The sequence below is a fragment of the Primorskyibacter aestuariivivens genome (genome assembly GCF_028023675.1).
Classification (GTDB): Bacteria; Pseudomonadota; Alphaproteobacteria; order Rhodobacterales; family Rhodobacteraceae; genus Marinovum; species Marinovum aestuariivivens.
On the sequence record NZ_JAQIOZ010000004.1, the window covers coordinates 227,983 to 338,950 of the forward strand.

Annotated in this window: 109 protein-coding genes, 2 tRNA genes, 2 pseudogenes and 2 riboswitches (2 of these 115 running past the window's edge); of the genes and pseudogenes, 50 read left to right on the forward strand and 63 right to left on the reverse strand. The window is 62.0% G+C overall.

The genetic code is table 11. The annotated features are described in order from the left end of the window. Positions 1–460 carry the 3' portion of a sulfotransferase family protein gene (locus PGB28_RS04990; protein WP_271420390.1) on the forward strand. The gene continues 359 nt to the left of window position 1, outside the view, so only the last 460 of its 819 coding nucleotides appear in the window; the start codon falls outside the window, past its left edge; it ends in the stop codon at positions 458–460. A gap of 24 nt (positions 461–484) precedes the next feature. Here PGB28_RS04990 and PGB28_RS04995 read toward each other — a convergent pair whose 3' ends face one another. The 3 genes from PGB28_RS04995 to PGB28_RS05005 all read right to left on the reverse strand — a co-directional run bounded on the left by PGB28_RS04995 (position 485) and on the right by PGB28_RS05005 (position 3,770). Then, the gene (locus PGB28_RS04995) at positions 485–952 is read right to left on the reverse strand and encodes a CoA-binding protein (RefSeq protein WP_271420391.1); all 468 of its coding nucleotides are present in this window, start codon (positions 950–952) and stop codon (positions 485–487) included. Between the two features lie 183 nt (positions 953–1,135). Beyond that, positions 1,136–2,242, reverse strand: a complete 1,107-nt coding sequence (locus tag PGB28_RS05000; protein ID WP_271420392.1) for a DUF2235 domain-containing protein — start codon at positions 2,240–2,242, stop codon at positions 1,136–1,138. A 325-nt stretch (positions 2,243–2,567) separates the two neighbouring features. Next, on the reverse strand, positions 2,568–3,770 hold the full coding sequence (locus PGB28_RS05005; protein ID WP_271420393.1) for a type III PLP-dependent enzyme: 1,203 nt from the start codon (positions 3,768–3,770) through the stop codon (positions 2,568–2,570). Between the two features lie 105 nt (positions 3,771–3,875). Here PGB28_RS05005 and PGB28_RS05010 point away from each other — a divergent pair, with 105 nt between their 5' ends. Both PGB28_RS05010 and PGB28_RS05015 read left to right on the forward strand, forming a co-directional pair. After that, positions 3,876–4,301, forward strand: a complete 426-nt coding sequence (locus tag PGB28_RS05010) for an Lrp/AsnC family transcriptional regulator (protein ID WP_271420394.1) — start codon at positions 3,876–3,878, stop codon at positions 4,299–4,301. 141 nt (positions 4,302–4,442) lie between these two features. Further along, positions 4,443–4,613 (forward strand): hypothetical protein, encoded by a 171-nt coding sequence (locus PGB28_RS05015; protein ID WP_271420395.1) that lies wholly within the window; start codon positions 4,443–4,445, stop codon positions 4,611–4,613. 12 nt (positions 4,614–4,625) lie between these two features. Here the strand turns inward: PGB28_RS05015 and PGB28_RS05020 are convergent, their stop codons facing one another. Continuing rightward, on the reverse strand, positions 4,626–5,468 hold the full coding sequence (locus tag PGB28_RS05020; protein ID WP_271420396.1) for an LOG family protein: 843 nt from the start codon (positions 5,466–5,468) through the stop codon (positions 4,626–4,628). A gap of 167 nt (positions 5,469–5,635) precedes the next feature. On the opposite strand from PGB28_RS05020, the gene dapD reads away from it, so the two are divergent. From dapD to PGB28_RS05035, 3 genes are all read left to right on the forward strand, one after another. Next, positions 5,636–6,463, forward strand: coding sequence for a 2,3,4,5-tetrahydropyridine-2,6-dicarboxylate N-succinyltransferase (dapD, locus tag PGB28_RS05025; protein ID WP_271420397.1), 828 nt, complete (start codon positions 5,636–5,638; stop codon positions 6,461–6,463). A gap of 195 nt (positions 6,464–6,658) precedes the next feature. Next, on the forward strand, positions 6,659–7,153 hold the full coding sequence (locus tag PGB28_RS05030) for a fasciclin domain-containing protein (RefSeq protein ID WP_271420398.1): 495 nt from the start codon (positions 6,659–6,661) through the stop codon (positions 7,151–7,153). A 124-nt stretch (positions 7,154–7,277) separates the two neighbouring features. Further along, positions 7,278–7,616: a hypothetical protein gene (locus PGB28_RS05035; RefSeq protein WP_271420399.1), complete on the forward strand. Its 339-nt coding sequence runs from the start codon at positions 7,278–7,280 to the stop codon at positions 7,614–7,616. A 15-nt stretch (positions 7,617–7,631) separates the two neighbouring features. Here the strand turns inward: PGB28_RS05035 and PGB28_RS05040 are convergent, their stop codons facing one another. Then, complete coding sequence (locus PGB28_RS05040; RefSeq protein WP_271420400.1) at positions 7,632–8,438, reverse strand: methyltransferase domain-containing protein; 807 nt, start codon at positions 8,436–8,438, stop codon at positions 7,632–7,634. A gap of 63 nt (positions 8,439–8,501) precedes the next feature. Then, on the reverse strand, positions 8,502–9,566 hold the full coding sequence (locus PGB28_RS05045) for a Hint domain-containing protein (protein ID WP_271420401.1): 1,065 nt from the start codon (positions 9,564–9,566) through the stop codon (positions 8,502–8,504). Between the two features lie 265 nt (positions 9,567–9,831). Between PGB28_RS05045 and dapE the strand changes: the two genes are divergently transcribed. The 3 genes from dapE to PGB28_RS05060 are packed head-to-tail and all read left to right on the forward strand — an operon-like array spanning position 9,832 to position 11,968. After that, complete coding sequence (gene dapE, locus PGB28_RS05050; protein ID WP_271420402.1) at positions 9,832–10,980, forward strand: succinyl-diaminopimelate desuccinylase; 1,149 nt, start codon at positions 9,832–9,834, stop codon at positions 10,978–10,980. Then, complete coding sequence (locus PGB28_RS05055) at positions 10,977–11,399, forward strand: GNAT family N-acetyltransferase (RefSeq protein ID WP_271420403.1); 423 nt, start codon at positions 10,977–10,979, stop codon at positions 11,397–11,399. Before dapE ends, PGB28_RS05055 begins: the two co-directional genes overlap by 4 nt. Next, positions 11,396–11,968, forward strand: coding sequence for a TIGR04282 family arsenosugar biosynthesis glycosyltransferase (locus tag PGB28_RS05060; protein WP_271420404.1), 573 nt, complete (start codon positions 11,396–11,398; stop codon positions 11,966–11,968). Before PGB28_RS05055 ends, PGB28_RS05060 begins: the two co-directional genes overlap by 4 nt. 37 nt (positions 11,969–12,005) lie before the next feature. Here the strand turns inward: PGB28_RS05060 and PGB28_RS05065 are convergent, their stop codons facing one another. After that, positions 12,006–12,659 (reverse strand): hypothetical protein, encoded by a 654-nt coding sequence (locus PGB28_RS05065; protein ID WP_271420405.1) that lies wholly within the window; start codon positions 12,657–12,659, stop codon positions 12,006–12,008. A 232-nt stretch (positions 12,660–12,891) separates the two neighbouring features. Here PGB28_RS05065 and rnr point away from each other — a divergent pair, with 232 nt between their 5' ends. Beyond that, positions 12,892–15,141: a ribonuclease R gene (gene rnr, locus PGB28_RS05070; RefSeq protein WP_271420406.1), complete on the forward strand. Its 2,250-nt coding sequence runs from the start codon at positions 12,892–12,894 to the stop codon at positions 15,139–15,141. 72 nt (positions 15,142–15,213) lie between these two features. Here the strand turns inward: rnr and PGB28_RS05075 are convergent. Beyond that, positions 15,214–15,289: transfer RNA gene (locus PGB28_RS05075), tRNA-Lys, on the reverse strand. Between the two features lie 104 nt (positions 15,290–15,393). Between PGB28_RS05075 and dapF the strand changes: the two genes are divergently transcribed. Next, complete coding sequence (gene dapF, locus PGB28_RS05080; protein ID WP_408636212.1) at positions 15,394–16,227, forward strand: diaminopimelate epimerase; 834 nt, start codon at positions 15,394–15,396, stop codon at positions 16,225–16,227. Next, positions 16,227–17,489 (forward strand): tRNA (N(6)-L-threonylcarbamoyladenosine(37)-C(2))-methylthiotransferase MtaB, encoded by a 1,263-nt coding sequence (gene mtaB / locus PGB28_RS05085; RefSeq protein WP_271420408.1) that lies wholly within the window; start codon positions 16,227–16,229, stop codon positions 17,487–17,489. Before dapF ends, mtaB begins: the two co-directional genes overlap by 1 nt. A 59-nt stretch (positions 17,490–17,548) precedes the next feature. On the opposite strand, the gene PGB28_RS05090 is transcribed toward mtaB, so the two are convergent. Next, entirely contained in the window at positions 17,549–17,878 is a 330-nt protein-coding gene (locus tag PGB28_RS05090; protein WP_271420409.1) for a GYD domain-containing protein, read from the reverse strand. A 253-nt stretch (positions 17,879–18,131) separates the two neighbouring features. Here PGB28_RS05090 and PGB28_RS05095 point away from each other — a divergent pair, with 253 nt between their 5' ends. From PGB28_RS05095 to PGB28_RS05120, 6 genes are all read left to right on the forward strand, one after another. Then, on the forward strand, positions 18,132–18,737 hold the full coding sequence (locus PGB28_RS05095; protein ID WP_271420410.1) for a glutathione S-transferase: 606 nt from the start codon (positions 18,132–18,134) through the stop codon (positions 18,735–18,737). A 3-nt stretch (positions 18,738–18,740) separates the two neighbouring features. Then, entirely contained in the window at positions 18,741–19,136 is a 396-nt protein-coding gene (locus tag PGB28_RS05100) for a YybH family protein (protein ID WP_271420411.1), read from the forward strand. 258 nt (positions 19,137–19,394) lie between these two features. Further along, positions 19,395–19,958: a ubiquinol-cytochrome c reductase iron-sulfur subunit gene (gene petA / locus PGB28_RS05105; RefSeq protein ID WP_271420412.1), complete on the forward strand. Its 564-nt coding sequence runs from the start codon at positions 19,395–19,397 to the stop codon at positions 19,956–19,958. 12 nt (positions 19,959–19,970) lie between these two features. Beyond that, on the forward strand, positions 19,971–21,314 hold the full coding sequence (gene petB, locus PGB28_RS05110) for a cytochrome b (RefSeq protein WP_271420413.1): 1,344 nt from the start codon (positions 19,971–19,973) through the stop codon (positions 21,312–21,314). A gap of 15 nt (positions 21,315–21,329) precedes the next feature. Next, complete coding sequence (locus PGB28_RS05115; RefSeq protein WP_271420414.1) at positions 21,330–22,127, forward strand: cytochrome c1; 798 nt, start codon at positions 21,330–21,332, stop codon at positions 22,125–22,127. A 177-nt stretch (positions 22,128–22,304) separates the two neighbouring features. Further along, a complete protein-coding gene (locus PGB28_RS05120; RefSeq protein WP_271420415.1) occupies positions 22,305–23,117 on the forward strand; it encodes a class I SAM-dependent methyltransferase in 813 nt (270 codons plus the stop codon). A gap of 134 nt (positions 23,118–23,251) precedes the next feature. Here PGB28_RS05120 and PGB28_RS05125 read toward each other — a convergent pair whose 3' ends face one another. The 3 genes from PGB28_RS05125 to thiB are packed head-to-tail and all read right to left on the reverse strand — an operon-like array spanning position 23,252 to position 26,398. Beyond that, positions 23,252–23,941 carry a thiamine ABC transporter ATP-binding protein gene (locus tag PGB28_RS05125; protein WP_271420416.1) on the reverse strand — a complete coding sequence of 230 codons (690 nt, stop codon included), beginning with the start codon at positions 23,939–23,941 and terminating at the stop codon, positions 23,252–23,254. After that, complete coding sequence (locus tag PGB28_RS05130; RefSeq protein ID WP_271420417.1) at positions 23,934–25,436, reverse strand: thiamine/thiamine pyrophosphate ABC transporter permease ThiP; 1,503 nt, start codon at positions 25,434–25,436, stop codon at positions 23,934–23,936. Before PGB28_RS05130 ends, PGB28_RS05125 begins: the two co-directional genes overlap by 8 nt. Then, positions 25,412–26,398, reverse strand: coding sequence for a thiamine ABC transporter substrate binding subunit (thiB, locus tag PGB28_RS05135; RefSeq protein ID WP_271420508.1), 987 nt, complete (start codon positions 26,396–26,398; stop codon positions 25,412–25,414). Before thiB ends, PGB28_RS05130 begins: the two co-directional genes overlap by 25 nt. A gap of 43 nt (positions 26,399–26,441) precedes the next feature. Beyond that, positions 26,442–26,549: riboswitch (TPP riboswitch) on the reverse strand. 92 nt (positions 26,550–26,641) lie between these two features. Between thiB and aroC the strand changes: the two genes are divergently transcribed. From aroC to PGB28_RS05155, 4 genes are all read left to right on the forward strand, one after another. Then, on the forward strand, positions 26,642–27,757 hold the full coding sequence (gene aroC / locus PGB28_RS05140) for a chorismate synthase (protein ID WP_271420418.1): 1,116 nt from the start codon (positions 26,642–26,644) through the stop codon (positions 27,755–27,757). Between the two features lie 64 nt (positions 27,758–27,821). After that, positions 27,822–28,250, forward strand: a complete 429-nt coding sequence (locus tag PGB28_RS05145) for a hypothetical protein (RefSeq protein ID WP_271420419.1) — start codon at positions 27,822–27,824, stop codon at positions 28,248–28,250. Then, complete coding sequence (locus PGB28_RS05150; protein WP_271420420.1) at positions 28,243–28,938, forward strand: ABC transporter ATP-binding protein; 696 nt, start codon at positions 28,243–28,245, stop codon at positions 28,936–28,938. Before PGB28_RS05145 ends, PGB28_RS05150 begins: the two co-directional genes overlap by 8 nt. Then, a complete protein-coding gene (locus PGB28_RS05155; RefSeq protein WP_271420421.1) occupies positions 28,935–30,248 on the forward strand; it encodes an ABC transporter permease in 1,314 nt (437 codons plus the stop codon). Before PGB28_RS05150 ends, PGB28_RS05155 begins: the two co-directional genes overlap by 4 nt. A gap of 17 nt (positions 30,249–30,265) precedes the next feature. Here PGB28_RS05155 and PGB28_RS05160 read toward each other — a convergent pair whose 3' ends face one another. From PGB28_RS05160 to PGB28_RS05190, 7 genes are all read right to left on the reverse strand, one after another. Further along, positions 30,266–31,810 carry a Ppx/GppA family phosphatase gene (locus tag PGB28_RS05160; protein WP_271420422.1) on the reverse strand — a complete coding sequence of 515 codons (1,545 nt, stop codon included), beginning with the start codon at positions 31,808–31,810 and terminating at the stop codon, positions 30,266–30,268. Between the two features lie 75 nt (positions 31,811–31,885). Further along, positions 31,886–32,278, reverse strand: coding sequence for a hypothetical protein (locus tag PGB28_RS05165; protein ID WP_271420423.1), 393 nt, complete (start codon positions 32,276–32,278; stop codon positions 31,886–31,888). Continuing rightward, positions 32,275–32,571: a DUF883 family protein gene (locus PGB28_RS05170; protein ID WP_271420424.1), complete on the reverse strand. Its 297-nt coding sequence runs from the start codon at positions 32,569–32,571 to the stop codon at positions 32,275–32,277. The genes PGB28_RS05165 and PGB28_RS05170 overlap by 4 nt, the downstream gene beginning before the upstream one ends. 90 nt (positions 32,572–32,661) lie before the next feature. Further along, positions 32,662–32,835, reverse strand: a complete 174-nt coding sequence (locus tag PGB28_RS05175; RefSeq protein WP_271420509.1) for a DUF1328 domain-containing protein — start codon at positions 32,833–32,835, stop codon at positions 32,662–32,664. 183 nt (positions 32,836–33,018) lie between these two features. Further along, complete coding sequence (locus tag PGB28_RS05180) at positions 33,019–35,193, reverse strand: RNA degradosome polyphosphate kinase (RefSeq protein ID WP_271420510.1); 2,175 nt, start codon at positions 35,191–35,193, stop codon at positions 33,019–33,021. A gap of 5 nt (positions 35,194–35,198) precedes the next feature. Then, positions 35,199–35,882: a P-loop NTPase family protein gene (locus tag PGB28_RS05185; RefSeq protein WP_271420425.1), complete on the reverse strand. Its 684-nt coding sequence runs from the start codon at positions 35,880–35,882 to the stop codon at positions 35,199–35,201. Between the two features lie 14 nt (positions 35,883–35,896). Beyond that, on the reverse strand, positions 35,897–36,964 hold the full coding sequence (locus PGB28_RS05190) for an AI-2E family transporter (protein ID WP_271420426.1): 1,068 nt from the start codon (positions 36,962–36,964) through the stop codon (positions 35,897–35,899). 851 nt (positions 36,965–37,815) lie between these two features. Between PGB28_RS05190 and proS the strand changes: the two genes are divergently transcribed. From proS to PGB28_RS05205, 3 genes are all read left to right on the forward strand, one after another. After that, positions 37,816–39,153 (forward strand): proline--tRNA ligase, encoded by a 1,338-nt coding sequence (gene proS, locus PGB28_RS05195; RefSeq protein WP_271420427.1) that lies wholly within the window; start codon positions 37,816–37,818, stop codon positions 39,151–39,153. A gap of 2 nt (positions 39,154–39,155) precedes the next feature. Further along, the gene (locus tag PGB28_RS05200) at positions 39,156–39,782 is read left to right on the forward strand and encodes a GDSL-type esterase/lipase family protein (protein ID WP_271420428.1); all 627 of its coding nucleotides are present in this window, start codon (positions 39,156–39,158) and stop codon (positions 39,780–39,782) included. Positions 39,783–39,909: 127 nt separating this feature from the next. Continuing rightward, complete coding sequence (locus PGB28_RS05205) at positions 39,910–40,407, forward strand: DUF2937 family protein (protein ID WP_271420429.1); 498 nt, start codon at positions 39,910–39,912, stop codon at positions 40,405–40,407. 29 nt (positions 40,408–40,436) lie between these two features. On the opposite strand, the gene PGB28_RS05210 is transcribed toward PGB28_RS05205, so the two are convergent. Continuing rightward, complete coding sequence (locus PGB28_RS05210; protein ID WP_271420430.1) at positions 40,437–40,850, reverse strand: MerR family transcriptional regulator; 414 nt, start codon at positions 40,848–40,850, stop codon at positions 40,437–40,439. 71 nt (positions 40,851–40,921) lie between these two features. Here PGB28_RS05210 and PGB28_RS05215 point away from each other — a divergent pair, with 71 nt between their 5' ends. Beyond that, on the forward strand, positions 40,922–41,545 hold the full coding sequence (locus PGB28_RS05215) for a cation transporter (protein WP_271420431.1): 624 nt from the start codon (positions 40,922–40,924) through the stop codon (positions 41,543–41,545). Positions 41,546–41,552: 7 nt separating this feature from the next. Here the strand turns inward: PGB28_RS05215 and PGB28_RS05220 are convergent, their stop codons facing one another. After that, positions 41,553–41,921 carry a hypothetical protein gene (locus tag PGB28_RS05220; RefSeq protein ID WP_271420432.1) on the reverse strand — a complete coding sequence of 123 codons (369 nt, stop codon included), beginning with the start codon at positions 41,919–41,921 and terminating at the stop codon, positions 41,553–41,555. A gap of 121 nt (positions 41,922–42,042) precedes the next feature. Between PGB28_RS05220 and PGB28_RS05225 the strand changes: the two genes are divergently transcribed. Next, complete coding sequence (locus PGB28_RS05225; RefSeq protein WP_271420433.1) at positions 42,043–42,990, forward strand: ornithine cyclodeaminase family protein; 948 nt, start codon at positions 42,043–42,045, stop codon at positions 42,988–42,990. Between the two features lie 97 nt (positions 42,991–43,087). On the opposite strand, the gene PGB28_RS05230 is transcribed toward PGB28_RS05225, so the two are convergent. The 8 genes from PGB28_RS05230 to hisD form a co-directional block, all read right to left on the reverse strand. Further along, positions 43,088–43,672, reverse strand: a complete 585-nt coding sequence (locus PGB28_RS05230; protein ID WP_271420434.1) for a GNAT family N-acetyltransferase — start codon at positions 43,670–43,672, stop codon at positions 43,088–43,090. Then, the gene (locus tag PGB28_RS05235; protein WP_271420435.1) at positions 43,669–44,079 is read right to left on the reverse strand and encodes a ketosteroid isomerase-related protein; all 411 of its coding nucleotides are present in this window, start codon (positions 44,077–44,079) and stop codon (positions 43,669–43,671) included. The genes PGB28_RS05230 and PGB28_RS05235 overlap by 4 nt, the downstream gene beginning before the upstream one ends. Then, the gene (locus tag PGB28_RS05240) at positions 44,076–44,549 is read right to left on the reverse strand and encodes an arsenate-mycothiol transferase ArsC (RefSeq protein ID WP_271420436.1); all 474 of its coding nucleotides are present in this window, start codon (positions 44,547–44,549) and stop codon (positions 44,076–44,078) included. The genes PGB28_RS05235 and PGB28_RS05240 overlap by 4 nt, the downstream gene beginning before the upstream one ends. A gap of 5 nt (positions 44,550–44,554) precedes the next feature. Next, on the reverse strand, positions 44,555–45,034 hold the full coding sequence (locus tag PGB28_RS05245; RefSeq protein ID WP_271420437.1) for a UPF0262 family protein: 480 nt from the start codon (positions 45,032–45,034) through the stop codon (positions 44,555–44,557). Between the two features lie 99 nt (positions 45,035–45,133). Beyond that, positions 45,134–46,225 carry a Gfo/Idh/MocA family protein gene (locus PGB28_RS05250; protein WP_271420438.1) on the reverse strand — a complete coding sequence of 364 codons (1,092 nt, stop codon included), beginning with the start codon at positions 46,223–46,225 and terminating at the stop codon, positions 45,134–45,136. Beyond that, a complete protein-coding gene (locus PGB28_RS05255; RefSeq protein WP_271420439.1) occupies positions 46,189–46,968 on the reverse strand; it encodes a sugar phosphate isomerase/epimerase family protein in 780 nt (259 codons plus the stop codon). Before PGB28_RS05255 ends, PGB28_RS05250 begins: the two co-directional genes overlap by 37 nt. A 60-nt stretch (positions 46,969–47,028) precedes the next feature. Continuing rightward, positions 47,029–47,376: an arsenate reductase (glutaredoxin) gene (arsC, locus tag PGB28_RS05260; RefSeq protein ID WP_333908220.1), complete on the reverse strand. Its 348-nt coding sequence runs from the start codon at positions 47,374–47,376 to the stop codon at positions 47,029–47,031. A gap of 4 nt (positions 47,377–47,380) precedes the next feature. Continuing rightward, complete coding sequence (gene hisD / locus PGB28_RS05265) at positions 47,381–48,682, reverse strand: histidinol dehydrogenase (RefSeq protein ID WP_271420440.1); 1,302 nt, start codon at positions 48,680–48,682, stop codon at positions 47,381–47,383. A gap of 118 nt (positions 48,683–48,800) precedes the next feature. Then, positions 48,801–48,932: riboswitch (FMN riboswitch) on the forward strand. 68 nt (positions 48,933–49,000) lie between these two features. On the opposite strand from hisD, the gene PGB28_RS05270 reads away from it, so the two are divergent. Together PGB28_RS05270 and PGB28_RS05275 are read left to right on the forward strand one after the other, a co-directional pair. Further along, positions 49,001–49,471 (forward strand): 6,7-dimethyl-8-ribityllumazine synthase, encoded by a 471-nt coding sequence (locus tag PGB28_RS05270; protein ID WP_271420441.1) that lies wholly within the window; start codon positions 49,001–49,003, stop codon positions 49,469–49,471. Positions 49,472–49,569: 98 nt separating this feature from the next. Next, positions 49,570–51,240 (forward strand): sulfatase-like hydrolase/transferase, encoded by a 1,671-nt coding sequence (locus PGB28_RS05275; RefSeq protein ID WP_271420442.1) that lies wholly within the window; start codon positions 49,570–49,572, stop codon positions 51,238–51,240. A 255-nt stretch (positions 51,241–51,495) separates the two neighbouring features. On the opposite strand, the gene PGB28_RS05280 is transcribed toward PGB28_RS05275, so the two are convergent. After that, positions 51,496–52,776, reverse strand: a complete 1,281-nt coding sequence (locus PGB28_RS05280; protein WP_271420443.1) for a flavin-dependent oxidoreductase — start codon at positions 52,774–52,776, stop codon at positions 51,496–51,498. Positions 52,777–52,869: 93 nt separating this feature from the next. Between PGB28_RS05280 and PGB28_RS05285 the strand changes: the two genes are divergently transcribed. After that, positions 52,870–53,979, forward strand: coding sequence for a THUMP domain-containing class I SAM-dependent RNA methyltransferase (locus PGB28_RS05285; protein ID WP_271420444.1), 1,110 nt, complete (start codon positions 52,870–52,872; stop codon positions 53,977–53,979). Positions 53,980–53,992: 13 nt separating this feature from the next. On the opposite strand, the gene PGB28_RS05290 is transcribed toward PGB28_RS05285, so the two are convergent. The 3 genes from PGB28_RS05290 to mutY all read right to left on the reverse strand — a co-directional run bounded on the left by PGB28_RS05290 (position 53,993) and on the right by mutY (position 57,868). Next, positions 53,993–55,372 (reverse strand): FAD-binding oxidoreductase, encoded by a 1,380-nt coding sequence (locus PGB28_RS05290; protein WP_271420445.1) that lies wholly within the window; start codon positions 55,370–55,372, stop codon positions 53,993–53,995. Between the two features lie 169 nt (positions 55,373–55,541). After that, positions 55,542–56,684: an alkane 1-monooxygenase gene (locus PGB28_RS05295; RefSeq protein WP_271420446.1), complete on the reverse strand. Its 1,143-nt coding sequence runs from the start codon at positions 56,682–56,684 to the stop codon at positions 55,542–55,544. Positions 56,685–56,818: 134 nt separating this feature from the next. After that, entirely contained in the window at positions 56,819–57,868 is a 1,050-nt protein-coding gene (mutY, locus tag PGB28_RS05300; protein ID WP_271420447.1) for an A/G-specific adenine glycosylase, read from the reverse strand. A 90-nt stretch (positions 57,869–57,958) separates the two neighbouring features. Between mutY and PGB28_RS05305 the strand changes: the two genes are divergently transcribed. The 4 genes from PGB28_RS05305 to PGB28_RS05320 all read left to right on the forward strand — a co-directional run bounded on the left by PGB28_RS05305 (position 57,959) and on the right by PGB28_RS05320 (position 61,427). Beyond that, entirely contained in the window at positions 57,959–58,468 is a 510-nt protein-coding gene (locus tag PGB28_RS05305; protein WP_271420448.1) for a DUF721 domain-containing protein, read from the forward strand. Between the two features lie 24 nt (positions 58,469–58,492). Continuing rightward, on the forward strand, positions 58,493–59,167 hold the full coding sequence (locus PGB28_RS05310) for a DsbA family protein (protein ID WP_271420449.1): 675 nt from the start codon (positions 58,493–58,495) through the stop codon (positions 59,165–59,167). Then, positions 59,164–60,279: a CaiB/BaiF CoA transferase family protein gene (locus tag PGB28_RS05315; RefSeq protein WP_271420450.1), complete on the forward strand. Its 1,116-nt coding sequence runs from the start codon at positions 59,164–59,166 to the stop codon at positions 60,277–60,279. The genes PGB28_RS05310 and PGB28_RS05315 overlap by 4 nt, the downstream gene beginning before the upstream one ends. A gap of 113 nt (positions 60,280–60,392) precedes the next feature. Then, positions 60,393–61,427 (forward strand): fatty acid desaturase, encoded by a 1,035-nt coding sequence (locus PGB28_RS05320; RefSeq protein ID WP_271420451.1) that lies wholly within the window; start codon positions 60,393–60,395, stop codon positions 61,425–61,427. Here the strand turns inward: PGB28_RS05320 and PGB28_RS05325 are convergent. Then, complete coding sequence (locus PGB28_RS05325; protein WP_271420452.1) at positions 61,424–62,290, reverse strand: DUF2189 domain-containing protein; 867 nt, start codon at positions 62,288–62,290, stop codon at positions 61,424–61,426. The two genes, PGB28_RS05320 and PGB28_RS05325, sit on opposite strands and share 4 nt — an antisense overlap. Before the next feature lie 212 nt (positions 62,291–62,502). On the opposite strand from PGB28_RS05325, the gene PGB28_RS05330 reads away from it, so the two are divergent. Then, complete coding sequence (locus tag PGB28_RS05330) at positions 62,503–62,802, forward strand: YciI-like protein (RefSeq protein WP_271420453.1); 300 nt, start codon at positions 62,503–62,505, stop codon at positions 62,800–62,802. Here PGB28_RS05330 and PGB28_RS05335 read toward each other — a convergent pair. From PGB28_RS05335 to PGB28_RS05395, 13 genes are all read right to left on the reverse strand, one after another. Then, the gene (locus PGB28_RS05335) at positions 62,797–65,691 is read right to left on the reverse strand and encodes an error-prone DNA polymerase (protein WP_271420454.1); all 2,895 of its coding nucleotides are present in this window, start codon (positions 65,689–65,691) and stop codon (positions 62,797–62,799) included. The genes PGB28_RS05330 and PGB28_RS05335 overlap by 6 nt on opposite strands. Positions 65,692–65,831: 140 nt before the next feature. Next, on the reverse strand, positions 65,832–67,463 hold the full coding sequence (locus PGB28_RS05340) for a thiamine pyrophosphate-binding protein (RefSeq protein ID WP_271420455.1): 1,632 nt from the start codon (positions 67,461–67,463) through the stop codon (positions 65,832–65,834). A gap of 38 nt (positions 67,464–67,501) precedes the next feature. Further along, positions 67,502–68,746, reverse strand: a complete 1,245-nt coding sequence (locus PGB28_RS05345; RefSeq protein ID WP_271420456.1) for an aminotransferase class V-fold PLP-dependent enzyme — start codon at positions 68,744–68,746, stop codon at positions 67,502–67,504. 6 nt (positions 68,747–68,752) lie between these two features. Then, positions 68,753–69,514: a LamB/YcsF family protein gene (locus tag PGB28_RS05350; RefSeq protein WP_271420457.1), complete on the reverse strand. Its 762-nt coding sequence runs from the start codon at positions 69,512–69,514 to the stop codon at positions 68,753–68,755. 162 nt (positions 69,515–69,676) lie between these two features. After that, positions 69,677–69,802, reverse strand: a complete 126-nt coding sequence (locus PGB28_RS05355; RefSeq protein WP_271420458.1) for a hypothetical protein — start codon at positions 69,800–69,802, stop codon at positions 69,677–69,679. Continuing rightward, entirely contained in the window at positions 69,799–71,094 is a 1,296-nt protein-coding gene (locus PGB28_RS05360; protein ID WP_271420459.1) for a c-type cytochrome, read from the reverse strand. Before PGB28_RS05360 ends, PGB28_RS05355 begins: the two co-directional genes overlap by 4 nt. 1 nt (position 71,095) lies before the next feature. Beyond that, entirely contained in the window at positions 71,096–72,322 is a 1,227-nt protein-coding gene (locus tag PGB28_RS05365; protein WP_271420460.1) for a formate dehydrogenase subunit gamma, read from the reverse strand. A 93-nt stretch (positions 72,323–72,415) separates the two neighbouring features. Further along, positions 72,416–73,009 carry a formate dehydrogenase FDH3 subunit beta gene (gene fdh3B / locus PGB28_RS05370; protein ID WP_271420461.1) on the reverse strand — a complete coding sequence of 198 codons (594 nt, stop codon included), beginning with the start codon at positions 73,007–73,009 and terminating at the stop codon, positions 72,416–72,418. 12 nt (positions 73,010–73,021) lie between these two features. Continuing rightward, positions 73,022–75,916 carry a formate dehydrogenase subunit alpha gene (locus PGB28_RS05375; RefSeq protein ID WP_271420462.1) on the reverse strand — a complete coding sequence of 965 codons (2,895 nt, stop codon included), beginning with the start codon at positions 75,914–75,916 and terminating at the stop codon, positions 73,022–73,024. A gap of 159 nt (positions 75,917–76,075) precedes the next feature. Next, on the reverse strand, positions 76,076–76,267 hold the full coding sequence (locus PGB28_RS05380; protein WP_271420463.1) for a ubiquinol-cytochrome c reductase iron-sulfur subunit N-terminal domain-containing protein: 192 nt from the start codon (positions 76,265–76,267) through the stop codon (positions 76,076–76,078). Positions 76,268–76,322: 55 nt separating this feature from the next. Continuing rightward, the gene (locus PGB28_RS05385; protein WP_271420464.1) at positions 76,323–76,937 is read right to left on the reverse strand and encodes a TorD/DmsD family molecular chaperone; all 615 of its coding nucleotides are present in this window, start codon (positions 76,935–76,937) and stop codon (positions 76,323–76,325) included. Further along, on the reverse strand, positions 76,934–77,569 hold the full coding sequence (locus PGB28_RS05390) for a DUF3306 domain-containing protein (protein ID WP_271420465.1): 636 nt from the start codon (positions 77,567–77,569) through the stop codon (positions 76,934–76,936). The genes PGB28_RS05385 and PGB28_RS05390 overlap by 4 nt, the downstream gene beginning before the upstream one ends. Further along, positions 77,566–78,165: a DUF3305 domain-containing protein gene (locus PGB28_RS05395; protein WP_333908221.1), complete on the reverse strand. Its 600-nt coding sequence runs from the start codon at positions 78,163–78,165 to the stop codon at positions 77,566–77,568. Before PGB28_RS05395 ends, PGB28_RS05390 begins: the two co-directional genes overlap by 4 nt. 265 nt (positions 78,166–78,430) lie before the next feature. Between PGB28_RS05395 and PGB28_RS05400 the strand changes: the two genes are divergently transcribed. After that, entirely contained in the window at positions 78,431–80,332 is a 1,902-nt protein-coding gene (locus tag PGB28_RS05400; protein ID WP_271420467.1) for a 4Fe-4S binding protein, read from the forward strand. A 58-nt stretch (positions 80,333–80,390) separates the two neighbouring features. Here the strand turns inward: PGB28_RS05400 and PGB28_RS05405 are convergent, their stop codons facing one another. Then, the gene (locus PGB28_RS05405) at positions 80,391–81,095 is read right to left on the reverse strand and encodes a hypothetical protein (protein ID WP_271420468.1); all 705 of its coding nucleotides are present in this window, start codon (positions 81,093–81,095) and stop codon (positions 80,391–80,393) included. A gap of 125 nt (positions 81,096–81,220) precedes the next feature. Here PGB28_RS05405 and PGB28_RS05410 point away from each other — a divergent pair, with 125 nt between their 5' ends. The 4 genes from PGB28_RS05410 to PGB28_RS05425 are packed head-to-tail and all read left to right on the forward strand — an operon-like array spanning position 81,221 to position 83,668. Further along, positions 81,221–81,412: a DUF6494 family protein gene (locus PGB28_RS05410; protein ID WP_271420469.1), complete on the forward strand. Its 192-nt coding sequence runs from the start codon at positions 81,221–81,223 to the stop codon at positions 81,410–81,412. A gap of 5 nt (positions 81,413–81,417) precedes the next feature. Then, positions 81,418–82,485, forward strand: coding sequence for an iron-sulfur cluster carrier protein ApbC (gene apbC, locus PGB28_RS05415; RefSeq protein WP_271420470.1), 1,068 nt, complete (start codon positions 81,418–81,420; stop codon positions 82,483–82,485). Then, positions 82,482–83,192 carry a biotin/lipoate--protein ligase family protein gene (locus tag PGB28_RS05420; protein ID WP_271420471.1) on the forward strand — a complete coding sequence of 237 codons (711 nt, stop codon included), beginning with the start codon at positions 82,482–82,484 and terminating at the stop codon, positions 83,190–83,192. The genes apbC and PGB28_RS05420 overlap by 4 nt, the downstream gene beginning before the upstream one ends. Beyond that, positions 83,189–83,668, forward strand: coding sequence for a DUF6505 family protein (locus tag PGB28_RS05425; protein ID WP_271420472.1), 480 nt, complete (start codon positions 83,189–83,191; stop codon positions 83,666–83,668). Before PGB28_RS05420 ends, PGB28_RS05425 begins: the two co-directional genes overlap by 4 nt. Positions 83,669–83,716: 48 nt before the next feature. On the opposite strand, the gene PGB28_RS05430 is transcribed toward PGB28_RS05425, so the two are convergent. Further along, positions 83,717–85,126 carry a pyridoxal phosphate-dependent decarboxylase family protein gene (locus tag PGB28_RS05430; protein ID WP_271420473.1) on the reverse strand — a complete coding sequence of 470 codons (1,410 nt, stop codon included), beginning with the start codon at positions 85,124–85,126 and terminating at the stop codon, positions 83,717–83,719. Positions 85,127–85,334: 208 nt separating this feature from the next. Between PGB28_RS05430 and PGB28_RS05435 the strand changes: the two genes are divergently transcribed. From PGB28_RS05435 to PGB28_RS05450, 4 genes are read left to right on the forward strand one after another with little or no spacing between them, the layout of a single operon-like run. After that, positions 85,335–86,186 (forward strand): metal ABC transporter substrate-binding protein, encoded by an 852-nt coding sequence (locus PGB28_RS05435; RefSeq protein WP_271420474.1) that lies wholly within the window; start codon positions 85,335–85,337, stop codon positions 86,184–86,186. A 41-nt stretch (positions 86,187–86,227) separates the two neighbouring features. Then, entirely contained in the window at positions 86,228–87,127 is a 900-nt protein-coding gene (locus PGB28_RS05440) for a manganese/iron ABC transporter ATP-binding protein (RefSeq protein WP_271420475.1), read from the forward strand. After that, entirely contained in the window at positions 87,124–87,984 is an 861-nt protein-coding gene (locus PGB28_RS05445; RefSeq protein WP_271420476.1) for a metal ABC transporter permease, read from the forward strand. The genes PGB28_RS05440 and PGB28_RS05445 overlap by 4 nt, the downstream gene beginning before the upstream one ends. Continuing rightward, positions 87,981–88,817: a metal ABC transporter permease gene (locus PGB28_RS05450; RefSeq protein WP_271420477.1), complete on the forward strand. Its 837-nt coding sequence runs from the start codon at positions 87,981–87,983 to the stop codon at positions 88,815–88,817. The genes PGB28_RS05445 and PGB28_RS05450 overlap by 4 nt, the downstream gene beginning before the upstream one ends. A 7-nt stretch (positions 88,818–88,824) precedes the next feature. Here PGB28_RS05450 and PGB28_RS05455 read toward each other — a convergent pair whose 3' ends face one another. Continuing rightward, complete coding sequence (locus PGB28_RS05455; RefSeq protein WP_271420478.1) at positions 88,825–90,165, reverse strand: CoA transferase; 1,341 nt, start codon at positions 90,163–90,165, stop codon at positions 88,825–88,827. Between the two features lie 78 nt (positions 90,166–90,243). Here PGB28_RS05455 and PGB28_RS05460 point away from each other — a divergent pair, with 78 nt between their 5' ends. Continuing rightward, positions 90,244–91,341, forward strand: coding sequence for a citrate synthase family protein (locus PGB28_RS05460; protein WP_271420479.1), 1,098 nt, complete (start codon positions 90,244–90,246; stop codon positions 91,339–91,341). A 236-nt stretch (positions 91,342–91,577) separates the two neighbouring features. Here the strand turns inward: PGB28_RS05460 and PGB28_RS05465 are convergent, their stop codons facing one another. Beyond that, entirely contained in the window at positions 91,578–91,970 is a 393-nt protein-coding gene (locus tag PGB28_RS05465) for a helix-turn-helix domain-containing protein (RefSeq protein ID WP_271420480.1), read from the reverse strand. After that, complete coding sequence (locus PGB28_RS05470) at positions 91,967–92,326, reverse strand: helix-turn-helix domain-containing protein (RefSeq protein ID WP_271420481.1); 360 nt, start codon at positions 92,324–92,326, stop codon at positions 91,967–91,969. The genes PGB28_RS05465 and PGB28_RS05470 overlap by 4 nt, the downstream gene beginning before the upstream one ends. Before the next feature lie 16 nt (positions 92,327–92,342). On the opposite strand from PGB28_RS05470, the gene PGB28_RS05475 reads away from it, so the two are divergent. Continuing rightward, positions 92,343–92,424 (forward strand) — tRNA-Gly (locus PGB28_RS05475). 232 nt (positions 92,425–92,656) lie between these two features. Here the strand turns inward: PGB28_RS05475 and PGB28_RS05480 are convergent. The 7 genes and pseudogenes from PGB28_RS05480 to PGB28_RS05510 all read right to left on the reverse strand — a co-directional run bounded on the left by PGB28_RS05480 (position 92,657) and on the right by PGB28_RS05510 (position 98,669). Continuing rightward, complete coding sequence (locus PGB28_RS05480) at positions 92,657–93,604, reverse strand: phage protease (RefSeq protein WP_271420482.1); 948 nt, start codon at positions 93,602–93,604, stop codon at positions 92,657–92,659. Positions 93,605–93,626: 22 nt separating this feature from the next. Next, positions 93,627–94,520: pseudogene (locus PGB28_RS05485) on the reverse strand (Mu-like prophage major head subunit gpT family protein). A gap of 337 nt (positions 94,521–94,857) precedes the next feature. After that, on the reverse strand, positions 94,858–95,268 hold the full coding sequence (locus tag PGB28_RS05490) for a regulatory protein GemA (protein ID WP_271420483.1): 411 nt from the start codon (positions 95,266–95,268) through the stop codon (positions 94,858–94,860). Then, entirely contained in the window at positions 95,265–95,600 is a 336-nt protein-coding gene (locus PGB28_RS05495) for a hypothetical protein (RefSeq protein ID WP_271420484.1), read from the reverse strand. The genes PGB28_RS05490 and PGB28_RS05495 overlap by 4 nt, the downstream gene beginning before the upstream one ends. After that, positions 95,597–95,938, reverse strand: a complete 342-nt coding sequence (locus PGB28_RS05500; RefSeq protein WP_271420485.1) for a hypothetical protein — start codon at positions 95,936–95,938, stop codon at positions 95,597–95,599. The genes PGB28_RS05495 and PGB28_RS05500 overlap by 4 nt, the downstream gene beginning before the upstream one ends. Beyond that, on the reverse strand, positions 95,938–96,717 hold the full coding sequence (locus PGB28_RS05505; protein WP_271420486.1) for an AAA family ATPase: 780 nt from the start codon (positions 96,715–96,717) through the stop codon (positions 95,938–95,940). Before PGB28_RS05505 ends, PGB28_RS05500 begins: the two co-directional genes overlap by 1 nt. A gap of 68 nt (positions 96,718–96,785) precedes the next feature. Next, positions 96,786–98,669 carry a transposase domain-containing protein gene (locus tag PGB28_RS05510; RefSeq protein WP_271420487.1) on the reverse strand — a complete coding sequence of 628 codons (1,884 nt, stop codon included), beginning with the start codon at positions 98,667–98,669 and terminating at the stop codon, positions 96,786–96,788. Positions 98,670–99,010: 341 nt separating this feature from the next. Between PGB28_RS05510 and PGB28_RS05515 the strand changes: the two genes are divergently transcribed. Continuing rightward, a complete protein-coding gene (locus PGB28_RS05515; RefSeq protein ID WP_271420488.1) occupies positions 99,011–99,556 on the forward strand; it encodes a helix-turn-helix domain-containing protein in 546 nt (181 codons plus the stop codon). A gap of 349 nt (positions 99,557–99,905) precedes the next feature. Here the strand turns inward: PGB28_RS05515 and PGB28_RS05520 are convergent, their stop codons facing one another. Beyond that, complete coding sequence (locus tag PGB28_RS05520) at positions 99,906–101,327, reverse strand: RtcB family protein (protein WP_271420489.1); 1,422 nt, start codon at positions 101,325–101,327, stop codon at positions 99,906–99,908. Positions 101,328–101,912: 585 nt separating this feature from the next. Beyond that, positions 101,913–103,463 carry a vWA domain-containing protein gene (locus PGB28_RS05525; protein WP_271420490.1) on the reverse strand — a complete coding sequence of 517 codons (1,551 nt, stop codon included), beginning with the start codon at positions 103,461–103,463 and terminating at the stop codon, positions 101,913–101,915. A 176-nt stretch (positions 103,464–103,639) separates the two neighbouring features. On the opposite strand from PGB28_RS05525, the gene rtcR reads away from it, so the two are divergent. Continuing rightward, positions 103,640–105,214, forward strand: a complete 1,575-nt coding sequence (rtcR, locus tag PGB28_RS05530) for an RNA repair transcriptional activator RtcR (protein WP_271420491.1) — start codon at positions 103,640–103,642, stop codon at positions 105,212–105,214. A gap of 36 nt (positions 105,215–105,250) precedes the next feature. Here rtcR and PGB28_RS05535 read toward each other — a convergent pair. Next, a pseudogene (locus tag PGB28_RS05535) lies at positions 105,251–108,450 on the reverse strand (2Fe-2S iron-sulfur cluster-binding protein). A gap of 136 nt (positions 108,451–108,586) precedes the next feature. Between PGB28_RS05535 and gph the strand changes: the two are divergent. Beyond that, a complete protein-coding gene (gph, locus tag PGB28_RS05540; RefSeq protein ID WP_271420492.1) occupies positions 108,587–109,240 on the forward strand; it encodes a phosphoglycolate phosphatase in 654 nt (217 codons plus the stop codon). A 165-nt stretch (positions 109,241–109,405) separates the two neighbouring features. On the opposite strand, the gene PGB28_RS05545 is transcribed toward gph, so the two are convergent. Further along, positions 109,406–110,500 carry a tyrosine-type recombinase/integrase gene (locus PGB28_RS05545; protein WP_271420493.1) on the reverse strand — a complete coding sequence of 365 codons (1,095 nt, stop codon included), beginning with the start codon at positions 110,498–110,500 and terminating at the stop codon, positions 109,406–109,408. A 359-nt stretch (positions 110,501–110,859) separates the two neighbouring features. Between PGB28_RS05545 and PGB28_RS05550 the strand changes: the two genes are divergently transcribed. Next, positions 110,860–110,968, forward strand: partial view of a helix-turn-helix domain-containing protein gene (locus PGB28_RS05550; protein ID WP_271420494.1) — the 5' portion only. Its footprint extends 326 nt past the window's final position; only the first 109 of its 435 coding nucleotides appear in the window; it begins with the start codon at positions 110,860–110,862; its stop codon lies beyond the right edge, outside the window.

Genomic DNA, 110,968 nt, shown 5'->3' on the forward strand with positions numbered 1-110,968 from the left:
GGGCGACGATGGCAAGCAGGAGTTTGACCAGATCGCCAGCTTCCGCCGGTTCCTGCTTTTCACGCGGGACACGATCCGCTGGCGCCGCCCGATGGAGCCGGACATTCACTGGTCGGCCACGTCGGGGCATGTGTCCACCTTCATTGCGAATGGCGGGCGGTATGACAAGATTTTCTGGACCGAGACCTTCAATGACGGGATGCAAGAGGTGCTCGACGCCATCGAAACGCCGCATAGCGTGAACCTGTCCGAGATCCCGCGTTTCAATGAATCCGAAGGTCATGGCCCCAAGCGCTTGCATCCGGTCGAAGACTATTTCGACGATCTTTCGATGCATCTGGTCTATGAAATCTACAAACGCGATTTCGACCTGTTCAAATACGATTTCGAGAACCCGGGCAACAAGATGCCCATCGGCGAGATCGACCTTGACGAGGTGCATGCAAAACTGGGCGACTGAGTTTGGCGTGTTTGCCGATGGGCTCTAGAGTTTCGACGAAATGATCCCGGTCGAAAACCCGCCCATGCGCAATTCGCCGAACAGGCGTTGGTACTCGATCTTGGGACAACGGTTCTGCACCACGTCGACGCCCTGCGCCTGCAGCTTTTCGGCCGCCTGCGCGTGCTCGACACCGATTTGCATCCAGAAGGTCCTGAGATCCGGCAGGTGGGTCATGGCCTGCTCGGCAATCTCGGGCACGGCCTCGGACCGGCGAAAGACATCGACCATTTCCACATCCTTTGGCACCTCGCTCAGATCGGCGCGGATCTCCTGACCAAACAGGGTCTTGCCCGCGTGGCCGGGATTGACCGGGATTACCTTGAACCCCTTGAGATTCAGGTAGCGCGCGACGAAATAGCTGGGTCGGACCGGGTTGGTCGACACACCGACAAGCGCGATTTTTTTCGTGCGCTTCAGGACGTCTTTGAGAAAGGTGTCAGAATAGCTCATGACAGAGACCCTACACGGCAATCTGCGCAGAAAAAAGCGCCCAGATGAACTCTGGGCGCTGAGTGCGGAACGAGGGACAGTGTGGTGTCACACAGAGGTTCCGGCTCTGTGTGTCATGACCATGAGATAGGTGCCGAAAGCGGAATGAAAAGAGCTTGTAAACGAGTTGTGAACAGGCCGGGATCACCCCACATGCCGTCGCATGGCCCGTGTCATCCCGCGGGTTGCTTCTGCAATCATGGTGAGCTTTCCGCGGCGGGATTCAAGATGTTCCTGCAAACTGGGATGCAGGCGCTCGGAGCGGTCTTTCATGCGGCGGCGCGGGGCGCGGAACAGGAACATCTTGCCCCAGCTTGACCAAGTGCCGATGGAGGGCGCATTGACATCTGTTGGATAGCGGTTTCGCCACCCGTCTGGCAGCGGCAGACCACAAGCTTCGGCCCGCTCAAGTATCCAGACCAGCGGGATATTCGACAAGGGCCGCGCGCTTTCATCGCCCCCAAGTTGCCCGCCGATATCGCCATGGGTGCCGCGAAACCAGACCTGCTCGATGCGGTTGCCGAATTCCTCGGGCACGTCCCAGAGAACCGGCGCATAGGCCGATCGTGTCTCGTCATAGGCGAGCGCGTGAAAGCCATGCTGGACAGAGCGGCCAAGGTGGTGGTTGTGGAACGCGTGACGCGTTTCGGAGAGCCGCCAGATCAGCGGCAGGCGCACGCCCAGCGCCTTGACCGTATCAAACACGCCGACCGCTTCGATCATGGTGTGATCGTGGCAATAGGCGCGGCGAAACGCCCGTGCCGCGTCACCGTCCGGCGCTGTTTCATAATGGCGGTAGGCCTGCGTGATGTTGCGTTCGACGGCGTGGCGTGCTGAGAGCAATCCCATCCTGTCTATCATCCCGGCCAGTGATCGTATGGCATATCCGCCGCGGGAGTAGCCAAAGAGGAATATCCGGTCGCCGGGCCGATAGCGCGAGGCGAGATACCCATAGGCCCGCCGGATTTGCCGGTTGATCCCCTTGCCGGTCACCACGGCCCAGGCTGCGCGCCAGTCGGGGAACTGCACCCCGGGTTCGTAATAGATCGACAGATCATCCGGGCTCTCGCAAAGCAGCTTGTAGATCAGACCGGCATTGGTTTCGCACCCGTCCCGCAGCGAGGACATGGTTCCGTCAAGGATGATCACATGGATGCGCGGCCCGCGGCGCGGGCCAGACCGGGTCTGGTTGCGGCGAAATTTTCGCCCCAACCATCCCACTATCTGCTTATGCAGCCGTCTCAGTCGCATCCTTTGTCATTCTCCTGTCGCGCGCGGGTTCCCTCTGCGGTGTTGCCCCCGCCAATCGGTCCGGGCGTTGCGGCGATGTCTTTCCAATATCGGCATATGACGTTGTAATATCCATGAAATTTGCCGTGAACCGGACTGTGCCACCGTCATGCGCACCCCTTGGGCCGCAAATCCGGCGGTTCATTGAACCGCCATATGTCATGCGTCGGGTCGTCATTCCGGTCTCCTCTGACACCAACCTACCGCGCAAGCATGGCATGAGTGCGGCGGGTTCGGGAACATTTCCCATCGCGTTGGTCCCTTTCGCAGGATGCAGGCGAATGCTTTAAATATCGTGACTCGCTTCTGAGCTATGCCCGCGCAGGTTTGCGGGGATGGGGCGCGCGTCGACTGTCACCGGGGCAAGACCCGCGCGAACCGTAGCGATCCGGTTCAACCCAAAGCCATTGAACCCGGTGCTCAGCGCAAGACTGTAGGCACCCATTCCCGAGAACAGGACAAAATCGCCCTCGCGGCAATCACCGGGCAGAGACGTTTCCGGCGGCAACCGGTCAACGGAATCGCAGGTTGGGCCAAAGACCGGCATCTGCTCCGGAGGACCAAGCCGCTCCGCCCCATCGGGGGCAAAGACCCGGACCCGGCGGGGCGTTGGCATGTCGCGCATCTCGGCCAATCCGCCGTAAAGCCCGTCATTGAGATAAACCGCCCCGGTGCCGCGCCGTGCCTTGATCCGCGTCACAAGCGTAAACGCCTCGGCAACAAGCGCGCGCCCCGGCTCACATACCAGTTCTGGCGGGTGTTCAAACGCTGATCTTGCGGACCTGCCAATGGCGCTCAATGTCTGTTCCAGACCGTCACCGGCCCCATCGCGATCCGATGCAAATCCGCCTCCCAAATTCAAGCGGGCCAGCGTGACACCAGCGTCGCGCGCGATCTGCGCCGCGGTTATTATATATCTCTCCCACGCCTCCGGGGCGCGGCATTGAGTGCCCGGGTGAAAGGTCAGCGACGGGGTCGCACCCGAGCGCTGTACCTGTTGCAGCAGTTCAATGGTCTCGGCGGGGCCGACGCCGAATTTTTCGCCAAAGTCATAGGCTGCTCCCGGCACGTTCAGCGCCAGCCGGACCGCGATTTCATCCCCCGGCGCGGGGGCGATCTTGGCCAATTCGCCGGGGTCATCCACCGACCAGGATCGCACGCCCAGATGACGGGCCTCGGCAATCTCGTCGGTGCCGCGGATCGGGTTATGATAGTGCAGATCGGCCCCGGGACAGACCTCGCGCACCGCCCGCATTTCCTTTGGCGAGGCGACATCAAAGGCGCGCATGCCAAAACCGCACAGGTTTTCCAGAACCATGGGGCTTGCATTGGCCTTGACCGCATAGGTGACCAGCCCGTCGAAACCGGAACGGAACCGTTCATACTGACGCAAAAGATCACAGGGCGCGAAACATGCAACCGGCTCGGTCGGTTGCAGACGCATCGCCGCATCCAGAGAGGTTGCAAAAAGTGTGGTATCCGCCTGCATCTGCGCCTCCTTTTTTCTCAGGATCGCCAAGGCAGAGGTCAATTCCGCCTGTCACTTTGTGCAATTTGCGGTACAGTTACGTCAAAATGACCAAAAGACTGTCAAATGGACAAGATTGATCAGCAACTCTTGAATCTGCTGGCAGAGGATGCCCGCGCGCCGGTGGCCACGCTGGCGCGCAGGCTGGACCTTGCGCGGACGACAGTGCAGGCCCGGATGGAGCGTCTGGAACGGCAAGGGCATATCGCGGGCTATACGATCCGCAGGGGCACGGCCGCCAAGGCTCCGCTGCGCGCGACTGTCCTGATCTCTATCGAGCCGCGCTCCGGACCAACGGTGCTGGCGCGGCTCAAATCCTTGCCCGATGTGACCCGCGTGCACACGACAACCGGACGGTTCGACCTGATCGCCGAGCTCGAAGCACAAAGCAGTGAAGCGCTGGACGATACGCTGGACAGGATTGGTGAGGCTAAAGGGGTCAAAAGCTCGGAAAGCCTTGTGCATCTGTCCACGAAGATTGACCGAAGCTGACGGGCGCGGGCCGGTCGGACCCGAAATGGCCATATTCGTGAACGGCCCCGGCCATCTTCGTTAACTAACTCCAAAGCGTACACAGTTTGGAGTTACTCGCATGTCTGTTGATGTTTATGGCAAGACCGAGGACCACAAAGGTTGATCGCGCTGGTTCATCAGGAACGCGAAAAGGCACTTTCGCCGCGCGAATGGAAACACCGGTTGGCGGGACACGGCTATGCCCTGCGCGATACCGATCATGGCACCGTTATCACGTCGTTGTCCCAAGGCTGCGAAATTTGTCCGCTCCCGCGGCACCTGGCGTCGTGAAATCAGCCTTGCCTAGCGGCCGGGTATGCCGTCGCGCGGGCCGCTGACCGCCCAGTTCTCGATGACTTCGACCGCTTCTTGCGCGGTTTCGACAAACCGGAACAGCTCAAGGTCTTCGGAGGAAATCGTGCCCGCGTCCGACAGCGCTTCCCAGTTGATGATACGTTCCCAGAATTCCCGCCCGAACAACAGAAATGGAACCCGTTTCATGCGCCCGGTCTGGATCAGCGTGAGGGATTCGAACATCTCGTCCAATGTCCCGAACCCGCCCGGAAAGACGCAGATCGCACTTGCCCGCATCAGGAAATGCATCTTGCGGATCGCGAAATAGTGGAAGTTGAAACAGAGGTCGGGGGTGACGTATTCATTCGGCGCCTGTTCATGCGGCAGCACGATATTCAGCCCGATGGAATGGCCCCCCGCATCAAATGCGCCACGGTTGCCGGCCTCCATCACGCCGGGACCGCCGCCGGTGACGATGACATTCTCATGCCCGCCGGTCTTGAGTGATTTCTCGGTCATGAGCCGGGAGAATTCACGCGCCTCCTCATAGAACTCTGACAAACCGGCCAGCGTCTTTGTCCGCGCCGTTTCCTTTTTCGACGGTTCCGGAATGCGCGCCCCGCCAAACAGAACGATGGTGCTTTCGACGCCGTATTCGGTCATCATCATTTCTGGTTTGAGCAGTTCGAGCTGAAGTCGGACCGGGCGCAGTTCATCGCGGCACAGAAAGTCTTCGTCCGCAAAAGCCAGCCGATAGGCAGGGGCGCGTGTCTGTGGCGTATCGGGAATGTGGTCGGCTTTTTCACGGTCTGTATGAGCGTCGCGAAACGGGCTGCGGCGGTACTCGTTCATGGGATACGTCCTGCTCTGCTTGTTCGGGTTCGATATGACGTGAGCGGGATGATAAACTCAACCCCGCGCGGGGTGACGTTTCGGAAAGGCGCGTGTTGCGCAGGGCTTCGATTTGCTGTCTAAGGCAGCGCTAACGCAGCATGCATCCATCCGACGGAGGAACATCCATGTCCAACGCCCAGCTTGAAACTGCCATCGAAGCCGCCTGGGAGGCGCGCGACACCATCACGCCGTCTACCGGTGGCGAAACCCGCGAAGCGATCGAAGACACTCTGAACGCGCTGGACAGCGGCAGCCTGCGCGTTGCCGAACGTCAGGACAGCGGCGACTGGCACGTGAACCAATGGGCCAAGAAAGCGGTTCTGCTGGGTTTCCGTATCAAGGACATGGAACAGCATGACAACGGCCCCCAAGGCGGCGGCTGGTGGGACAAGGTCGACAGCAAGTTCAAGGGTTGGGGCGACAACCAGTGGAAATCTGCAGGCTTCCGCGCCGTGCCGAACTGTGTCGTGCGCAAGTCCGCCTACATTGCCCCCGGCGTCGTGCTGATGCCGTCCTTTGTCAATCTCGGTGCCTATGTGGACGAGGGCACGATGGTTGATACCTGGGCCACCGTCGGCTCTTGTGCGCAGATCGGCAAGAACGTGCACCTGTCCGGTGGCGTGGGCATCGGCGGCGTGCTGGAACCGATGCAGGCGGGTCCGACCATCATCGAGGACAACTGCTTTATCGGGGCGCGCTCCGAGGTGGTCGAAGGCTGCATCGTGCGCGAAGGCTCTGTGCTGGGCATGGGCGTCTTCATCGGCCAGTCCACCAAGATTGTCGACCGCGAGACCGGCGAAGTCATGTATGGCGAAGTGCCGCCCTATTCGGTGGTGGTGGCAGGCTCCATGCCGTCGAAAAACGGCATCAACCTGTACTGCGCGGTGATCGTGAAGCGCGTGGATGAGCGCACCCGCTCCAAGACCGGGATCAACGAGCTTCTGCGCGACTGAGACGCGCCGAAATCACGCTTTGAAGAACGCCCCGCCTTGTGCGGGGCGTTTGCATTTCCGTCCTGAGAAAAGTGTTTTTGATCTGGAAACCGGCGATCTTGCGTACCAATACAGATCGTGCAGGTTTCCGGGTGCTTGGTGAAGAGGTCTGCGATCATCAAAACGCGACAATGACTCCAGAGGGGGAGACCCATGATGAAACGACGCTTTGCACTGAAATCCATGGCAGCGGTTGGGCTGCTGGCCGCGACCGCAGCTTGTACCGACATGGCCATGAGCGGTGGTGACGATATCGTCGATATCGCAGCCTCCAACCCGGATTTTTCCACATTGGTCGCCGCTGTGCAGGCCGCCGATCTGGTGGATACCCTGAAAGGCCCTGGACCGTTCACGGTCTTTGCGCCGACGAATGACGCCTTTGCCGCGCTGCCCGCCGGCACGGTTGAGAACCTGCTCAAGCCCGAGAACAAGGATCAGTTGGTTGCAATCCTGACCTATCATGTGGTTCCTGGAAAATTCACCGCCGCATCGCTGTCTGGTCAACGCGGGCGGGTGGCCACGGCGCAGGGCGGTTACCTTCATGTGAACGGAACCGATGGCGTACATGTCAACGATGCGCGCGTGACCGCCGCGGACATCATGGCGTCCAATGGTGTGATCCATGTGATCGACAAGGTTCTGCTGCCTTAACCGCCTCAGCTTGTGGCGAATGCCCCCGTCCGGCTGTCCCGGGCGGGGGTTTGATTTTGAAAACCGCTTGCTCCAGGACCCGGGCCAAGGCATGTGGGAACTCCACGTTGCGAGAGACCGAGCCATGTCCGACAAGCCAAAGAAACCCAAACGCCACCACGTCTATACTCTTGTCGTGCAGGTTGGCCGCAAGGACGGCGACGGCCTGCCCAAGGACAGCACCGGCGCGGGGCTGATCTGCTACGCGTCCGGAGTGGACGAGGCTGAAGCTGTGCGCGAAACCGTGGCCATCCTGAAACAGGCGGATATGGCGCCTCTGGATGTAACCGGGCATGGTACGCTGGATGACCGGCGTGAGGGTGGCGAGGAGATCGGTCAGGAAGAAGTTGATCTGATGCAACGCGCGCTAGAGGAAAACGCCGTGATCGTGGCACAGGTCACGCCGTTTTTCGACGCGGAATAAAACGGCGAGCGCCCTTCAGCCCGCCGGTTTGCGCGCGGTGATGCTGGCAAACAGGATTGCCCCGTAAAATGAGCCTTGCTCGACGCGGCGGCGCGCTTCCTCGACAAAAGCCTTGGCAAGGGCTTCGCCGCAATCTCCGGCCCGGGATGCGGCGTCTACGCCGCGCTCCATCACCGTAATCATGTAATCCGGCTGAGTCGTCTGCACATATCCATGCGCTTGCATTCTTGGGGTTTCGAAACCACTTTCGGACATCAGACCGGGCAGCCTGCGCATGATATACATGTCGTGGATAAGGTGACGCTGCGCGGCTTGCATCGCGGATTGCAAAGGATCACCTTCGAACAATGCTACTGTATTGGTGGCATAGTCACCGTCGAAAACGGCCAGAACGCCTCCGGGCCGCAGAATCCGCATGGCTTCGCTCAGGGCCGCTTGCGGGTTGGCCAAATGGGAAAACACCGTATGGGCAATCACAAGATCGGCCGAGGCATCCTCGACGCCCGTGTGCCCGGCATCGCCCGCTTGGAACGATACTCCTGACCAGTCGTCAAACCGGGCCTGCGCGCGCCGTATCAGCCCCGGCGACGGGTCCACACCGATGAAGCGTTTCGGTTTCAGGATGTCCAGCATCAGCGCGCTTGTCGCGCCATTGCCGCATCCAACCTCCACAAGTTCAAGATCGGGTTGGGCCAGTGGTGCCATATACGCCCGGCAAATATCCTGCATCGTGGTCTCGCTGGCGCGGATGTCCATGGCAGTGGCGATTGCGTTCAGGACCTCTTCGGGTTGATCCTTGATCGAAAGGTATAGGTCCGGCATCGGGAACACTTTCACTGGTGTGCATACCCTTAGCAGCAATAGTGCAATGCGCCAAATCCGGGTCTAGGCGACCTCGATCAGGGCCCGCGCCTCGTAGCCGGCCAATACCGGCGAGGCCAGCGACGCCTGTTCCGGGATCATCGTGGGGTTGGCATCGCAAAGCACGCTCGCCCCAAGCTTGGCCGGATCGCGGCGCAGGCGGCCGATAAAAAGGCTTTCCACACTGGCACCATTGGCTTCGATCCTGCTGTGGGACGGAAGCAGGACCTGCGCATAGGTGACCAGCGCGACATGGGTCTCGCGCAGCGCTGACACCCCGTTGACCAGATGTTCGGCTGGGACCAGCACCGCCTCGCGGCCAAAGGTATATTCGACAAGACTGCCGGTCATGAAAATCTTTTGATGGGCCGCTACGATCAGGTCCTGCTGAAGGTCGAAATAGGGGGCGCGCAGGCGGATGGGCGCAAAGCTTCCCAGGGCGGGGACCGTGCGCTGTGCGACATGCAGCACAGGTTCGGGCGGATTGCCGGCCCCTGTGGTTACAAGGTCACCACAGGCAAGCTCGCCAAGCACGCGTGGTCCGAATGTCGTGCTGACAATACTGCGCACCCCCAGCCCGGGCAGCGGGCCAACCGGTTCGACATCATTTGAAACAGCCAGAAACCCCAGTTCAGCCGTATCGGGCAAACAGATTTCCATTGCCTCGAAGCTTGTGAGACTGGCGGCGGCCAAAGGTTTCGGGATGGGCAGAGTGCCAATGACAAATGCGCGATCCCCGACAGCTTCCACGGCAAATCGGGCGATCGACCGGTCGCAGTCCCACGCAAGGCTCAAGCGTACCTCTCCGCCCAACCCGGCCTGGGCCAGCCGAAGGGTCTTGTGCGCGAGCATCGCGCCTTGTGACAGGACCAGCGAAAAACTGCCCCCGGGCAGGGCCAGAATGGACAGGTGCCCGGCGGCATGGGCCTGAAGCGGGATGCGCAGGACGGGTTGCGCGGCGGTGATCGGGTCAAGCAGGGCTTCAAGCAGGACCGTTCCACGCCGCAGGCTGCCGCGTGCTGGCGTCTTGTCGAACGGTGGGTGAAATCGGCTGCCAGAACTTTGGCTGAGGGACGCAATCCAGTTCATGCGCTCATCACCGATCTGGCCCAGGCCAACATGCCTGACACGTCAATCATCACTCAATCCCCCAAACGCTGGCCAATCGGCGCAGCGTCACCAAGTTGCGGTTCGCAGGGATTTACCGGCAAAACCGCTCGACCTCTGGCGCTTTTGGCCGCGCTTGTTATTGGTGCCAGCCTAGCACTGGTATGGATGATCTGTTAAGCGGACACAGCATGTTGATGCTTTTGCGCTGCAAATCGGCCACAACCCTTCAGACACCGGAGCTGCCATGCCCTCGATTGATCCGCTTGAATTGACCGCGAAACTGGTCCGATGCCCCTCGGTCACGCCCGAGGAAGGCGGCGCGCTGGTCCTGTTACAGGAGATGCTGGAACTGGCCGGGTTCGAATGTACCCGGGTGGATCGCGGCGGCGTCAGCAACCTTTTCGCGCGCTGGGGCGATAAGGGGCATGCGCGGAGCTTTGGTTTCAACGGGCATACCGATGTCGTACCCATTGGCAACCGTGACGACTGGACAGCCGACCCTTTCGGCGCCGACGTCCGCGACGGGTTCCTCTATGGGCGCGGCGCGACCGACATGAAATCTGGTGTTGCCGCCTTTGTCGCGGCAGCCATCGACTTCGTCACCGACACGCCCCCTGACGGCGCGCTGATCCTGACCATCACCGGCGATGAAGAGGGGGACGCGGTGGATGGAACAACCGCGCTTCTGGATTACATGGACGAGGCCGGGGAGAAGATGTCGGTCTGTCTCGTGGGGGAACCCACCTGCCCCGATCACATGGGCCAGATGATCAAGATCGGGCGGCGCGGGTCGCTGATCGCGTGGTTCACGATGACGGGGGAGCAGGGCCATTCCGCCTATCCGCACCGCGCCAACAACCCGCTGCCCGCCATGGTGCGGCTGATGGACCGGCTGGCGTCCCACACGCTGGATGAGGGGACCGAGCATTTCGATGCCTCGACGCTGGCCGTGGTGACCATCGACACCGGCAACCCGGCCACCAATGTGATCCCGGCCCAGACCCGGGCGACGGTGAATATCCGGTTCAATGACGCGCATTCCGGCGCATCGCTGACCGACTGGTTGCAGGCCGAGGCGGACAGGGTGGCGGGTGAATTCGGCGTGGAGATCGGCATGGATGTGAAAATCTCCGGAGAAAGCTTCCTGACCCCGCCCGGCCCGCTCTCCGAGCTCGTGTCACGCGCCGTCGAGGCGGAAGCAGGCATCACCCCGGAGCTGTCCACCACGGGCGGCACCTCGGATGCGCGGTTCGTGAAAAACCATTGCCCGGTGGTGGAGTTCGGCCTTGTCGGCAAGACCATGCATCAGGTCGATGAACGTGTCGCGGTGGATCAGATCCCCCAGCTCAAGGCGATCTATACCCGCATTCTCAGGGAGTATTTCGCATCATGAGCCTGACCATCACCCGCACTGACGATCTCGACACCTGTCTTGCCCTGCGCTTTGCGGTGTTTGTCGAGGAACAGGGCGTGCCCGCCGAGATCGAGCGGGACGCTTATGACGAGGTTGCCACGCACCTTCTGGCAACGCGCGAAGGCACGCCGCTGGGCACGGCCCGCATCCTGCCCAATGGCGAGATTGGCAAGATCGGCCGGGTCTGTGTCCTGCGTGAGGCACGCGGGCAAGGGCTTGGCGCAGCGCTGATCGAGGCGGCGCTGGCGGAAATGCGCAAGGATGGGCGGTTTTCCAAGGCCGTGCTGGGCGCGCAGATCACGGCGATTCCGTTCTATGAAAAGCTGGGTTTCGCTGCCTATGGCGAGGATTTCGACGATGCCGGCATTCCGCATCGCATGATGGAAAGGGCGCTGTGAGGCAACGCCTGATCGTCATGCTCAAGGAACCGCGCCCGGGGCGGGTCAAGACGCGTTTGGGCCGCGAAATCGGCATGGTGTCCGCCGCTTGGTGGTTCCGGCATCAGACAGTACGGCTCCTGCGCAGGCTGGACGACCCGCGCTGGGACCTGATCCTAGCTGTATCACCGGATCGCGATGGCTTGCAAAGCCGGGTCTGGCCCGCGCATCTGCCACGCATACCGCAAGGCCCCGGCGATCTGGGCGACCGCATGGCGCGTGTGTTAAGGTCCATGCCGCCTGGTCCGGCCTGTCTCATAGGTGGGGATATTCCGGGCATCACGCCCGCACATATCGCCCGCGCCTTTGCAACGCTGGGTGGCCATGACGCGGTGTTCGGACCGGCGCAGGACGGCGGCTATTGGCTGATCGGCCTGCGCCATCCCGGTCGCGCGCCAGCCGGGTTTCTGGACAATGTACGCTGGTCCAGCGAACACGCCCTTTCCGACAGCATGGCAAGCCTTCCGGATGCGCGAATTGCGCTGGCGAATAGGTTGGCCGACGTGGACAGCGCCGCCGATCTTGGGTGACGCGCGGGGCGGGCAGGCCCCGCCTACGGCTTGAAAATCAATGTCCCATGCCAGCGTGATGCTCACATGTCACATTGGGATTGAACGGCATCAGATCGCCGCTCGGATTTTCGCGGAACAGCCAGACATGCTGATCATAATGCGGCATGAAACCATGCGCCTCGTCGCCTTCTGTCGCCGGATCATCGGCCATATGGTCCCAGGCGCGGCCATTGAGCATGGGCGGCCCATCATGCCCCGCCGCGTGCCATGCTTCCTTGAATACAAGGTTTTCCGCGCCGACCAATTCAAGTGATCCATCGTCTCGCGGCTCGTACAACAGGATGGCGGGCTGCATGAAATCGGTATGGGTGCCCATCCCGTTCACACGTCCCCCGGGAGGCGACAGCTTCAGCAGGTCGGGCCGAAGGTAGTGGATGCCCATGGCCCCCCATTCCATCGGCATGCCTTCGGCAGCCGCATGCACACAATGCCCTGACGGGTCCTGAATATAGCCGTCGGCGAGGGCCGCGTTCACGTCCTTGTATTTTTCGACCGCAGCACGCATGTCGTCGAGCGATACATTCTCCGCTGCGGCCGCGTTCCCGCAAAGGGTCATTGCCGCAGCCAGAAGCGCCGCGCCTATCGCGCGGGATGTCGCGGGTTTGGCAAAATCGAAATTCGTTACGCAATTTTCTTTTTGAACAAACATGGTCTTTCCTCCTCTGAGAAACTGCCATGCCCGAAAGGTGAATTAGCATTGCCTGAAGGCCATAGGGTGCGCCCCGCCGCCCGAGTCTGTCAAGCAGCCCCCGGTTGCAACTTGGGGCGCGGTATCAATTCTGCGGCTCCGGTCGTCCAAGAAAAACAGTTGCCACGGCGCGTTTTGCGTGGGGCGCGGATTTGGCAATGACGTCCGCCAGCACACATGCTACGCCGAAGCCATGACAAAGCTTCCTTCCAAGCCCGAGATCCTCGACTGGATCGCCGCCAATCCCACGCTGACCGCCAAACGCGATATCGCCAAGGCCTTTGGCATCAAGGGGGCGGCGCGTATCGACCTCAAGCGCCTGCTCAAGGAACTGGAGCATGAGGGTCATCTGGAAAAACGCAAGAAGACCTATCGCGATCCGGATCGCCTGCCGCCGGTTTCGGTGCTGCAGGTCAAGGCCCCAACGCCAGACGGGGACCTGTTTGCCAGGCCGCTGGAATGGCATGGCGAAGGGGTGGAACCTATTGTGCTGGTCATGCCGCGCGCCTCGGATCCGGCGCTGGGCGAAGGCGACCGTATCCTCGCGCGGCTGCAGGTGGTGCATGAAGAGGACCACAATTACGAAGCCCGCCTGATCCGCCGGATCGGCACCAACCCGCACAAGATCCTCGGCATCTTCTCCAAACGCTCCGAAGGCGGGCGGATCAAGCCCGTGGACAAAGGCGCCGACAAGGAATGGCAGGTCGCGCCGTCTGACGTGCATGGCGCCAAGGATGGCGAGTTGGTCGAGGCGGAGCTGGCCGGCCCCAAGACCCGCATGGGACTGCCCCGCGCGCGCATCACCGACCGGCTGGGTGACCCCAGCGCGCCGCGCGCCGTGTCGCTTATTGCCATTCACCAGCACGGTATCCCGGATGATTTCCCCGATGAGGTCATCGCCGAGGCCGACGCGATGAAGCCCGCAGGGCTGTCGGGGCGCGAGGACCTGCGTGAGATGCCGCTGATCACCATCGACCCGGCCGATGCGCGCGACCATGACGACGCCTGTTATGCCCATGCCGATGATGACCCGAAAAACGAAGGCGGTCACATCGTCTGGGTCGCCATCGCCGATGTGGCCTATTACGTGCGCTCCGGCTCGGCACTGGATCGCGAGGCGCGCAAGCGGGGCAATTCCTCGTATTTCCCGGACCGCGTTGTGCCGATGCTGCCCGACCGGCTGTCGGGTGATCTGTGCTCGCTGCACGAAGGGGTGCCGCGTGCCTGCATCGCGGTCCGGATGCAGATCGACGCCAAGGGTCAGAAGCTCTCGCACCGCTTTGTGCGCGGGCTGATGCGCTCTCCCGCCTCGCTCAATTATGTCGAGGTGCAGGAGGGCATGGACGGTGCCCCGAACGACAAGGTCGCGCCGCTGATGGAGGACGTGATCCATCCGCTCTTTGCCGCCTATGACGCGTTGACCAAGGCGCGCGCGGCACGGCAACCGCTGGATCTGGACCTGCCGGAACGGCGCATTGAGCTGTCCGAGGATGGCAAGGTGTCGTCGGTCAATTTCAGGGACCGGCTGGACGCCCATAAACTGATCGAGGAATTCATGGTGCTGGCCAATGTCGCCGCCGCAGAGACCTTGATCGCGAAAAAGACACCGCTCCTGTTCCGCGTTCATGAGGAGCCGCCGCAGGAAAAGCTCGATAGCCTGCGCGACACGGCGGAATCCGCAGGACTGACGCTGGCCAAGGGGCAGGTGCTCAAGACTCATCATCTCAACCGGCTGTTGCACGATGCGGCGGGCACGGAAGAGGCGGAGCTTATCAACCTCGCGACGCTGCGGTCCATGACGCAGGCCTATTACAGCCCCAAGAATTTCGGGCATTTCGGTCTCGCGCTGCAGAACTATGCGCATTTCACCTCGCCGATCCGGCGCTATTCCGACCTGATCGTGCATCGCGGACTAATCTCGGCCCATGGCTGGGGCGATGACGGGCTGAGCGAGTTCGATATCGAGAAGCTGGAACCGACGGCAGCACATATTTCAGACACCGAGCGTCGCTCAATGATGGCTGAGCGTGACACGACGGACCGCTACCTTGCCGCCTATCTGTCTGAGAGGGTGGGCAATGAATTCACTGGGCGCATCTCTGGAATTGCTCGGTTCGGTGCGTTTGTGAAGCTGGACGAGACCGGTGCTGACGGGCTGATCCCCATGCGCAACCTTGGCCGAGAGTATTTCCATTTCGACCGCGATAACGCCACGCTGATGGGGTCAGACACTGGCATGACGATCACCATCGGTCAGCGCGTTACCGTGCGCCTGTCAGAGGCGGCACCGGTGACCGGGGGAATCGCGCTCGAATTGTTGGAGATCGACGGGGCCAAGCCCCCCTCCGGCCTGTCTCGCGGCGGCCGCGGCAAACCCGCCAAGCGCAAACTGGCCCGGTCCAAGAAGAAAGCGGCCCAGGTGAAGCGGAACAAAAGGCGTTAGAGTTCAACGCGCAGCATATCGCTGCGCGCATTGCGCAGGTCTCAAGGAAATAAATGCTTTCCTGAGGTTCAGTGGTGAGCCGTGCAGGATTCGAACCTGCGACCCACTGATTAAAAGTCAGTTGCTCTACCAACTGAGCTAACGGCCCACTGGCGCGCTATCTAGAAAGAGGGGCGCACAGGGTCAACCCGTAAAATGAGAAAAGTTTCACCGGGCTGGATTCAGGGCAGGCGCGGGGTTATATGCGCGCGGATGGAACAGGTGGATGACATGGCAGTGCCCTTCATGAAAATGCACGGGTTGGGCAACGACTTTGTCGTGCTTGACGGGCGTGCGCGAGGCGTCGAAGTGACGCCCGGGCTGGCCATTGCGCTGGCGGACAGGCACAGGGGCGTGGGCTTTGACCAGCTTGCGCTGCTCTCGGCGTCGGACACGGCCGATGTGCACCTGACCTTTTACAACGCTGATGGATCGCTCTCTGCGGCTTGTGGCAATGCATCGCGCTGCATTGCGCGGTACCTGATGGATGAGACCGGCAAGCCCGAGGTCAAGCTTGAGACGTCCGAACGGGTGCTTATCGCGCGGGATGCGGGCAATGGGCAAACGTCGGTCAATATGGGCCACGCGAAGACCGATTGGCGGGATATTCCGCTGGCCCGCGCCATGGACACGCTGGAATTGCCCATTGATGGCGCGCCGACCGCGACGGGCATGGGCAATCCGCATTGCACCTTTTTCGTTGAGGATGCCGAGGCCGTCGCGCTGGAATCTCGCGGGGCCGGGATTGAACATCACCCGTTGTTCCCCGAACGCACCAATGTGCAATTCGCCAGCGTGATCGGACAGGACAGGCTGCGCATGCGGGTCTGGGAGCGTGGGGCAGGGGTGACGCTGGCCTCTGGCTCGTCCTCTTGCGCTACGGCTTCGGCGGCGCATCGGCGGGGCCTGACCGGGCCGGAGGTCACGATCCATCTGGACGGCGGCGTGATCCATATCCGCATTGCCGAGGATGGGATCTGGATGACCGGACCCACGGCGCATGTGTTTGACGGCGTGTTGACCCGCGCGTTTCTGGAGGCTCTGTGATGGCGGGTGTGCCTCCTGTCTTTTCGACGCTTGGGTGCAGGCTCAACGCCTATGAGACCGAAGCGATGAAAGAGCTTGCCGAAGGGGCGGGTCTGGATGGCGCTGTCGTGGTCAATACTTGTGCGGTGACCGCCGAGGCGGTGCGCAAGGCGCGGCAGGAGATCCGCAAGCTGCGCCGGGAACATCCGCAAGCGCGGCTGATCGTGACAGGATGCGCGGCGCAGACAGAACCCGAGACCTTTGCCGCGATGGACGAGGTCGACGCTGTCATTGGTAATACCGAGAAGATGCAGCCCGAGACATGGGGGCGGCTGGCGGCGGATTTCGTGGGCGAGACCGAAAAGGTTCAGGTCGATGACATCATGTCCGTGACCGAGACCGCCGGGCATCTGATCGACGGGTTCGGGACGCGAAGCCGCGCCTATGTGCAAGTGCAGAATGGCTGCGACCATCGCTGCACCTTCTGCATCATCCCCTATGGCCGGGGCAATTCGCGCTCGGTGCCTGCGGGCGTGGTGGTAGATCAAATAAAGCGGCTAGTAGATCGCGGCTATAACGAGGTGGTGCTGACCGGTGTGGATCTGACCTCTTGGGGTGCCGACCTGCCTGCCACGCCACGTCTGGGCGATCTGGTGCGGCGTATCCTGAAACTGGTGCCGGATCTGGCGCGGCTCAGGATTTCTTCTATCGATTCGATCGAGGCTGATCCGGCGCTGATGGAGGCCATCGCGACCGAGCCACGCCTCATGCCGCATCTGCATCTGAGCTTGCAAGCAGGCGACGACATGATCCTCAAACGGATGAAACGCCGCCATCTGCGCGACGACGCCATTGCGTTTTGTGAAGAGGCGAGGCGCCTGCGGCCTGACATGACCTTTGGCGCGGATATCATTGCCGGTTTCCCGACCGAGACCGAGGCGATGTTCGCCAATTCGCTGAAGCTGGTCGAGGAGTGCGACCTCACCTGGTTGCATGTCTTTCCATACAGCCCCCGTCCCGGCACCCCCGCCGCGCGCATGCCGCAAGTGGATGGCCGGGCGATCAAGGACCGGGCCGCGCGGCTTCGCGCCGCCGGGCAGGTCCGGCAAGAGGCGCATCTGGCGGCGCAAGTGGGGCGGGAGCATCAGGTACTGATGGAAAACCCCCATATGGGCCGCACGGCGCAATTTGCCGAGGTGGTGTTTGACGCCGCCCAACCCGAAGGCCAGATTGTGCCGGCACGGATTGCCAGGCAGGACGGGCGGCAGCTCCTTGCGTGGTAGGTCTAATGGGTCTCGGCCGGTCCAGAGATGGTTGGTTTCCGCCAATCAGCTAGGGCGAATTAACCAGCCGGTTTGAACTGGGCAGCCAGTCCGCCTGCCTTCTTTTGCGCTGAGGTGAATTCTGCGCTGGAATACGCCCTAACAGTTTTCATGTTCGACACTGTACCAGACGCGCCTGCGACCATCAGCGCGGGGATGATATCTTCCCCGTCTGCCGCCTCGCAGATCATTAGAAAATCATTCTCGCCTGTCGTCGCAAAGTAGGACAGCATCTTTCCACCCACGGCCTCGACCAAAGGTTTGACGGCAGCGGCCCGATCCGACGGGTTTGCGATCATCCCTTGGATCGCCTGAGCTGTGTAATTTCCTGTAATGATAAAAGTGGCCATAACGTCCTCCCATGAAATTTTGCCCGGCGCTCACCAGGGAGAGTGCCCTCCCTTAGGGTCTGCCGCAGCATTAATAGACTATCGAGGGCTTCAATCTAACACATCTGATTGAATATCCCTACGATCCTCGAAAACTCGACTCAGTGGACACCGCCTGACTGTAACTCTCCCTTCATGCCACCCCGCAAAGTCCCGTTCCTTTCGCTCTCCAACCTCAGTAAGCTCTCCGCAAAGAACAGGTTGAGGATGTCCCATGAAACTGATGATGGCCGGGCCGTCGCCCTTTGTGCGCAAGGTGCTCGTGACGCTGCATGAGACGGATCAGGAGAAAGAGGTCGAGTACGAGATCGTCACCGCTTCGCCCACTGGTCCCGACCCTGCGCTCATCGCGGCCAATCCGGTGGGCAAGATCCCCGCGCTTATCCGTACCGATGCGCCGACGCTCTATGACAGTCGGGTGATCTGCCGCTATCTCGATCATCGGGCCGACGCGGGTCTCTACCCCGAAAAACGGCTCTGGGACACGCTGACGCTTGAGGCGACGGCGGATGGGATGATGGAGGCCGCGGTGCTCATGGTCTATGAGGAGCGCTTCCGCCCCGAAGACAAACGCTATGACGGATGGGTCGAAGGTCAGTGGGGCAAGGTGGACCGCGCGGTAAGCGCACTGAACACCCGTTGGATCAGCCATCTCCATGGCCCGCTGGATATGGGCCAGATCGCGGTGGGCTGCGCTCTGTCCTATCTCGATTTCCGGCATGCGGCTCGCAGTTGGCGCACCGGGAATGACGCGCTGGCCGAATGGTACTCCGGATTTGCCGAGCGGCCGCCGATGAAAGCCACGGCGCCGAAAGCCTGAGCGATGCCCCTGCAAGACGACCTGAACACGTTGTGGAAACGCTATGTCGCGGCCTATCGGGCGGGTGATGCCACGGGGTGCGCCGCCCTTTTCACCTTGGGCGCCGTTCTGCATTCCCCGTTTGGCCCGCCGGCCAGAGGACGTACCGAAATCGAGGCGCTGCATGCCGATTGGGTGGCTGAAGGGGGCGGGGCAAAACACATGCAACTGCTGGAGTCGGGTCAAACCGGTGATCTTGCGTGGTGCCTGTGTGCCTTTTCCGAAGGTGACGCCACGGGCGAGGGCGTGTCGCTCAACGTGCTCGAACGACAGCCGGACGGCGACTGGAAAATCCGGGTGTGCAGCCTCAATGCCGGGGACCGAGGCTGGAACGCGGGTCTGACGGACAGATTCGCCTGAGTCGCTCAACCGGATGCATCCGGGACGGCTCGGAACGGACCCAACATACCGGGTCTGCAGATTTTTAGCCGACATAGTGATGCAAAGCTGCATATTCGCCGCGACATTAAGGCGCGATATCCCCTGCGCTCTTTTGAACGCTGGACGCCCCAAATTCCCGGCGCTAAATACCGCCCCGGAGAGCTGCGCGCGCCGTATGGCGTTTGCGCGGTCGGAATTGTTATTGCCAGGCAACTGGCGCTGAAATGGAGATCACTCGTGTCCCACGCAGACGATCACGAAGGCACCCGCAGAGATTTTCTCTACTATGCCACCGCAGGGGCCGGCGCCGTTGCGACTGGCGCTGCGGTTTGGCCCCTCGTCAACCAGATGAACCCCTCCGCCGATGTTCTGGCGCTCAGCTCGATCCGGGTTGATGTGTCGGGTGTCGAGGTTGGTACCCAGATCACCGTCAAATGGCTGGGCAAGCCGGTGTTTATCCGCCGCCGCACCCAGGAAGAGATCGACGCGGCCCGTGCCGTGGAGATGTCCGAGCTGATCGACCCGCTGGCGCAGAATGAAAACATCGACGCCGCCGCTGACGCGTCTGATGAAAACCGCGCCATGGACGAAAACGGCGAATGGCTGGTGCAGATGGGCGTGTGTACGCACCTTGGCTGTGTGCCTCTGGGTGACGGTGCAGGTGACTTCAACGGCTGGTTCTGCCCCTGCCACGGCTCGCATTACGACACCTCGGGTCGTATCCGCAAAGGGCCCGCGCCGACGAACCTGCCGGTCCCGCCGGCGGAATTCGTTGACGTAACCACCATCAAACTGGGTTAAGGGAGCGTCACAATGTCTGGTATTCCACACGACCATTACGAACCGAAGACCGGTGGCGAAAAGTGGCTGCATTCGCGCCTGCCCATCGTGGGTCTTCTCTATGACACCATCATGATCCCGACACCCAAGAACCTGAACTGGATGTGGATCTGGGGCATCATCCTGACCTTCTGCCTTGTTCTGCAGATCGTCACCGGCATCATCCTTGTGATGCACTACACCCCGCATGTGGATCTGGCCTTTGCCTCTGTTGAGCACATCATGCGCAACGTGAATGGCGGTCACTTCATCCGCTATCTGCACATGAACGGCGCGTCGCTGTTCTTTGTCGCGGTCTATGCCCACATTTTCCGCGGTCTCTACTATGGGTCGTACAAGGCCCCGCGTGAGATCACATGGATCATCGGCATGCTGATCTACCTGATGATGATGGGCACCGCCTTTATGGGCTACGTCCTTCCCTGGGGTCAGATGTCCTTCTGGGGCGCAACCGTGATCACCGGCCTGTTCGGCGCGATCCCCTTCATCGGCGAGCCGATCCAGACCTGGCTTCTGGGCGGACCCGCGGTGGACAACGCCACGCTGAACCGCTTCTTCTCGCTGCACTATCTGCTGCCCTTCGTGATTGCCGCGCTTGTCGCCGTTCACATCTGGGCCTTCCACACCACGGGCAACAACAACCCGACCGGTGTTGAAGTGCGCCGCAGCTCGAAAGCGGATGCCGAGAAAGACACCGTTCCGTTCTGGCCCTATTTCGTGATCAAGGACCTGTTTGCGCTGGCCGTGATCCTGGTGGTGTTCTTTGCCATCGTGGGCTTCATGCCGAACTACCTGGGCCACCCCGATAACTACATCGAGGCCAACCCGCTGGTGACGCCCGCGCATATCGTTCCGGAATGGTACTTCCTGCCCTTCTACGCAATCCTGCGTGCCTTCACCTCCGAGGTCTGGGTCGTGCAATTCGCCTCTTTCGTCACCGGCGGCATCATTGATGCGAAATTCTTCGGTGTTCTGGCGATGTTTGGTGCGATTGCCGTCATGGCGCTGGCGCCCTGGCTCGATACCTCGTCGGTGCGTTCGGGCAAATATCGCCCGATGTTCAAATGGTGGTTCTGGCTGCTGGTCATCGACTTCTTCGCCCTGATGTGGCTGGGTGCGATGCCTGCGGAAGAGCCCTATGCAACCTTCTCGCTGATCGCGTCGGCCTATTGGTTCGCCTACTTCCTGGTGATCCTGCCGCTTCTGGGTGTGATCGAGAAACCGCTGCCGCAGCCGGAAACCATTGAGGCCGACTTCAATGCCACCATGGCCAAGAAGGCCGGCAAAGGCTCCGCTGCACAGCAGCCGGCCGAGTAAGAGGACGAGAAACCAATGCTTAAGAAACTCACCCTCTCCGCAATCACGGCTCTGGCCCTTGGCACCACCGGTGCCATGGCCGCCGGTGGCGCAGGTCACGTGCATGATGTAGACTTCTCGTTCGAAGGCCCCTTTGGCGCCTTTGACCAGAACCAGTTGCAACGCGGCCTTCAGGTTTACACCGAGGTTTGCGCAGGTTGCCACGGTCTGAAATACGTGCCGATCCGCACCCTGTCCGACGAAGGTGGTCCCCACCTGCCCGAGGAACAGGTGCGTGCCTATGCCGAGCAGTTCATCGAGGTTTATGACGCGGAACTGGACGATTTCCGTCCCGGTCGTCCGACCGACAACTTCCCGGAAAACACCGCAGCGGGCGCGCCCGACCTGTCGATGATGGCCAAGGCCCGCGCGGGCTTCCACGGTCCTTACGGCACGGGCATGGCTCAGCTCTTCAAGGGCATGGGCGGCGCGGAATATATCGCCTCGCTCCTGACCGGCTATACCGGCGAGGAAAAAGTCGAAGCCGGTGTGACGCTCTATGAAAACACCGCCTTCCCGGGTGGCTGGATTTCGATGGCACCGCCGATCTACGGTGACGATGTGGAATATGCGGATGGTCACTCGACCTCGATCCACCACATTGCCGAAGACGTATCGGCCTTCCTGATGTGGACGGCGGAACCCAAGATGATGGCCCGTAAACAGGCCGGTTTCACCGGTGTCCTGTTCCTGGTGCTGCTGTCGGTCCTGCTTTACCTGACCAACAAGCGCATCTGGGCACCGATCAAGAAAAAGGCCAAAGAGCAGGCGTAAGCCCTGTCCTCAAGTTTTCGGAAAAGCCCCGCCGATTGTGCGGGGCTTTTTCGTTTGGGGCGCAGGTGGATGGTTGCGAAGTGAAACCCGGCCATGACAGCTTCGTGCCCGAATTAGGCAATTCGAGACGTGCGTGATACGATGTCTGCATCGCGGAGGACATCGGAGTGAACAGGCATGTCGGACAATGCAGCGAAATTCACAGGGGATATTCCCACGCATTATGACGCCGGTCTTGGGCCAATCCTTTTTTCTGACTTTGGGGACCGGCTGACCGCCACCGCATGTGCGGGCAAGGCAAAAAAAGTGATCGAATTGGCCGCCGGAACCGGGATCGTCAGCCGCAAACTTAGGGATTCTCTGCCGCGTGAGGCGTCGCTACTGGTCACCGACCTCAACGCACCGATGCTGGAGGTCGCCCGGAATAAATTTTCGGATGGGGAGAATGTGGATTTTGCGTTGGCCAACGCGATGGAACTGGATTGCGAAGATGGGGCCTTTGACCTGATGGTCTGTCAGTTCGGGGTCATGTTCTTCCCTGACAAGCCCGCCTCGTTTCGCGAGGCCGCACGCGTGCTCAAACCGGGCGGACGCTATGTATTCAACGTCTTCAGTGCCATGCAGGAAAATCCCTATTCTCAGATTGCGTATAGCATTCCCGCGCAGTTCGTTTCCGGAGAACCGCCTCGATTTTACAAGGTGCCCTTTCACTACGGTAACCCCGATGCGGTGCGTGAGGACCTGGCGGCCGCAGGCTGGCGGGACATTACGCATGAAACGATCCGGCTGCGCAAGAAGATCATGGAGCCGGAGGCATTTGCCAGAGGCCTCGTATATGGCAATCCGCTCATCGACGAATTACGGAACCAGGGTGGTGTTGACCCGGAAACCGTCGCAGCGGCCGTGCTCAGGGCCCTCGAAGTAACGTTCGGCCCGACCGACATGACGATGCCGCTGGAGGCGACGATCTTTTCCTGCACCGCCACCTGATCATCTGGCTGCACAAACAAAGTGTCGTCCGAAAAGGTGCTTCGTCCTGCCAAACCGCCGTTTATTGCTTGCAGGCCTCCAAGGTGGCTTCTTGATCTGGTCTCAGGTCGCCTTTGCGCCGAAATCAGAGGGTGTCAGGTGCCCAGATATGCCCGCAAACTATCAGGCGGGTCATCAAACAGGGATGCCGTTGGCTGTGGCACCGTGACCCTCCCATCCGCAACCACCGAAGTCTCCTCGGCCACCCGTAACGCATCCTCTGGCGCATGGCTGACCATGATGACGGCAATCCCTTTCTGTCCCGCCAGCCGCGCCACCAGCGCCAGCATCTCGGCGCGCAACGCAGGCCCGAGCGCCGCAAAGGGTTCATCCAGCAGCATCAGCGGCCGGTCCTGCAACAGCACCCGCGCCAGCGCCGCACGCCCCTGTTGTCCGCCGGACAGCTCGGCCGGTTTGCGGTTGCCCATACCGTCCAGCCCGACCTCGCGCAGCGCCCTGTCGATCACGCTGCGCTGCTGCTCTGTAGGGCGCTTCATTGTGAGCGCCAGTGCCAGATTGGCGGTGATGGTGAGATGGGGAAACAGGTTGTTGTCCTGAAACAGGATACTCACCGGGCGTTTCGCGGGTGCCAGCCCGGTGATGTTCTCCCCGTTCCAGAACACCTGTCCTGCGCTCGGCGTAATGAACCCGGCGATTGTGTCGAGCAGGGTGGATTTGCCGCCGCCCGACGGCCCGATCAGCGTGGTGAACCCGGCACCGAACTGTGCATCCGCCTGCAGCGAAAAATCGTCCTGCCGGATGGTCAGCCCTTTCAGTTCAAGCATTGGCCCGCCCCCCGCGATCCATGGCCCAGAATAGCCCCAGGCTCATCGCCAGAAGCAAAAGCGCCGCGCCCTGCGCCGCTTCCATGCGATAGGACCCCATCAGGCGATAGACCTGCAAGGGCAGCGTCGCATGCTCGCCATCGGCAAAAAGTGCGATCACCCCCAGATCGCCCATCGAGAGCGCCGCCGTCAGCCCCGCCGCAAAGCCCAACGGCCGGCGCAGTCGCGGCAGGAGCACGATCCGCCAGAGCGCCCAGCCACTGATGCCCAGCGTCTGCGCCAGCCGCCCGTAATCCGCGCGCGTCGCCTCCAGTTCCGGGCGCAGGATGCGCAGGGCAAAGGGCAGTGCCATGAGCGCGTTGACCATGAGCGTGACAGGCAGGGCGGCCTCGGCGGGCCGGACAAAGGGCTGCACGATCAGGAACAGCCCGGTGCCCAGCACCAGCCCCGACACGGCAACGCCAAGAATACCCGCCAGTTCCCCTAGTTTCGTGGCCAGCGGCAGGGCCAGCGCCAGCGTCAGTGCGGTGGCCCCCAGCGCGACCCAAAGCGAGCGCAATGCGGCAGACCAGACCTCAGACGGCAGCGACACAATTCCCGGCAGCCCGGCCAGGACGATCATCGCCAAGGGCGTCAGCAGGAAGAGTGCGGCCAGAGCGATCCAGCCCGCATCCATGATCCGCGCGCCCCGGCTCTGCCCGCCCCAGCGCCCGATCACCCGATCCAGCCCAGTGCCAAAGCCGCCCGGCGGCGACAGAACCAAAAGCACCAGTGCCGCGGCAATTCCCAGCGCCAGTTGCACCAGCGCCAGCGTTGCCGCTTTGCCCAGATCGAAATCAAACTTGAACGCCTGATAAATCGCCAGTTCTACTGTCGTGGCCTTTGGCCCGCCGCCCAGTGTCAGTGCCACCGCGAATGACGTCAGGCAGATCACGAAGATAACCGCAAAGGCCCCGGGCGCGATCCGCGCCAGCATGGGCCGTTCCAGCACCCGTCCAATCGGCGCGTCCAGCGAGGCAGCCAGCCGGAAGCGCTCCGCCGGGATCGCCAGCCAACCCTGCAGGATCAGCCGCGTGGCGAGTGGCAGGTTGAAGAACACATGCGCAAGGATCACGCCATGATAGCCGTAGATATCCATGCGCGGCAGGCCGAGCGCGCCGGTGAGAGTGTTCACCAACCCGTTGCCGCCGAAAACGGCCAGCAGGCCCAGCACGGCGACGATGGTCGGCAGGATGAAAGGCGCGCCCAGAAGCGCGATCAAAACGCCGCGCCCTGGAAATCGCCGCCGCGACAGGGCGCGCGCCACGGGGACGGCCAGCAACACACTGATCGCAGCGGAGACCGCGGCCTGCCAGATGGTGAACCAGAGCGCGGAATACTCCGCCGCGCCAAGCGCCCCAAGCCCCCCGGCGCGCCAGATTACCGCCATCACGGGGCCGATCACCAGCCCCGCGACGATCAGTGCCGGGATTACTGCGACAGCGCGTTGCGCCATGCGGCAATGGCCGTGTCGCGCAGGGCGGCGGCCTCATCCTCGGTATAGAACAGCACCTTTTCAGGCAGTGGCAATTGCTGGAACTGCTCCGGCCATTTCTCCTTGGGCAGTGCTGCGGGCAGGGACCAGTTGGAGGTGGGGATCATCGACTGGAATTCCTCGGTCAGGATGAACGCCATGAACTGATCGGCCAGCTCCGGGTTGTCGGTGCCTGCCAGCTTGGCCGCCAGTTCGACCATGAAATAATGCCCCTCGGGAAAGATCGCGGCGGATTTGGTGAGGTCCTCCTCGGCCACGATGTGATAAGCGGGCGAGGTGGTGTAGCTCAGCACCATGTCGGCCTCGCCGTCGGTGAACAGGCCATAGCTTTCCGACCAGCCCTTGGTCACGGTGACGATCTTGGGCGCCAGTTTGGTCCAGACCTCTTCGGCCTTGTCGCCATAGACCGCCTGCACCCAGAGCACGAGCGCGAGGCCCGAGATCGACGAGCGCGGGTCCTGAATGACCAGCCGCAGATCGTCGGGGGCATTCAGCAGCGCGTCGAAGCTTTCGGGCGGGTTTTCGACCTTGGTGTTGTCATAGATGAAAGCCGTGTGCCCATAGTTGAACGGCAGGAACACATCGTCATTCCAGTCCACGGGCAAGGTCAGCGCGGACGTGTCCAGCCCATGCGGCGCGAACATCCCGCTGTCGCGCGCCTTCTTCGTGATGTCGGTGTTGAAGCCGATGGCGACATCGGCTTCGGTCCGCTCGCCTTCCAGAAGAATGCGCGGCAGCAACTCACCGGTCTTGTATTGCAGGTCGCAACCACAGCGCGCCTCGAACGCCGCCTCGATCCCAGGGCCGGGGCCCCATTCCGAGGCAAAATAGTCGGGCGCATAAACGGTCAAAACGGGGGTTTCGGCGGCGACCATCTGGGCCGACACGCTCAAAAGAAGTCCCGCAACCAAGGAACGTCCCATCATGGGTCTCTCCAATCATGTTGTGGGCGGAGTAGGGGTATGCGCTTGGGCATCTGACCTTCCCTCCGCCGGTTCTAGCCGGTTCAGGTTCAACGGGTTCGCGACATCGCATCTCAGCTGGGCATCTGGCTCAGCACCCCGAGGTAGGGCGGAACCTAAGGCGCAAAGGGGTGGTCTTCAAGGCGAAACTGCTTGAGACGCTTGCCTGCGCGGCGTAGAGAGCGGGGCAAAGGAGGCCCCGCCATGAGTTTCAACACTTTCGGTCATCTGTTCCGCGTCACCACCTGGGGCGAAAGCCATGGGCCGGGGTTGGGGGCGACGGTCGATGGGTGTCCTCCGGGGGTGGAGGTTGATCCGGCCTTTCTTCAGGTCTGGCTCGACAAGCGCAAACCGGGCCAGAACAAGAACACAACGCAGCGGCGCGAACCCGATGAGGTTGAGATCCTGTCCGGCGTGTTCGAGGGCAAATCCACCGGCACGCCGATTCAGCTGATGATCCGCAACACCGATCAGCGATCCAAGGATTACGGCGATATCGTCGAAAAGTTCCGCCCCGGCCATGCCGATATCACCTATTGGCAGAAATACGGCATCCGCGATTATCGCGGCGGCGGGCGCTCTTCGGCGCGGGAAACGGCAGCGCGGGTGGCCGCGGGTGGCGTGGCGCGGGCGGTGCTGGCGGATATGCTGCCGGGTCTGAAAATCACTGGCTATATGGTGCAGATGGGCGATAAGCATATCGACCGCTCGCGTTTTGACTGGGATCAGATCGAGCAGAACGATTTCTGGGTGCCCGATGCGGGTGCCGTTCCGGAATGGGACGATTACCTGACCAAACTGCGCAAGGATGAACACAATTCTGTTGGCGCGGTGATTGAGGTCGTGGCGCGTGGCGTTCCCGCAGGTCTTGGCGCGCCGGTTTATGGCAAACTGGATACCGACCTTGCGGCGGCGATGATGTCGATCAACGCGGTCAAGGCGGTCGAGATCGGTGACGGCATGGCAACCGCCGCGCTTACCGGGTCGGAAAATGCCGACGAGATCTTCATGGGTCCCGATGGCCCGGTCTATTCCTCCAACCATGCAGGCGGGATTCTGGGCGGTATTTCCACCGGTCAGGATGTGGTGGTGCGTTTCGCGGTCAAGCCGACCTCGTCGATCCTCACCACGCGCAAGACGATCACCAAATCCGGCGAAGAGACCGAGATCATCACCAAGGGCCGCCACGACCCCTGCGTCGGTATCCGTGCCGTCCCGGTGGCCGAGGCGATGATGGCTTGCGTGATCCTGGATCACATCCTGCTGCATCGCGGCCAGATCGGTGGCGCGGTGGGAGAGACGCGCGGCAAGATCGGCTAGGCGTGGACCCGCGCGCTGCCGTTCATCGCTTGAATTTGCCCTGTGCGCGTTAGATTATAACGTCATGATCTACTCCAGACGCAGATTCCTTGGTGCATCTCTGGCGGTTCCTTTGCTTGGGGCCGGTCGCGCGGTTGCGTCGGACGCGCCGATGAAGATCCGCGAATTGTACGGCAAGCTCTACGAGTCCAAAGAATCCGCTGATGCTTTGATCGGCCAGCGGATCACGCTTGAAGGCTTCATGGCCCCACCGCTCAAGGCAGGCTCACAGTTCTTTGTGCTGACCAAGATGCCGATGGCGGTCTGCCCGTTCTGTGAGACCGAGGCCGACTGGCCCAGCGATATCCTTGCCGTCTATACCAAGCGCAGCCTTCGGGTTGTGCCCTATGACGTCAAGATCGAGGCCCGGGGCGTGCTTGAGATCGGGTCCTATCGCGATCCGGATACCGGGTTCCTGAGCGTCGTGCGGCTGATGGATGCCACCTATGGCTAAAGACGCCGCGCCGGACAGCGCATCGCTGGAAATAGACGGTTTGTGCGTTGCCACGGCGCGGGGGCGCGCTTTGCTCGACGTGCCGGGTCTGTCTGTTGCATCCGGTACACTTTTGGGCGTGCGCGGGCCGTCGGGGGCGGGCAAATCAACCTTTCTGCATGCGGTCAGCGGGCTTTTGGACTCTGCGCGTGGCCGGGTGATCTGGGGCGGTGAGGACATCCTTGCCCTGTCTACGGAACGGCGCGCCGCGTTCAGGGCGGACAAGGTCGGCATGGTGTTTCAGGATTTCATGCTGTTCGATGAAATGTCGCCCATGGCCAACGCCACGATTTCCGGGCTGTTCAGGCGCGGGCCGGGGCTGTCCGAGGCCGCCGGAGACTTGTTGTCCCGGTTGCGCGTGCGAACTGAGGCGCGTTCGGTCGCGTCCTATTCGGGTGGCGAAAAACAAAGGATCGCGGTTGCACGGGCCTTGGCGGCGCGCCCGGGGATCGTGCTGGCGGATGAACCCACCGCAAGCCTTGACCGCGTGGCGGCAGACCGGCTGATCGAAGATCTGGTGTCGATGGTCCGCAGCAGCGGCGCGACTCTGATCGCGGTCAGCCATGATGAACATCTTTTGTCAGCCTTGGATCGTGTCATCACATTGGAAGACGGCGGCATCACCCGGGATGAAGAGGTGCCCTCATGAGGGATCTCTGGGATGGCCTGCCGGTTCTGGCGCAGGACATATTGGTGTCTTGCGCGCTTGTCGCGCCGCTTCTGGCGCTGGGCGCTGTGCTGGTCCGGCGCTACCGGCCCTGGCCGCTGGTGGGCGCGTTGATGTGGCGGTATCGCTGGGCGAACCTGTTGTTCGTGTTGCTCATCGCGATTTCGGTCGGGATGGGGATCGGGCTGATCTCACAGGAACGCGGGCTGCGCGATGGCATGGCCCGGGCGGCGGACAAGTTCGACCTTGTCGTGGCGGCACCGGGCAGCGAGCTGACGCTGATGCTGGCAGCGGTGTTCCTGCAGCCCAGCGATGTGCCGCTATTGGATGGTGAACTCTATAATGAGATCGCAGCCCATGAGCGGGTCAAGATCGCCGCGCCGATTGCCTTTGGCGACAGCTACGGCGATGCGCCGGTGGTTGGGACGATTGCGGAGTTCGTGACGCATCTGACCGATGGTGCGCTGGAGGGGCGCATGTGGCGGACCAGCAGCGAAGCCATCGCAGGCGCGGCGGTGCCGCTTGGGATCGGGGACAGGTTCACGCCCGCGCATGGGATGGGGCATTCTGCGGAAGACGGTGCGCATGACGGGGTTGAGATGGAAGTCGTGGGCCGGATGCCGCGGACGGGCACGCCCTGGGACCGGTCCATCCTGATCCCGGTCGAAGCGGTATGGGAGGTGCATGGGCTTGCCAATGGGCATGCGCCCGAGCGCGGTGACCAGATCGGCCCGCCGTTTGATGCGCGCTATTTCCCGGGAACCCCGGCCATCATCGTGCGATCAGAAGAGCTTTGGGCGAGCTATGCGCTGCGCTCGGAATTCACCCGTGACAATGAAACCATGGCGTTTTTTCCCGGCACGGTGCTGGCCAATTTGTATCGGGTGATGGGCGATGTACGCCAGACCATGTCGGTGATGGCGGTCGTGACGCAAATTCTGGTGGGGGCCAGCGTGTTGCTGGGCCTGTTCATCCTGTCACGTCTGTTTCAGCGGCAGTTGGGCATGCTGCGTGCCATCGGTGCGCCGCGCCGCTTCGTGATGTCGGTGGTCTGGCTTTACGGGGTGGCGCTATTGGCTGCCGGGACGGCATTCGGGATGCTGATCGGCCTTGGAGCGGCGCGGATCATTTCGGGTATCGTGACCGAGCGGACCGATGTGCTGGTTCAGGCCGGGCTTGGCTGGAGCGAGGCGCATCTGGCGCTGGCCTTCCTTGTTGTGACAGGCTTCCTGTCCCTGCTGCCGGCATTGGTTGTCCTGCGTCAGGGGATCTCCGAAAGCCTGCGGTCCTGACGCCGCCGCGCTGGGCGTCAGCTCACCAGTTTGATTTCAACGCTTGCCTCTAGCGATGAGGCAAGGGATTGAAAGCGTGCTTCGGCCACCTCCCCGAACAGGGGCCATGCGCCTTCGCTCAGGTTGAGTGACAGAATCCGTTTCTTGGGTCGCCATCCCAGTTCACCGATATGTCCGCCTTCGGACATCCACAGCATCGCGCCAAAGCGCATGGCCTTGCCAAGCACTTCGGCCTGAAGCTGGGTCTTTTCGTCGATCAGGTCATAGAGCTCTTCAAACCGGGTGCCGTCGCGCTTGTTCTTGTAGCGATGCAAAAGCGCAAGCCCGAGGAACACACGTTCCGAATGCTTCAATCCACCCAGATTGGCCCGCGTGGCATTGTCGAAACACACTTCTGCCCGGTAATCGGGATGCGCCCGCCAGCTTACGTCATGCAGCAGGCAGGCCGCCTTGACCAGCCGAAGGCGGTCCGCGGGCACCTTGCTGAACAGCGGCAAGATGAAATCGAACAGCGTTCGTCCGAAGCCGGGCAGACGTGCATCCTTGGTTTCCGCAAACTGGCATGCTTCGATCAGCGGGTCGCGGTCGCGCAGCTGTTGCGGCATCTGCTCATACAGCATCCCCTCGCGGATGCCGTAGCTCGACAGGGCGATGTCCTTGGGGCGGAAGGTCTGAACCAGCCGTTTGAGAACCTCGATCGCATAGGGCACAAGCACCATGCGCGTGGATGATATTCCACAGGCGGACCGCAATTCTTCAAGATCATGCGCGGCGATGAATTTGGCGGTTTCACTGACCGATTTGGCGGTCATCCGGTATTCATGCAGCACGTGCAGCGGGTATCCGCGCCGCTCCATGTCGATCCGCGCAATGGCACGCCATGACCCGCCGACAAGAAACAGGCGGTTGGATTGCTGGCCCATGCGGTCGTGCAGATCGAGCATGACCTCTTTGATATGCGCCTTGCGTCCCTTGGCGCCGCCCTTGATATCGCGAAGCTTGAGCGGCCCGAGCGGCGAGGTGACGCGCTTGCCAACCTGTCCACCCGAGATTTCGGCCAACTCCATGGACGATCCGCCGATATCACACACCAGCCCGTAAGAACCGGGCCAGCCCAGAAGCACGCCCTGCGCCGAAAGACGCGCCTCTTCCTCGCCGTCAATGACATGGATTTTCAGCCCGGTCTCGCGCAACACCTGTTCGCAAAACCCGGGCCCATCCTCGGCATCGCGCACGGCGGCAGTGGCCACCGCTGTCAGCGGTGGCAGATCCATGCCGCGCGCCAGATACTGAAAGCGCTTGAGAGCGGCCAGCGCCCTTTGACGGCCTTCGGGGTTCAGTATGCCGGTGCTCGACATGCCGGCCCCGAGGCCGCACATGATCTTTTCGTTATAGAAATATGCCGGGCTGCGCGCCGCGCCGTCGAACACCACCAGCCGGACCGAGTTCGACCCGATATCGACCACGCCCACGCGCGCCAGTTTTCGCGTACTCGGATCGTCGAACAGTGGCCTGCCGAACGGTCCGTGATCGTGGGCAGCGTTGTCGCCTGTGCCGTCCATCGTCATCCCCGGGGTCGTTTGGAGCCCCTTATGGCCCGTGCAGGGCAATGGGGTCAATCAGGGGGGCGGGGAAAGTCAGCGATGACGGGACTTTTTCGGATCACCTTGCACAAAGCCGCTGAGGAACCCCGCCCCAATCAAAAGCGGCAGGCTCTCATCCGGGGCAGAGCGCGGGTTCACGGGCTCCGCCTTTTGCGGTTCCTCGCGGGGTGACCCTTGAACGCGTCTTAGCGCGACATGACCAACCAGCAGAGACAGCAGCAATGCGCCACCGCCCACGGATGATGCCGCGATGACCGGCCCGTAGGTTGGATCAAGCGCAGCAAAGGCGGCGAGCGCCGCAAAGCCCAGTGCGATCCCCAGCAAGACAAAGGCCAGCAGCCAAAGCGCGACAGCTATGGCAAGTTCGCGGAGCTGGTTCCGGGCGAAGTCTTTCGCATGCTTTGCGGCACCATCAACAAGGTTCATCTTCGCCCCACGACATTTGCGAACACCAGACCGGCGGCAAAAGCCACGCCAATCGTGGCAAGTGGATGGTTGCGCACACCATCTTCGGTGGCCTGACGCAATTGCACACCCTGTTTCTGCGCCGTGTCGAACAAGGCGCGTGTTTCGTCAGAAAGATGCTCCATATGCGCTTGTGCTTTGCCCGCGCCATTGTGGACCTGCTCGCGTGTGGTCTGTCCCGCCATCGCGGTCAGCGTCTCGATGTCCTTGCGTGCGATGTGCAACTGCTGTTCGAGTTCTTCCTTGGTCGCCATGATTGTCCTTTCCGCAAATGCAGAGAAAGCGCTGGATGCGCGCTTTCCCGAATGCTGGTGTTGAAGGGGGTAAGCTGGACCTGAGACAGGTCACATTGGCGGGCGTCCGCGTACCGCGCGCATCACCATCGCGACCACGAACAACACGAGGAAGATAAAGAAAATGACTTGCGCGATTTCCGCCGACGCCGCAGCGATACCGCCAAACCCCAGGATCCCGGCGATCACCGCGACGATCAGAAATGTGAGTGCCCAACCAAGCATGATGTAGCCCTCCTTTGCTTGATGACGGCGCAGCATTGCACCCGCCACATCAAACATAGGTAATACAGCAGGTTAATCTTTAAAGGTGACGTTCTTGATTGAAAATTCGGTGATTTCCTTTAATATGCTGATATTAAATTATGATCCTTGGTGGAAAATATTTTGATAGGCTAAGTAATTTCCTCAATCCGCCGTATGAGTCAGCTGCGGCACATCCCCGGCACCTGCCGTACCCCGCCCGGAGAGGGACGGGTTCTCCATAAAGAACTTGTGGCAGGAAAAGGCAAACGCGCCATCGGCCAGCGGGTCACGTGTGAATTTGCCATCGGGTCCCATGACCCAGCTTTGCGCCACATCGGCCAGGTTCGCGGCCATGATCTGTTCGGTGATCTGCGCTTTGACCGTCGGGTTTTTCGCTTCCACCAGTGTCTCCACGCGCCGGTTGAGATTGCGACCCATCCAGTCGGCGGAGGAAAAGAACACCCGCGCCTGTTCGGATGGCAGCCCGCCGCCATTGCCGAAACACACGATGCGGGAATGTTCCAGAAAACGGCCGACGACCGATTTTACCCGGATGTTTTCGCTCAACCCCTTGATCCCGGGGCGCAACCCGCAGATGCCGCGGATCACCAGCGAAATCTTGACCCCCGCCTGTGACGCCGCATAAAGCGCGTCAATCACATCCGGTTCGATCAGGGAATTCATCTTGGCCCAGATTTCCGCCGGACGACCGGCGCGGGCGTGTTCCACCTCGGCCTCGATCATCTCCATGAGGTCGCTTTTCAGATCATGCGGCGAGATCGAGATATTCCGCAGATCCGTGGGCCGCGCATAGCCCGAGACATAGTTGAACAGCTTGGTCGCGTCGAAACCCAGATCTCGGTCACAGGTGAAAAAACTCAGGTCCGTGTAGATCCGCGCCGTGATGGGATGGTAGTTTCCCGTGCCGTAATGCGTGTAGGTGACAAGCTCCTTGCCCTCGCGGCGAACCACGGTGGACACCTTGGCGTGGGTCTTCCATTCCAGAAAGCCGTAGACCACATGCGCGCCCGACCGTTCCAGCCTCCGGGATTGCCGGATATTGGCGGCTTCGTCAAACCGGGCCTTCAGCTCGACCAGCGCGGTGACCGATTTTCCATCTTCGGCCGCTTCGCACAGGGCGCTGACAATCGGGGAATCCTTGGACGTCCGGTACAGCGTCTGCTTGATCGCCACGACATCCGGATCGCGCGCGGCCTGTTGCAGGAAGCGCACCACCATATCGAAGGTCTCGTAGGGGTGGTGCAGCAGCATGTCCTTGCGCCGGATCGCCGCAAACATATCGCCATCATGGTCCTGCACCCGTTCGGGCACCCGCGGGTTGAATCCGGGCCAGAGCAGGTCAGGCCGCTCGTCGAGCACCAGTTCCTTGAGATCGGCCATGCCCAACATCCCGTCGAGCTCGACAATCTCGTCATCGGTCACGTGCAATTCGCGTTTGATCACCTTGAGCAGACGCGACGGCGCGCCCGCAGAAATGGTCAGCCGAACAACTTCCCCCCGGCGGCGGCGTTTGAGCGCCACTTCGAATTCCCGCACAAGGTCTTCGGCTTCATCCTCGACCTCAAGGTCACTGTCGCGCAGCACCCGAAAGACGAAATGCGACTTGAGCTTGTAGCCGGGAAACAGGCTGTCGATATGCAGGAGCAGCAATTCCTCCAATGGCAGGAACCGGGCACTGCCAGTGTCGGATGGCAGGCGGATGAAGCGATCCACCTGATGCGGAATTGGCAGCAATGCCTGGAGAATGCGCCCGTCGGACACGCTTTTCAGTTCAAGCGCAAGGCTATAGCCGGTGTTGGGAATAAAGGGGAACGGGTGTGCCGGGTCGATCGCAAGCGGCGAGAGCACCGGAAAGACCTGCCGCAGGAACACGTCGTCCAGAAAACGCCGGTCGGATTTTTTCAGCTCATCTGGATTGGCGAGAGAGATCCCCGCCTCTTCCATCTCGCTGCGCAGAATCTCCCAGGCACGTTGCTGTGCCTGCATAAGATTGCGCGCGTCCTCGTGGATCAACACAAGCTGTTCCGCGGGCGTCAATCCGTCCGCTGCGGGTGTGGTGTTGCCCTCATTGCGCAGTTCACGCAGGCCTGCCACCCGAACAGTGTAGAACTCATCCAGATTGGCAGCAGAGATTGACAGAAAGCGCAGCCGCTCCAACAGCGGAACGCGCAGGTTTTCGGCCTCTTCCAGAACGCGCCAGTTGAACCCCAGCCAGCTCAGCTCGCGGTTAAAGAACCGTCCCGGTCCGGTCAGATCCACATCGGGCAGGTCAACAGGGGCGGGAAACGGGGATTTGAGAAAATCAGAGCGCTGCATCCCTGTCATGTATCCGTGTCCTGTAGCTTTGCAACCGCCCGGCGCGCCATATCCCGGCTTAATGGTTTGCGCGCTGCCATGGACATGTCATCCATCAACGCCACGATCTGTTGTGCTGCGGCGAAGGACCGGGGCGCATGGCGGACCAGATAGGGGATCACGTCAAGGTTGGGGCTGAGCTGCCGATCTGCGAAGAGCTTGTTCATCAGCGCACCCAACAGATCGTCATCGGGTGCGGACAGTGTCGCGACCTGTGTCCCCTGCATCCGGCTGGCCAGATCGGGCAGGTTCAGCCCCCAGCGCGCGGGTTCGTCCACGGCTGTCAGGAGCAGCGCGTGCCCCTCGGCAATAACAAGGTTATGGAGGTGGAACAGATGCGCTTCGGCATCCTCATTGCCTGCCGCCTCATGCGCATCTTCGACGCAAAGCGGGGCCTGCGCGAGTTCTCCGACACTGGCCGTGGGAAGGTCCTGCGCTGCGATGATGCGTGCGCCGCTCATTTCCGCCCAGACATGGGCAAGATGGGTCTTGCCGCTGCCCTTTGGCCCCTTGATGACCAGCTTGGACGACGGCCAGTTCCGCCAGTCGTCGATCATCGCCAGTGCCATGGCATTGGAGGGCGAGACAAAGAAATCTTCCCGCCCCAGGGCGGGCCGCGCCGAGAGGTCGAACCGGAGTTGTTCTGCCATGTCAGTCGCCCCGGTCAGTCATTCGGGCCATCGGACAGTCCCCGGTAGAGCCGACTGTCGAGGTATTGCCGCGTTGCGAACCGCGTGATCACACCCAGCGCGGCGGCGACGGGGACGGCGACCAGCATGCCGACAAAGCCGAACAGCGAGCCGAAAACCGACAGCGCCAGAAGCAGCCACACGGGATGCAGCCCGACAGAGGTACCCACCAGCTTCGGCGTCAGGATATTGCCTTCGATCACCTGCCCCAGCACGAAGATGCCGCCAACCATCGCGATGGAGAACCAGTCGCCCCAGAACTGGAACAGCGCAAGACCAATGGCCAGAACGCCGCCCACCAGCGCGCCGACATAGGGAATAAAGGTGATCAGCCCCGCGATGAACCCCACCACGAGGCCGAATTGCAGCCCCACCAGCATGAGCGCCGCAGCATAATAGGTGCCAAGCACAAGACAGACCGTGCCCATGCCGCGAATGAAACTGGCCAGCGTGGCGTCGATATCGCCCGCAAGCTGACGGATCACCGGCGCATGATCGCGGGGCAAAAGATCGTCGATCCGCGCCACCATATTGTCCCAGTCCAGCAGCATATAGACCGCCACCACCGGCACGATCACAAAGAGCATCACGATATTGATGATCGAGGCGGCGGAGCTGAGGATCGTCTCCAGGAGCTGCCCGCCATAGGACTGGATCTTTTCGCCGATGGCGACCAGCGACTGGCGCAGGGTGCTTTCCGCATCCATCAGCTCGGGAAAACGCTCGATCAGGAAATCGCGCAGGTTGCCGAACAGCGTGGGCGCGATGTTGAACAGGTCGATGGCCTGCGACACCAGCGAGGGGACCACGAGCAGCGCCATGACGATGAAGAGCACAAGCGCGAAAAGCGTGATGATGGTGACGGCAATGGCGCGGGAAAAGCCCATCTTTTCCAGCCGGTCGGCGACCGGATCGAGGAAATAGGCAATCGCGCCCCCGAGCACGAAGGGCAAAAGCACATCGCCAAGGAACCACAGCACCACCGCAAAGACGACGGTGGCGATCCCCCAGTATTTCATCTGATCCCGGACAGGCAGGGCCATGGGCGGTCCTTGTGTGGTTTGCCCCTACATTGCCTGTTGTCGTGGGGGTTTCAAGGGGAGGTGGTGTTGAGGCAGTCGTGTCAGTTTATGGGGGAACCGTGCAAAAACGCGACGGCTCCAAACCAACCGATCCAAGCAAGCAGGAACATGGCGGCCCGGTACCACCTTTGTTTGAGGCCTGAAATGATCTGACAGGTTATCAAATAGGAAAAGGGAAGGGCGATCGTGAAGAAGGACGGAAGCGACGGAATAAAGAGTGCTGCAGTGGGGTTTTCCAGTAGAGAAACCGGAAATTCGTAGAACGCCTAGGCGTAGCTGACAGGAAGGATCGTCACGACACCGAAGGGCAAAAGCAGGGCAAATACGGTGGCCATTAAAACGCGGCGCAATCGCAGGTGATAAACCGACGGCGTCCACTCGGAGGTTAAGCGCGATAATGCGATCTGAGGCCCCAACAGGCCAAAGGCGGTCAAGAACATGCAAATAACAATTGCCGTAGGCTGCATCGGTTGCGTGGTTCCGACAAACATCGCCCGCCACGTCGACTGCGGACAGCAGAATCCACAGGGCCAGGCTGGTTTTGAGCGTGCTGCGGATCGAAGTGGGAACGAGTTTTGGCAAATCTGCGAAAATGTTGTTCTGGCGTGTGTTTCGTAGGGTGGGCAATTTGCCCACCGCTCATTGTCAGGTCTATTTGTATTATCGGTGGGCAGAGTTGCCCACCCTACGTCTGATGCGGTCTCGCGTCAGTCTGGCGGAAGGGCGGCGCTTTGCAAAGCCCCGCTCTTGCCATTGGCGCGGGGCTGGATCAAAACGGGCGCAACCATTGCAAATGCCCAAAGGACGACGCCATGCGCCTTTCCCGCTACTTCCTGCCCGTGCTCAAGGAAAACCCCGCCGAGGCGCAGATTGTCAGCCATCGGCTGATGCTGCGCGCGGGCATGATCAAACAGGCTGCCGCCGGGATCTATTCCTGGCTGCCGCTGGGCTTCAAGGTCCTGCGCAAGATCGAAAACATCGTGCATGAGGAACAGGCCCGCGCCGGTCACATCCCGATCCAGATGCCGATCCTGCAATCGGCGGACCTCTGGCGCGAAAGCGGGCGGTATGAGGCTTACGGCGAAGAGATGCTGCGCATGAAGGACCGGCATGGGCGCGACATGCTTTATACGCCCACCGCCGAGGAGCTGGTGACGGATATTTTCCGCGCGCATGTGGGGTCGTACAAGGACCTGCCGCTGACGCTCTATCAGATCCAGTGGAAATTCCGCGACGAGATCCGCCCGCGCTTCGGGGTGATGCGGGGGCGCGAGTTCTACATGAAGGACGGCTATAATTTCGACCTGACCCAGGAAGACGCGCTGCACGCCTATAACCGCCATCTGGTCAGCTACCTGCGCACCTATGAGCGGATGGGGCTGCAGGCCATTCCGATGCGCGCGGATTCCGGTCCGATTGGTGGGGATGACACGCATGAATTCCTTGTGTTGGCCGAGACGGGCGAGAGCGAGGTTTTCTATGATAGCCAGATCACCGATCTGAAGTTTGGCGACCGCGAGATTGATTATGACGACCGCGCGGCTTGTCAGGCGGTTCTGGAGGAGTTCACCTCGCGCTATGCTCGCACGGATGAGACCCATGACGAGGCGAAATTCTCCGAGGTGCCCGAAGAGCGCCGCCGCACCGCACGCGGGATCGAGGTGGGGCAGATCTTCTATTTCGGGACCAAATATTCCGATGCGATGGGTGCCACCGTGACCGATGACAGCGGCAATCAGGTGCCGGTGCATATGGGCTCGCACGGGATTGGCGTGAGCCGTCTGTTGGGCGCGATCATCGAGGCCAGCCATGACGACAAGGGCATCATCTGGCCCGAGGGCGTGACGCCGTTCCATTGCGGGATCGTGAACCTCAAGCAGGGTGACGAAGAAGCGGATGGGGCCTGTCAGGCGCTGTACGATTCCCTGACGGCACTGGGTTTGGACCCGCTTTATGATGATCGCAACGAACGGGCCGGGGCGAAGTTTGCCACCATGGACCTGATCGGGTTGCCCTGGCGCATCACTGTGGGGCCGCGGGGGCTGAAGAACGGTGTCGTGGAACTGACCTCGCGCCGCACCGGCGAGAGCGAGGAACTGCCCCCCGAAGAGGCCGTCAAGCGCGTGGCGGCGATCTACGCGGGGCGCTGAACATGAAGACGGTTCTTGCGTTTGGCGACAGCCTGACCTGGGGCAAGGATCCGGCAACGCAGGGGCGGCACGCGCCCGAAGACCGCTGGCCCAACGTGCTTCAGGCGGGGCTTGAGGGGGTCGAAGTGATCTCAGAAGGGTTGCGCGGGCGCACCACAGCCTTTGACCAGCCGACGGCATCCTGCGACATGAACGGCACGCGGGCGCTGCCCGCGCTGCTGCACAGCCATGCGCCGCTGGATCTGGTGATCGTGATGCTGGGGCTAAACGATGTGTATTGGGGCTATTCCCGTCCCGACATCACCGCCGGTCTGGTGCGGATCGTCGAGATCATCCGCCACCATCCCTACCGGTTGCCCGACACGCAGGTTCCCAAGGTCCTGCTGGTGGCACAGCCGCCGATGGTCCCGCAAAGCCCGGACCCCAAGATTGCCGGACCGTTGCTGGCCAACAGTCGTCAATTGCCGCTTGCCGTGCAATATGCCGCGCAGGAAACCGGCGTGCGCCACGTGGATATGAGCAAGGTGGCGCATGGCTCGGCGCTGGATGGTGTGCATCTGGACGCCGCCAATACGCGCGCCATGGGCCAAGCGCTGATCAAGCCGGTCAAAGAACTGCTTGAGCTGTAAACTCCCCGCATGCGCTTTGCTGCGTCTGAGTAAGTTCTGCCAATGCCGAGGCCCGTGCGGTTGACACGCTTGATCGGGTCCAGCGGGACACGGTAGAATTGCGCTGAGCAGCAAGAAGGGAGCGCAAATGTTCCTCAGAGCCCTGACCCTGGCCGGAGGGATTACCGGCGCTGCGGGTCTGTCGCAGTTTCCGGAGTTTTCGCAGCAATACGCGCAGCGTCTTGGCGGTGCGGTGGACGAGTTGTCGCGCGTTGTGGCGGAGTTTGATGCCGATGCGGCGGGGGTTGGCCTGACGCGCGACGCGGCTTTGCAAGACCTGGCCAAGGGTGGAGAGCTGGGCGCGGCGCGGGCTGAAACCATGGCGCGTACCATCGAACGGTATGACCGGCTCAGCGCCGATCTTGAGGCGCTTCAGGGGGCAGGGCCGTTTACGCGGGCCTATCTTGCCGCGCGCATGACGGATCGCGATGTGGCACAGCGCGCGATGGAAAATTTCAAACCCGCCGTGCCCGCAACGTTCGAAGGCGCGGTCTTTGCCGGGGTTGGGTTCCTGACGGGATTGTTTGTTCTGGGCGCGATGTTTGCCATCCTGAAATGGCCATTCCGGCGACGCGCGGCAGCATAGATACGATTTCTTCAAAAGATTTCGGTGTTTTACCTGCGGGCGTCGCCGATATTGTGATCGGTCAGGGCATGCAGCACCTTGCAACTGTCCGAGCTCGCCCCGTCACAGGCCGTCGCGATGCGGCTCAGTTCGGCTTCCAGCTTGAGGAGCCGGGCGATCCGTTCGCGGATGGTGACAAGTTGCCGCTCGGCGATTTCCGTTGCCTCGGAACAGGGATGCCCGGGCCGATTATGCAGGTCGATCAGGGACCTGATATCATCCAGTGAAAATCCCAGATCACGGGCATGCCGGATGAATTTCAATCGCTCCAGCGCATTCGCATCATAGCGCCGTTGATTGCCTGCGCTGCGTTCTGCCTCGGCCAACATGCCGATCTCTTCATAGTAGCGGATCGTTGGTATCTTGACGCCGGTCAGACGGGCCATTTTTCCGATGCTCAGCATGAAGAAACCTCTTGAACCTCTAGTCACTAGAGCAATTAGGGTCTGGATACGGGCGATTCAAGGAGAGCAACATGGCGGGCTGCTGTGGGAGCGGGGCAAAATTCGATGGCATGTCGCAGGCGTATAAACGCAGGCTCTGGATCGTGATTGCGTTGAATGCCGGCATGTTTGGTGTCGAGATGACGGCGGGACATATCGCCGGCAGTCAGGCTTTGCAGGCGGATGCGCTGGATTTCGCGGGCGATGCGATGACCTATGGCATTTCCCTTGCGGTGATCGGTGCCTCTGTTCAGACTCGCACGCTGGCGGCGATGGGCAAGGGGATCAGCCTGTTGCTGATGGGGCTCTGGGTCTTTGGGTCTACCCTGTGGCAGGTGATGGGACCGGGTGTGCCGGACGCTCCAGTGATGGGGGTGGTCGGGCTTATGGCGCTTTTGACCAATCTGGCCTCGGTGGGCCTTCTGATGAAATACAAGGATGGCGACGCGAATGTGCGCTCGGTCTGGCTGTGTTCGCGCAATGATGCGATCGGCAATGTCGCTGTGATGGTGGCCGCGCTGGGCGTCTGGGGCACGGGTTCTGGCTGGCCCGATCTGATCGTGGCGGGGATCATGGCGGCGCTGTTTCTCAGCTCGGCCTGGCAGATCCTGCGTCAGGCACTGGAAGAGAGGCGTGCCGAATTGGTCGAGGGCTGACCCCGGCTCAGAGTTCGATCTCTTCCGGTTCTGTCACCGGCGGCTCTTCGGAGGGCATCGGTTCCTTGCGGCGCATGATGATATCGCCATTGGGCAGGATTTCCGGCGGGTGATAGGCGGACCAATCCTCGACCTTGTCCACCAATCCGCGCAGCGCGGGGCCCATTTCCTCGGCAAAGCTGCGCAGCGCCGGTTCCATTTCGTCCGCGAGACCTTCAAGCTCGCGCAGGGCTGGTTCCATTTCGCTCATCAAGCCTTTGAAAAAGAGCTTGGCCCCCTCCTCCATAAGGCTGGTTCCTTTGTCTTGCTCTTCTTGCGCGGCAAGCGGCGTGACAAGGGCGAGGCAGAGCGCAGTTGCTGTCAGGATCTGTTTCATAGCACCGATATAGGCACGGGGGCAGACCCTGTTAAGGGGAATGCGCTGTATTCCGGCATCATGGGTTTGCGGTTTCCGATGACCCGCGCCATGGTGGGGCGACGAGTAAGCGGGGGAGCGCATGGGACAATTCACATACCTGTCGGATGACACGTTGGAGACAATGAACATCACGCCGTCTGACGTGGCCGACGCCATTGAGGCGGCTCTTGTGGCCAAGTCGGAAGGACGGCTGCATGTGGCCCCGAAATCGGCGATTCTGCCCGGGGACGGTCGATACATGATGTCCACGCTGGGAGTGGGCGATGACGGGTTTATCGTGGTCAAACAGGTCACGGTTTGCCCCGACAACCCCGCACGCGGGCTGCCGTCGATCAATGGAGCCATCATGGTGCTGGACGCCGAAACCGGGCTGTTGCGGGCCATGGTCGGGGCCAATTGGGTCACGGCGGTGCGCACTGCGGCGCTTTCGGCGGTTGCCGCACGGCGGCTGGCTGATCCCGGGTCGGAAAGCGTCGGCTTTATCGGGACAGGCGTGCAGGCGCGGGCGCATCTGGACGCCTTTGCCGGGATGTTTCCGCTCAAACGTATCAAGGCCTTTGGCCGCGGTCGCGCCAATCTTGATGCGTTGTGCGACCATGCGCGGGGCATGGGGCTGGAGGCCGAGGCCAGCGACACGCCGGAGGCGGCGCTGCGCGATGTCGATCTGGTGGTCACGTCGGTGACGCTGAACTACGACATCGAACCTTTTCTCGATGCGCGCTGGCTGAAACCGGGCTGTTTCGCCGCGATCACCGATCTGGGCCTGCCGTGGTATTCTGAGAGCATGGCGGCCTTTGGCACGGTGATCGTGGATGACCGTGAACAGGAAAGAGAAAGCCCCAAACCGATTCTGCCTTATGATCAGGTGTCCGGGGATCTGACCGAGCTGGTGTCGGGGGAGGTCGCGCCAAAGGCAGGGCCAATGGCATTTGCCTTTCGCGGCATCGCGCTGGGTGATTATGCGGCAGCGGTTCTGGCGGTGCAAAAGGCCGACGCAACCGGGGCCGGACAGCGGGTCAGCGGCTAGAGCGTTTCCAGTTTAACTTGAATCGCCAATACCCCGCCACGCCTTCGGCGCTCTCGGGACATTGGCGATGCCTTGGTTCAGCGAAAACTGGAACGCTTTAAAGCGCCCGGCACCAGACCTGCAACGGTTTGTCGGTCTCGTGATCCTGATCCACATCCTTCCAGCCGAAATGCGCCATTGCGCCGTCGATGGGCGCGTAGCCGCGTTTGCGCCAGAACGGATCAAGCGGACGGTAGTCGGCGGGGCGCAGAGGGTGATCCGCAGGCCGGACCACACCGCAGAACAGGGAATGGGTATAACCAAAGGCGCGGGCGTGATCTTCGCGCGCATCGAAAAAGGCGTGACCGATCCCCTGTCCCCGGTAACTGGGCAAAAGCACGGATTCAGCGCAGTAGAACACCTGTTCGATGCCCACGGGAAGGGCTCTGGCCACCGCCTGAAATTCTTCGACATGATCGGCCAGCGGCGATCCGGTCGCCGCGCCGATGAGCCGCGTGCCGTCAAAAGCACCGACAAGCACGGCGCGCGCGCTCTCGCGATAGGTCTGGAGGTACTTTTCCTCATAGGCGACATCCCCGTCATAGAGATACGGCCAGTCGCGAAACACCGCGATGCGCAGCCGCGCCACATCGGGCAGCGCGGCATCAAGCGCAGCTCCGGTCAGGACGCGGGTTGCGATCATCCCGAGACCTGCGCCGTCCAGTCGGCGAGGTTGTAATAGGTCACGACGCGGGTGATCTGTCCGTCGCGCAGCGAAAAGAACGACCCGGCAGGCAGGCGATAAGTCTGTCCATGCGCCTTGGGCAGGCCGTCATCGGTCTGCAGATAGGTGCCGATGACGATGTATTCCGCCGCCGCGCGGGTGCCATCGGGGGTGGCAAAGATCACCATATCGGTGAGCTCTTCGCGGTAGCAGCGGCTCATATGGGTGCAGAAGTTTGCGAAGGCGTCCTTGCCTCTGCGCACATTGCCTTCGTTCACGTGATGGGCCACGTCATCGGACAGGCAGTCCAGCATCCGAAGGATATCCCCGGCGTTGAAGGCGTCGAAATAGCGTTGGATCGTGTCTTGGGCTGTCTTTGTGCTCATGTCGGTTGCCGCGCGGGCCCCCAGTTCTGTTCCAGTTTGGCGATGATCTGGTCACGGGTCTGGCGATAGGCGTTGAGCTTGGTTTCGCGCGTCTCGCCAAGGCCCGTCGGGTCCATGATCGGCCAGTAGTCTACCGTCAGATGAAAGACGCGGGTGAGCTCAAGCGCCCGTCTCTGGCTCGCTGGCGACAAGGATACGATCAGATCAAAGGAGGACAGGTCGTCGCCCCATTCCTCCATTTCGTCAAAGCTGCGCGAGCGGTGACGCGACAGTTCGACCCCGATCTCCTGGCAGACGGCGATGGCAAAGCCGTCGATCTCAAGATCATTCTTGACGCCGACCGACTGGACATAGGTTTCCATGCCGTAGAATTTCTTCATGATGCCCTCGGCCATGGGTGACCTTACGGCATTGTGGTCGCAGCAGAATAGGATCGACTGGGGAAGGGGCTTGGAGGCCGACTTGGACACTGGGCTCAAGCTCCGAAATGCAAAACGCAGATCAGCGTGAACAGACGGCGGGCAGTGTCATTGTCCACCTCGGCCTTGCCTTCGAGCCGCTCCTGAAGGATGCGCGCGCCTTCGTTGTGGATGCCGCGGCGGGCCATGTCGATGGTTTCGATCTGGCTGGCGGGCAGGGTCTTGACCGCGTCGAAATAGGATTTGCAGATCTGGAAGTAATCCTTGACCACCTGCCGGAAGGGCGACAGCGACAGGTGGAATTCGGCCGCCTTCTGGTGATCCTCGGTGGCCACATCAAAAACCAGCCGCTTTTCCTTGATCGACAGGCCCAGCCGGTAGGGGCCGGGCGGTGTTTCGCGGTCGTCACGCGCAGGCAGCGAAAACGAGTTCTCTTCCATCAGGTCGAACATGGCGACCTTGCGCTCTTGTTCCACCTCGGGCGTGGGCGGCGGCAGGTTTGCGTCGTCAAGATCAATGTCGATGATGCGGGACATGGGCGGGCCTCGAAACTTGGTACCGCCCGTGCCTACCGGATCGGGTGGCAGCGTGCAATGCGACCTGTGCGGCACTTTTGCGGGCGTCATGCCCGTATCTCAACCGCTGGAGTCGGGGTCCTGCAGCATGACGGTCCCACCGGTTTCGATCGCTTGCAAGGCGGCGCGGATCAGGCGCAGCGCAGCCCGGCCTTCGCGCGCATGGAAGGGCGAGCGGGTGCCGGTGCGGATTTCCTCGATCAGCGCGGTGACACAGATTTCCGGGCCGGGATCACCGCCGGGGCAGGCGATCCAGTTGCTGCCCTGCGCGTCTTTGGTCGTGACACCTGCGGTATCGGAGAGATCGCCAAGGAACCGGTCTGGATTACCCGGATCGCTGGAATAGGCATAGCCCATCGGGCCGTGGATCAGCTCCTGGCTATGGCCCGGCGTGCCTTCGGGCAGACCCCAGTTCAGCGCGATGGAGAGGCTGTGGCCGCCGCTGAAGCGCACGAGGATTTCTGCCGTGTCGATGCCGAAATCATGCACCGGGGAAAGGCGGGGTTTGCCGCGTCCAAGGATGTGGCCGATGGCGGTGACGCTTTCGGCTTCGGCCCCGGTGAGCCAGCGGGCGAGATCGAACAGGTGTCCTGTCATGTCATGCACCGGCCCGCCATTTTCCGACAACCGGTGCATGGCCAGCTTGGGCCGCACCTCGCGCATCTCGGCAAAGCGCAGCGAGAGGGGTCCGCCCAGTCGGCCCGCATCAACCGCTTCTTTGATGGCGCGGTAGCGGAGGAGCCCGCGATACTGGTGGCAGACGGAAAGCGCCGTGCCGTTCGCTTCGGCGGCGGCGATCATGGCGTCAGCTTCGGCAAGCGTGAGCGCCATGGCTTTTTCGCAGAGCACATGTTTGCCCGCTTCTGCCGCGGCGATTGCGATGGCGGGGTGGTCGCAGGCCGGGACGCAAATGCTGACCACATCGACGCCGGAATGGGCGAGCGCCTCTTGCCAGCTGTCCACGCGGGTCGCGCCGTAGCTTTGCGCCAGCGTCTGGGCGCGCTCCGGGGTGTGATCGCAGACCGCGACGAGGCGTGCATCCTCACGCGCTCCCCAGGCGGCGGCGTGTTTGCTCCCCATATCGCCACAGCCGATGATCGCCACGCCCAGCATGCTCACGCCTCCAGCCCGGTCAGATGCGCCTTGAGCCATGCGGCGTTCGCGGCGCAGGCGCGGTCATTATCCTCGGCGTTGTCTTGTTCGGCGGTGATCCAGATGTCCCGTCCCCGCTGTGCGGCCAGCCACTCCCAGGCCGGGGCGAAATCCACCACGCCCTCGCCGAGGTGACAAGTGTTCTGCCCGTCTTCCCATGTGATGAAATCCTTGAAATGCAGCACATGGACCTGCGCGCCGATCTCGTCCAGCAGATCGACCATGCCATAGCCGCCCTTGACCGCCCAGCCCAGATCGGGGGCGAAGCCCAGCGGGTCGATCCGCGCGGCGTGCAGGCGTTGCCAGATGTGGCGCGCGTTGCGGAATTCCCAGTCGTGGTTGTGATAGAGCAGGGTCACGCCGTTCTCGGCGCAGTGGGTGGCCATGGCGCGGAGGCGGTCGATCTCGGCGTCGAGCGCGTTGTCATTGTCCACATTCAGCCCGGAATAGATCAGGTAACGGGACTCCAGCGCGCCGAGATAGGAGAGCACTTTGTCCAACCCCGCGCGCTCATCCGCCGCCTGCGCCAGATCGGCGAGGTTGCCGCCCACATGGCAGGCGCTGAGATGCAGCCCGTGGCGGGTGAGCAGGTCACCTGCCTCGTCACTGCTGACCTGTCCCAGCCTGCGAAAGCCGATTTCCACGCCCTCGAACCCGGCCTTGGCAGCGTGGGAGAAGATGTGATCGAAGAGATGATGCTGGGGATCGCCCCAGGTGATGGTCTGCAATGCCGGTCTGAACATGTCCCCTCCCGGTTTTTGTCAGCGAGTCTAGACGCAGGGGCTTGGCCCTGCCAAGGGGCATCAGAGCAGATCGTGGACGGTCTCGGGCGGGCGGCAGATGGCCACGCCCTTGGGGGAACAGACCAGCGGCCGTTCCACCAGCTCGGGATGGGCCACCATGGCGTCGAGGATTTGCTCTTCTGTCGCCGCCCGGTCGGTGAGCCCCAACTCTTTCGCCGGGCCGCGCGCTGTGCGCAGCGCCTCGCGGGCGGTGATCCCGGCCACGGCAAACAGCGCCTGAAGCTGCGGTTTGGTCCAGCCGGCTTTCATATACTGGATCACGACAGGTTCATGGCCCGCCGCGCGGATCAGGTCCAGCGTGGCGCGGGATTTTGAGCAGTTCGGGTTGTGATGGATGACGACGGTCATGGATTCACCCGTTCAGCTTGTTCAGACGCGCAGTCACCGACAGCCCATGCGCCTCAAGGCTCTCGGACCGGGCCAGCACCTCAGCCGCCGGGCCGCAGACTTTGAGCGCCTCGGGGGACATGTGGGACAGGGTTGTGCGTTTCATGAAATCGAGCACCGACAGGCCCGAGGAGAAGCGGGCGGAGCGGGCGGTGGGCAGCACGTGGTTCGGCCCGCCCACATAATCGCCGATGGCCTCGGGCGTCCATTGGCCAAGGAAGATCGCGCCCGCATGGGTGCATTTGTCGGACAACGCCTCTGGGTCGGCCACGCAAAGTTCCAGATGTTCCGGTGCGATGCGGTTTGAAAGCGCTGCGGCTTCGTTCAGATCGGCAACGGTGATCACCGCACCGAAATCGCGCCAGCTTGCCCCGGCAATAGCGCGGCGTTCGAGCGTCTCAAGGCGCTTGTCCACGGCCTCGGCCACGGCTTGTCCGAACGCGGCATCGGTGGTGATCAGAAGCGATTGCGCGCTTTCATCGTGCTCCGCCTGACTCATCAGGTCGAGCGCGATCCAGTCGGGATCGTTGTCGCCGTCCGCGATGACGAGGATTTCCGACGGCCCGGCGATCATGTCGATCCCCACCTTGCCAAAGACCCGGCGCTTGGCGGCGGCGACAAAGGCGTTGCCCGGCCCGGTGATCTTGTCCACAGGGGCAATCGTATCGGTGCCATAGGCCAGCGCGGCAATCGCCTGTGCCCCGCCGATGCGGTAGATCTCATCCACCCCGGCGATGCGGGCGGCGAGCAATACTGCCGGGTTCACCACCCCGTCCGGAGTTGGCACGGTGATGGCCAGACGCTCAACGCCCGCCACCTTAGCCGGGATGGCGTTCATCAGCACCGAGGACGGGTAAGAGGCCAGCCCCCCGGGCACGTAAAGACCGGCGGCCGAGACCGGCGTCCAGCGCCAACCCAGCGTCGCGCCATCCGGGTCGGTCCATTTCGCGTCCTCGGGAAGTTGCCGCACGTGATAGGCGCGGATGCGTTCGGCGGCGAGTTCCAGCGCGCGGGCCTCATCCTCGGGCACCTTGGCGCATTCCGCCTCGATCTCTTCAGGTGAAAAGGCCAATTGCAACGCAGTCAGCTCCAGCCGATCAAATTTTGCCGTCAGCTCCAGCACCGCAGCGTCGCCGCGCGCGCGCACATCCGCGATGATGCCAGCGACCACGTCATCCACATCGGGGCTGTCCTCGCGCTTGGCGGAGAGGAGCGCGGTAAAACGGGTTTCGAAATCCGCATCGCGGGTGGACAGGAATTGCGGCATTGTGCGGCTCCTTGAAGGGTCGGGCGGAGACATAGACCGGAGCGGGGGCAGGCTCAAGGGAGACAGGTCGGCGTCACCGTTTCCCAATTGACGCAAATCGCCCACCCCCCTACTGTCGCGCCATTCTCAGGGCGGGGTGAAATTCCCCACCGGCGGTGACAGCCCGCGAGCGCCTGCCATGGTGGCAGGGTCAGCAGATCCGGTGAAATTCCGGGGCCGACGGTGAAAGTCCGGATGGGAGAGAATGGGGCGTTTCCGGTTTTGGCCGGGAGCGTTCTGACGCTCTGGGATTCTGTCATGTGGAAAGGATCGAGAGCTATGACAAAATCCCCCAAATTCGCCTTTATCAAGGCACAGTGGCACGCCGATATCGTCGATCAGGCGCTGGTGGGCTTTCGCGCGCGGTTGGACGAGTTGAGCGCCGGGGCCGAGGTGACGGTGTTTGACGTGCCCGGCGCGTTTGAGATGCCGCTTCTGGCGCAAAAACTGGCCGCAAGTGGCGAGTATGACGCGATCGCCGCCGCCGCGCTGGTGGTTGATGGCGGCATTTACCGGCATGATTTCGTGGCGCAGGCTGTGGTCACCGGGCTAATGGAAGCCGGGCTGAAAACAGGCGTGCCGGTCTTGTCCGTGTCGTTGACGCCGCATCACTTCCAGCCGAGCGAAGAGCATCACGGCTTCTACCACGCACATTTCGTGAAAAAGGGGCGCGAGGCGGCCGATGCGGCCATGCAGGTGACGGCGGTGCATGCTGGGCTTGAACGCGCCGTGCCTATCGCCGCCGAATAACGCTTTGGACCGGTCCCGCAGTCGGGGCCGGTCCCGTCCTGCTTGGTTCCGTTGAACAGGCTCGCTAGGCTGCGGCCATGGCAAACAAGAGGCGCGGCATGGCAAACCCAAAGAACATCCTGTTCATCATGTTCGATCAGCTGCGCAGGGATTACCTGAGCTGCTACGGCCACAAAACCTTGCACACCCCCAATATCGACCGGCTGGCCAGTATGGGCGTGCGGTTCACCCGCGCTTATATCCAGTCGCCCATCTGCGGCTCGTCGCGCATGTCCACCTACACTGGTCGCTACGTGCATTCCCATGGCGCAAGCTGGAACGGTATCCCGCTCAAGGTCGGCGAGATGACCATGGGTGACCACCTGCGCAAGGCGGGCATGGACTGTTACCTTGTTGGCAAGACGCATATGCGCGCCGATGAAGAGGGTATGGCGCGGCTGGGGCTGGAACCCGATAGCGTGATTGGCGCGCGTGTCGCGGAATGCGGGTTTGACGTGTTCGAACGCGATGATGGCATGCGCCCCGAAGGCCCGGACGGGTTTTATGACGAGGGTGGAGCGCAGGCTTATAACCACTGGCTGCGCGCCAAGGGGTATGAGAGCGATAACCCCTGGCATGACTTCGCCAATTCCGGGCTGGACGCGGAGGGCAATGTGCTGTCGGGCTGGTTTCTGAAGAACTCATCCGAGGCCGCCAATATTCACGAGCCCGATAGCGAGACGCCCTATCTGACCGGGCGCGGCATGGAGTTCATGGCCTCCCATGACGGTCCGTGGTGCTGCCACCTGTCCTATATCAAGCCGCACTGGCCCTATGTCGTGCCTGAACCTTATGCCAGCATGTATGGCCCCGAGGATGTGCAGGAGGTGATCCGCTCGGACGCCGAACGCGAAAACACGCATCCCGTGCTGCGCGCCTTCATGGACACAGCCATAGGCCAGAGCTTTTCCCGGAAGGAGGTGCGCGACGCGGTGATCCCGGCCTATATGGGGCTGATCAAACAGGCCGATGACCAGATGGGGCGGCTGTTTGCCTGGCTGGAAGAGACCGGGCGCATGGGTGACACGATGATTGTCCTGACCTCGGATCACGGCGATTTCCTTGGCGATCACTGGATGGGGGAAAAGACGTTTTTCCACGATGCATCCACGAAGATCCCACTAATCATCTACGATCCCTCGCCAGAAGCGGATGTAACGCGCGGGATGGTCTGTGACGCATTGGTTGAATCTATTGATCTTGCGCCGACTTTCGTGGACGCGGCAGGGGCGGAGCCTGCCTATCACATTCTCGAAGGTGAAAGCCTGTTGCCGATCCTGCGGGGCGAGACAAAAGAGACCGCTCGGGACTACGTGATCTGTGAATACGACTATTCTGCCTCGCCCATTGCGGACAAGCTGCAGGCCAACGTGCGCGACGCGGTGATGTTCATGGTCGCGGACACGCGCTGGAAGCTGATCCACTGCGAGGGGGGCTATCGCCCGATCCTGTTTGATCTGGAAAACGACCCCGACGAATTACATGATCTGGGCGACAGCGACGTGCATGCAGACGTCATTGCCATGATGTATGACCGGCTCTTCGCATGGGCGCGCAGGCCGTCGCAGCGCACCACCCGGTCCGCGGCGCAACTGGTCGAAATGCGCACCAAGTCACGGGGGCGCGGGGTTGTTCTGGGGGTTTATGACGAGAATGACACGCCGCTGGAACTGACGGTGAAATATCGCGGGCGCAAAGCGCCGAATATGAAGAACAGACCCGACGGGTGAGACACTGGCCACGGAGAGTGATGCTCGCAAGTCCGGAATGCGGACGAAGTTGGCCTCGCGCTAGCCGCGCGTCGCCGTGCCGGGGGGCGGTCGCCATTGGAGCGCCATTGGCCCGAGCAACAATGGCGGCGCGATGCGCGGCGGCCTTCGGCCTTGATTCCGCGCGGGCGGCGTCCACATCCGGCTCGATCCTGCCGTTCACGAACGCCCCCCGAATTCAATTCCCACCTGCTGGAAACAGCAACCTCAAACGCATCACCCGACCTTGGCGCCTTCCGGCACGGTCCTCGGTGCGGCGTTCAGTTTTTCGATGGCAAAACCCGCTGCCGATTTATACCCGGCTATGAAGGCTGCGCGCTCTTCGGGTGGGATCACGTCGTCGATGTCGTCGAATTCGCCACCGCAGCGGTCGTTGACCATGTTCAATAGCCCAAACGGCCCCGCCCCGCGATTGCGCAGGATCAGCTCTGATACCGGCCCGCACAGCTCCTTGTCATAAGCGGCCAGTGCCTCTTGGGTCACGCCATGCTTCAGCAGGTCCACAGCCATCACCCGAGCGTCGATAATCGCCTGGCTCGCGCCATTCGAACCGGTTGGATACATGGCATGCGCCGCATCCCCCATCAGCGCCACCGCGCCGTCAACCCATGTGGGGATGGGATCGCGGTCGATCATCGGGTTTTCATAGGCGACATCCGCGCCGCGGATCAGGGCGGGCACATCCAGCCAGTCCCATTGCCAGCCCTCGAAATGATGGATGAAATCGGCAATCTTAACCTGCCGGAACCAGCCGGTTGCATCATGCGCGTCCGGTTCATCATAGGTCACTTCGGCGATCCAGTTGATCAGGGACAGCCCGTCCGCGTCGGGGGCCGAAATCGGGTAGATCACCATGCGTTGCGCATGGGTGCCAAGCCCCACAAAGGACGCGCCGGTGCGGATCACCCTTGCCCGGGTCGTGCCGCGCCACATCACCGCGCCGCCCCAGTGAATCGGCGGTTGGTCGGGATGCATCTGGGCGCGGACCCTGGAATGGATGCCATCGGCCCCGATTAGCAGCGTGCCACTGACCTCGGATGTGGTGCCGCCGATATGGGACAGCTGTGCCGTCACGCCGCCATCCGGGGTCGGCGTGTATCCGGTTACGCGGCTGCCGAGCCGTACCGCCTCCGCACCGGCCCGCGCCCGCAGCTTGGCGTAGAGCAGCATGTGAAACTGCCCGCGATGCACCGCATATTGCGGCCAGTCATAGCCCGCCCATGTGCCGCGTGGCTCGGCATGGATGTCATTGCCGTTCAAGCCCACCAGCGCCCATTCCCTGACGGGCAGGCCGACGCTGTCGAGGTCGGCCGCGCTGATGCCAAGATCGTAAAGCTCGCGCACCGCATTGGGCTGAAGGTTGATGCCCACGCCCAGCGGCCGCAAGGAGCCCACGGTTTCAAAGACCGTACAGCGCACACCGATCTGATGCAGGGTCAGTGCCAGTGCCATCCCGCCGATACCGCCGCCTGCGATCAGGACATGTGGCTCCCGCATGATGTGATCCTCCCGTGTTGGGCCATTCAAACCCAAGCCGCCCCTGTGCCGCAACCCGCTTGTGATGTGTCGCGACCCATGCCAAGGAACGTCATGAGCAACGAGACATTTGAAATCTTCCTGGCCTGCGCCCCGGGGCTTGAGCCGATCCTGAGGGACGAGGCGCGCGCGCTGGGGTTTGACAAACCCGCCTGTGTCCCCGGTGGTGTGACAGTGCAGGGCGGCTGGCGTGATGTCTGGCGCGCAAATCTGGAACTGCGCGGTGCGGGGCGGGTCTCGGCTGGACTGGGCGGGTTCCGCGCGATGCATCTGGCACAGCTCGACAAACGTGCGCGCAAGTTTCCATGGGGCGATGTCCTGCGCCACGATGTTCCGGTCAAGGTCGAGGCCACCTGCCGGAAATCGCGGATCTACCATGACAAGGCCGCCGCGCAGCGGATTGAAACTGCTTTGAGCGAAGCCGCCGGTATCCCGGTCAGCAAGGATGCCGCGATCACCTTGCGGTGCCGGATCGAGGATGACCTCTGCTCCTTCAGCATCGACACCTCGGGCGCGCTTTTGCACAAGCGCGGCCACAAGGAAGCGGTGGGCAAGGCCCCGATGCGCGAAACGCTGGCCTCTCTGTTCCTGCGGCAATGCGGCTATACCGGAACCGAGCCGGTGATCGATCCGATGTGCGGCTCTGGGACTTTTGTGATCGAAGCTGCGGAAATGGCGCTTGGCCTTAAACCCGGGCGGTCGCGCAGCTTTGCCTTTGAGCAGCTTGTCAGTTTTGACGCCGAGGCCTGGGAGGCCATGAAAGCCACGCAGCCCCCGCGTGACTGTGTCTTCACCTTCCGTGGATCGGACCGCGATGCAGGTGCTGTTGCCATGTCCCGCCAGAATGCGGACCGCGCGGGCGTGTCATCGGTGACGGAGTTCGCCCATCACGCGGTCAGCGATCTGCAGCGCCCCGATGGCCCGCCGGGGTTGGTTATCGTGAACCCGCCCTATGGCGGACGGATCGGCAACAAGAAGCTGCTCTATGCACTGCATGCCTCGCTGGGTCAGGTGATGAAAGAGCGGTTCGCGGGCTGGCGCATGGGCATCATCACCAACGAAGCCGGGCTGGCCCGCGCCACGGGTCTGGACCTGCAAACCGGGCCGCCGGTCGCGCATGGCGGTCTGAAAGTACGGCTGTTTCAGGCGCGCATCCCCGGCTGAGGCAGGTCGCGCGCTACATGTTCCCCGGTGGCAGCAGCTTGCCCGGATTGAGAATGTTCTTGGGGTCATAGGCGGTTTTGATCGCGCGCATATAGCTGAGCGCTGGCCCGTGTTCGCGCGCCATATAGGCCTGTTTGCCGATGCCGATCCCGTGTTCGCCGGACACCGTCCCGTCAAGCGCGAGGGCGCGGTCGTTCAACTCGTTCACGAAATCCTTGCAGGTTTGCAATTCCGTGGCGTTGTCCGGGTTCACGCGCAACCCGCAATGGAAATTGCCGTCCCCCACATGGCCCACGATGGTCGAGGTGATGCCAAGCTCTTGCGTCCGGGTCTCGGCCCAGGTCACCGCTTCGGCCAGCTTGGAAATGGGGACGCAGACATCGGTCGCCATGGTGCGTTTGCCGGGGTCGAGCGCGTTATTGGCGTAATGCGCGCCGTGGCGCAGCGCCCAAAGACGGTTTCGCGCCTCGGTGCTTTCGGCTTTGGCAAACCCCGTTGCACCGAATTCTTCGGCGATCTCGCCAAACGCGCCAGCCTGTTCACGTACCGCGTTGGGCGAGCCCTGAAACTCAAGGAAGAGATGCGGTTTTTCCGGCAGGCCCGCGCCATTGTGCAGGTTGAAGCCGCGCACCATCATGGCATTGACCAGCTCGATCCGGGCCATTGGGATGCCCGATTGAATGGTCAGGATCACGCAATTCACGGCATCTTCGACGCTGTCGAACCGGCAGGTGGCGGCAGAAATCGCCTCGGGCTGGCCCTGAAGCTTTAGCGTCAGTTCGGTGATGATACCCAAGGTGCCTTCGGACCCCACCAGCAGATGGGTCAGGTCATAGCCGGTCGAGGATTTCCGCGCCTGCGACCCCGTGCGGATGATCGTGCCGTCGGCCATCACGGCCTCAAGCGCCAGAACGTTTTCACGCATCGTGCCGTAGCGCACCGCCATGGTGCCCGAGGCACGCGTCGCCGCCATGCCGCCGATGGAGGCATTTGCACCGGGATCAATAGGAAAGAACAGCCCCGTGGCGCGCAGCTCTGTATTCAGCGCTTCGCGGGTCATCCCGGGCTGGACCACGCAATTCAGGTCCTCGGCATTTACCGCCAGAAGCTTGTTCATCCGCATCATGTCGAGGCTGATCCCGCCCTTGATCGGAAGGTGCTGACCTTCAAGCGAGGAGGCAGCGGCAAAGGCGGTCACCGGGCAGTCATGGGCGTGGCAGATCCGCAGGATTTCGGACACCTCTTCGGTGCTTTCAGGAAAGGCCACGGCATCCGGCAGTGCGGTTGCGTAATAGGATTCATTCTGCCCGTGCTGCGCGAGATGGCTTTCGCCGGTGGTGAGGCGGTCGCCAAGAAGCGCGCGCAGCTCTGTCAGGGCCTGTTCGGTTGCCATGTGATGGGTTCCCTTGCGAGAAGATTGGTTGCGGGATCATTGCGCAGCCTTTGGGGCAGACACAAGGGCCGGGCTTTTTCGCCGGTTCCGATCTGGCGAGGGCAAATTCCTTCGAAGGAATTTGCAAATCTTTTGGAAAAGATTTGCGTCCCCCTTTGTCAAAAAGCGGTCAGCGCGGCGTCGGCGTGGTCGCCTTGTTGTAAGGCTTCCAATCGGTGATTTCCGGATAATACATCGCCCGCCATGCCCGCACGCGGGGGTTCATGACGCGCCGCCACAGCGGCGGGATCAGTGCCGCGATGGTCATGATCGGATAGCCATAGGGCAGCTGTGGCGCATCGGCCTCGGTGTAGTTCTGTAACAGCGGGAAGCGCCGGTCGGGCTTGTAATGATGGTCGGAATGGCGCTGGAGATTGATCAAGAGCCAGTTCGACGCTTTGTGCGCGGCGTTCCAGCTGTGGCGCGGCTGGACATGTTCGTATTTGCCTTCGCCCAGATGTTTGCGGGTTAACCCGTAATGCTCCACGTAATTGACCAGTTCCAGTTGCCAGATCGCGGTGAAGGCCTGCAACACGAACAGGCCAAGCCCCATCCATCCGCCCAGAAGCGCCGCGAGCCCCAGCATCAGCGCCTGAAGCGTCCAATAACGCAGGAACGGATTGGATGGGTGCCAGAACCCCACGCCCTTGCGCGCCAGCATCTCCTTCTCCGCCTTGATCGACGACCGGAATGACCCGCGCAGCACGCGCGGAAAGAAAAGGTGGAAATTCTCGCTATAGCGCGCGGTGACCGGGTCGCGCGGGGTGCCGACATAGCGGTGATGGACCAGCAGGTGTTCAGACCGGAAATGCGAATAGAGTACCATGGCCAAAAGGATATCGCCCAGCCAGCGCTCGAACTTGTTCTTCTGGTGCATCAGTTCGTGGCTGTAATTGATCCCGATGGTGCCGGTGATCACGCCCACGCCAAAGAACAGCACCACGGTTTCCAGCGTGCCCAGATGCTCGGCGCGCGGGACGTACCAGATCAGCCCGAACAGCGTGAGAAACTGTGCCGGTGCCCAAAGAAGAGTGAGCCGCTTGTACCAGCACAGTACATCGTCCGGGGTTTGCGGATCGGCGTTTTCAAGGTTGAGACCTGTCAGCGCATCCAGTGCGGAAAACAGGTACCACGTGGCCAGGGGGGCAAGGATCACGGTCCAGCCGCCAACGGTTGCGCTGATCCAGATCAGCGGGATCAGCAGGAACGAGGCCCAGAAGGGAGCGGCGGATTGCCAGCGGATCAATCTTGACCGGGGGATATCTGTTCTCACGGGTCTGCTCCGCCTGTTGGTCTTGAGGCCATGTAATCCGATTTTATGGCGGTTTTAGGTCTGGTCCAACCGGATCGTCCTTGCGTCACGTCAAATCGGGCGAAAATCTTGTGGTGCGTGGCCGGGCCCACCGGCTAGCTGCGCGTGATATCAAACGCTTTGCGCATCACCGTGGGCAGGTCCGAGGGGCGAAACTCCTCTGCCGCGATGAATTCGCCGCGTGCAGGCTGGCGATCCATCGGGACCAGCGCGGTTTTCACGGCAAGTCGCAGGTGAAAATGGGTGAAGGTATGGCGCGCCTCTGCGCCCGCGTCTTTCCATTCCGCGCGGATGGGTGGGGCAGGGGTGGGGGTGCCTTCGTCCCACTCCGATCCGGGCCAGCCAAGCATGCCGCCCAACAGCCCCTTGTCCGGTCGACGTTCCAGCAAAATCGCCCCATCCACCCGGCGCGCGATATAAGCGATGCCGAAACGGGTGGGTTTCGGTTTTTTCGGGGTCTTTTTCGGCAGCTCAGCCGCCGTTCCATTGGCGCGGGCCAGGCAATCGGGCCGCCATGGGCAGATGCCGCAGGCCGGGTTCTTGGGCGTGCAGATCGTGGCCCCCAAGTCCATGATGGCCTGAGCGTAGTCGCCGGGGCGTTGCCTGGGCGTGATGATGCGGGCCGCTTCGGTCAGCTCAGCCTTGGCCTTGGGCAGGGGCGTGTGAATGTCGTGCAGGCGGGCGATCACCCGCTCGACATTGCCGTCTACCACGGTTTCCGGCAGGTCAAAGGCGATGGCGGCAACTGCGGACGCCGTGTAAGGTCCGATGCCGGGCAGCGACAGAAGGTCAGCATGCGTGCCGGGGAATATGCCATCATGCTCGGCCACCACAGCGCGGGCGCATTTCAGCAGGTTGCGGGCGCGGGCATAATAGCCCAGCCCCGCCCATTCCCCCATGACATCCGCATCCGGCGCGGCGGCCAGATCGGCAACCGTCGGCCAGCGCGCGGTGAACCGGTGGAAGTAGTCCCGGACGGCGGCGACGGTGGTTTGTTGCAGCATGACCTCGGACAGCCAGACGCGGTAGGGGTCGGGCCGCACCCCGGAACGGCGCGCATCGGGACCCACGCGCCATGGCATGACGCGGGCATGCCGGTCATACCAATCAAGAAGCTCGGCAGAGAGGACGTCTGGGTCGCGCAAGAAGTTGCTCGCTGATTCTGGGATTGGTCGGGTTTCGCTGGCATGCGCCGCGATGCGCACTAGAATAGTGCCCGCACAAGGGAGTCAATCGTGACCGAACGCAGACCCACGACAAAAGGATTTGCCCGCACCTCGTCGCTGCTGGACAAACGCATACGACGGGCGAGCGAGAGCCGTGGCTTTGCGGAATCCCGTGTGCTGACCCACTGGGCCGAGATCGTCGGCGAGGATGTGGCCGGGATGGCACGTCCGGTAAACGTCTCTTTTGGCCGGGGCGGCATTGGCGCGACGCTGACCGTTCTGACCACCGGGGCGCAGGCACCGATGCTGGAGATGCAGAAAGAGCGCATTCGTGAGCGGGTTAACGCGGTCTACGGCTATAACGCCATCTCGCGGGTGCGCATTACCCAGACCGCGCCAACCGGATTTGCCGAAGGTCAGGTGCAGTTCGACATGTCCCCCAAGGCCCGCGCCACACCCGAACCCAGCCCCGAGATCACGCGCGCGGCCGCCGATTATGCCGAAGAAGTGAACGACCCAAGCCTCAAGGCAGCGCTTGAAGCTTTGGGCAAGAACGTTTTATCCAAGACCAAACGTTGATTTCCCTTTCCGAAAGGACGCACCATGAACCGCTTGATCCCCGTGGCCATTCTGGCTGTCATTCTGATTGCCGGTGGCGGTTGGTTCCTGAGCCAGGGCGGCTCGACCCCGCCGGATGTGCCGCTGGGTGCCGCCGATGCACAGGAAAACGCGGAAGAGGTGGATACCTCCTCTATCGTTGAGATGGTACAAGGCGACGCTGATGCGCCTGTGACCGTTGTCGAATATGCAAGCTACACCTGCCCGCATTGCGCGACCTTCCACAATGGTCCCTACAAGAACCTGAAATCCGAATATATCGACACCGGCAAGGTCAAGTTCGTCTACCGAGAAGTGTATTTCGACCGCTACGGGCTTTGGGCGTCGATGATCGCGCGCTGCGGCGGGCAGGAGCGGTTCTTTGGCATCACCGACCTGATCTTCAAAGGGCAGTCCGAATGGGTGCGCGCGGGCGAGCCTGCGGCGATTGTCGAAGAGCTGCGCAAGATCGGGCGTCTGGCGGGGTTGGACAACGATCAGCTTGAAGCCTGTCTGCAGGATGGCGACAAGGCCCAGACCCTTGTGGCGTGGTTCCAGCAGAACGCGGATGCCGACGATGTGCGCAGCACGCCGTCCTTCATCATCGACGGTTACAAGTATTCCAACATGGCTTGGGATGAAATGAAGGCGATCATCGACGGCAAGCTGGGCACGGAATGAGCGCAGGCAAGGGGCCGCTTGCGGGTCTGAAAGTCGTCGAACTTGCGCGTATTCTGGCCGGTCCATGGGCTGGCCAGACGCTGGCCGATCTGGGTGCCGAGGTGCTCAAGCTGGAAAGCCCGGCGGGGGATGATACCCGTCGCTGGGGGCCGCCCTTTGTCGAGAAGGACGGCGATATTTCGGCTGCCTATTTCCATTCCTGCAATCGTGGCAAGGACAGCGAGGTCGTGGATTTCCGCACGCCCGAGGGGCAGGCGCGGGTGCGCGAGTTGGTGGCAGATGCCGATATCCTGATCGAGAATTTCAAGGTGGGCGGGCTGGCCAAATACGGGTTGGACTATGACAGTCTGAGCGCGGTTAACCCCGCGCTGATCTATTGCTCGATCACCGGTTTCGGGCAGGACGGTCCCTATGCCCACCGCGCCGGATATGATTTCATCATTCAGGGCATGTCGGGGCTGATGTCCATCACCGGCGAAAAGGGTGGCCAACCGCAGAAATGCGGCGTGGCGATCACCGATATCTTTACCGGGGTCTATGCATCGACAGCGATCCTTGCCGCGGTGCATCAGCGCCACGCGACCGGTCGCGGTCAGTGGATTGACATGAGCCTGTTGGATACGGCGGTTGCGGTGACGGCCAATCAGGCGATGAATTACCTGTCGACCGGGGTGGCGCCGGGGCTCATGGGCAATGCGCATATGAACCTGACCCCTTACCAGGTCTTCGATTGTGCGGATGGTTTCATTATCATCGCCACTGGCAATGATGCACAGTACCAGCGGCTCTGCGATCTTCTGGGTGTGCCCGAGATGGGGCAGGAGCCGCAGTTCCTGACCAATGCCGACCGGTTGGCCAATCGCGACGAGATGACGGCACGTCTGACCGAACGGACGATGACATTTGCCAAGGCTGACCTGCTCGCCGCCTGCGAGGCGCGCGGCGTACCCGCCGGGCCGATCAACGACATGGCCGAGGTCATGGCCGATCCGCAGGTCAGGGCGCGCGGCATGCAGATCGAGGCCGAGGGCGTGCCGGGTGTGCGCTCGCCATTCCGATTCTCGGATGCGGCATTGGCGTTGGACAAAGGTGCGCCGAAGCTTCCGAAATAACCCGCTACATACCGGTCCGAATGCGGCATTTTCTCAAATGTCGCAGATTGCATGCTTCCCGTGGTGCAAATTCTGCTCTATGAGAGGCCCGACAACGATAAGAAGCAGGCAACATGGTCGATCAAACCGCCTCTCAACCGCAGGGGCATGAACACCGGCCTGCACGAGACTGGGTCAGAATTCTAGCCAAATATCGCGAACCGGACGTGACGCGCAGCGCTTTTGAGCTGGTCGTGACCCTTTTGCCGTTTTTGGCACTTTGGGCACTTGCCTGGTGGGCGCTCGAGATCAGTGTCTGGCTGAGCATCGCGCTCTCGCTGGTCAACGGTGGGTTTGTCGTTCGGCTTTTTGCGATCCAGCATGATTGCGGGCATGGAGCCTTTTTCAACAACCGCACTCTCAGTGACTGGGTGGGGCGCGTTCTGGGTGTGCTGACGTTAACGCCCTATGATGTCTGGCGGCATTCGCATTCGATCCATCACAGCGCGGCGGGCAATCTCGAACGGCGCGGGATCGGCGATGTGCACACGCTGACCGTGGCCGAATACCGGGCAATGTCGCCGCTGGGGCGGTTGCATTACCGGCTTTACCGGCACCCGCTGGTGTTGTTCGGGCTTGGGCCGTTCTACCTTTTCTTCCTGCAAAACCGCCTGCCCGTGGGTTTCATGGACCAGCCACGGTTCTGGATCAGCGCCATGGCGACCAACGCGGCCATCCTTGCCCTATGGGTCGGAATTTATGCGCTGGGCGGCTGGGCACCGCTTCTGTTCATCTACCTGCCCTCGACGCTCATGGCCGCATCGGCTGGGGTCTGGCTGTTCTATGTGCAGCATCAGTTCGAGACGACGCTCTGGGACTGCGAGGAAGACTGGCAGCTGCACGAGGCGGCGCTGCATGGCTCATCGCATTACGTGATGCCCGGGGTGCTGCAATGGATCAGCGCCAATATCGGCATCCACCATGTGCACCATCTCTACAGCCGCATCCCGTTCTACCGCCTGCCCGATGTGCTGCGCGATCATGCGGAGCTGGATGAGGGCAACCGCATGACCATTCGCGAAAGCCTGGCAAATGCGCGGCTGCACCTGTGGGACGAAGGCAGTCGGCGGCTGCTGTCCTTTGCTGAGGCGCGGCGGGTTCCGTCCTAGCTCTTGGCCTGTTCCACTGTGGCGCGGTAGAGATGCCACGTGGCGTGGCCCAGCACTGGCAGGACAAAGATCAACCCGACAAACAGCGTCGCAAAGCCCAGGCCCAGCCCGATGGCGACGATCAGGCCCCAGGCGAGGGTCGCCACAGGATTTTTGCGCGCCACGGCAAGCGATGTGGTCACCGCGCGGGGCAGGCCCACATGGCGGTCCACCAGCATCGGGAACGACACGAGGCTGACCATCAGCGCCAGAAGCGCAAATACAAAGCCCACGGCGCAGCCCAGGAGGATCATCGTCCAGCCCGCGCCGGTGGTGAATACATCACTCAGGAACGCGCCGACCGAGGCGTGCGGCTCGGGGCCGAGCGTGGCGGAATGGATATAGAAGGCCGCGACCATCCAGACGGTGAACAGCGCAAGCAGGTAACCGCCCAACACCATGATAGGCGCTGCAGCCGGGGAAAAGGCAATACCAAGCGCATCGCGCCAGTTCGCATCGCGCCCTGCTTCGCGGCGGCGGCTCATTTCATAGAGCCCGACGCCCGCGACCGGACCCAGGATCGCGAACCCGGCCATGAGCGGGAAGACCAGCGGCAAAAGCGTGCCATTGGCAGCAAAAAGGGCCAGCGCAAACCCGATTACCGGGTAGAGCACCACCATCCACATTACATCGGTGCGCATGGCTACAAAGTCGTCATAGCCCTTGTGCAGCGCGGTTTTCAGATCGGATATGCCGATGGATCGCACGCGGATGGGCGCGTCGTCGTGAGAGGCGATTTCCGCGACGATTTCGCCCGCGTTCCTGGCCCCAAGGCCCAGCGCCTGCGCCGTCCATGAGAGGGGATTGCCGATTGTCTGTGCCATAATCCTGTCCTTGCCGTTTGCGTTTGCTTCACGGGTCCGGACGGGTTTCGGTATCCGGAACCCTTTGGGGGAAGTGTAACAGGTTTCGACGGGCTTTGGGCGCGGCTCACGCAGACGTGCTTGGACGGGAGCGGGCTGGCCTCACGCGGATCGCAGGGATGCGGCTGAGCGGTTTCACGGCATGATGCCGTCGTGATCCAAGGGAGGCCGGAATGGCGCATTTCATCCTGTTCTACGACTATATCCCCGACTATATGGCGCGCCGTAGCGCCGATCGCGATGCGCATGTGGCCTATATCCGGCCTTGGCTGGAGCGTGGAGAGATTTTGCTGGGCGGGGCCTTTGCCAATCCCGCCGATGGGGCGGCCATCGTGTTTAGCGTGGACGATGCAAACAAAGTTGAGGATTTTGCGGCCGCCGATCCCTATGTGCTGAATGGTCTGGTGACGCGCTGGTATGTGCGGGAATGGACGACCGTGGTCGGGCGGGATGCGGCGCAACCGATCTTATGAGCCGGGCGTCAGCCGCTCCCGAAGCAGCGCCAGCGGGTGCGCGCGCAGGGTGAGGCGCATGGAGACGTAATCCTCCACCACCTCTTCGCCCAGCGTCATTTCGGGTAGGTGGGCGGCGGGTTCATGGATGGCTTCGCCGTCCAGATCGCCCTCAAAGAGTGGCAGTGGCTTGGCGGGCGTGAGCGCCTTGGCTTCCCACAGCGCCTCGCGCCGGGGCATCAGCGAGGCAAAGACATCCGCCTCGGCCAGCCGGGCCAGCACGTTCGAGCCCAGCCCGGCGCGGCGCCAGACATCCGTCACCCCGCGATAGCCATTGCCCCGCGCGGCGCAAAGCCAGTTTGCATCCTCTTCCTTGAGCCCCTTGATCTGCCGGAACCCCAGCCGCAGCGCCAGACCGCCCGCGCCATCGGGCTCCATCACGTTATCCCAGTAGCTTGCCTGGATGCAGACGGGCAGGACCGTGACCCCATGTTCGCGCGCGTCGCGCACGATCTGGGCCGGGGCGTAGAAGCCCATGGGCTGTGAATTGAGCAGCGCGCAGGCGAAGATGCCGGGATGGTGGCATTTGATCCAGGCAGAGGCATAGACCAGCAGCGCGAAACTGGCCGCATGGCTTTCGGGGAAGCCATAGGCGCCAAACCCCTCGATCTGGGAGAAACAGCGCGCGGCGAAATCTTCGTCATAGCCATTGCGGGCCATGCCGCGCATAAAACGGCTGCGAAAGTCACTGACATTGCCGTTTTTCTTGAAGGTGGCAAGGGAGCGGCGCAACCGGTCGGCCTCGTCCGGGGTAAAGCCAGCGCCGACAATGGCGATCTGCATCGCCTGTTCCTGAAAGAGCGGTACGCCCAGCGTCTTGGCCAGCACCTCGCCCAAGGCATCAGACGGAAAGCTGACCTCCTCCTCGCCATTGCGGCGGCGGATATAGGGATGGACCATGTCGCCCTGGATCGGGCCGGGGCGGATGATGGCCACCTCAATGACCAGATCATAGAAGCAGCGCGGGCGCATGCGCGGCAGGAAATTCATCTGCGCGCGTGACTCCACCTGAAAGACGCCGATGCTATCCGCCTTGCAGAGCATGTCATAGACTTTCGGGTCCTCGGGTGGCAGCGTGGCAAGGCGGTAGTCCTGCCCCACATGGCTCCGCATCAGGTCGAACGCCTTGCGCAGACAGGTCAGCATGCCAAGGCTGAGCACGTCGATCTTCAGGATGCCGAGGCTGTCGATGTCATCCTTGTCCCAGCAAATGACGGTGCGGTCCTCCATGGTGGCATTTTCAATGGGGGCCAGTTCGTCCAGCCGTCCCTCAGTCACGATGAAACCGCCGACATGCTGCGACAGGTGCCGGGGAAAGCCCACGATCTCATAGACCAGCGCCAGCGTCTGTTGCAGGCGGCGATCCTTCGGATCGAGGCCGATTTCGCGCATGCGCTCGGCCTCGATCCCCTTGGTCGAGAAGAAGCCCCAAAGCTGCGAACTGAGCGCGCCGATCGTGTCCTGTGACAGCCCCATGGCGGCGCCGACCTCGCGGATGGCGCGTTTGCCGCGGTAATGCACGACCGTGGCGCAGAGCCCGGCGCGGTGGCGGCCATAGCGTTCATAGATATGCTGGATCACCTCTTCGCGGCGTTCATGCTCGAAATCCACGTCGATATCGGGCGGCTCGTTGCGCGCCTCGGAGACGAAGCGTTCAAACACCATTGTGCCGATCTCGGGACTGACCGAGGTGACGCCGAGGCAATAGCAGGTCACGGAATTGGCTGCCGAGCCGCGCCCCTGACAGAGGATGTCATTGCTGCGCGCAAATTGCACGATGTCGTGTACGGTGAGGAAATAGGGCTCAAACTTCAGCTTGGATATGAGTTTTAATTCATGTTTCAGAAGATTGTGCACCTTGTCCGGTGCGCCGTCCGGGTAGCGCCAGCGCAGCCCGGCATAAGCGAGGCGAGAGAGGCGCTGGGTCGGGGTTTCGCCATTTGCGATTTCAGAGGGGTATTCGTAGCGTAACTCGTCCAGTGAAAAGACGCAGCTTTCCGCAACCTGTTTCGCATGCTCCAGCGCTTGGCCGTGGTCCCGGAACAGCCGCTGCATCTCGGGGGCAGAGCGCAGGCGTTGTTCATTGTTGGCCTGTGCCTTGGCCCCCAGTTGCTCAACGGTGATGCCGTTACGAATGGCGCTGAGTACATCGGCAAGCTTGCGACGGCGGCCCTCGTGGAAAAGCGGTGTGGCACTGGCCAAAAGGGGTAGGTTCAGCTTGCGTGCCAGATCGGCAAGATGGCGAAAACGGGCCGGGTCGATGCCGTCGTAATGCGGGGCCAGGAGCAGCGACATCTGCCCGGCAAAGCGGCGCGTCAGCCGTTCCGCCTCTGGCCGCCATGCGCCCGCGCCGCGTGTCGGGTGTTGCGCCTGTGGCGGGCCGTGCAGGGCGAGATGCAGACCCTCGCCGCCCATCTCCATCAGGTCAGAAAGATGCAGGGTGCAGGATCCTTTTTCCGCCCGCAGCCGCCCGCGCGAGAGCAGGCGGCAGAGGATCGCCCAGCCGCGGCGGGTCTGGACCAGCGCGGTGATGTCGGGCGCGTCCGTGAAGCGCAGTTTTGCGGCCGGGATCAGGCGGGGCGTGGCCGTCAGGAGCGGTGAGGGGGGCGCGGCGACGGGCGCGGGCGGGCCGATCAGGCCATGTTCGGCGTCAAATGCCTGCCGCTCGGCCACGTGCCGGGCAATCTCGCGCGCCTCGGTATGGGCGCGCACGATGCCCGCGACGGAGTTTTCATCGGCAATGGCGATGGCGGGCAGGCCAAAGATGGCGGCACGGCGCATGTAATCCTCGGGGTGGGAGGCCCCGGTGAGAAAGGTGAAATTCGAGGTGATCGACAGTTCGGGGAACATGGGCGACTCGGGCAGGGGGTATTAGTATATTCACGTTTTGTTCTTTTTGGGAGTCGCGTTAAATTTTGGGGGCTCTGCCCCCGGCCTTCGGCCTCCCCCGAGGTATTTTCAAACAGAAGAAGACTGGATCGGGACAAGCATCAGAGGTCTTGTGTCACCAGTTTTGTGGACAGCGCGCGCGGGTCGATCTGCAGTTCGATCAGGGCTGGCGTGTTGGCGGCCAGAGCCTGCGCCATTGTGTCCGGGAACTGCGCGTCTTCGGTCACGGTGAGGCCCAGCGCGCCATAGCTGCGGGCCAGCGCGGCGAAATCCGGGTTCTTCAGCCGGGTGGCAGAGACCCGGCCGGGGTATTTCGACTGTTGGTGCATGCGGATCGTGCCGTACATGCCATTATTGACCACCAGCACCACGATATTGGCGCCGTATTCGCAGGCGGTGCCAAATTCCTGGCTGGTCATCTGGAAACAGCCGTCGCCTGCAAAGCAGATCACCTTGCGGTCGGGATGTTCCAGCCCGGCGGCGATGGCGGCGGGCAGCCCATAGCCCATGGAGCCGGAGGTGGGGCCAAGCTGGGTGCGGAAGCGGCGAAAGCGGTAATAGCGGTGCGGCCAGCCGCAGTAATTCCCCGCGCCGTTGGTGAGGATCGCATCCTCGGGCAGCGTGTCGCGCAGATGGGCCATGACCTGTTCCATATGCAGCGCGCCGGGGGTTTCCTCGGGCTCCTGCCAGGCGTCATAGGCGGCCCGGGCGGTTCGGATCGCGGCGCTGCAGTCGGGGCCGGGCTTTGCGGTCTCGGCCAGTTGCTGCACGACCTGACCGGCCTGCGCGGCGACGGCAAGGGTCGGGTAATAGACGCGGCCCGGCTCAGAGGGGTCGGGATGCACATGGATGAGCTTTTGCGCCGGCTTGGGCGGGGTCAAGAGGGTGTAGCCGCTTGTCGTCATCTCGCCCAGACGCGCGCCGAGGCAGAGGATCAGGTCTGCATTGCGGACCTGATCGGCCAGCGCCGGGTTGGGTGCGATACCGAGATCGCCGATATAGTTGGGATGTCTGTTGTCGACATAGTCCTGACAGCGCAGGGTCGTGGCGACGGGGAGTTGGGCGGTCTCGGCGAAGCTCTGCAGCGCCTTGCGGGCGTCCTCGGACCAGAGCGGTCCGCCGGCGAGGACGAGCGGGCGCTCGGCCTTGTCCAGCATGTCAAGAATGGCCTGAATGTCGCTGTCTGCGGCGCGGCCCGAGGGCGGGTTCACCGCGGGCACAACGGGCACATCGGCGCTGGCGGAGAGCACATCCTCGGGCAGGGCCAAAACCACTGGGCCGGGGCGACCGGAGAGCGCGACGTGATAGGCCTGTGAGACATATTCCGGGATGCGGTCCACCCGGTCGATCTCGGCCACCCATTTGGCCAGTGGGGCGAACATGGCGCGGTAATCTACTTCCTGAAACGCCTCGCGGTCGCGCTGGTCGCTGGCCACCTGACCGACGAAGAGGATCATCGGCGTGCTGTCCTGAAAGGCCACATGCACCCCGGATGACGCATTGGTGGCACCGGGACCGCGCGTGACCATGGCGATGCCGGGGGTGCCGGTGAGCTTGCCATGGGCCTCGGCCATCATCGCCGCGCCGCCCTCTTGCTTGGCGACAACGGTGCCGATGCCGCTCTCAAAGAGCCCGTCCAGCGCCGCGAGGTAGCTTTCGCCGGGAACACAGAAGACGCGGGTCGCGCCCTGGGCCTTGAGGGCGTCAACGAGGATCTGGCCACCATGGGGCATGGGTATTCTCCTTGGGGCGGTGGGCAGGATTGCCCACCCTACGAGGTAAGTTCCTTTATCGCGGCGAGGAAGGCCGCGACTTCGGATGGGGAATTATAGTGGCACATCGACACGCGGATGCAGGAGGGCTGCCCCAGCGGGTCGAGGATATTGCGGGAATAGTGATCCGCCTTGCGGGTATGGGTGCGGATGCCCTGGGCGTTGAGATGGGCCACGACCTCTTCCGAAGGCGTGCCGTCGAGCCAGAAGCTGACCAGCCCCTCGCGCGCGGGGTTGTCCACGCCGCCGACGATATGGATGCCGGGCAGTTCGGCAAGACCCGCGAGATTGCCGGTGCCGTGCAGCATGGCCTTTGTGAGGGAATGCTCATGTTCATGGATGGCCTGCCCTGCCGCGATAATCCGGGCGCGGCGGTCGGATGCGTCCGAGACCGCGCTGCCCAGCCAGTCGAGATAACCCACCACGTCGGAAAACGTCGCATAGGCCCCGGTGTCACGGGTGCCGAATTCCCAGTTTTCCAGAGGTCCGTCGATCAGCCCCTCAAACCGCAACTTGCTGGCCCGGTCCGAGACCCAGGCGATGCCGTAGCCGTGGCGGGAGAACACCTTGTAAGGCGAGATCACGTAGCCGTCGATATCGTAGCTGTCGATGTCAATCAGCCCGTGCGACGCATGCTGGATACCATCGACAAAGATGAACGCATCGGGGGCCTTGGCGCGGATGGCAGAGGCGATGCCCGCCACGTCGATCCCCATGCCGGTCACGGGCGAGGTGTGCAGGATCGTGGCAACGCGTGTGTCATCGGTGACATGGGCGGCGTAGGCGTCTGGCGTGACCAGCCCGGTCGCGTCGTCATGCGGGACGGAGATGTAATCCTTGCCCGCCACATGCGCCCATTTCCGCGCGGCAGAGCGCGAGGCGGGGTGTTCGACGGAGGAGCCGAACACTGCGCCTCCGGGCGTGCCAAGGATCATGGCGCGGAGCAGGCGGAAGGTCAGTTCCGTGCCGCTTTCACCTACAAAGAATTGCCCAGACGACGCGCCGAAGAAATCACGCATATCCGCTTTGGACGTTGCGATGATCTCCATCAATGCGTGGGCCGCCGGGTTGTCGCGGCCCTGATTGTCGGGGATGGCGGCGAATTTGGTTGAGGTTTCAACCACGGAATTCAGCGTCAGTGCGCCGCCCGCGTTTTCAAAGAACACGCGCGGCCCCTGAAACGGGCAGGCATCGACATGGGCAAAGCGGGACCGGATATCGGCAAGCAAAGTGTCAGAGAACATGGGGACTCAGTCAAATTGGCGGACGGATACACCGTCGGCCTCCAAAGATGTGCGGACAGATGCGGCCAGATCGACCGCTTCGGGGGTGTCTCCGTGCAAACAGATCGTGTCGATCCGCGCCGGGATGCGCTTGCCGCTTTGCGTGATGATCGCGCCTTCGCGCACCATCTCGGCGATGCGTGGGCCTGCCATTGTTGCGTCATGGATCACCGCGCCGGGCAGGGCGCGATCCACCAGCGTGGCGTCGTCATTATAGGCGCGGTCGGCGAAGATCTCGCCCACCCATGGCGCGCCCAGTTCCCTGACCGCTTCTTGCTGGGCTGTTTCCACCAGCACCATGATGCGCAGCTCGGGGGCGATGGCCCGCGCCGCGCGGTAACAAATTAGCGCCATTTCCTTGTTCTCGGAACACATGTTGGACAGTGCGCCATGCAGTTTGAAATGGCGGATTTCACCGCCAGCGGCGCGGGCCATCGCCTGGGACGCGCCAAGCTGATAGGTCAGCATGTTGGTCAGCTCGGCGGCGCTCATGTTGAGCCGCCGCCGCCCAAAGCCGCGCAGATCGTCAAAACCGGGGTGACAGCCAAGGCCCACGCCATTTTTCAGCGCCAGTGCCATCGTGTGCGCCATCACATCCGGGTCACCCGCGTGGAAGCCGCAGGCAATATTGGCGGAGGTGATAGTATTCAAAAGTTCGGCGTCATGGCCCATGACCCAGGGGCCAAAGCTTTCGCCCATATCGGCATTCAGATCGACGCGCGTGGCCATGACATCCCCCAGGTTGCGTGGCGCAGGATGGCTGGGAAGACGGGCAGGTTCAAGAGGGGCTTAGAGCGTTTCCAGTTTAGCTTGAATCGCCAATACCCTGCCACCCCTTCGGCGCTCTCGGGACATTGGCGATGCCTTGTTTCAACGAAAACTGGAAACGCTTTATTCCAGCCGAACGGCATCGCCAGACTGGCGTTCCGCCGCCGAGAATCCGGCGTAGTCGAGCCCGTAATCGGCCGCGACAGAGATGACGGCGATCATGACAAAGGCGGTAAGCATGGCTTTCATTGGGTGTCCTCATCGGGTTGTGTCGCCGTCTTGAGATAGGCGATCAGGTCAGCACGGTCATCTGCCCCGGTGATCCGCTGCATCGGCATCTTGGTGCCGGGAATGTAGTGGTCGGGGCCCTCGTCGAACAGGGCGTTCACCGTGTCTTCGGTCCAGATGATGTCAGAAGCGGTGAGCGTTTCGGAATATTTGTAATCCTCGACGGTGCCTGCACGGCGACCGAAAAGGTTGTACAGCGTCGGTCCGGCACGGCGCGCGCTTGATGGGGCCAGTGTGTGGCAGACGGCGCATTTGCGCTGGAACTGGCGTTGGCCATTGGGAACGGTGTCCGGATCCACGAGGTAGGCGGGTTCCTCGGGCGTCATCTGTCCGTGTTCGGTCAGGGTCTCCAGCGGCCACGAGTACATGATCGGATCAAGCCCGCCGGCATGGATGTTCTGGCCATTGGTGGACCAGGCCAGTGCCCAGACCGGGCCATGCGCCGTGGCCTTGAAATCGCGGGTGATGCGCCACTGGCCCGTGTCGATCACCATGATATAACCTTCGCCATCCCCCACGGCGAGATGACTGCCATCCGGTGATAGCGCCATGGCAAGGATCGGGCGGCGACCCAGCGTGTAGTCACGGATTTCCTCATCTGTCTTCAGGTCGATGATCCGTGTCTGCCCATCTGTCGCGCCATAAGCGAGCCAGCCCTGTTCGGCATTCAGGACCATCTTGTTGATCCCGAAGCCGTGGCGCAGGACCAGTCGTTTTTCCTCACCGGTTTCAGGATCCCAGAGCAGAATGTTGCCATCGGTCGAGGCGGAATACAAAAGCCCATCGGGGCGATAGGCGACCGCATTCACGCCTTGGGTGTGACCCCGCATGAAACGCGGCGCACCTCCTGCAAGCGGCCAAATCCCTACGGTTCCGTCCCAGCTTGCCGAGGCGAGCGTCTGGCCGTCCGGGGACAGGGCAAGCCCGAACACCTTGGCTGTATGGCCCGTGAGCCGGGTCGGCCTGTCACCGTCCCAGATCAGGATGTCATTATCATCCCCGCCCGAGGCGACACGCCCGTCCGGCAGGGGCAGCACGGTATTGACCGCCGCGCGGTGACCGTCACGCCAATCGGGTGTGATCCCGTCCCAGACTCCCACGGCATTGTCGAAGCTGGCTGTGGTGATCTGGCCGGAGGGGGCCACAGCGATATCCATGATCGGACCGCCATGGCCCTTGAGCGTAAAGAAATCCTGTGCGGCAAGCGGTGTTGCCGCGACAGTTGCCGCAAGGATCAGGGCCGCCCCACGCATGTTATTCCGCGGGCGTGGCACCTTTGGGCGCCTCAGCCTCTTTGGCCTTGACCTCTTCGACCCAGAGCGAATGGTGCTCCTTGGCCCATTGCTCTTCCACATGGCCCGAGCCCATGGCGTCATAGGCACCTTCCATCCCGATCGAACCGATATAGATATGCGCGATGATGATCGCCATCAGCACAAAGCTGACGATGGCGTGCCAGAGCTGGGCATATTGCATCTCTTCATGCGGGGCGAGCGCGGTTGGCAGCGGGTCCAGCCCGATCAGGCCCGGAAGGCCCAGCGCGTTGAGTTTCTCAAACGTGGCCGCGAACATCGGCAGTTCGAACGGGAAGAGCAGAGACAGGCCAGACGCCGCGATGGAACCGCCCAGCACGATCACCGACCAGAAGATGATCTTCTGGCCAAAGTTGAATTTCTTGGCAGGGGGGTGCTTGCCCTTGGCAAAGATGCCGCCGCCTTGTGCAATCCATTTCAGGTCGGTCTTGTTCGGGATGTTATGCGCGACCCAGAGGAAGAACACGAAGACCAGACCGACGATAAAGGCCCAGCTGACATTGTTGTGCACCCATTTCGACGCGACAGCGAGGTTGGAATACGCCTCGTGCCCGAATGTGGGGATCAGGAATTTGCGCCCCATCAGCGTGATCAGACCGGTAATCCCCAGCAACAGGAACGACCCGGCCAGCAGCCAGTGCGAGAAACGTTCAAACGCCTTGAAACGTTCAATGGTGCGGCCGGTCTTTTCACCGTCGATGCGAATACGCCCCCGGATCAGGAAGAACACCACCAAAAGGCCGATCATGCCCAACAGCAGATAACCGCCATAGGTGATCAGCGGCCCCTGGCGGAACTCAAGCCACCACATGCCGCTGTCCTGCACCAGCACGGTCGAGGCCGGGCCGTCATTGGAGGCGGTGATATTGGCCTTGCCGAACCGCAGCGCCCGCCACAGGTCCGGATCGGATGCGCCACCAAGCGTGCCAAGCTGGTTGGCAATGCCCGCCGCGCTGTCAGGGTCGCCGACATTGTTGGCACGGAAGGAATTGTCCACCGTTTCGCCGCGCTGGCGGGCAAGGATGTCTTCCAGCGTTTGGGCCCCGCCGGTCGCGGACCGGTCTGGTGCTTCTGTCTCCTGGGCCTGAGCGGGGCCGGAGGTCGACAGACCGGTCAACGGCAAGAACAGCGTAAACATCAGGACAAGGGAAAGCAGAACGCGCAACATGGCGATGCCTTTCGATAATTCTCAGAAAAGGATGTGCGTAACTTTCAATGGGGCGGCCCTTTGGCAAGGCCGCCCCACGTCTTTCAGATGCGCTTAACCGTCGCGCTGGCCGTAGGCGGAGCCCCAGCCCCAGGCGCCGGAGCCGAAGCCACGGGCCACAACGCGTTCGCGGTAGATGGCCGAAACAACGTCACCGTCACCGGCAAGCAGCGCCTTGGTCGAACACATCTCGGCGCAGATGGGCAGTTTGCCCTCGGCGATCCGGTTGCGCCCGTATTTGGCGAACTCGGCGGTGGAGTGGGTTTCTTCGGGGCCACCGGCACAGAAGGTACATTTGTCCATCTTGCCGCGCGATCCAAAGTTGCCCGCCTGCGGGAATTGCGGCGCGCCAAAGGGGCACGCGTAGAAGCAATAACCACACCCGATGCAGAGGTCCTTGGAGTGCAGGACCACGCCCTCTTCGTTCTGGTAGAAGCAGTCTGTCGGGCAGACGGCCATACAGGGCGCGTCCGAACAGTGCATGCAAGCCACCGAGATGGAGCGTTCACCCGGGGAGCCGTCGTTGATGGTCACAACGCGGCGCCGGTTGATGCCCCAGGGCACTTCGTGCTCGTTTTTACAGGCCGTAACGCAGGCATTGCATTCGATGCAGCGTTCGGCGTCGCAGAGGAATTTAGCTCGTGCCATTTCTCTATCTCCTTACGCTGGCATGATTTTGCAAAGGGTCGCCTTGGTCTCTTGCATTTGAGTGACCGAGTCATACCCGTAGGTCTGCGCCGTGTTGGTGCTTTCGCCCAACACATATGGATCCGCCCCTTCCGGATACTTGGACCGCTGGTCCTCGCCCTGGAAGTGACCACCGAAGTGGAACGGCATGAAGGCAACGCCTTCTCCGACCCGTTCAGTGACCATGGCCATCACCTTGACCTTGCCGCCTTCGGGCCCTTCGACCCAGACCTGAGCGCCGTCCCGCACGCCGATATTGTTGGCGTCACGCGGGTTGATCTCGACGAACATGTCCTGCTGCAGCTCTGCCAGCCACGGGTTCGAGCGCGTCTCATCGCCACCGCCCTCATATTCGACCAGACGGCCGGAGGTGAGGATGATGGGATAATCCTTGCTGAAATCCTGTTTCTGGATCGAGGCATACATCGTGGGCAGGCGGTAGAATTTCCGGTCCTCATAGGTCGGATAATCTGCCACCAAGTCGCGACGGTTGGTGTAGAGCGGCTCACGGTGCAGCGGGATCGGATCCGGGAAGGTCCAGACCACGGCCCGTGCCTTGGCGTTGCCGAACGGCGCACAGCCATGCTTGATTGCCACCCGCTGGATCCCGCCCGAGAGGTCGGTTTTCCAGTTGGTCTTGGGCCCGGCCACCGCGTCGATTGCGGCACGCTCTTCGTCGGTCAGGTCGCCGTCCCATCCGAGATCCATCAGCATCTGCATGGTGAATTCCGGGTAGCCGTCCTGAATTTCCGATCCCACGGAATAGACGCCTTCGGCGAGCAGGTTGTCGCCGTCGCGTTCCACCCCGAAACGGGCGCGGAAAGTCAGACCACCCTCTGCGACAGGTTTGGACATGTCGTAAAGGTTCGGTGTGCCCGGGTGCTTCATCTCTGCAGTGCCCCAGCACGGCCATGGCATACCGTAGTAATCGCCATCTGCGGGACCACCAATCGCCTGCAACGTCGTCTTGTCGAACGTGTGCTGATTGGCCATGTGCAGCTTGATCCGCTCGGGCGACTGACCGGTATAGCCCACCGTCCACATGCCGGAGTTGAACTCGCGGGTCACGCTTTCGATGTTGGGCGTGTTTTCGTCTTCCATCTCGATATTGCGGAAGAACCGGTCGGCAAAGCCGAACTTGTTGGCGAACATGCCGATAATCTCATGGTCCGGTTTGCTCTCAAAGAGCGGGGCCATGATCTGATCGCGCCACTGGATAGAGCGGTTCGATGCGGTGACAGAACCACGGGTTTCGAACTGCGTCGAGGCGGGCAGCAGGTAAACGCCGTCCTCCCGGTCATGCAGCACGGCAGAGACGGTGGGGAACGGGTCGACAACGACCAGCATGTCCAGCTTCTCCATCGCGGTTTTCATTTCCGTCATCCGGGTCTGCGAGTTGGGCGCGTGACCCCAGAGCACCATGGCCCGAACATTGTTCGGCTGGTCCATGTTCTCCTTGTCCTCAAGGATACCGTCGATCCAGCGCGACACCGGGATACCGGTGAGGTTCTGCAGCGATTTCTCCTTGCCATCGGCACCGGTGAGCGTGTCGAACTGACCGGCAAGCCATTCCGGATCCTCGCCCCAGACGCGCGCCCAATGGGCCCATGCCCCGCCAGCCAGGCCATAGTAGCCGGGCAGCGTGTGGGACAGAACGCCAAGGTCGGTTGCACCCTGCACGTTGTCGTGGCCACGGAAGATGTTGGTGCCACCACCCGAGGTGCCCATGTTGCCCAGAGCAAGCTGGAGCACGCAGTAAGCGCGGGTGTTGTTGTTGCCGTTGGTGTGCTGCGTACCCCCCATGCACCAGATCACGGTGCCGGGGCGGTTATTGGCCAGCGTACGGGCCACGCGGCGCAGCTGCGAACCGGGTGTTCCGGTCACGCGTTCCACCTCTTCCGGTGTCCATTTGGCCACTTCGGTCTTGATCTGGTCCATGCCCCAGACACGGGTGCGGATAAACTCTTTATCCTCCCAGCCGTTCTCGAAGATGTGCCAGAGAATACCCCAGACCAGCGCCACGTCCGAACCGGGACGGAAGCGGACATATTCATCGGCATGCGCCGCCGTGCGGGTAAAGCGCGGGTCGCAGACGATAACCGGCGCGTTGTTCTGTTCCTTGGCCTTGAGCACATGGAGCAGCGACACGGGGTGCGCCTCGGCCGGGTTGCCACCGATGATAAAGATGGCGCGGCTGTTGTGGATGTCGTTGTAGGAGTTGGTCATGGCGCCGTAGCCCCATGTGTTCGCAACACCCGCCACGGTCGTCGAGTGACAAATCCGGGCCTGGTGATCCACGTTATTCGTGCCCCAGTAGGCGGCGAATTTGCGGAACAGGTAGGCCTGTTCGTTGTTGTGCTTGGCAGAGCCGAGCCAGTAGACGCTATCAGGTCCGCTTTCGTCGCGGATCTGCATCATACCGTCGCCGATCTCGTTGATCGCCTGTTCCCAGCTGATGCGCTTCCACTCACCACCCTCTTTCTTCATCGGGTACTTGAGACGGCGTTCCCCATGGGCGTGTTCGCGCACGGCGGCACCTTTGGCGCAGTGAGCACCCAGGTTGAACGGGCTGTCCCAACCGGGTTCCTGCCCGGTCCAGACACCGTTTTCCACTTCGGCGATCACGGTACAGCCCACCGAGCAGTGGGTGCAGACCGATTTCACGGTTTCGACGGCCTGTTTGGCGGCGGATTGCGCCTGGGCCTGGGTCACCGTACCGCCGGTGGCGGCAATCGCGGTCAGGCCACCGATGGCCAGACCCGAACCGCGCAGAAAGGCGCGGCGGTCAACGGATGTGTTGGCCACATCCGAAAGGATACTTGTCCGCTGGGGGCGTCGCGCAACCCCGTTGGTCTTTTTCCTTAGCATGTTTCTCTCTCTCCCTTGCTGGCTTCACCCCTCCTCCGGGGCGTCGCGCGCTTGGACTGTTCTTGAGCATTGGCGGTCGGGCGTCACGCAACCAGTTGCCAGTGCCGGTCAATTGCCGCGTCCAGACCCTGTTTGGTCCGGGCGAAGCGGGGGCGCGCTTTAGAAGCGGGCGCTGTCGAAATAGGCGCGGGTATGCGCCGTGTCCTGCATCGTTTCGGATGTCAGATCGACTTCACTGGCCTCGGCGGCAGTACCCGTCAGCGCGGCAGCAGCCACGGCGGCGGGCGCGGCGGTGCCGGCCAGCTTCAGGAAATCGCGACGGCTTGCGCCGGTCTCTTTTTCCTTGGTCATGGGATCAAGTCCCTCCCTTGCTTGTGGCGGGTTGCCCCGCCGGTGAATGCGCCGATCAGTCGGCGCTCATCCGGAAGCCTTCGCGCTCGATCTCCATGAACGCCTTGCCGACAGCGCCGACAGAGGCATAGAGAACCGAAGACTTGGCAGCTTCCAAATCCGAAAAGAAATGTCCCGCCCAGGGGGCGATGTGGCGGTTGAAAAAGGTCTTTTGCGCCTCAAGCGCCGTGGGTGATCCGCCAAACCGGCCGACGATCATGCCGCCCATCATCTCCATGAGCGAGGCGATGTTGTCCTCGGGCTCATAGACATTGGGTGCCCGCGTGATGCCGCGCGCGGCCATGTCGGCGCGCAGCTGCGCCAGCGGTTTTTCATTGAGGAACCCGGTCAGGTAATAGGAGGCATAGGGCAGCAATTCACCCCGTCCCAACCCGATGAAGAGCGCGTTGAACTCGCTTTCCACTGCTTTCGGTTTGACCGCCTTGGCCACACGCGCCAGCGCCGCGATGGCGCGGCCAAGCTCGGTTTCGTCGTCGCCTGACAGACCGGCCGACATGGTCAGCGTCATGTCATCAGCAGGCCGCGCAAGCATGAGGCCGAGATAATTGTAAAGGTCGGCGCGCATCCGGTCTTCTTGGGGGATTGCTATATCCTGGGCGGCAGCGGTCATGCAGCATGCTCTCCTGATGTGTCATCGAAGTGAAAGCGCATCCGGCGCCTGCGCGGCGCGGCCTCTTCCTCTTCAAAATCGTATTGGGTTTGGGCCGTTTCGGCAGGTGCCTGTTCTTGCAGCGCGGGGGCCGGATCTTCCTCGGCTGTCGGTTCGGGCGCGGCGGTTTCGGCCTGCTCCGGCTCTGCGTCTTCCGGTTCGGGGGCGGGGGGATTTGCGGCTTCTTCCGCTTTGCGGGCCAGTTCCTCGACATGTTTCAACATGCCCTTGCCCACCTGATAAGCGGTTTGCATGTTTTCCACGACAGTCGCGCTGTCGGTGAAATCCCCACCGTAGTCGACAAGACCATCGACATTGGCCAGTACCGGGTTCAGCCGCCAAAGACGGCGCAATGCGCGGCGGCGCAGCCGATCGGGGATCGCCTTGTTCATGAAGCCCTTGATGTCATCGCCCAATTCCAGCGTATCGGGATCGGGCAGGTCGAACTCGGCCAGCAGTTCCTCATCGCTTTTCTCTTCGAGCGCCGCCTGTTCCTCGGCCAGTTGCGCGGCTTCGCGGGCCTTGGCCTCGGCGGCTTCCTCGGCCTGTACCTTCTCCTTGCGGCGGGACCAGAAATCGCCGGGACGACTCAATTCAGCTTCTCCCGAGAGCCGGGTGCTCGGTACACATCCGACAGTTGGTGAATGCGCGGATCGCCCTTGCCGTCCTCTTTGAGGTCGATGCGTTTCTTGTCGCGTTTCCGCTTGATGAAATCTTCGTGCACGTAGTGGTCATCGGCAAAGGCCTCGACCAATTCGCGCAGTTGCGGGGGCATGGGCACTTTTTCCACGATGTCGTCGCCATTATCGGCATAGTCCTGACCCTCGTAGGGAGAGGCCGTCGCAAGCACAACTTCCAGAGGGCGCTCATCCGTGGTTTCGCGGAGAATCACATAGATCGACGGGGTTTCGCTATGCAGGCCGTGCAGATAGGCCTCGGCATCGGCGGCGTGCAGGTCCAGCGGGACCGTTGCTGCATGAAATTCGGCGGCGTCGCCCTCTTCTCGCAGCAATTGCCAATCCGCCTGTGCAGCGCCGGGCAACACGGCCACAGCGCGCCAGGCATACTTAGCCCAACGCGTCACGCCGGGCGTACGTCTTACGATTACGCCAAGAGGCAAAGCGATATGTCGTGCGTCGTCTATCAGTATCCTCCCAGACTGATGTGTCGTCACACATTCAGGTAACATTTATTGCAGATGCACCTTTCGTCCAGCTTGCTCATTCGAACTATATGACATGATGGTATACCAAGCATAAGTAGGGAGTTAATGGCCGGGCAAGGGAATTCCACCTGACTCTAATCATCGGGCACTGCGACTTTGGTCGTAGTTTCCGGCATGAGGCTCAGATGTTTGGATGGCGCGGTTGGCACGGGGGGGAGCAGACGGCATGGCATTGAAAGACATCAAAATTCTTCTTTGCGACTGCGAGGGCAGCCAAAAGGTTGATGGGATGCGGATCGGATCCACCTGTGGTGCGTCATGTTCCCCGGTCGCAACCGCCTTGTGCACGCGCGAGATTGGCAAGGCAGCCGACGCCATCGCGGGCGGCAATGTCGTCATCGCCTGCGGTCAGGAGGCGGGGCGTTTCGAAGAACTGGCCGCCGAGCTGGGGGTAGAAGCCCCGGCCTGTGTCGATATTCGTGATCGTGCAGGTTGGTCGGATGACGCCGATGTCGGCGCAAAGCAAGCGGCGCTGATGGCCGAGGCGCTGATGCCGGCCGCGCCGATCAAATCGGTGGATGTGATCTCGGAAGGGATGTGCCTGATCATGGGGGCTGCGGATATCGCGCTTCCGGCGGCAGAGGCGCTGTGCGACACGCTCTCGGTCACCGTGCTCGTGACCGCCGGGGCGTTGCCCGATGTGCCGGATTCCCGGTTCGACGTGATCATCGGTGATCTCAAAAAGGCGTCTGGCGCTTTTGGCGGCTTCCAGCTGCGCATTGATGCCCTGCAACAGGTCGAGCCGGGTGGGCGCGGTGCACCAAGGATGAGCGCGCCGCGCGACGGGGCGCAAAGCGAGTGTGATATTCTGCTTGATCTGACCGGTGCTACGCCGCTCTTTCCGGCGTATGAAAAGCGCGAAGGATACCTGCGCCCCGATCCGGGCAGCCAGCCTGCGGTGCAGGCGGCGCTTTTGTCGGCGGTGCAGATGGTCGGCACGTTTGAAAAGCCGCTTTACGTCGCGTTCGAGGAAAGCCTCTGCGCCCATTCGCGCGCTGAGCAACCGGCCTGTTCGCGGTGCCTGAATGTCTGTCCGACCGGGGCGATCACCAGCGCCGGTGACCATGTGGCCATTGATCCGATGATTTGTGCGGGCTGTGGCGCCTGTTCCGCGCTCTGCCCCTCCGGCGCGATCAGCTATGACGCGCCCTCCGTAGACGAAGTGTTTCGCCGGATGGAAACTCTGGCCCGGACTTACCGGGATGCGGGCGGCACGGCACCCCGGCTTCTGGTGTATGACGCGTCCCATGGGGCCGAGATGATCCGGCTGGCCGCGCGGTTTGGCCGGGGCCTACCCGCCGATGTGATCCCGCTGGAGGTGTCGGCATTGTCCGGATTTGGCCATGCCGAAATGATGGCGGCGCTCGCCTTGGGCTTTGTCGCGGTGGATCTGCTTTTGGCCCCCAGGGCGGACAGGGATGTGATCGAACGTGAGCAAACGCTCGCATCTGCCATGTGCGGGGAGGGCAAGCTGCGGATACTGGACCTGAATGACCCCGATCAGCTCTCTGACGCGCTGTATGGTCAGGCTGTATCGCCCGCCATTGCCGAGCCGATCCTGCCAATGGGATCGCGCCGCCAGATCACCCGCATGGCGGCCAAGGCGCTGGCCCCCGAGGGCGGTGCATTGCCATTGCCCGAGGGCGCGCCCTATGGTGCGGTTCTGGTGGACACGGATGCCTGTACGCTGTGCCTGTCCTGTGTGTCGCTGTGCCCCTCCGGTGCGCTGGTCGACAATGAGGACATGCCGCAACTGCGCTTTCAGGAAGATGCCTGTCTGCAATGCGGGCTCTGTGCCAACATCTGTCCCGAAGACGCGATCACCTATGAACTGCGCATGAATCTGGACGACAGCGCCCTGCAACAGCAGGTGCTCAACGAAGAAGAACCCGCCGCCTGTATCGAATGCGGTGCGCTTTTCGGCGTGAAATCTGCCATCGACAACATCATGGAAAAGCTCGCGGGTAAGCACCCGGCTTTTGCCAGCTCGGATCAGGCCCGCATGATCCAGATGTGTGACAATTGTCGCGTGCAGGCGCAGTTCCATTCGGAAAACAGCCCCTTCGCCGGGGGCGAACGCCCACGGGTGCGCACCACGGCGGATTACCTGTCAAAGCGCAAGGATCATTGAACCCGTCATGATCCTGCTGAAGCAAATCCGACCGGTTCACGCCAGACCCAGCTGCCGCTCAGTCAATCTGCAGCGGCGCGCCAAGGTCGGCGGGTTCAAGCAACTGGACATAGGCCAGGATCGCGTCGATATCGTCGAGCGTCATTTCCAGCGGCACAATCGGCGGAGGCCGGTGTACCGGGAACGGTTCGGTGATGCCCTCGACCTGCGTAAAAGCGGGGTGGGGTTTGAGTGCAAAGAACGCGGCAAACCGGCTGTCCCAGTCATCAAAGGTGCGCATCAGCATGAAAGACGGGGTGGACCCGATGGATTTCAACCGCCTTTCGGGATGGACCACGTGGCAGCGCGCGCAATGCAGTTCCGACAGCCGGGCTCCCTCGGCGGCGTCGCCGTCATAAGCGATGGTCTCCTCGATCACGGCGGTTTCCACGTCTGGCGAGAACAGCTTGGTGCCTTCGGGGGCAAAGCTGGCGATGGTGTTGCGGCCCACTTCGCTGGTCAGCCAATCGGCAAAGCGTTTGGCATGTTCGCTCTGCGGGTTGCTCATGCGCCAGGTCTTGCCCATCCCGGAAAACACGGCGCGGCCTTTGCCGGTGCCGGACAGGGTCAGATCGGCATCGCCGTCGGTCAGGGTGATACGCACCTGGGTTTTGAAGGAAAAGCGCGGGATCAGATGCTGGGTCAGGCCCGACGCCACCAATTCCGGTGCCGCATTCAACGTGAAACGCTTGTCCTGTGCGACAGCGGGAAGGGCGGCAAGCAAGCAAAAGGAAAGAATGATCAATCGCATCCGGCTGGCTCTTGGCGTGGCTGGGATTACATGACAGGGTATGCGGCGGATCGGTCATCGGTCAATGCCGCGCAAGAATGCAAAGGGGAAAGATCGCCATGAGCGACGATTTCAACATGTCGATGCGGAAGTTTCTCAAACAGGTCGGCGTGACGTCACAGCAGGCCATCGAAGAGGCGATGCGCGGGGCGGACACCGCTGGAAAAAGCTACGAGGCGCGCATCGTTCTCACCATCGACGGGCTCGATCTGGAGCATGTGGTGACAGGTCAGATCAAGGGACAGGAATAACAGACGTGAGCATTGACAGAGACGCGGTACTGGCCGCGCTGAAAGCCGTGAAAGACCCGATCAGCGGGTCCGATATCAACTCTGCGGGATTGGTCCGGGCCCTGACGGTGGACGATTCAAACGTCCGTTTCGTGCTTGAGATCGCCCCGGAACGGGCCGAGCAGATGGAGCCTGTGCGGGCCGCCGCCGAAGCGGCGGTCAAGGCGCTGCCGGGGATCGGTCAGGTCTCGGTCGCGATGACGGCGCATTCCACGCCGAAACCGCCGCCGGATCTCAAACCCGGACGCAAGGCGCAACCCGATGGCCCGGCCAAGATACCGGGTGTTCAGCACCTCATCGCAATTGCCTCGGGCAAGGGCGGCGTGGGTAAATCCACCGTGTCGGCCAACCTTGCCTGTGCGCTGGCCGCCGAAGGCCGCAAGGTGGGGCTGCTGGACGCGGATGTCTACGGTCCGTCTCAACCCCGCATGCTGGGCGTCTCGGGCCGTCCGGCCAGCCCTGATGGCAAAACCATCCTGCCGATGCGCAACCACGGCGTGACGATGATGTCGCTGGGCCTGATGACCAACGAGGATCAGGCTGTGGTCTGGCGCGGTCCGATGCTTATGGGCGCGCTGCAGCAGATGCTGATGCAGGTGCAATGGGGCGCTTTGGATGTGCTGCTTGTGGACCTGCCGCCCGGCACCGGTGACGTTCAGATGACCCTTGCTCAAAAGGCCGAGGTGACGGGTGCCATCGTGGTCTCGACGCCGCAGGACGTGGCGCTCTTGGATGCGCGCAAGGGGATCGACATGTTCAACCAGCTCAAGGTGCCGATCCTTGGCATGATCGAGAACATGTCCACCCATATCTGTTCCAATTGCGGGCACGAAGAGCATGTGTTCGGTCATGGTGGCGTAAAGGCAGAGGCGGAAAAGATCGGCGTGCCACTTCTGGCGGAGATTCCGCTGCATCTTGATATCCGCACTGCCGCCGATGGCGGCGCGCCGATTGTGGTGTCCAAGCCGCAAAGCCCGCAGGCCGAAGCCTTCCGCAAGGTGGCGCGGCAACTGGTGGCGGACGGCGTGGCATGAGCGAGGAACCGGTCTTTCCGCCGCTTTTCAGCGGAATGGCCGTTCAGGGCGCGCTTGATCCGATGGATAAGGCGCGCTCCGAGGCGGCGCTGGGCTGTGATGCCGGGCTGATCGTCTATAACAACGCGGCCAATGCGCTGACGGCCGCCATCGTGTTTGCGCCCGAAGTGCCATTGCGCGCGGCCATGGCGATGCTGCCGGTTTGTGGTGTTGGGTTTCAGAACGCGCTGGGCGCGCTGGCCCCGCCGGAAGTGGCCGTGCATCTTGAATGGGACGGCAAGCTGCGCGTGAACGGAGCGTCCTGTGGGCGGCTTCGCGTCGATGCGTCGACCGATGATCCCGAAGCGGTGCCGGATTGGCTGATCGTGGGGCTTGAACTGCCGCTGACACTCGCCGCACAAGACCCCGGCACGACGCCGGATGCCACCGCGCTGTACGAGGAAGGCTGCACCGAAGTGTCCCCGGTGCATCTGCTGGAGGCGTGGTCACGGCACGCGCTGGTCTGGATCAATCGCTGGACGGATGATGGGAACAAGGCCCTGCATGATGAATGGCGGGGCCTCGCATGGAACCTTGGCGAGGATGTTGACCTTTTGGGAAAACGAGGCACGTTTCTGGGCGTGGATGAGGATTTCGGAATGTTGTTGCGCAATGAAAGCGGGACGGAACTCGTCCCATTGACCCGACTTCTGGAGACGGTTGCATGAAACTGGCACGCGCCATCCATTTCGACGAAAGCGACACGCGGGTGTTTCATTCACCAGCCCGCACCGGAGAATGGTGTGTCTCTGGTGGGTTTGAGTTTTCAAACTGGGGCGAGGCCGATCTGGACGGCAAGGCGCGTCAGGCCTTTTCCAATGGCTGGCTGGGGTTGGAAACCTTTGGCCGGGTGACTTTCGTTGCCGTCACGCAGGTGGAAGAAGCCGAATACAATGTTTTGGTCACCGCCCTGGCCGAGCATTTCGTGGCCTATTACGGCGCGCCTTCTGTGGATGCCGCCATGCCGGTTGCGCGGGACGAGGTCGATCACATGGCCGAGCTGTGCGAGGATCATGCGCCCAACACCCTGTTGACCGTGGCCCGAGAACTGACCGATGCGGGCGTGCGCGAGACCTTTCGCGTGATCGAGGCACAAGACGCCGGGCTCGAGCAGTTCGCGATCCATGGAGATACCGGTAACTAACCGATTTCTTGGAAAGAAATCGGACCGAAATCTTTCCAAGATTTCGGTTTACCCCCGTTTCTGCACAACCGCCTGAAAGGCCACGTCCACATCTTCGAAACGGGTACGGTGATTTGTGATCGCAGCGCGCAGGCAGGTGATGCCATTGGCCGACGTCGTGGAAAACACAGCCACCCCTTCGACCTGTAATTCGCGCGCGATCCGGCTGTTCACGTCGGATTGCGCCTCGGGCGACAGGCGCGTGTCGGCGGTAAAGACGCAAAGATTGGAGACCACCGGCGACATGAGCGCCATGTGCGCGGTGTCCGAGACAAGCTGCCCCATGTGCCGCGCGGCACGGCAATTGTCGCTGATCGCGGCACCCAGCCCCTCGGCGCCATAGCTTTCAATGGCCGTCCAGACCTTGAGCGCGCGATTGCCGCGGGACAGGTCAATGCCGTAGTCACAGAACCACGGATCGCCCCCGGCAAGCCCGTCGACCTGGGGCGCGAGATAGGCGGGCCGGGCGGCGAAAGCAGCACGCTGATCAGCTTCGTCGCGGATCAGGCACAACCCGCAGTCATAGGGAACGTACATCCATTTGTGAAAATCGCAGGCGATGCTGTCGGCGCGGTCGATCCCGTCGCTCAGGGCGCGCCACGGCGCATCCGCAAGCCGTGTCCAGGCCCCGAAAGCGCCATCCACGTGCAGCCAGAGGCCTTCGTCCTGCGCGATATCGGCCAGCGCATTCAGGTCGTCGAAGAGACCGAAATCCACCGACCCTGCCGTGCCGATAATTACGAACGGCGTGGCCCCGTTCGCGCGATCTTCGGAAATGCGGGCGCGCAGCGCATCAAGATCAAGGCCGGACGGAGTTTGCGGGATCAGGCGAAGATTGTCGGAGCCGATCCCAAGCAATTCGATGGCCTTGAGCGTGGCGTTGTGCACGCCGGCTCCCGCATAGGCGGTCAAACGCGTCTGTTGCCCCCGGGTTCGCACGTCGGGTCCAATCGCGCGCAACCGCGCCGCGGCCAGGGACACCACTGTCGCTTGCGACGTGCCGGTGACAAGGACGCCGGACGCCGTTTCGGGAAATCCCATGATCTTGCGCGTCCAGTCGATCACGGCACGTTCGACATAGATCATTCCGTGATCACGCCCGCCGCAGTTGGAATTGAGCGTGGCAGCTACCATCTCGGACATCAGGCCAGAGGCCAGCCCGGTGCCATGAACCCAGCCGAAGAACCGGGGATGCGTGTTTCCGGTGCCGTAGGGCAGCATTTCGGAGGCCAGCCGCTTTGCCGTGGCACTTTCGCCCTTGGCGGTGCCATCAAGCGCGAAATTGGCCCGGACATCCTCTGGAACCGGTCGCCACGGATGATTGCGCGCATTGGCAAGCTGGTCGATGCATTGATCAAGCAGATCATGTGCAGCGGTGCGAAAGGCGGTCCAATCCTTGGGGTCTAGCGACTGGGTCATCGGGGCTCCGGGGTATTGTGCGCCCGCAGCATACGCCCGCTTTGCCGCGCTGCAAGGGGCCGATCTGTCGCTGTTCGGTGCTGAGAGTCAGCAGTTTAAAATGAGAATGGTTCTCAATATCATTGACTTCCTGCGACTGACTCGCATATTCGCGATAGGACAGGAAAAGAGGTGCAACGTGATCAGACGCATTTTGTCAGCAGCTGCCATGACGATACTGGCGCCAATGGCCATGGCGCAGGAGTTCAAGGTCGTGACCACCTTTACGGTGATCGCCGACATGGCGCAGAACGTGGCAGGCGACGCCGCCGAGGTGGTGTCGGTGACCAAGCCAGGGGCCGAGATTCACGGCTATGAGCCGACTCCACAGGATCTTGTCGGGGCGCTGGATGCCGATCTTGTGCTCTGGAACGGGATGAATCTTGAACTCTGGTTTGAACAATTTCTGCGCAATCTTGGCGACAAACCTTCCGTTACTGTCAGTGAGGGGATTGACCCGATTGCGATTGCCGAGGGGTCCTATGAGGGCAAGCCCAATCCGCATGCATGGATGGGGGTGGAAAACGCCTTGATCTACGTGGACAATATCCGCGATGCGCTGTCGGAACACGATCCGGATAACGCCGCGCTCTATGCCGCGAACGCCGAGCGCTACAAGGATGAGATCACCGCACAGATCGCGCCTTTGCGCGAATTGATCGCATCCGTGCCGGAGGGGCAGCGCTGGCTGGCGACCTGCGAAGGGGCTTTCAGTTATCTGGCGCGGGATCTGGGGCTGCAAGAGGTCTATCTCTGGCCGATGAACGCGGATCAGACCGGCACGCCGCAACAGGTGCGGCGCATGATCGACACGATCCGCGACCGCGAGATCCCGGTGGTGTTTTGCGAAAGCACGGTGAACACCGATCCGGCCAAACAGGTCGCCCGCGAGACCGGGATACGCTATGGCGGAGAGCTTTACGTGGACAGCCTGTCGGAGGCGGATGGCCCGGTGCCGACCTATCTCGACCTGTTGCGCGTGACGACCGAGACGGTGGCAAATGGGCTGACGGGCCGATGAAACAAACGGGCGGTGCGCATCCGTCCGGGAAAGGTGGGGCCATGGCCCGTATCGGCAAGGATGATTTTGGCAAGGCCGGGCTTTGGGTGCGTGACCTTGTGGTGACTTACCGCAACGGCGTCACGGCGCTGCGCGATGCAAGTTTCGCCGTGCCGCATGGCTCCATCGCGGCGCTGGTGGGCGTGAATGGCGCGGGCAAATCTACGCTGTTCAAGGCGATCATGGGGTTTTTGCCCGCCGCGCGCGGCGATATCGGCATTCTGGGTAAGTCTGTGACCCAGGCCCTGCGCGAAGGGTTGGTGGCCTATGTGCCCCAGGCGGAAGAGGTGGATTGGTCCTTTCCGGTGCTGGTCGAAGATGTGGTGATGATGGGCCGCTATGGCCGCATGGGTCTGTTGCGAATTCCCTCCGCCGCAGACAAGGCGGCGGTTCAGGCGGCGCTGGAGCGCGTCGGCATGTCCAAATACCGCAAGCGCCAGATCGGCGAATTGTCCGGTGGGCAACGCAAGCGCGTGTTCCTTGCCCGTGCTTTGGCGCAGGAGGGGCAGGTGATCCTGCTGGACGAGCCCTTTACCGGTGTCGATGTCCAGACCGAAGAAGCGATCATCGCCCTGCTCGGCGAATTGCGGGACGAGGGCCGTGTGATGCTGGTCTCGACCCACAATCTTGGCTCGGTGCCGGAATTCTGTGACCAGACCGTATTGGTCAAAGGCACGGTGCTGAATTACGGACCTACGGAAGAGGTCTTCACGCGTGAAAACCTCGAAGCGGCCTTTGGGGGCGTGCTGCGCCACTTCGTGCTGGGCGGGGCCGATCTGCATGATGACGAGGACTCCCGCGCCGTCACGATCCTGACCGACGATGAACGGCCCTTTGTCATGTATGACGACAAGACCCGCACGCAATCCGCGCGCGATGATGATGCGGAGCCGGTGGAGTGAGCGTTCTGCTGGAGCCCTTTTCCTATGGCTACATGACCAACGCCATGTGGGTCAGCGCGCTGGTCGGTGCGGTCTGTGCCTTCCTGTCGGCTTACCTGATGCTCAAGGGCTGGTCGCTGATCGGTGACGCGCTTTCCCACTCCATCGTGCCGGGGGTGGCCGGGGCCTATATGCTGGGCCTGCCTTTTGCGCTGGGCGCGTTTCTGTCCGGTGGGTTGGCGGCGGCGGCGATGCTGTTTCTCAACCAACGTACGGGGCTCAAGGAAGATGCGATCATCGGCATAATCTTTACCAGCTTTTTCGGGCTGGGCCTGTTCATGGTGTCGATCTCGCCGGTGCCGGTGGATGTGCAGACCATTATCCTCGGCAATATCCTTGCCATCACGCCCGAAGACACGCTGCAACTGGCGATCATCGGCTTTGTGTCGCTGGCGATCCTGCTGGTAAAGTGGAAGGACCTAATGGTGGCGTTTTTCGATGAAACCCATGCGCGCTCCATCGGTCTGCGGCCAGAGCGGCTGCGCTTTCTGTTCTTCGTGCTCCTCAGCGCGTCCTGCGTGGCCGCCTTGCAAACTGTGGGGGCATTTCTTGTCATTGCCATGGTGGTGACGCCGGGGGCGACTGCCTATCTGCTGGCGGACAGGTTCCCGGTGCTGCTGGCGCTGAGCGTGGCGATTGGGGCCGTGACCAGCTTTGTCGGGGCTTATGTGTCCTATTTCGTGGATGGGGCCACCGGCGGGATCATCATCTGCCTGCAAACCCTGCTGTTCCTGTTGGCATTTGTCTTTGCCCCGAAACACGGGCTGCGCGCGGCGCGTGCCCGCGCGGCCGAAGCGCTTCGGGATGACGCGGCATGATGGACCAGCTCCTCCTGCCGTTCCTGTTCCCCTTCATGCAGAACGCGTTCTGGATCGTGTTGCTGCTGGCCGCGCCGACCGCGATCCTGAGCTGTTTTCTGGTGCTCAAGGGCTGGTCGCTGATGGGCGACGCGGTCAGCCATGCAGTGCTTCCCGGTGTGGTGCTGGCCTATATGCTCGGGCTGCCGCTGATCATTGGCGCATTTGTGGCGGGTATGACCTGTGCGCTGGCTACCGGGTACCTGAATGCCAACAGCCGGGTGAAACAGGACACGGTGATGGGCGTGGTGTTCTCGGGCATGTTTGGTCTTGGGCTGGTGATGTATGTAAAGGTCGAGACCAACGTGCATCTCGACCACATCCTGTTCGGCAATATGCTGGGGGTCGGGCCTTCTGACCTGTGGACCGCTGGCATTGTCGGCAGCGTGGTGACCCTGCTTCTGGTGGTAAAATGGAAAGACCTGCTGATGCACGCCTTTGATCCGGCGCAGGCACAGGCGGTGGGCCTTCCGGTGAAATGGCTGCATTACGGGCTGCTGGCGGTGCTGTCGCTGACCATCGTCGCGGTGCTGAGCGCGGTGGGCCTGATCCTTGCCATCGGACTGCTGATCGCGCCCGGGGCGATTGCTTTCCTGCTTACGCGGGAATTCCGTCACATGTTGATCACCGCTGTGCTGGTCAATCTTCTGGCCATGACGAGCGGGGTTTATGCGAGTTTCTGGCTGGACAGTGCCCCGGCACCGACCATCATCCTGATGCTGACCATCGCCTTCATCGCCGCATTCCTCTGGCGGCAATGGCAGAATGCGCGGCGGGAAAACCAGCCGGGATGACCAAGGTTCACCGCCAGCGTGGCGCATGCCGACGCACCGGACCGGAGGGGATGGGCCAGGCTGGTGCCCGTTCATTGACCTTGAGCGAAGGCAAAAAGCGTCGGGCCGGTCCCCAGGCCGTTTGCTCGATATATTGTGACAGATCTGAATCCGTCTGCTTGATCGGCTCGTCCGGGGTCAAACTTCCGTCGGTCTTCATCAATGTCTCTGCCGTGCGCGCCAGTGACAGTTCCGCGCGCAGAATTACGCCCTTTGCGCGCCTTGCCAAGGCTCTGAGCGCGGTCGCCGCGACAAGGTATCCGGTGCCGTGGTCCAGCGCCTGTACGGGCAGGGGCACGGGACCGTCCGCGCCTGATATCCTTTGTCCTTCGCTTGCGATGCCACATGACATCTGCACCAGCGAGTCAAAACCGCGCCTTTCGTTCCATGGCCCGGCCCGGCCATAAGCCGATAGACTTACGTCGATCAGACCGGGGTTCAGCCTGTGTCGAGTCTGGGGGTCATACCCCAACCCCTCCAGTGCCCCGGGTCGGTAGCCGTGCAAGAGCAGATCGGCCTGTGCCAGCAGGTTTTCAAATAGCTCGCGATCCGTGGCGTTGCGCAGGTCCAGCCCGGCGCAGGTCTTGCCCAGATTGACCTCGGCCTCGGCGGCAGGTTCGTTCCAGTTTGGCGGATCGATGCGCAAAACGTCGGCACCAAACCCGGCAAGGAACCGCGAGGCCACGGGGCCAGCCAGAACACGGGTCAGGTCCAGCACTTTTATCCCGGCGAGCGGCTGGTCTCCTTTGGGCAACGCCACCGGCTCTCCCTCACGCTCGGGGTGCCAGCAGATCAAAGGTTCGGCGCGCACGGCGATCCCCTGCGGGTGTTCCATCCATTCCGACCGGCCGCGCAGGGCGGCGGCGCACCCCTTGGCTGCGACGATCGCGGTTTCCAGTGCCTCCGCGCGCCACTCCGAAACGCGGGCGGCAACGGCGTCGCGTGTTCCGGCGCAGTCCAGCACCTGCAGCGCCGCGTCGCGGTGATGCGGGGCGTTTGTATGCAACCGGATGAAGCCATCGCTCGTGGCGTAGACACCGGCAATCGGGTCCCAGATCGAGGGCATCTCCCAGCCATCGGGCACCAATGTCATGTCGAACCACAAGGAGGCCAGCCGCCGGTCCACATGCACGGGGCTTGCTCCAAGTCCCTGCAAATCCGCCAGTGCTGCCCCCGCTGCACCAATGGTTGCGCATGCGAAATCGCTGACCCCAAAGACCGATGGCAGGTCGCCATGGCCTGTTTCGGATACCGGCTCTGGGGACATGTCCAGTGCCGTTGTGATTTCGCTCCAATAAGGGTTGGCCATGCTGCGTCTTCCTTTCGATACTGAAGGGCAGCAAAGCGTGCCATTGACGCTCCTGCAATCTTGATCAAGATAATCAATATGAAAAACCTTCCGGACCACCTTTTGCCCGCTGCCGAAGTACGCGCCCGTCTGGGCGTGTCGGCCCAGACGCTTTATGCCTATGTCAGCCGTGGTCATATCCGCGCTTTTCAGGACCCGACGGATGCGCGCAAATCCCTGTATCTGAAAGAGGATGTGGAGGCGTGGGCGGCGCGCAAGGCACGTGGGCGATCCCGGCGCAAGGTGGCGCAATCGGCATTGAACTGGGGGGAGCCGTCGCTGGTTTCGGCCATCACCGAGATCCGAGACGGGCGCTATTTCTATCGCGGGCGCGACGCGGTGGCGCTGTCGCGGGATCACACGCTGGAACAGGTGACCGCGCTGCTGCTGGAGCGGGTCCTGCCGCACACCGCACCGGACATGCTGCCCATTCAGGCGTCTCCTGACCCGTTGCAGCGTATGTTGATGGCCTTGACGCGTAAATTGACCCAGGCCGCTCCCGTTGCGCTGGAAATGATCCAGGGCCTTGTTCAGGCGGCAACCCGGAAACGGGGCGAAGGCCCGGTGCATATGCAACTGGCAATGGGCTGGGAGCTGGACCCGACGGACGCGGATGTACTGCGCCGAGTGCTGGTGCTCTGCGCCGATCACGAATTGAACGCGTCGGCCTTTGCCTGCCGGGTCGCCGCGTCAACGGGGGCGGGGCTTCCGGCGTGCCTGATCGCAGGGCTCAGCACGCTGTCCGGGCCGCGTCATGGTGGCATGGTCACGCGCGCCATCGACTGGATGGCGGCGGCTGTGAATGGTGGTGGCCTGCCAGACGCCGGGCAAAAGCCACCTCCGGGCTTTGGCCATCCGCTCTATCCCGCGGGCGATCCGCGCACGGCGGAAATCCTGCGCGTGTTGCCCCTGCGCCCCGATTGGCAGGCCGTGGTGGACGACCTAGCCAGTCGCACTATCCACCCCAGCCTCGATCTTGGGCTGGCCCATGTGGTCACGACGCTTTGCCTGCCGCGCGAGGCGGGGCTGGTGCTGTTCGCCGTGGGGCGCAGCGCTGGCTGGATGGCTCATGCGGAAGAACAGCGTGCCAGTGGGCAGTTGATCCGGCCACGGGCGGTTGGGGGAGTAGCGGGATGAGCGTGTCGTATAAACGGGTGGATTGCGGGGACGAAGCCGCCGTTGGCTGTAAAGCACAAAGGGCCGCGCCCGACCCTGGGTGGGCGCAAGCGACGCTTTTTCTGGGCGAAGCGTTGCTGCTCGAATAACAAAGGTATGGAGCAAATGTTAGTATTCACCCGGTTTGATAGGGCTTTTCTTGGGCTTTGATACCGGAAGTGGCTGGTAGTCCCGGGCCTATCACGGACCGTCCTACATTAACTTGGGGTTTGCGGACGGCTGGATTGCCCGCTCCACCATTTGTGGATGGTGCTGCGGCTGACGCGGCGTTCCGGCGGGAAGGCGTCACGGATTGCGGCGGCGATCTGGTCATAGGTCATCCGGTCGGCGCGGGCGCGGATGAAAGCTTGCAATTCGGGGTCGGTGGCAATCTTGCCGGGACGGCCCGGACGGTGCAGGCGGCGGTGTTCGCAAGGCGGCGGAAGTGGGCCGGGTGCACGTGGGATTGAAGCGCCGTTCAAGGGCTGTTGAAGCGCCCTTTCAAGCGCCTTGGAAGCGCGCGCCAAGGCAGCGTCTGCGGCGGCGGTAAGTTCGCTTGCATCGCGGAGCGCCTGGCGCAGCTCGGCCATCTGGTTGTCCGCATCCATCATCGCTCTGTCGTCCGTCTGGACCGCTTGAGGATCGCGCGCACGGATACGTCCGACATGTAAAGCGTGCGGGCGATCTTGTTGATCGAATACCCACGCGCCCGCAAACCGGCGATCACCCAGGGCTTGGCCAGCGGCACGCGGTTTTGCAGGCGGTGCTTTTGCCGGGCCAGTTCGCGCGCCTTGTCGTATCCGATCAGCGCAACCAGTTCGGACCGGTCGCCGGGCGCGTCGGGGATATAGACCACGGACCCGCCGAAGGTCAGCAGCGGGTCCAGCGCCAGCGCAGGGCCAAGCACGTCCACATAGGGCTGCACCTGGGCCGGGGGCTTGGGATAGGTGACTTCACGCGCGGTCATTGCTATAGTGTCCCTTGGGTCCGGTGTACCCCGATGGGTAAGGTGGGCTACGTCCTCCGGGCGCAGATGATGCCGGTTCGAGTCCGGCCCCGGACCCAAACGCAGGCGTGACACGGTAATATTCTCGCGGCCGTAGCACGGTCTTCGGATCGGAGCGCGATGCGGGGTTTCCGGCGCAAGCCGGGTGCGGGGCCCCGCCGCCTGCACTTTGCAGATAGGGCCGCAGGCATTCGCGCCGAAGACGAGGAGAACGCGAACCCCTGCGGGCCGCGCGGGGAAGGCCGCGCGACAATTGACGGGGAGCACGTCGCAACTCGGCCCCCGCCAAACTCATGTCGCCAGTTCGCCCGGCGCAATGCCGAGTTGCTGACAGATCAACTCTTCTTCCGGCGACTGCACTGGCTTGCCGTCGCCCGGCAGGGCGGACGGGATCAGCGCGCGCGACAGGTGCGCATATGCGGCGGGCGCGGACTCGGAAACAAAGGCATCAAAGCTCGCCTCGTCCGATGTGCAAAGGTCCAGCGCCCAGGACTTCATGGCCGGGATGATGTAGCCCTGCGCCAGCGCCGTCTCGACCTTGGCTTCTGCCCGTTCAAGGCGCGCCGCCGTCGCGCTGGCCTTGCGGTCACGCATCATGTCGCGCAGCGCTTCGATAGGCACGTATTTCGCCGGGTCCGGTTTTTGCTGCCCGTCCAGTGCCTCTTGCAGCGCCGTCAGGATGTCGTCTTCGCTGGCGTCCGCGTCCAGCTTTAAAAGCTTGGCCAGCCGGGTGAGGAACGGCATATCGCCGTCCATATCGGTTGCGGTGTCGTCTGCCATGTCGTCCTCCTGGCTGGCGAGTGCGGTGAGATGCAGCGCTGGGTCATGCACAAGCCCCGCGCCCTTGAGCCGGACAATCTGCCGGTTGGCTTTGTTGAAGAGAATGGAGGGGCTGAGATAGCGGTATTCGCGGTTGGCGATCAGGTCGCGGGCGCGCGCCGTCCAGTCCACCCGGCCCCAGATGCCATCGGCGCGGAGCTGCAACGCCTTGATCCAACCCGCAGCAGGCACCGGGCCGGTGCGCTCTTTGGCGTGTTTGTCCTTCTGGTGCTCATAGTCCACCGGCAGATCGACCGCGCCACTCTGGAAATCGGCCAGCACTGTCTCTGGATTGTCCAGCACGAAACTGCGCCCGTCTCGCGCCTCGATCTGGCCCAGCGGCAAAAGGTGCACCCACTCAGGCGCGTCGGCAATCGGACGGTCACAAAGCGCGGTCGTGGTGGTCTGTCTCGGAGCCATAGGATTTCCCACCTGTCAGCCGTTACGCCGCATAGGGCGTGACAATCAGTTCCGCCGTGCCCTTGTAGGGGTTGGAACCGCCGCCATCGTTGGTTTCGGTGTTGAGCAAATGCAGCGCCGCGTCTTCAAGTGATGGCGGCACCACAAGCGTCGTGGGCTTGATGCCCAGCACCCGCCCGCCATCGGCCTTGAACCCCATCATGGCCTGACGCGCGGCGGCGTAGCTGGTGGCGTCCAGTGCCGCAGTGCTGCCATAGGCAAGCTGCCAGAGGCCGAACCCAGCATTCACCCGCGCCCGGACCCCATAAATGTATTCGTCGTTCATGAAGACATGTGGATTGGCCGGGTCGGTCATCGACTGGAAGTCGTAGGTCTCGCGTTCCTGCCAGACGATGGGCCGCACGCCGCGCGAGGTGTCGAGCAGGAACTAGGCATCGCCCGCGCCGCTGGACATGTTGCTGACAGAGGTGACGGTGCCGTCCTTGTCCTTCACCGGGTGGTCGGTGTCGAAGAAATTCTGACCGTCATAGCCCTGCGTGGTGAAGCCCGATGTCAGCAGTGCAAAGATCAGTTCTTCGGGATGCGTACGGGCAAGCTGGCCCATTTCCGAGAAGGCGGGCTTGAAAACGCCAAGCTTGTCGTCCGAGATTTTGTCACGCGGCACCGCGACGGTGCTTTCGAACTTGCGGTTCTGGATGGTGAAGCCCTGGGCTTCAAGGTTCTTCACATGGCGCGGGCCGATCCATTCCCGGAGCTGCGGGAACATGCCCATCCAGCCATAGGTTTCCTCGCTGCCGGTGCTGGCCACCTGCATGGCAATCTTGTCCCAATGCACTTCGGCATTGAGATAGGCGTCGGTGTAGACGGTCTTGAAGCCCTTGTAGACCAAATCAAGGTTGTGGTCGTTGATGATCATGCGGCTCGGTCTCCTGAAGCGGTATTGGCGCGCGTGGAACGCGCCGGGTTTCAGGACGGAGACTGACGGTTTCGGATGATGTGATACATTCGCAATACGGTTGCGAATAAGGCTGTTTTGGGCGGAATTTCGGGGGCGGTGGCGGGCGAAGCCGGGCGCGCGGGCGGCAATGCGGTCTGAGCGCGCCGTTAAATACCCATTTGATACCCAAGCGCGGATTTCGCGGGGTTGGCCCTGCCAAAACCCGAGCGCGCCTCAGCGGCGCGCTGAGCGGCTGGCAGATCAAAGGCGGCGCGGGGGGCCGCGCCGCCTCTCATATCATGGAAGGTTCTGGCCGTCACGCGGCGCGCGCCTTCATCACTTTCAGGGTGGCGATCACCTTGCGCGCCGCCGCCTTGCCGAGGAACCGCAGGCTGGACACATGCCAGTAGTGTTCAAGCCACTTGTTGAGGCTGTCCTCATCCCCCTTGCGGTCGGTGTACTCGCGCCAAAGCACCCGGATCAGCTCGATCTGGGCAAAGCTCGCCATGCCGGGCCGCTCACCATAGTCCGGCCCCTTCGCCTGACGTGGCGCAAAGCCCAGATATTCGAAAAAGCCCATCATCGCGTCGAAGCCCTCGGCGTCCAGTTCCTTCGTGCTCTCGACGCCCGCGATCTCCACCATGGCCGAGCGTAGATAAGCATCGCTCAGGTCCAGCTTGGTCTTGGCGGTCCAGAGCAGCTTGAGCTGGTTCTTGCTGATGCTCATGACGGCGCACCTTGGGGTTCAGGCTTGACGAACTCCATGGGCGCATTCTCTTTCGATTTGCGCAGCATAGTCGCGTGGTGTTCCAGAAGTTCGCCATGGGTCTCGGCAAGGTGGCGCATTCCAATCCCCAACAATTCGCAGAGGTTGGCCGCACGTCCATCCCCGGCGTCGAAAAGCCCGCTCCGGAACCCTTCGGCCAAAAGGTCAAAGGCACCCGCCGCGCCGTAATAGTGATAAGGAGCCTCGCCAAGCGCATTTGTGACAAGGTCAAAATCGCCGTCACCCATCGTCAAAGCCATGATATAGCGCGCTGCGTTCGGGTCATAGGTCATTGCAAGGTCTCCTTTGTCTGCGGGCCTTGCTGGACGAAGACCGCCCGCCCGATCAGTCCGCGCGTCTCGTCTTGCAGGGTTGCGGCGTCCTCGGAAGGCTTGCGCAGTTGCTCCAGGGTCTTGGCAATCTGGCCCTCGCCCTCGTCCCCGCCTTCGATGATCTGCGCCAGTGAACGCAGGCACTTGAGGTTGAAGCGCAGGAAATCGTCCACGCCGTTGATTGCCTGATAGAGCCGCGCGATCTCCGCTTCACTGAGAGCGACAATCATCACCTGCCGCCCTTCGAACTCCGCCGCCTTTGCTTCGGGCAGTTCCAGATAGAATTGCAGCCTTCGCATCACAGCCCCCTCTCACTAGCAAGTTTCATGTCCACAATTGCCGCCTTGACATGCGCCAGTGTGGGCGCATCCCGGCCCGCAAAGTCCAGGGCACAAGCCGTCACGCGTTCGACATTGCGCAGCCCGCCTTTGAGACGGGCCACCGCGTGCAGCGCATCCAGCGCGGCGGGTTGGGCAAAGGCGGTTCCTTCTACCATCGCCGCAACATCCGCACGGCTGACTTGTTTGAGCACCACAGGCCGCAGCAACCGGCTTTGCAGTTGGGGCATGGTCGCAATCGCGCGGGGCAGGTCCAGGTCACCGCAAAACACGGTGTGAAACGCCCCTTGTTCCGCCGTGGCCCGCAGCCATTCAAAAGCTTCGCCGCATTTCCCGGTCTTGCCGTTTCTCTGGTCCAGGTATTGCGCCTCATCCACCACAAGCACCCGGCCCCTGCCGATCATATAGGCCAGCTTTTCCCGTGCTTCCGCATGGCAGTTGAATTGCGGCGCGGCATAGCCCCAGAGGCTTGCCAGAGACTTGGCGAAGTTCCAGGCGGTGCCTTCGCCGCGCGCTGCCTGAATGTAGATCGCGTCATGCCCCAGCGTCTCACAAAACCGCTTGATCGCTGTCGTCTTGCCGATGCCCGGTGCCCCGGCAATCATGGTCAGCGCGGGCCGATCTGCTGCGCGCACCAGGTCAAGTGAGCGCAGGATATCGCGCGCCGCCTCGGTCTCTGCCCAATCGGTTATCTCCCGCCGGATTACTCCGGTATTGGCTATTCGCAAATGCTGTGTCATGGTCGTCTCCGTTCAAAAGTGAGGGCTTCGGCCCTCGGTGAATGGCATGGGGGATGCGCCAACATCCCTCATGCCGACTTGCCCTTGCCTGCCAGTCTGGCGGCAATGGCGTTCTCTCGATTCTGATACATTTCCGCAGAAATGACCGCTTCGGCCCCGGCCTCGCGCGCTGGTTTCTCGCGCAGCGGCGCGCCGAAACGGGCCCTCACAACATCGGTTGCGGGCGGCGTGTCAGGCTCTCGCAAGGCTTCTGTCTGGGCATCGAGCGCCGCCATGGCCGCTTCAAAGTCCGTCTTGCCCATGTAATCGTTCGCCGCTTCGGCCTGTGCCGTCGCCACCCGTGCCGCCTTGCGGTTCCGGGCGGCATCGCGGATGCCGTCAACGCTGCCGTAGGCTCCGCGTTCAACCGGCTCGATACCCGCGCAAATCTTGTGGCCGTCCTCGTCGTAAGCCATTGCCGGGGCGCTGAAATCGTCCGGGTCACGTCCGAAAAGAATGCGCTGACCCTTGCCGTGGTGCCGCAGCAAGGCGTCTTGCGTATCGGGACCGCCATAGGTCCAGCCGTTCACATGGACACGCCCGAATCGATCAACCGCCACAGGCTTCCAGATCAGGCCAGAAAGGTAGAGCTGGTGGGCCGTGGGCTTGCGCATGACGCGCTCTGCCAGCCCATCATGGAAGACCTGTTCATAGGACCGGCCCCGCGCGCCCTGGCTGCGCCGCCCGCCTTCGCAATTGTGCCGCGCGATCTCGCGCCGCAGCACCGATCGAACCTTGTCGATCGGCACTGGCTGCACATCCGCCGAAGGGCTGGCTCCCGGCGCGTGTCCGGCATGTGCCCCCTTGAACTCCGGGCGATCATCCACCGCGCGAGACAGAACCGCGAAGGTCCGTTCCGCGATCTTGGCTTGCGCATTCTTCGGCAAGGCGAAATGCAGATTGATCCCCATGTGCTGGCAGATGCCAAGCGGCTGGACGCCTTCTTTCGCTTTGCCGTGCCGGAAACGGTGCACATTACCGCCCGCCACCAGATGCCCGGCAAAGGCTGACCCGTTATCGGTATAGAGCCGGTCGAAGATCCCGAACCGCTCGCAGACGCGCTTGATCAGCCGCACCGTGGCCACCGCGTTCTCGGACGGGGCAAGCTCCCAATCCAGCACCTTGTTCGACGACACATCCACCAGCGCCAGCATGACGGGGCGCGAGACCTTGCCGTCGCCCCAATCGCCCCAGAAATCCAGCGTCCGCCCGTCAAGCGACACCCATTCCAGCGGCCCCAACTCCGACTTGTCACGCAGCGCGGGCATCGTCAGGCGCTTGGCGGTCTCCGCTTTGCCAAGGCGCGCATGCAGCCGCTGCGCTTCACTCAGCGCCACCCAGCGCCGGTAAAAGGTCGGATAGGACGGCACTGCCCAATCCATCGCCCGACCCGCATCGCGCACGTCGCGCCACGCGGACGTGAGCGGCCATTCCGGCGCGGCGTCCCGGATCAGGGTCAGGAAGAACTGCCACGCCTCTTCGCTGAACTCCGCCCGCTTCACCGTCGCCTTGTAATCGTCAAGCAGCGCCGGGGCATAGTTGATCGGATCGACCCCTTGAACCGCCTTTAAAAGCCGCTTCAAAGAGGGTTTCGACGTGCCTTTGTCACCGAACTTCTCGCGGACCAGGGCGAAGCTTTGGCCTTCCTTCACACCCTGCGCCCGCAGCGCTGTCAGCATCCGCACAATCGCGGCTTTCCGCTCCGCCCGGTCGCGCCGCACCGGGGACGCTTCGGAAAGCGCCTCATGCGCCGCGTCGTCATAGGTGCCGGGGTCAAGCTCCAGAGTGTCGAGGTCGCGCCGCAGATAGGCAAGGCGGATGTCCTCAGGAAGAGCTGAGATGTGGAAGCATGTCTTGCCTTTGAGTATTGCGGTGGGAGTGCCAATGGATGCTAACCATTTGTGGGCTCCCATTTTTGTCGTCGGAAGTCCGCGCAAGCCAATGATATCTTTTACAAAGAGCATCATTTTTTTCGGCGCAACCCGGCATCAACTTCGATCCGCTCAACGAGCTTTCTTGCCTTGGGGCCAGTCCATTCCCCCAACAGAGCCGCGCGCGCATTCTGCATCTTGACGCCATGAACATTGCACCATGCGTGTAGCGAAGTGCCGCGGGACAGAAATGCTACCCGGATATCAAGATACCGGGTAGCGCGATCACTATCGTTGATGTTAGAAGCTGACATGGCGCCCTAATTGGGTGGAATGTTAGAACCTAATAGGGTGTATTTCACACTTCATAAGGTGTGTCAACGATGGAAATTGACTCCGAAACCGATGTTGCAGGGCGGCTACGAGCGCTCCAGGAGCATTACGGCCTAACGATCCAAGAGATGGCGGACCGCTGTTCGCTGCCGAAGCGATCTCTTGAAAATTATATGAAGAGGACGAATCCGCAGCGACCTGGGCTCGATGCGCTTCGCGGCATAGCAGACGGCATGGGGGTAAGTATTGATTGGTTAGTAGGGCGCTCACCGGAAATGTCGGCACCCGAGTTTCGATCAGAGGACTACGCAACCTTCTGTCACTCCGTCGTGCTGCGGTTGCTATCCGAACTAATTCCTATCGCTGCATCTGAACCGGGAAGGTTCGATGCTCAACTGCTTACAATCGACGGGCGGGATCACGCAGATATTGCCGCAAGGGCCATGCTCGACTTCATGAATGTCGTCAGAGTTCAATCCGGCAACGCAACCCGGCCCGAGGGCTACTTCCATCGTCAATTTGACGCAATCTCGAAAAGGGCCGACCGAACCGAAAAAGGCGGCTCAAACTCGGTTGACACTGCTCGTAAACCGTAAACCAACTGAGTTTACTTTGCCCCTGACCGGGTATTGAAATCATTCAATATTTTTCTGCAAGAATTGCTTACCAATGCGATTTCCGGCCCGATATCGGCCAAAAGGTATCAAACCCATGAAAAAACGCCCAGCTAACCCGCTGAAAACACGTCTTCTTTTTTCGGGGCGGTATCAAACCGGGTGAAAGCCGTCAGCAAAGCCGCTCACCATGCGCCCTCCCGGGGGGAGGGTCGGGCGCGGCCCGGTGTTCCCCCGGGCATACCAGCAGCGGATGTCCTGCAAGGGTCATTGCGGCCATCGACGCCGTGTTTATCCAAATAGCGGTCGAAGCACGCCCGTACGGGCGACGTCACCGCCGCCCGTTTTTCTTCTTATTCTTCCAAAACGGCGGCACGTCGCCTGCCATGATGCAGCCATAGGGGTCGATGTAATCCTCGATCTCGGCCAGATCGTAGTCCTTGATCTGCGCCACCACGCTGTCGGCCTTTTTGTAGCTCGACGGCAGTTCCGAGGCGTCCACCCCACCGGCATGGAACCGGATATCCAGCCCTTCGTTCTCGGCGCGCAGCATTTGCTCCGGCGTGACCGAACCCATGCGGCGGCGATGTTCCGAGCGCGAGAAGTTTCGCCCCGCGCCATGGGGTGAAAACCCCAGCCCATGGCCCGCATCGCGACCGCGCACCACCAGCACCGGTTCGCTCATATTGAGCGGGATCAGTGTGAGGCCGGTGGCGTCCGACGCATAGTTATCCCATGCGGGCGTCGCCCCCTTGCCGTGGTAGTAGAGGTCGCCGCGTTTGAAGACGAAATTATGCTCGTTCCAGAAATGGTCCCCCACATCCACGCGCGCGGCCTCGACCGTCGCCTGATGAATGGCGTTGTGATTGGCCTTGGTCCATTTGCGGATCAGTTGCAGAGCCGCCCAGTAATCGCGCCCTTCCTCCGTGTCTGCAGGGATCCAGGCGTTCTGTTTCGGCGTCGCAGGCGACAATTCGCGTTTGAACTTGGCGGCCACCTCCATGCCTTTCTTGTAAAGTACCGCGCCTGGCCCCCGGCTCCCGTGATGGGTCACAATCGCCGTGCGCCCGGTCTTGCGCGACCGCCCGACAAAGAGGAAATGGTTCCCGTCGCCTTGCGTGCCCATATGCTCCTGCGCCATGCGCAGCGATTTGGGGTTGTCGAGAAACGGGTTGGCGCGGAACGCGTCCAGCAGGTCCATCGACACGGTAAACCGCTTGCCCTGTGCCCGCCCGCCCGGGCCGAAATGCGTGACCGATTGCGCCGCATCCAGCACCGCTTTGGGGTCCGCATCGCCCAGATCCGTGATCATGACTGAGCAACAGATGTCCGCCGAATGCATCCCCGGATGGATCGCATTGCGCGCCGCCGCGACACCGCCCACCGGGATCGTGCCCACCGGCCCGGCGGGGCAAGCATCGGGCATGATGGCTCCGGCCTCGATGGTCGGGGTGCGCATAAGCGCGGTCATCGTCTCGCGGACCTTGGCGATATTGTCCTCTTCATCCGGATGATCGGCGCGGATGTTCTCCTCGAACGCCAGTTCGCCCGGCGCGCGCAGCTCCATCACCTGTGGAGCGGGCGGAATGTTCCCTTCCAGCGCCTGCCGGATGCGCAGCAGGCCAAAGCCCTCGGCGCGCATCTCGTTCGCCTTTTTCAGGAGCGCCGGGAACTGCGCGCCGGGGCGGTGGCCCCAGTCCTTGAGGTGGTCACCGGTGACGGGATCGCGGTCCATGTCTTGTGTCATACTCATCATCTTCGTCCGAATAAGGTCCGGGGGACAAGGGAGTGCGAGAGCGGCAGTTGTGAAGTCTGTAGTCCCGCATGCATTCCCCCGGAGAGGGATGGGTCCCGGCGACAAGGGAGAAGAAACAACCCGGAGGCCCGCCCCGCGCCCAATGGGGGACGCGTTTGCCGTATGGGCGCAGGCCAGGAGGGGAATTGAACCCGCTCGGCACATCCGGTCATTTGGAGCCTGTAGTTCCTTCGGCATTCGCCGGGATTTTCCTTTCGTGTCATCTGCGGGGGACAATGAGGCGTGAGACTGTCCGCTGTGATGCGGGCCGGATTTGAACCGGCAATGCCTTGCGGTCGTCTACCCTGTAGTCCCACGGGCATTCCCCCGCGTTCAAATCTGGTGCCCCGGCGACAAGGGGTGGTGAAACGATACCTGCTCTACCTGACTGAGCTACGCGCCATCAGCGTGTATTTTGGCTGGCGCGGCGGGAGTCGAACCCGCGACCTGGGGAGTGACAGTCCTGTAGTTCCACCTGCATTCGCCGGGGAGTAATCTCCTTTGGTTTTTGGTGACCCGGGCGATGACCCGCCCGGGCCGGGGTTAAAGGTCGATCTTTTCGATCTCGCCAACCCAATGGTTCGGGTCGGCGCGACCGTCCGCAAAGGCGGCGATCTGGTCGAACACCGCGTCCGAGAAGCCGCCGACATTCATCACGTCGGCGCGTTCTGCTGCCTGGGTCGTGCCGTATGGCGCGATATCCACGCAGACCAGCCGGGCCTTGGGATTTGCCCGTTTGAGCATTTCCCATTCCTTCATGACCGCCGTGCCACGCCCCGAGCGGGTATCCACCCAGGACTGGTTGTCAGACACGACCACCACGACGTCTGGCTTGCGGCCCCGGTCGTTCAGCCATTTCAGCGGCGCCGAGACATTGGTCCCGCCCCAGCCGAGCTGCGTGAGCTTTTCGGCATTGGTCAACACCGTGTCGCGTGGCTCCAGCCGGGTCGTGACAACCCGGTCATGGAACGGCAGCACCAGCGCTTTGCGGTTCACCCGAAGGAAGGCCGCCGTCACCAGCGCCGCCACATCCACATGGCGGACCCTGGAGGTCGCCCCGCGACGGTAGCCGGTGACCGAGGACATCATCGAGCCGGAGATATCCGGCGCGACCACGACCTCAACCGCCACCTGCGGTACGTTCCCGACCGCCAGTTCCATGGCGTCGTGAAGCGCCTCGCGGATCTCGCGCGGCATCTCCTCGCTCAGGTTCAGCGCCGCAACCATCAGCTGGTACGGAAAGGCTTTGGCCCTCTTTACAGCATCCGGATCGCGCAGCTTCGCCGCCACCAGCGCCACGTTTTGCGCATCGTCAAAGACGCCGTGACGCAGGAAGGTGTTGAGCGACTGGCGCACCACCTGCCAAGAGCCATTGCGCGCAAGCTGCGCCCAATGCGCCGTGGTCAGCGGCAATTGCGTCAGCATCTGGAATGGCACTTCCGGCAGGGTCTCGCCCGTGCCATCAAACGCCATCCAGTCCTGCACCGCCTGCGGCAGCAGATCCACATCCGCCGGTTTCCCCAGCACCCAGGCGAACAGCGCCTCACGCGCCGCGTCCTGCGGTTTCGGGTGCACCATCTTTAGCACATCCGCCAGAGACGGGTCATTGCCGACATTGGCGTTCAGCAGCGCGCGATCAGACGCGGTGTTCAGCCAATGCTGCACCATCGCCTTGGGCGCGGAGCCCAGCGATTTGCGACCGGTCTGACCCGAGCGCATGACCTGCACGAAGGTGCGCAGCATCTTGCCATGGGTCACCACGCGGGAGAACACGGCGCGAAACAGCACCGGGTCACGCCGGGCCAGAACCGCCAGCAGCACCGCGGGCATGTCCTTCATATGACCCTTTTGCCGCGCATAGATCGCGGTTTGGGCCAGGAATTTCGCATCGACCGCCTCGGCCAGATCCACCGCCGTGGACAGCTCGGTCTGAGCGTCCTGGTAGTAGGTCTGACCAAAGGTGCCGGTCACAGCCAGTTGCGCCAGCTTATGCTCGGCGCCGTAGGCGTAGGCCGGTGCCCCCGCAAGATTTGTTGCCTCCGCTTTCGGGAGCAACCGGCCCTTTATCGATGCAAACACGGATTTGTTTGCCATTTTTCCATCCTCTCATTTGAAGCAGGAGTGTTTTGCCATTGGGCATGGGGTGGGCCGAGAAAAATGCGAAAAACCGCTAGTTGATTGATTTATATCGGAAAGTTCGACGCTTGGTTAGAGTGTCCAATTGGCCTACGATATAAAAATATCGCTACTTATCAATTTAGATCGTGGATATGCGTAACGTCGTTATCTCCCTGCTCGGAACGACTTTGGATTCGGGCAAGAAACGCAAATGGCGTCCGACCCTGTCGATGGTTCAGCATGAGCATTTCCCGATTGACCGGCTTGAAATCATTCATGACAGCCGCTTCAACCGACTTGCCCATAACGTCAAAGCCGAGATCGAAGAGGCTTCGCCACAGACCGAGGTACTTTTGAACACGGTGGACATGACCAACCCGTGGGATTTCGAAGAGGTCTACGGCAAACTGTTCGATTTCGCGCGCAATTACGGGTTTGATGAGGATCGCGAACGCTATCACGTGCATCTGACCACGGGGACTCATGTGGCGCAGATCTGTTGGTTCCTTCTGACCGAAAGCCGCCACGTCCCGGCGCGGTTGCTGCAAACCGGGCCGCCGCGTGGCGGCGAAGGCTCACCGCGCATTGACATCATCGATCTTGACCTGAGCCGTTACAACGCGTTGCAGCAGCGGTTTGACCTGTTGTCGCGGGAGTTCTCCGATCTTCTGAAAGGCGGGATCGAGACGCGGTCAGAGGCCTATAACGCGGTGATCGACCGGATCGAGCTGGTGGCTTCGAGCTCGGACGCGCCGATCCTGCTCTTGGGAGACACCGGAACGGGCAAGACCGAGCTGGCGCAGCGCATCTACGAGCTGAAACTGCAACGCCGCCGGGTCAAAGGGCGGCTGGTGCAGGTGAATTGCGCCACGCTGCGCGGGCGCGATGCGGTGCCCATGCTGTTTGGCCAGCGGCGCAGCTATACGGGGCAGGCGGGGTCGGAACGCTCTGGCCTTTTGCGTGAGGCTGATGGCGGGGTGTTGTTCCTGGACGAGGTGGACGAGCTGGGATGGCAGGAGCAGTCCTCGTTGCTGCATGCGATTGAGACCGGGCGCTATTACCCGCTGGGGTCCGATCACGAGGTGACAAGCCGGTTTCAGGTCATCGCAGGCGCCAATCGTGACCTGACGGAAATGGTGGCACAGGGCGCATTCCGGCCCGATCTTCTGGCGCGGTTGAACCTGTGGCGGTTCCGGCTGCCGTCCCTGCGGGAAAGACGCCCGGATATCGAACCAAACCTCTATCATGAACTGGCGCGCGCCGAACGGGTGCTGGGTGTTCAGGTCGGGTTCAATGCGGATGCTGCCGAGGCGTTTCTGCGCTTTGCCCGTGACCCCGCGACGCCTTGGCCGGGCAACTTCCGGGATTTTGGCGGGTCGATTCAACGGCTGTGCACGTTGGCTCCGCGTGGGCGGATCACCAGGGCGATGGTCGAGGCCGAGATCGAACTGTTGCATGCCACCTGGGGTGCGCAGGAGCGCGATGACGATTCCGCGTTGGTCCGATCGGTTCTGGGCGAGGTGGCGCTTGATCCCTTTGACAAGGTGCAGCTGGCTGAGGTGATCCGCACCTGCCGTGCGTCTGGCAGCCTCAGTGCGGCGGGGAGGACATTGTTTGCCGTGTCGCGCGGACAAAGGAAAAGCGTGAACGATGCGGATCGTTTGCGGAAGTATCTGCAACGCTTTGGTCTGGATTGGGACGCGGTGCAGGAAAACCGAAATCCGTGACGGATTTCGGTCTGATTTCTTTGCAAGAAATCGTTTCTACTGCTCGATTTCGATCTCACCGTCTTTTTGTGCCGCGCGGCTTTGACACAGGATGATGGCATCCTTGCGCTGGGCCTTGGACAGCACGAAATCGCGGTGTTCCACCTCGCCCGAAAGCAGCGTGCATTTGCAGACGCCGCAGATTCCGTCAGAGCATTTTACGTCGATATGAATGCCGTTTTCGGCCAGTACATCCGTGGCGGATTTGTCCGGGGGGATGTGAAAACGGCGACCGTCAGAGAGCCGAAGCGTGAAGGGATGGTTCTCATATTCCGGAACATCCGGCACCGAGAAATATTCCAGATGCCGCGCCTCATCCGGAAAGCCACTGGTTTCGGCAGCGGCAATCACCGCGCCCATGTAGCGGTCCGGGCCGCAGGTATAGACGTGCCAGCCCGGTTGATACCCCGCCAAAAGCGCATCCAGATCCGCGCGGGTTCCTTCATCAGAGATATGCAGATGCACCTTGTCCGCCCAGGGTGCGGCGTGCATATCATCCAGATACCCCGCATCGGCCCGGGTGCTGACCGAGTAGTGTAAGTCAAAGTCGCGCCCCAAAGCATGCAGCCGATGTGCGAAAGCGATCATCGGCGTAATGCCAATACCGCCCCCCATGAGAAATGTCCTGGTGGCGTCTTCGACCAGTTCGAAATGGTTGATCGGTTTCGAGACGAAGATCTTGCGTCCCGGCGTGAAAATCCGGTGCATGAGCTTTGATCCGCCGCGCCCGGACTCTTCGCGCAGCACGCCGATCCGGTATTTTGAGCGGTCCGCCGGGTCACCGGACATGGAATATTGCCGCAGGAATTCCGGCGCGACGACGATGTCCAGATGCGCCCCGGCGATCCATTCCGGCAAATCGCTGCCGTCGAGCGCGGCAAATTCATATTTGGTGATATCGGGCGTCATGCGCTCGGCCCTGGTCACCTGAACCTGGATCACCGGCGCGTCGCCGGGCACGTGGTATTCATGCACATGACTGGTGTCACCGCGTGTCAGCCGCAGCTTGTAGTCTTCGGCGGTGATCATGGCCTGATATGCTTCGATCCCGGCCTCGCGGTCCATCGGGAAGGGGTAGGGCCATGGGTGCGGGGCCAGCGGCGTGGGATAGACCGCAAGTGTCTGATCCTCATAGCGCAGGTCCAGATCGGTTTGCAGATCACGCCGGTTCAGAGGGTGGCGTGTGGGGCGATAGGCACCATCCTCCTGTAGCTCGATGTCCCACCACCATTTCTTGGTGTCGTTCAGCCCGCCATGGCCCAGCCGGTCATCCAGCGCTGCCAGGGGTTTGGCGAGTGACGGAATATTGGACGCGGCCCAGCGGAACGGGGCCTCGGCAAACAGACCTTCGAGATTCCAGGGGCAGGTCTTCATGCATCGCCCGCACATCGCGCCGCCCTCGGTCGTGATGCGGTAGGTGGCGCATTTCTGGCTGTCGCTCTTCCAGATCTCGTAGCCGTTGAACATGAGCTTTGGTCCGGCCGTGATGGCTCCGGACGGGCATTCGCGCGCACATTTGTTACAGTTCTCGCAGAAGTTCTGCAGGCCGAAATCAATCGGCTTGTCATGGGCCAGCGGCATGGTGGTTGTCACGACGCCGGATTTCAGCCGGGGGCCGAGATAGGGGTTGAGGATCACCTCGCCAATGCGCGAGACCTCGCCCAGCCCCGAGAGCAGGAGCAGCGGCGGTTGCAACACCTCGCCGTCCATCACCGTATGCGCTTTGGCCGGGTAACCGAGATTGCGGATCTGCTTGGCAATCACGCCTCCGAGCAGCGAAAAGCGCAGATAGGCGCGCATGGATTGCGCGACGGATATCCAGTCATCTCCCGATGCGCCTTCCATCGTCTCGTATCCCTGATCGATGATCATATTGATCGCCTGATCATGGGGCGGATCAATCGGCGCGCCCGTGGCGTCATGGCTGTACCATGCCCATTCGGGACAGCGGGAAATGCCAACCGCGTCGATGCCAAGGAAATAGGAGGCGGCCGTGATATTGAGCGCGTTGTGCGCGGCGTCGGTCGGTTGATCGGTCGCTGTTTCAACAGGCCCGTCCTGAATGAGCACGAAGGCCCCAAGCGCACGGCGCTGGGCAGAGCTGGGCGCGGATTTGCGCACGTAGTGCCCGCCCTTTGTGCCGTCCTGCACCGGCTTGCCCATATCGCCGAACTGGGCGCGGGCAAACATGTCGGTGCGTTTCGGTACGCGGGCGATACGCGGGCGACACGTGGCTCGTCGATATAAGTCGTGGGAGTGTCGACGCGTTTGAGCCGCTCGAACGGGTGCGGACCGGCGGCGAAATCGCGCCTCGCAAAAGGATCGCGGTTGAGCGCCGATTTCGCGTGCCCGATGCCCAGCCACCAGCCCGGCAGAAACCCGGGTTGATCGGGCGCAAGCGCGTCATCAATGGCCAGCTCAAGCGTACAGGTCACTGCCGCAAGACCAAAGCTCTGACCAATGAATGGCGCGGTTTTTCCGTCGGGCAGGCACAGCCCCGCAGCAACGGCCAGCCGGGACAGACAGACATCCGAGGCGGTGGCCGAATGTGCCTTGGCATCCCAACCTAGAAGGCGGATGAAATTGGCAATCACGCAAGCCGTTTCATTGGCCCTGAGCGCGCCGCGATGGGCGCTGGCATCGACGATCCAGCCGCTGCCCGGTTCGTCGGGGCGGGGATCGCGCGGGTTTTCATACAGGAACACGACGGCATGTGTATGCCCGGCAACAGAGGTTGGCGGGGCTTTCATGGACTCGCGCAGATCGGCCATGATCACGTCAATGCCAGAAGCCAGCGTCTTGGTCTGGCGGGTGCGCAGGTCTTCGGCCAACCGGTCGATATCGGGGTTTTGGCGTGGGGCGTGCAGAATCGTGGCGGGGTGCAGCCTGCAGATGCCGACCATGGACGCATCATTGAAATAGCCAAACGCCTTCAGATGTTCGGCGCGCTGTTCCGGATCATGCGGGATGTCCGCGACAGCCTTGTTGACCAGCCCATCCCGGATCGCGTCCAACATGGCCTGATACTCTCCCATGGCATTGACAATGCTGGCGGGGTTTTCAGGGCGGCGGAAAGACGTCCCGGGCATCCCGGGAATGCGGGCAAGATCGGGCATGGGACCACGTCGCAAGGCTTCAAGCGGATATGGCCCCATGTGGACGGGGCGGGTCTTGTCGGAAAACAGGCGTAGGCCCATGCGCGTTGCGTCCCGTTTCAGGAATGTGATGGGCGCAAAGTAACACGAGCGACCGGGCGGGAAAGGCTTGCTTGGCCTAGGTGGACAATCCGGGGCCGAACCGCAATTCTGCGCCAGAAATCAGGAGGCAGACCCCGTGGCACGTATCGTTTTTGATCTTGATGGGACGCTGATCGACAGTGCCGGTGAAATTCACGCCGCCGTGCAGCGGATGCTGGACGAGGTGGGCGGACCGACACTCGATTTGCCCACGGTAACCGGGTTTGTCGGCAACGGCCTGCCCAAGCTGGTTGAACGGGTGATCCGGGCAACGGGGCTGGATATGGCGCGGCATGCGGACCTGACCGACCGGGTGCTTTCACATTTCAATGCGCTTGGAGGTTCCATGACCGCGCCTTATCCCGGCGTGATGCAGGCGCTGTCACAGTTGCGCAGCGATGGGCATGCCTTGGCGATCTGCACCAACAAACCCGAAGCGCCTGCCCGACATATCCTCGAGACACTGGGCTTTGCGCCATTTGATGCGGTTGTCGGGGGCGACACGCTGCCCACGCGCAAGCCCGATCCGGACATGCTCTGGGCCGCGGCAGAGGCGCTGGGCGACGGTCCGTTGATCTATGTGGGGGACAGCGACGTGGATGCGGAAACGGCAGAACGGGCGCAGGTTCCGTTCCTGCTTTTTACCGAAGGGTACCGGAAATCCGCAGTTGAGGCGCTCTATCATACGGCCCGTTTCGACCGGTTCGATGACTTGCCCGATCTGGTCGCCGGGACGCTTTCGGGCGTTTGACGTATGTGTGAAAATTGGTCGGAGTGAGAGGATTCGAACCTCCGGCCCCTGCCTCCCGAAGGATCGGGCCTGACCTTAAGCCTCTGTAATCATTGTTGTATACTCTCATTTAGCTGCTCCTTTGTTTACGTTTGTACTGATCTATTTCCGGATGTGATCCGGACATCAGATTGCGTCCGCTGCGCCTCGCTGGTGATCCGGATGGTGATGCCCATAGTTCTTTTCGAGCGTCTCGAGGGTCATCCCGAGAAAGCCGCAGGCGTCCCACTTGGGCGCGCCCTTCTGCATGAGCCAGGTTGCGCAGGTGTGCCTTAAGGTGTGCGGCACGACTTTCCGGTCTCCCTCGGTCTCGAGACCAGCGGCTACAACGGCCGTCCGAAACGCGCGTTTGATGTTCTGCAATGACTTTCCGCGATGCGTGATGACGAATTCGTCTTCAGGAAATCGCCTACGCCTGCGCAACAGGTATTTCCTCAGTCGGGCCGGCAACCTCGAGCTCGGGCGCTCCTTCTTGGTGCGTCGTCGCCCGATCGGGTTCCAGTAGATGATGTTGCTATGGAAATCGATGTCGGACCAGCGCAAGGACAGAATGGCTTCCTTTCGCTGGCCGGTCAGCAATCCGATCCGGAGAAACAGAGTCAGGTGTTCGGTCTTCGATTCCGTGGGCCCGCCATCCTCCAAAGGGGTATCAAAGCTTCGCGACACCCTGATCAGCGTTAGCGCCTCTTCGCAGGTCAGAAAGCGGATGCGTCCCTCGGGCTTTGGCGGAAGCCGTACCGCGATCTTGCGCGTGATCAACTGGTCTTCTTCGGCCCGCCGGATTGCGGTGGACAACAGGCTGAGCTCTCGCCTCAGAGTTCCGTCTTTGAGCCCCTTGTCGCCCCGACCCTTTCGGCGTTTCTGGCAGTACTCCTTGATGAGCGCATCGTTGATGTCGCCCACGGAGTAGCCATCAAAAAACCGGATGATCGGCTTGGCAGCATTGGCCAGTCGCTCCGGGTCGGTGACGTCATCAAGCCGCTTCGCAAGGTAGTGCGAAATCGCGTCAGCAACATAGAATTCATGCGGCTCGACCGCACGCTCCGGCCTGAAGCGTCTCAGCTTCCATTCTGCGAAGTAGAGTTCAGCCTGGTCGCGATCCCCAGTGCTAGTCGAGTGCTCGCGGCTGCGTCCCCCTTCGGTCCAGTAGATGTACCAGTTGCCCTCGGACGGGCGCTTGCGATCGCGCTCGAGGCGCGGCGGGGATGATCTTCTTGGCATGCCTTCACCGTGAAATTGTCAACGTACCGCTCCCATGCGCCGGAAGGGATCTTGGGGTTTCGGCGCCCTGGGGCCGTGTAGATGTGGTCCAGCATGTCCTCGCGGATCAGGTAACGCACGTTGGACACCGGAATGCCGACGCGGTCAGCCAGTTCTTTCGGGGTTTCCAAGAGCTTTTGCACGCTTCGCCTCCTTAAACCGTTTGCTCACAAACCGAGGCGAGAGTTTTCGTTTTGCGTCCAGAATGAAACAAAACTACGCTGATACTGCATGAATCAAGCGTGTCGCCATCGTTCGTATCTATTTTTGATACAAATGACTACGAATGAGGTCAACACAAATACAAACGAAAGTTGAACATGGCTGTTGTTGGCCTTGGACATCGCCTTGCGGCAGTACGGAACATGGCGCGACTCTCTCAAGAGGAGATGTCGCAAAAGCTGGGTATCAGTCGAAGTGCTTACCAGA

What these genes read in the sequence shown, in the direction of transcription:
- PGB28_RS05465 (WP_271420480.1), bottom strand. Translation starts at nt 91,970, where the DNA reads ATGATGGATGCGGACAACCAGATGGCCGAGCTGCGCCAGGCGCTCCGC.
- PGB28_RS05365 (WP_271420460.1), bottom strand. Translation starts at nt 72,322, where the DNA reads ATGTTGCGCGTTCTGCTTTCCCTTGTCCTGATGTTTACGCTGTTCTTG.
- PGB28_RS05185 (WP_271420425.1), bottom strand. Translation starts at nt 35,882, where the DNA reads ATGGCAGAACAACTCCGGTTCGACCTCTCGGCGCGGCCCGCCCTGGGG.
- arsC (WP_333908220.1), bottom strand. Translation starts at nt 47,376, where the DNA reads ATGACCGTCGTCATCCATCACAACCCGAACTGCTCAAAATCCCGCGCC.
- PGB28_RS05325 (WP_271420452.1), bottom strand. Translation starts at nt 62,290, where the DNA reads ATGGCACAGACAATCGGCAATCCCCTCTCATGGACGGCGCAGGCGCTG.
- PGB28_RS05340 (WP_271420455.1), bottom strand. Translation starts at nt 67,463, where the DNA reads ATGCCCCATGGTGGCCAGATCCTCGTTGACGCCCTCAAGGCCCAGGGC.
- PGB28_RS05175 (WP_271420509.1), bottom strand. Translation starts at nt 32,835, where the DNA reads ATGCTTGGTTGGGCACTCACATTTCTGATCGTCGCGGTGATCGCCGGG.
- dapE (WP_271420402.1), top strand. Translation starts at nt 9,832, where the DNA reads ATGCCCTCGATTGATCCGCTTGAATTGACCGCGAAACTGGTCCGATGC.
- PGB28_RS05210 (WP_271420430.1), bottom strand. Translation starts at nt 40,850, where the DNA reads ATGCTGAGCATCGGAAAAATGGCCCGTCTGACCGGCGTCAAGATACCA.
- PGB28_RS05495 (WP_271420484.1), bottom strand. Translation starts at nt 95,600, where the DNA reads ATGACCTATGACCCGAACGCAGCGCGCTATATCATGGCTTTGACGATG.
- dapF (WP_408636212.1), top strand. Translation starts at nt 15,394, where the DNA reads ATGGAACAGGTGGATGACATGGCAGTGCCCTTCATGAAAATGCACGGG.
- thiB (WP_271420508.1), bottom strand. Translation starts at nt 26,398, where the DNA reads ATGGGACGTTCCTTGGTTGCGGGACTTCTTTTGAGCGTGTCGGCCCAG.
- PGB28_RS05440 (WP_271420475.1), top strand. Translation starts at nt 86,228, where the DNA reads ATGGCCCGTATCGGCAAGGATGATTTTGGCAAGGCCGGGCTTTGGGTG.
- PGB28_RS05520 (WP_271420489.1), bottom strand. Translation starts at nt 101,327, where the DNA reads ATGAGTATGACACAAGACATGGACCGCGATCCCGTCACCGGTGACCAC.
- rnr (WP_271420406.1), top strand. Translation starts at nt 12,892, where the DNA reads ATGACAAAGCTTCCTTCCAAGCCCGAGATCCTCGACTGGATCGCCGCC.
- PGB28_RS05055 (WP_271420403.1), top strand. Translation starts at nt 10,977, where the DNA reads ATGAGCCTGACCATCACCCGCACTGACGATCTCGACACCTGTCTTGCC.
- PGB28_RS05235 (WP_271420435.1), bottom strand. Translation starts at nt 44,079, where the DNA reads ATGAGCACAAAGACAGCCCAAGACACGATCCAACGCTATTTCGACGCC.
- PGB28_RS05010 (WP_271420394.1), top strand. Translation starts at nt 3,876, where the DNA reads ATGGACAAGATTGATCAGCAACTCTTGAATCTGCTGGCAGAGGATGCC.
- PGB28_RS05385 (WP_271420464.1), bottom strand. Translation starts at nt 76,937, where the DNA reads ATGACCGCTGCCGCCCAGGATATAGCAATCCCCCAAGAAGACCGGATG.
- petB (WP_271420413.1), top strand. Translation starts at nt 19,971, where the DNA reads ATGTCTGGTATTCCACACGACCATTACGAACCGAAGACCGGTGGCGAA.
- PGB28_RS05435 (WP_271420474.1), top strand. Translation starts at nt 85,335, where the DNA reads ATGACGATACTGGCGCCAATGGCCATGGCGCAGGAGTTCAAGGTCGTG.
- PGB28_RS05380 (WP_271420463.1), bottom strand. Translation starts at nt 76,267, where the DNA reads ATGACCAAGGAAAAAGAGACCGGCGCAAGCCGTCGCGATTTCCTGAAG.
- rtcR (WP_271420491.1), top strand. Translation starts at nt 103,640, where the DNA reads ATGCGTAACGTCGTTATCTCCCTGCTCGGAACGACTTTGGATTCGGGC.
- PGB28_RS05375 (WP_271420462.1), bottom strand. Translation starts at nt 75,916, where the DNA reads ATGCTAAGGAAAAAGACCAACGGGGTTGCGCGACGCCCCCAGCGGACA.
- PGB28_RS05455 (WP_271420478.1), bottom strand. Translation starts at nt 90,165, where the DNA reads ATGGCCAACCCTTATTGGAGCGAAATCACAACGGCACTGGACATGTCC.
- PGB28_RS05490 (WP_271420483.1), bottom strand. Translation starts at nt 95,268, where the DNA reads ATGAGCATCAGCAAGAACCAGCTCAAGCTGCTCTGGACCGCCAAGACC.
- PGB28_RS05115 (WP_271420414.1), top strand. Translation starts at nt 21,330, where the DNA reads ATGCTTAAGAAACTCACCCTCTCCGCAATCACGGCTCTGGCCCTTGGC.
- PGB28_RS05220 (WP_271420432.1), bottom strand. Translation starts at nt 41,921, where the DNA reads ATGAAACAGATCCTGACAGCAACTGCGCTCTGCCTCGCCCTTGTCACG.
- PGB28_RS05280 (WP_271420443.1), bottom strand. Translation starts at nt 52,776, where the DNA reads ATGCGGGAGCCACATGTCCTGATCGCAGGCGGCGGTATCGGCGGGATG.
- PGB28_RS05425 (WP_271420472.1), top strand. Translation starts at nt 83,189, where the DNA reads ATGAAACTGGCACGCGCCATCCATTTCGACGAAAGCGACACGCGGGTG.
- PGB28_RS05180 (WP_271420510.1), bottom strand. Translation starts at nt 35,193, where the DNA reads ATGCAGCGCTCTGATTTTCTCAAATCCCCGTTTCCCGCCCCTGTTGAC.
- PGB28_RS05230 (WP_271420434.1), bottom strand. Translation starts at nt 43,672, where the DNA reads ATGATCGCAACCCGCGTCCTGACCGGAGCTGCGCTTGATGCCGCGCTG.
- PGB28_RS05315 (WP_271420450.1), top strand. Translation starts at nt 59,164, where the DNA reads ATGAGCGCAGGCAAGGGGCCGCTTGCGGGTCTGAAAGTCGTCGAACTT.
- mtaB (WP_271420408.1), top strand. Translation starts at nt 16,227, where the DNA reads ATGGCGGGTGTGCCTCCTGTCTTTTCGACGCTTGGGTGCAGGCTCAAC.
- PGB28_RS05450 (WP_271420477.1), top strand. Translation starts at nt 87,981, where the DNA reads ATGATGGACCAGCTCCTCCTGCCGTTCCTGTTCCCCTTCATGCAGAAC.
- PGB28_RS05200 (WP_271420428.1), top strand. Translation starts at nt 39,156, where the DNA reads ATGAAGACGGTTCTTGCGTTTGGCGACAGCCTGACCTGGGGCAAGGAT.
- PGB28_RS05510 (WP_271420487.1), bottom strand. Translation starts at nt 98,669, where the DNA reads ATGGGAGCCCACAAATGGTTAGCATCCATTGGCACTCCCACCGCAATA.
- PGB28_RS05160 (WP_271420422.1), bottom strand. Translation starts at nt 31,810, where the DNA reads ATGGACGGCACAGGCGACAACGCTGCCCACGATCACGGACCGTTCGGC.
- PGB28_RS05430 (WP_271420473.1), bottom strand. Translation starts at nt 85,126, where the DNA reads ATGACCCAGTCGCTAGACCCCAAGGATTGGACCGCCTTTCGCACCGCT.
- dapD (WP_271420397.1), top strand. Translation starts at nt 5,636, where the DNA reads ATGTCCAACGCCCAGCTTGAAACTGCCATCGAAGCCGCCTGGGAGGCG.
- PGB28_RS05250 (WP_271420438.1), bottom strand. Translation starts at nt 46,225, where the DNA reads ATGGCTCAAGGCGCATCTGACCGGGCTGGAGGCGTGAGCATGCTGGGC.
- PGB28_RS05270 (WP_271420441.1), top strand. Translation starts at nt 49,001, where the DNA reads ATGACAAAATCCCCCAAATTCGCCTTTATCAAGGCACAGTGGCACGCC.
- PGB28_RS05395 (WP_333908221.1), bottom strand. Translation starts at nt 78,165, where the DNA reads ATGTTACCTGAATGTGTGACGACACATCAGTCTGGGAGGATACTGATA.
- PGB28_RS05480 (WP_271420482.1), bottom strand. Translation starts at nt 93,604, where the DNA reads ATGGCTCCGAGACAGACCACCACGACCGCGCTTTGTGACCGTCCGATT.
- PGB28_RS05545 (WP_271420493.1), bottom strand. Translation starts at nt 110,500, where the DNA reads ATGCCAAGAAGATCATCCCCGCCGCGCCTCGAGCGCGATCGCAAGCGC.
- PGB28_RS05215 (WP_271420431.1), top strand. Translation starts at nt 40,922, where the DNA reads ATGGCGGGCTGCTGTGGGAGCGGGGCAAAATTCGATGGCATGTCGCAG.
- PGB28_RS05285 (WP_271420444.1), top strand. Translation starts at nt 52,870, where the DNA reads ATGAGCAACGAGACATTTGAAATCTTCCTGGCCTGCGCCCCGGGGCTT.
- PGB28_RS05125 (WP_271420416.1), bottom strand. Translation starts at nt 23,941, where the DNA reads ATGCTTGAACTGAAAGGGCTGACCATCCGGCAGGACGATTTTTCGCTG.
- PGB28_RS05120 (WP_271420415.1), top strand. Translation starts at nt 22,305, where the DNA reads ATGTCGGACAATGCAGCGAAATTCACAGGGGATATTCCCACGCATTAT.
- PGB28_RS05525 (WP_271420490.1), bottom strand. Translation starts at nt 103,463, where the DNA reads ATGGCAAACAAATCCGTGTTTGCATCGATAAAGGGCCGGTTGCTCCCG.
- PGB28_RS05470 (WP_271420481.1), bottom strand. Translation starts at nt 92,326, where the DNA reads ATGACCGCGCGTGAAGTCACCTATCCCAAGCCCCCGGCCCAGGTGCAG.
- PGB28_RS05000 (WP_271420392.1), bottom strand. Translation starts at nt 2,242, where the DNA reads ATGCGACTGAGACGGCTGCATAAGCAGATAGTGGGATGGTTGGGGCGA.
- PGB28_RS05205 (WP_271420429.1), top strand. Translation starts at nt 39,910, where the DNA reads ATGTTCCTCAGAGCCCTGACCCTGGCCGGAGGGATTACCGGCGCTGCG.
- PGB28_RS05170 (WP_271420424.1), bottom strand. Translation starts at nt 32,571, where the DNA reads ATGGCGACCAAGGAAGAACTCGAACAGCAGTTGCACATCGCACGCAAG.
- PGB28_RS05320 (WP_271420451.1), top strand. Translation starts at nt 60,393, where the DNA reads ATGGTCGATCAAACCGCCTCTCAACCGCAGGGGCATGAACACCGGCCT.
- PGB28_RS05515 (WP_271420488.1), top strand. Translation starts at nt 99,011, where the DNA reads ATGGAAATTGACTCCGAAACCGATGTTGCAGGGCGGCTACGAGCGCTC.
- PGB28_RS05400 (WP_271420467.1), top strand. Translation starts at nt 78,431, where the DNA reads ATGCGGATCGGATCCACCTGTGGTGCGTCATGTTCCCCGGTCGCAACC.
- PGB28_RS05420 (WP_271420471.1), top strand. Translation starts at nt 82,482, where the DNA reads ATGAGCGAGGAACCGGTCTTTCCGCCGCTTTTCAGCGGAATGGCCGTT.
- aroC (WP_271420418.1), top strand. Translation starts at nt 26,642, where the DNA reads ATGAGTTTCAACACTTTCGGTCATCTGTTCCGCGTCACCACCTGGGGC.
- PGB28_RS05275 (WP_271420442.1), top strand. Translation starts at nt 49,570, where the DNA reads ATGGCAAACCCAAAGAACATCCTGTTCATCATGTTCGATCAGCTGCGC.
- fdh3B (WP_271420461.1), bottom strand. Translation starts at nt 73,009, where the DNA reads ATGGCACGAGCTAAATTCCTCTGCGACGCCGAACGCTGCATCGAATGC.
- PGB28_RS05145 (WP_271420419.1), top strand. Translation starts at nt 27,822, where the DNA reads ATGATCTACTCCAGACGCAGATTCCTTGGTGCATCTCTGGCGGTTCCT.
- PGB28_RS05350 (WP_271420457.1), bottom strand. Translation starts at nt 69,514, where the DNA reads ATGGCCACGCGCGTCGATCTGAATGCCGATATGGGCGAAAGCTTTGGC.
- PGB28_RS05410 (WP_271420469.1), top strand. Translation starts at nt 81,221, where the DNA reads ATGAGCGACGATTTCAACATGTCGATGCGGAAGTTTCTCAAACAGGTC.
- PGB28_RS05165 (WP_271420423.1), bottom strand. Translation starts at nt 32,278, where the DNA reads ATGAACCTTGTTGATGGTGCCGCAAAGCATGCGAAAGACTTCGCCCGG.
- PGB28_RS05065 (WP_271420405.1), bottom strand. Translation starts at nt 12,659, where the DNA reads ATGTTTGTTCAAAAAGAAAATTGCGTAACGAATTTCGATTTTGCCAAA.
- PGB28_RS05255 (WP_271420439.1), bottom strand. Translation starts at nt 46,968, where the DNA reads ATGTTCAGACCGGCATTGCAGACCATCACCTGGGGCGATCCCCAGCAT.
- PGB28_RS05030 (WP_271420398.1), top strand. Translation starts at nt 6,659, where the DNA reads ATGAAACGACGCTTTGCACTGAAATCCATGGCAGCGGTTGGGCTGCTG.
- PGB28_RS05100 (WP_271420411.1), top strand. Translation starts at nt 18,741, where the DNA reads ATGCCCCTGCAAGACGACCTGAACACGTTGTGGAAACGCTATGTCGCG.
- PGB28_RS05155 (WP_271420421.1), top strand. Translation starts at nt 28,935, where the DNA reads ATGAGGGATCTCTGGGATGGCCTGCCGGTTCTGGCGCAGGACATATTG.
- PGB28_RS05310 (WP_271420449.1), top strand. Translation starts at nt 58,493, where the DNA reads ATGAACCGCTTGATCCCCGTGGCCATTCTGGCTGTCATTCTGATTGCC.
- PGB28_RS05190 (WP_271420426.1), bottom strand. Translation starts at nt 36,964, where the DNA reads ATGGCCCTGCCTGTCCGGGATCAGATGAAATACTGGGGGATCGCCACC.
- PGB28_RS05090 (WP_271420409.1), bottom strand. Translation starts at nt 17,878, where the DNA reads ATGGCCACTTTTATCATTACAGGAAATTACACAGCTCAGGCGATCCAA.
- PGB28_RS05040 (WP_271420400.1), bottom strand. Translation starts at nt 8,438, where the DNA reads ATGCCGGACCTATACCTTTCGATCAAGGATCAACCCGAAGAGGTCCTG.
- proS (WP_271420427.1), top strand. Translation starts at nt 37,816, where the DNA reads ATGCGCCTTTCCCGCTACTTCCTGCCCGTGCTCAAGGAAAACCCCGCC.
- PGB28_RS05505 (WP_271420486.1), bottom strand. Translation starts at nt 96,717, where the DNA reads ATGACACAGCATTTGCGAATAGCCAATACCGGAGTAATCCGGCGGGAG.
- PGB28_RS05095 (WP_271420410.1), top strand. Translation starts at nt 18,132, where the DNA reads ATGAAACTGATGATGGCCGGGCCGTCGCCCTTTGTGCGCAAGGTGCTC.
- PGB28_RS05005 (WP_271420393.1), bottom strand. Translation starts at nt 3,770, where the DNA reads ATGCAGGCGGATACCACACTTTTTGCAACCTCTCTGGATGCGGCGATG.
- PGB28_RS05045 (WP_271420401.1), bottom strand. Translation starts at nt 9,566, where the DNA reads ATGAACTGGATTGCGTCCCTCAGCCAAAGTTCTGGCAGCCGATTTCAC.
- PGB28_RS05035 (WP_271420399.1), top strand. Translation starts at nt 7,278, where the DNA reads ATGTCCGACAAGCCAAAGAAACCCAAACGCCACCACGTCTATACTCTT.
- PGB28_RS05130 (WP_271420417.1), bottom strand. Translation starts at nt 25,436, where the DNA reads ATGGCGCAACGCGCTGTCGCAGTAATCCCGGCACTGATCGTCGCGGGG.
- PGB28_RS05460 (WP_271420479.1), top strand. Translation starts at nt 90,244, where the DNA reads ATGAAAAACCTTCCGGACCACCTTTTGCCCGCTGCCGAAGTACGCGCC.
- PGB28_RS04995 (WP_271420391.1), bottom strand. Translation starts at nt 952, where the DNA reads ATGAGCTATTCTGACACCTTTCTCAAAGACGTCCTGAAGCGCACGAAA.
- PGB28_RS05020 (WP_271420396.1), bottom strand. Translation starts at nt 5,468, where the DNA reads ATGAACGAGTACCGCCGCAGCCCGTTTCGCGACGCTCATACAGACCGT.
- PGB28_RS05245 (WP_271420437.1), bottom strand. Translation starts at nt 45,034, where the DNA reads ATGTCCCGCATCATCGACATTGATCTTGACGACGCAAACCTGCCGCCG.
- PGB28_RS05225 (WP_271420433.1), top strand. Translation starts at nt 42,043, where the DNA reads ATGGGACAATTCACATACCTGTCGGATGACACGTTGGAGACAATGAAC.
- PGB28_RS05355 (WP_271420458.1), bottom strand. Translation starts at nt 69,802, where the DNA reads ATGAAAGCCATGCTTACCGCCTTTGTCATGATCGCCGTCATCTCTGTC.
- PGB28_RS05345 (WP_271420456.1), bottom strand. Translation starts at nt 68,746, where the DNA reads ATGTTCTCTGACACTTTGCTTGCCGATATCCGGTCCCGCTTTGCCCAT.
- PGB28_RS05360 (WP_271420459.1), bottom strand. Translation starts at nt 71,094, where the DNA reads ATGCGTGGGGCGGCCCTGATCCTTGCGGCAACTGTCGCGGCAACACCG.
- PGB28_RS05150 (WP_271420420.1), top strand. Translation starts at nt 28,243, where the DNA reads ATGGCTAAAGACGCCGCGCCGGACAGCGCATCGCTGGAAATAGACGGT.
- PGB28_RS05335 (WP_271420454.1), bottom strand. Translation starts at nt 65,691, where the DNA reads ATGTTCCCCGAACTGTCGATCACCTCGAATTTCACCTTTCTCACCGGG.
- PGB28_RS05500 (WP_271420485.1), bottom strand. Translation starts at nt 95,938, where the DNA reads ATGCGAAGGCTGCAATTCTATCTGGAACTGCCCGAAGCAAAGGCGGCG.
- PGB28_RS05330 (WP_271420453.1), top strand. Translation starts at nt 62,503, where the DNA reads ATGGCGCATTTCATCCTGTTCTACGACTATATCCCCGACTATATGGCG.
- PGB28_RS05290 (WP_271420445.1), bottom strand. Translation starts at nt 55,372, where the DNA reads ATGGCAACCGAACAGGCCCTGACAGAGCTGCGCGCGCTTCTTGGCGAC.
- hisD (WP_271420440.1), bottom strand. Translation starts at nt 48,682, where the DNA reads ATGCCGCAATTCCTGTCCACCCGCGATGCGGATTTCGAAACCCGTTTT.